The sequence below is a fragment of the Corynebacterium sp. ED61 genome (assembly GCF_015233855.1).
GTDB lineage: Bacteria > Actinomycetota > Actinomycetes > Mycobacteriales > Mycobacteriaceae > Corynebacterium > Corynebacterium dentalis.
In genome coordinates, this window is the sequence record NZ_JADGIT010000008.1 from 1 (window position 1) to 95,175 (window position 95,175).

At 59.8% G+C, this 95,175-nt stretch carries 89 protein-coding genes and 1 pseudogene; 26 read left to right on the forward strand and 64 right to left on the reverse strand.

Annotated elements, in window-relative coordinates; genetic code table 11:
• Positions 1-53 precede the first annotated feature (53 nt).
• Together IM764_RS08700 and hflX are read right to left on the reverse strand one after the other, a co-directional pair.
• Positions 54-914: pseudogene (locus IM764_RS08700) on the reverse strand (uracil-xanthine permease family protein); the annotation flags it as partial.
• A gap of 105 nt (positions 915-1,019) precedes the next feature.
• Complete coding sequence (gene hflX, locus IM764_RS08705; protein ID WP_194187564.1) at positions 1,020-2,486, reverse strand: GTPase HflX; 1,467 nt, start codon at positions 2,484-2,486, stop codon at positions 1,020-1,022.
• Between the two features lie 68 nt (positions 2,487-2,554).
• Here hflX and IM764_RS08710 point away from each other — a divergent pair, with 68 nt between their 5' ends.
• Entirely contained in the window at positions 2,555-3,355 is an 801-nt protein-coding gene (locus tag IM764_RS08710; RefSeq protein ID WP_194187565.1) for a hypothetical protein, read from the forward strand.
• A 13-nt stretch (positions 3,356-3,368) separates the two neighbouring features.
• Here IM764_RS08710 and dapF read toward each other — a convergent pair whose 3' ends face one another.
• Positions 3,369-4,262: a diaminopimelate epimerase gene (gene dapF / locus IM764_RS08715; protein WP_194187566.1), complete on the reverse strand. Its 894-nt coding sequence runs from the start codon at positions 4,260-4,262 to the stop codon at positions 3,369-3,371.
• A 5-nt stretch (positions 4,263-4,267) separates the two neighbouring features.
• Complete coding sequence (gene miaA / locus IM764_RS08720) at positions 4,268-5,200, reverse strand: tRNA (adenosine(37)-N6)-dimethylallyltransferase MiaA (RefSeq protein ID WP_194187567.1); 933 nt, start codon at positions 5,198-5,200, stop codon at positions 4,268-4,270.
• 180 nt (positions 5,201-5,380) lie between these two features.
• Between miaA and IM764_RS08725 the strand changes: the two genes are divergently transcribed.
• Positions 5,381-6,739, forward strand: coding sequence for a DUF349 domain-containing protein (locus tag IM764_RS08725; RefSeq protein WP_194187568.1), 1,359 nt, complete (start codon positions 5,381-5,383; stop codon positions 6,737-6,739).
• A 19-nt stretch (positions 6,740-6,758) separates the two neighbouring features.
• On the opposite strand, the gene IM764_RS08730 is transcribed toward IM764_RS08725, so the two are convergent.
• Positions 6,759-7,487 carry a hypothetical protein gene (locus IM764_RS08730; RefSeq protein ID WP_228073683.1) on the reverse strand — a complete coding sequence of 243 codons (729 nt, stop codon included), beginning with the start codon at positions 7,485-7,487 and terminating at the stop codon, positions 6,759-6,761.
• Positions 7,480-9,093, reverse strand: coding sequence for a tRNA (N6-isopentenyl adenosine(37)-C2)-methylthiotransferase MiaB (miaB, locus tag IM764_RS08735; protein ID WP_099298823.1), 1,614 nt, complete (start codon positions 9,091-9,093; stop codon positions 7,480-7,482). The genes IM764_RS08730 and miaB overlap by 8 nt, the downstream gene beginning before the upstream one ends.
• Positions 9,094-9,223: 130 nt before the next feature.
• Between miaB and IM764_RS08740 the strand changes: the two genes are divergently transcribed.
• From IM764_RS08740 to IM764_RS08760, 5 genes are read left to right on the forward strand one after another with little or no spacing between them, the layout of a single operon-like run.
• Positions 9,224-9,952 (forward strand): amino acid ABC transporter ATP-binding protein, encoded by a 729-nt coding sequence (locus tag IM764_RS08740; RefSeq protein ID WP_194187608.1) that lies wholly within the window; start codon positions 9,224-9,226, stop codon positions 9,950-9,952.
• Between the two features lie 32 nt (positions 9,953-9,984).
• Positions 9,985-10,854: a glutamate ABC transporter substrate-binding protein gene (locus tag IM764_RS08745; protein ID WP_194187569.1), complete on the forward strand. Its 870-nt coding sequence runs from the start codon at positions 9,985-9,987 to the stop codon at positions 10,852-10,854.
• Between the two features lie 18 nt (positions 10,855-10,872).
• On the forward strand, positions 10,873-11,559 hold the full coding sequence (locus IM764_RS08750; RefSeq protein ID WP_099298618.1) for an amino acid ABC transporter permease: 687 nt from the start codon (positions 10,873-10,875) through the stop codon (positions 11,557-11,559).
• Positions 11,559-12,497 carry an amino acid ABC transporter permease gene (locus IM764_RS08755; protein ID WP_194187570.1) on the forward strand — a complete coding sequence of 313 codons (939 nt, stop codon included), beginning with the start codon at positions 11,559-11,561 and terminating at the stop codon, positions 12,495-12,497. The genes IM764_RS08750 and IM764_RS08755 overlap by 1 nt, the downstream gene beginning before the upstream one ends.
• Positions 12,498-12,511: 14 nt before the next feature.
• Positions 12,512-12,958 carry a hypothetical protein gene (locus IM764_RS08760; protein WP_099298616.1) on the forward strand — a complete coding sequence of 149 codons (447 nt, stop codon included), beginning with the start codon at positions 12,512-12,514 and terminating at the stop codon, positions 12,956-12,958.
• A gap of 25 nt (positions 12,959-12,983) precedes the next feature.
• Here the strand turns inward: IM764_RS08760 and recX are convergent, their stop codons facing one another.
• From recX to IM764_RS08775, 3 genes are all read right to left on the reverse strand, one after another.
• On the reverse strand, positions 12,984-13,586 hold the full coding sequence (recX, locus tag IM764_RS08765) for a recombination regulator RecX (protein ID WP_194187571.1): 603 nt from the start codon (positions 13,584-13,586) through the stop codon (positions 12,984-12,986).
• Positions 13,570-14,700, reverse strand: coding sequence for a recombinase RecA (recA, locus tag IM764_RS08770; protein ID WP_194187572.1), 1,131 nt, complete (start codon positions 14,698-14,700; stop codon positions 13,570-13,572). Before recA ends, recX begins: the two co-directional genes overlap by 17 nt.
• A 206-nt stretch (positions 14,701-14,906) precedes the next feature.
• Complete coding sequence (locus tag IM764_RS08775) at positions 14,907-15,113, reverse strand: DUF3046 domain-containing protein (protein WP_194187573.1); 207 nt, start codon at positions 15,111-15,113, stop codon at positions 14,907-14,909.
• Between the two features lie 99 nt (positions 15,114-15,212).
• Between IM764_RS08775 and IM764_RS08780 the strand changes: the two genes are divergently transcribed.
• From IM764_RS08780 to IM764_RS08790, 3 genes are read left to right on the forward strand one after another with little or no spacing between them, the layout of a single operon-like run.
• A complete protein-coding gene (locus IM764_RS08780; RefSeq protein WP_194187574.1) occupies positions 15,213-15,848 on the forward strand; it encodes a biotin transporter BioY in 636 nt (211 codons plus the stop codon).
• A complete protein-coding gene (locus tag IM764_RS08785) occupies positions 15,835-16,521 on the forward strand; it encodes an energy-coupling factor ABC transporter ATP-binding protein (RefSeq protein ID WP_099298612.1) in 687 nt (228 codons plus the stop codon). Before IM764_RS08780 ends, IM764_RS08785 begins: the two co-directional genes overlap by 14 nt.
• Complete coding sequence (locus IM764_RS08790; RefSeq protein ID WP_194187575.1) at positions 16,505-17,137, forward strand: energy-coupling factor transporter transmembrane protein EcfT; 633 nt, start codon at positions 16,505-16,507, stop codon at positions 17,135-17,137. Before IM764_RS08785 ends, IM764_RS08790 begins: the two co-directional genes overlap by 17 nt.
• A gap of 56 nt (positions 17,138-17,193) precedes the next feature.
• Here IM764_RS08790 and IM764_RS08795 read toward each other — a convergent pair whose 3' ends face one another.
• The 14 genes from IM764_RS08795 to IM764_RS08860 all read right to left on the reverse strand — a co-directional run bounded on the left by IM764_RS08795 (position 17,194) and on the right by IM764_RS08860 (position 33,972).
• Complete coding sequence (locus tag IM764_RS08795) at positions 17,194-18,045, reverse strand: PspA/IM30 family protein (RefSeq protein ID WP_099298610.1); 852 nt, start codon at positions 18,043-18,045, stop codon at positions 17,194-17,196.
• A 104-nt stretch (positions 18,046-18,149) separates the two neighbouring features.
• Positions 18,150-18,554, reverse strand: coding sequence for a helix-turn-helix domain-containing protein (locus IM764_RS08800; RefSeq protein ID WP_194187576.1), 405 nt, complete (start codon positions 18,552-18,554; stop codon positions 18,150-18,152).
• A 43-nt stretch (positions 18,555-18,597) separates the two neighbouring features.
• Positions 18,598-19,161, reverse strand: coding sequence for a CinA family protein (locus tag IM764_RS08805; protein ID WP_194187577.1), 564 nt, complete (start codon positions 19,159-19,161; stop codon positions 18,598-18,600).
• A 14-nt stretch (positions 19,162-19,175) separates the two neighbouring features.
• Positions 19,176-19,784, reverse strand: a complete 609-nt coding sequence (gene pgsA / locus IM764_RS08810) for a CDP-diacylglycerol--glycerol-3-phosphate 3-phosphatidyltransferase (protein WP_228073684.1) — start codon at positions 19,782-19,784, stop codon at positions 19,176-19,178.
• 115 nt (positions 19,785-19,899) lie between these two features.
• Positions 19,900-20,934 carry a TerC family protein gene (locus IM764_RS08815; protein ID WP_099298607.1) on the reverse strand — a complete coding sequence of 345 codons (1,035 nt, stop codon included), beginning with the start codon at positions 20,932-20,934 and terminating at the stop codon, positions 19,900-19,902.
• Positions 20,935-21,209: 275 nt separating this feature from the next.
• On the reverse strand, positions 21,210-24,299 hold the full coding sequence (locus IM764_RS08820) for a DNA translocase FtsK (protein WP_194187578.1): 3,090 nt from the start codon (positions 24,297-24,299) through the stop codon (positions 21,210-21,212).
• Positions 24,300-24,396: 97 nt separating this feature from the next.
• Positions 24,397-25,086, reverse strand: a complete 690-nt coding sequence (locus IM764_RS08825; protein ID WP_194187579.1) for a TIGR03085 family metal-binding protein — start codon at positions 25,084-25,086, stop codon at positions 24,397-24,399.
• An 18-nt stretch (positions 25,087-25,104) separates the two neighbouring features.
• A complete protein-coding gene (locus IM764_RS08830) occupies positions 25,105-27,351 on the reverse strand; it encodes a ribonuclease J (RefSeq protein ID WP_228073685.1) in 2,247 nt (748 codons plus the stop codon).
• A 7-nt stretch (positions 27,352-27,358) separates the two neighbouring features.
• Positions 27,359-28,261 (reverse strand): 4-hydroxy-tetrahydrodipicolinate synthase, encoded by a 903-nt coding sequence (gene dapA, locus IM764_RS08835; protein WP_099298603.1) that lies wholly within the window; start codon positions 28,259-28,261, stop codon positions 27,359-27,361.
• Positions 28,262-28,366: 105 nt separating this feature from the next.
• Positions 28,367-29,119: an FAD-dependent thymidylate synthase gene (gene thyX, locus IM764_RS08840; protein ID WP_099298602.1), complete on the reverse strand. Its 753-nt coding sequence runs from the start codon at positions 29,117-29,119 to the stop codon at positions 28,367-28,369.
• Positions 29,120-29,125: 6 nt separating this feature from the next.
• Positions 29,126-29,869: a 4-hydroxy-tetrahydrodipicolinate reductase gene (gene dapB, locus IM764_RS08845; protein ID WP_194187580.1), complete on the reverse strand. Its 744-nt coding sequence runs from the start codon at positions 29,867-29,869 to the stop codon at positions 29,126-29,128.
• 107 nt (positions 29,870-29,976) lie between these two features.
• On the reverse strand, positions 29,977-32,244 hold the full coding sequence (locus tag IM764_RS08850) for a polyribonucleotide nucleotidyltransferase (RefSeq protein WP_194187581.1): 2,268 nt from the start codon (positions 32,242-32,244) through the stop codon (positions 29,977-29,979).
• Between the two features lie 244 nt (positions 32,245-32,488).
• Positions 32,489-32,758: a 30S ribosomal protein S15 gene (rpsO, locus tag IM764_RS08855; protein WP_099298599.1), complete on the reverse strand. Its 270-nt coding sequence runs from the start codon at positions 32,756-32,758 to the stop codon at positions 32,489-32,491.
• Between the two features lie 221 nt (positions 32,759-32,979).
• A complete protein-coding gene (locus tag IM764_RS08860; protein ID WP_099298598.1) occupies positions 32,980-33,972 on the reverse strand; it encodes a bifunctional riboflavin kinase/FAD synthetase in 993 nt (330 codons plus the stop codon).
• A 142-nt stretch (positions 33,973-34,114) separates the two neighbouring features.
• On the opposite strand from IM764_RS08860, the gene truB reads away from it, so the two are divergent.
• Positions 34,115-34,984 carry a tRNA pseudouridine(55) synthase TruB gene (gene truB, locus IM764_RS08865; RefSeq protein WP_255510495.1) on the forward strand — a complete coding sequence of 290 codons (870 nt, stop codon included), beginning with the start codon at positions 34,115-34,117 and terminating at the stop codon, positions 34,982-34,984.
• A 12-nt stretch (positions 34,985-34,996) separates the two neighbouring features.
• Here the strand turns inward: truB and IM764_RS08870 are convergent, their stop codons facing one another.
• The 8 genes from IM764_RS08870 to rimP form a co-directional block, all read right to left on the reverse strand.
• Positions 34,997-35,632 (reverse strand): 4'-phosphopantetheinyl transferase, encoded by a 636-nt coding sequence (locus IM764_RS08870; RefSeq protein WP_099298819.1) that lies wholly within the window; start codon positions 35,630-35,632, stop codon positions 34,997-34,999.
• An 86-nt stretch (positions 35,633-35,718) separates the two neighbouring features.
• Complete coding sequence (locus tag IM764_RS08875; protein WP_234990849.1) at positions 35,719-36,591, reverse strand: metallophosphoesterase; 873 nt, start codon at positions 36,589-36,591, stop codon at positions 35,719-35,721.
• A gap of 112 nt (positions 36,592-36,703) precedes the next feature.
• Positions 36,704-38,038, reverse strand: coding sequence for an MATE family efflux transporter (locus tag IM764_RS08880; RefSeq protein WP_099298596.1), 1,335 nt, complete (start codon positions 38,036-38,038; stop codon positions 36,704-36,706).
• Complete coding sequence (rbfA, locus tag IM764_RS08885; RefSeq protein WP_099298595.1) at positions 38,038-38,484, reverse strand: 30S ribosome-binding factor RbfA; 447 nt, start codon at positions 38,482-38,484, stop codon at positions 38,038-38,040. The genes IM764_RS08880 and rbfA overlap by 1 nt, the downstream gene beginning before the upstream one ends.
• Positions 38,485-38,644: 160 nt before the next feature.
• Positions 38,645-41,683 (reverse strand): translation initiation factor IF-2, encoded by a 3,039-nt coding sequence (infB, locus tag IM764_RS08890; RefSeq protein WP_194187583.1) that lies wholly within the window; start codon positions 41,681-41,683, stop codon positions 38,645-38,647.
• Between the two features lie 106 nt (positions 41,684-41,789).
• Positions 41,790-42,110, reverse strand: coding sequence for a YlxR family protein (locus IM764_RS08895; RefSeq protein ID WP_194187584.1), 321 nt, complete (start codon positions 42,108-42,110; stop codon positions 41,790-41,792).
• Between the two features lie 168 nt (positions 42,111-42,278).
• Entirely contained in the window at positions 42,279-43,343 is a 1,065-nt protein-coding gene (nusA, locus tag IM764_RS08900; RefSeq protein WP_099297051.1) for a transcription termination factor NusA, read from the reverse strand.
• Positions 43,340-43,903, reverse strand: coding sequence for a ribosome maturation factor RimP (gene rimP, locus IM764_RS08905; protein ID WP_194187585.1), 564 nt, complete (start codon positions 43,901-43,903; stop codon positions 43,340-43,342). The genes nusA and rimP overlap by 4 nt, the downstream gene beginning before the upstream one ends.
• Before the next feature lie 43 nt (positions 43,904-43,946).
• Here rimP and IM764_RS08910 point away from each other — a divergent pair, with 43 nt between their 5' ends.
• The gene (locus tag IM764_RS08910; RefSeq protein ID WP_194187586.1) at positions 43,947-44,978 is read left to right on the forward strand and encodes a hypothetical protein; all 1,032 of its coding nucleotides are present in this window, start codon (positions 43,947-43,949) and stop codon (positions 44,976-44,978) included.
• A gap of 12 nt (positions 44,979-44,990) precedes the next feature.
• Here the strand turns inward: IM764_RS08910 and IM764_RS08915 are convergent, their stop codons facing one another.
• Positions 44,991-46,766, reverse strand: a complete 1,776-nt coding sequence (locus tag IM764_RS08915) for a proline--tRNA ligase (protein WP_099297055.1) — start codon at positions 46,764-46,766, stop codon at positions 44,991-44,993.
• Between the two features lie 78 nt (positions 46,767-46,844).
• Here IM764_RS08915 and IM764_RS08920 point away from each other — a divergent pair, with 78 nt between their 5' ends.
• Together IM764_RS08920 and IM764_RS08925 are read left to right on the forward strand one after the other, a co-directional pair.
• Positions 46,845-47,669 (forward strand): YaaA family protein, encoded by an 825-nt coding sequence (locus IM764_RS08920; protein WP_099297057.1) that lies wholly within the window; start codon positions 46,845-46,847, stop codon positions 47,667-47,669.
• Positions 47,670-47,788: 119 nt separating this feature from the next.
• A complete protein-coding gene (locus IM764_RS08925; protein WP_099297565.1) occupies positions 47,789-48,502 on the forward strand; it encodes a VIT1/CCC1 transporter family protein in 714 nt (237 codons plus the stop codon).
• Between the two features lie 36 nt (positions 48,503-48,538).
• Here IM764_RS08925 and cobA read toward each other — a convergent pair whose 3' ends face one another.
• Positions 48,539-49,570, reverse strand: coding sequence for a uroporphyrinogen-III C-methyltransferase (gene cobA / locus IM764_RS08930; RefSeq protein WP_194187587.1), 1,032 nt, complete (start codon positions 49,568-49,570; stop codon positions 48,539-48,541).
• Positions 49,571-49,580: 10 nt separating this feature from the next.
• The gene (gene mqo, locus IM764_RS08935; RefSeq protein ID WP_099297061.1) at positions 49,581-51,068 is read right to left on the reverse strand and encodes a malate dehydrogenase (quinone); all 1,488 of its coding nucleotides are present in this window, start codon (positions 51,066-51,068) and stop codon (positions 49,581-49,583) included.
• A 139-nt stretch (positions 51,069-51,207) separates the two neighbouring features.
• Between mqo and IM764_RS08940 the strand changes: the two genes are divergently transcribed.
• Together IM764_RS08940 and mtr are read left to right on the forward strand one after the other, a co-directional pair.
• Positions 51,208-52,314, forward strand: coding sequence for an alpha/beta fold hydrolase (locus tag IM764_RS08940; RefSeq protein ID WP_370551580.1), 1,107 nt, complete (start codon positions 51,208-51,210; stop codon positions 52,312-52,314).
• Positions 52,315-52,372: 58 nt separating this feature from the next.
• Positions 52,373-53,815: a mycothione reductase gene (mtr, locus tag IM764_RS08945; RefSeq protein WP_099297063.1), complete on the forward strand. Its 1,443-nt coding sequence runs from the start codon at positions 52,373-52,375 to the stop codon at positions 53,813-53,815.
• 9 nt (positions 53,816-53,824) lie between these two features.
• On the opposite strand, the gene map is transcribed toward mtr, so the two are convergent.
• The 4 genes from map to IM764_RS08965 form a co-directional block, all read right to left on the reverse strand.
• Positions 53,825-54,688 (reverse strand): type I methionyl aminopeptidase, encoded by an 864-nt coding sequence (gene map / locus IM764_RS08950; RefSeq protein ID WP_099297065.1) that lies wholly within the window; start codon positions 54,686-54,688, stop codon positions 53,825-53,827.
• Positions 54,689-54,766: 78 nt separating this feature from the next.
• Positions 54,767-56,572, reverse strand: coding sequence for a penicillin-binding transpeptidase domain-containing protein (locus IM764_RS08955; protein ID WP_099297569.1), 1,806 nt, complete (start codon positions 56,570-56,572; stop codon positions 54,767-54,769).
• A 99-nt stretch (positions 56,573-56,671) separates the two neighbouring features.
• The gene (locus IM764_RS08960) at positions 56,672-57,349 is read right to left on the reverse strand and encodes a response regulator transcription factor (RefSeq protein WP_099297067.1); all 678 of its coding nucleotides are present in this window, start codon (positions 57,347-57,349) and stop codon (positions 56,672-56,674) included.
• Complete coding sequence (locus tag IM764_RS08965) at positions 57,342-58,508, reverse strand: sensor histidine kinase (protein WP_099297069.1); 1,167 nt, start codon at positions 58,506-58,508, stop codon at positions 57,342-57,344. The genes IM764_RS08960 and IM764_RS08965 overlap by 8 nt, the downstream gene beginning before the upstream one ends.
• A 78-nt stretch (positions 58,509-58,586) precedes the next feature.
• Here IM764_RS08965 and IM764_RS08970 point away from each other — a divergent pair, with 78 nt between their 5' ends.
• Both IM764_RS08970 and IM764_RS08975 read left to right on the forward strand, forming a co-directional pair.
• Positions 58,587-59,468 carry an FtsX-like permease family protein gene (locus IM764_RS08970; protein ID WP_194187588.1) on the forward strand — a complete coding sequence of 294 codons (882 nt, stop codon included), beginning with the start codon at positions 58,587-58,589 and terminating at the stop codon, positions 59,466-59,468.
• A 46-nt stretch (positions 59,469-59,514) separates the two neighbouring features.
• The gene (locus tag IM764_RS08975) at positions 59,515-60,273 is read left to right on the forward strand and encodes an ABC transporter ATP-binding protein (protein WP_099297073.1); all 759 of its coding nucleotides are present in this window, start codon (positions 59,515-59,517) and stop codon (positions 60,271-60,273) included.
• Positions 60,274-60,279: 6 nt separating this feature from the next.
• Here the strand turns inward: IM764_RS08975 and ispG are convergent, their stop codons facing one another.
• The 3 genes from ispG to dxr all read right to left on the reverse strand — a co-directional run bounded on the left by ispG (position 60,280) and on the right by dxr (position 64,025).
• On the reverse strand, positions 60,280-61,440 hold the full coding sequence (gene ispG / locus IM764_RS08980) for a flavodoxin-dependent (E)-4-hydroxy-3-methylbut-2-enyl-diphosphate synthase (protein WP_194187589.1): 1,161 nt from the start codon (positions 61,438-61,440) through the stop codon (positions 60,280-60,282).
• Positions 61,441-61,614: 174 nt separating this feature from the next.
• Positions 61,615-62,850 carry an RIP metalloprotease gene (locus IM764_RS08985; RefSeq protein WP_194187590.1) on the reverse strand — a complete coding sequence of 412 codons (1,236 nt, stop codon included), beginning with the start codon at positions 62,848-62,850 and terminating at the stop codon, positions 61,615-61,617.
• On the reverse strand, positions 62,838-64,025 hold the full coding sequence (dxr, locus tag IM764_RS08990; RefSeq protein WP_099297079.1) for a 1-deoxy-D-xylulose-5-phosphate reductoisomerase: 1,188 nt from the start codon (positions 64,023-64,025) through the stop codon (positions 62,838-62,840). Before dxr ends, IM764_RS08985 begins: the two co-directional genes overlap by 13 nt.
• A 241-nt stretch (positions 64,026-64,266) precedes the next feature.
• Between dxr and IM764_RS08995 the strand changes: the two genes are divergently transcribed.
• On the forward strand, positions 64,267-64,665 hold the full coding sequence (locus tag IM764_RS08995) for a DUF2631 domain-containing protein (RefSeq protein ID WP_099297081.1): 399 nt from the start codon (positions 64,267-64,269) through the stop codon (positions 64,663-64,665).
• A 328-nt stretch (positions 64,666-64,993) separates the two neighbouring features.
• Here IM764_RS08995 and IM764_RS09000 read toward each other — a convergent pair whose 3' ends face one another.
• Complete coding sequence (locus IM764_RS09000; protein ID WP_194187591.1) at positions 64,994-65,206, reverse strand: hypothetical protein; 213 nt, start codon at positions 65,204-65,206, stop codon at positions 64,994-64,996.
• A 20-nt stretch (positions 65,207-65,226) separates the two neighbouring features.
• Positions 65,227-66,339 carry a 23S rRNA (adenine(2503)-C(2))-methyltransferase RlmN gene (gene rlmN, locus IM764_RS09005; RefSeq protein WP_194187592.1) on the reverse strand — a complete coding sequence of 371 codons (1,113 nt, stop codon included), beginning with the start codon at positions 66,337-66,339 and terminating at the stop codon, positions 65,227-65,229.
• Between the two features lie 85 nt (positions 66,340-66,424).
• Between rlmN and IM764_RS09010 the strand changes: the two genes are divergently transcribed.
• On the forward strand, positions 66,425-66,826 hold the full coding sequence (locus IM764_RS09010) for a lipopolysaccharide assembly LapA domain-containing protein (protein WP_194187593.1): 402 nt from the start codon (positions 66,425-66,427) through the stop codon (positions 66,824-66,826).
• Between the two features lie 22 nt (positions 66,827-66,848).
• Here the strand turns inward: IM764_RS09010 and IM764_RS09015 are convergent, their stop codons facing one another.
• The 5 genes from IM764_RS09015 to rpsB all read right to left on the reverse strand — a co-directional run bounded on the left by IM764_RS09015 (position 66,849) and on the right by rpsB (position 71,059).
• Positions 66,849-67,700 carry a phosphatidate cytidylyltransferase gene (locus IM764_RS09015; RefSeq protein WP_099297087.1) on the reverse strand — a complete coding sequence of 284 codons (852 nt, stop codon included), beginning with the start codon at positions 67,698-67,700 and terminating at the stop codon, positions 66,849-66,851.
• A 5-nt stretch (positions 67,701-67,705) separates the two neighbouring features.
• Positions 67,706-68,263 carry a ribosome recycling factor gene (gene frr, locus IM764_RS09020; protein WP_194187594.1) on the reverse strand — a complete coding sequence of 186 codons (558 nt, stop codon included), beginning with the start codon at positions 68,261-68,263 and terminating at the stop codon, positions 67,706-67,708.
• Between the two features lie 57 nt (positions 68,264-68,320).
• On the reverse strand, positions 68,321-69,007 hold the full coding sequence (pyrH, locus tag IM764_RS09025) for a UMP kinase (protein ID WP_228073698.1): 687 nt from the start codon (positions 69,005-69,007) through the stop codon (positions 68,321-68,323).
• A 271-nt stretch (positions 69,008-69,278) separates the two neighbouring features.
• Positions 69,279-70,097, reverse strand: a complete 819-nt coding sequence (gene tsf / locus IM764_RS09030) for a translation elongation factor Ts (protein ID WP_194187596.1) — start codon at positions 70,095-70,097, stop codon at positions 69,279-69,281.
• 128 nt (positions 70,098-70,225) lie between these two features.
• The gene (gene rpsB / locus IM764_RS09035) at positions 70,226-71,059 is read right to left on the reverse strand and encodes a 30S ribosomal protein S2 (protein WP_099297095.1); all 834 of its coding nucleotides are present in this window, start codon (positions 71,057-71,059) and stop codon (positions 70,226-70,228) included.
• A gap of 453 nt (positions 71,060-71,512) precedes the next feature.
• Between rpsB and IM764_RS09040 the strand changes: the two genes are divergently transcribed.
• Entirely contained in the window at positions 71,513-72,130 is a 618-nt protein-coding gene (locus IM764_RS09040; protein ID WP_228073686.1) for a M23 family metallopeptidase, read from the forward strand.
• Positions 72,131-72,141: 11 nt separating this feature from the next.
• On the opposite strand, the gene IM764_RS09045 is transcribed toward IM764_RS09040, so the two are convergent.
• From IM764_RS09045 to betT, 12 genes are all read right to left on the reverse strand, one after another.
• Positions 72,142-73,134 carry a tyrosine recombinase XerC gene (locus tag IM764_RS09045; RefSeq protein WP_228073687.1) on the reverse strand — a complete coding sequence of 331 codons (993 nt, stop codon included), beginning with the start codon at positions 73,132-73,134 and terminating at the stop codon, positions 72,142-72,144.
• Positions 73,135-73,161: 27 nt separating this feature from the next.
• A complete protein-coding gene (gene dprA, locus IM764_RS09050) occupies positions 73,162-74,430 on the reverse strand; it encodes a DNA-processing protein DprA (protein ID WP_194187597.1) in 1,269 nt (422 codons plus the stop codon).
• The gene (locus IM764_RS09055) at positions 74,417-76,072 is read right to left on the reverse strand and encodes a YifB family Mg chelatase-like AAA ATPase (RefSeq protein ID WP_099297101.1); all 1,656 of its coding nucleotides are present in this window, start codon (positions 76,070-76,072) and stop codon (positions 74,417-74,419) included. The genes dprA and IM764_RS09055 overlap by 14 nt, the downstream gene beginning before the upstream one ends.
• A 3-nt stretch (positions 76,073-76,075) precedes the next feature.
• On the reverse strand, positions 76,076-76,450 hold the full coding sequence (locus IM764_RS09060) for a YraN family protein (RefSeq protein ID WP_099297103.1): 375 nt from the start codon (positions 76,448-76,450) through the stop codon (positions 76,076-76,078).
• Between the two features lie 117 nt (positions 76,451-76,567).
• Positions 76,568-76,876: a DUF2469 domain-containing protein gene (locus IM764_RS09065; protein WP_099297575.1), complete on the reverse strand. Its 309-nt coding sequence runs from the start codon at positions 76,874-76,876 to the stop codon at positions 76,568-76,570.
• A 75-nt stretch (positions 76,877-76,951) separates the two neighbouring features.
• Positions 76,952-77,587, reverse strand: a complete 636-nt coding sequence (locus IM764_RS09070; protein ID WP_194187612.1) for a ribonuclease HII — start codon at positions 77,585-77,587, stop codon at positions 76,952-76,954.
• Between the two features lie 75 nt (positions 77,588-77,662).
• Positions 77,663-78,397, reverse strand: a complete 735-nt coding sequence (gene lepB, locus IM764_RS09075) for a signal peptidase I (RefSeq protein WP_099297577.1) — start codon at positions 78,395-78,397, stop codon at positions 77,663-77,665.
• A gap of 261 nt (positions 78,398-78,658) precedes the next feature.
• Complete coding sequence (rplS, locus tag IM764_RS09080) at positions 78,659-79,000, reverse strand: 50S ribosomal protein L19 (protein ID WP_099297107.1); 342 nt, start codon at positions 78,998-79,000, stop codon at positions 78,659-78,661.
• 139 nt (positions 79,001-79,139) lie between these two features.
• Entirely contained in the window at positions 79,140-81,533 is a 2,394-nt protein-coding gene (locus tag IM764_RS09085) for a Tex family protein (RefSeq protein ID WP_194187598.1), read from the reverse strand.
• A 30-nt stretch (positions 81,534-81,563) separates the two neighbouring features.
• Positions 81,564-81,971 (reverse strand): hypothetical protein, encoded by a 408-nt coding sequence (locus tag IM764_RS09090; protein ID WP_194187599.1) that lies wholly within the window; start codon positions 81,969-81,971, stop codon positions 81,564-81,566.
• Positions 81,972-81,983: 12 nt separating this feature from the next.
• Positions 81,984-83,516 (reverse strand): aldehyde dehydrogenase family protein, encoded by a 1,533-nt coding sequence (locus tag IM764_RS09095; protein WP_099297579.1) that lies wholly within the window; start codon positions 83,514-83,516, stop codon positions 81,984-81,986.
• Between the two features lie 181 nt (positions 83,517-83,697).
• The gene (betT, locus tag IM764_RS09100; protein WP_099297113.1) at positions 83,698-85,884 is read right to left on the reverse strand and encodes a choline BCCT transporter BetT; all 2,187 of its coding nucleotides are present in this window, start codon (positions 85,882-85,884) and stop codon (positions 83,698-83,700) included.
• A gap of 332 nt (positions 85,885-86,216) precedes the next feature.
• On the opposite strand from betT, the gene betA reads away from it, so the two are divergent.
• The gene (betA, locus tag IM764_RS09105) at positions 86,217-88,004 is read left to right on the forward strand and encodes a choline dehydrogenase (RefSeq protein ID WP_194187600.1); all 1,788 of its coding nucleotides are present in this window, start codon (positions 86,217-86,219) and stop codon (positions 88,002-88,004) included.
• A 3-nt stretch (positions 88,005-88,007) separates the two neighbouring features.
• Here the strand turns inward: betA and trmD are convergent, their stop codons facing one another.
• The 4 genes from trmD to rpsP all read right to left on the reverse strand — a co-directional run bounded on the left by trmD (position 88,008) and on the right by rpsP (position 91,621).
• Positions 88,008-88,874 (reverse strand): tRNA (guanosine(37)-N1)-methyltransferase TrmD, encoded by an 867-nt coding sequence (trmD, locus tag IM764_RS09110; protein WP_194187601.1) that lies wholly within the window; start codon positions 88,872-88,874, stop codon positions 88,008-88,010.
• A gap of 17 nt (positions 88,875-88,891) precedes the next feature.
• On the reverse strand, positions 88,892-89,458 hold the full coding sequence (rimM, locus tag IM764_RS09115; protein ID WP_099297119.1) for a ribosome maturation factor RimM: 567 nt from the start codon (positions 89,456-89,458) through the stop codon (positions 88,892-88,894).
• Between the two features lie 95 nt (positions 89,459-89,553).
• Positions 89,554-90,897, reverse strand: coding sequence for an NADP-specific glutamate dehydrogenase (gene gdhA / locus IM764_RS09120; RefSeq protein WP_194187602.1), 1,344 nt, complete (start codon positions 90,895-90,897; stop codon positions 89,554-89,556).
• 202 nt (positions 90,898-91,099) lie between these two features.
• Complete coding sequence (gene rpsP / locus IM764_RS09125; RefSeq protein ID WP_194187603.1) at positions 91,100-91,621, reverse strand: 30S ribosomal protein S16; 522 nt, start codon at positions 91,619-91,621, stop codon at positions 91,100-91,102.
• 211 nt (positions 91,622-91,832) lie between these two features.
• Here rpsP and IM764_RS09130 point away from each other — a divergent pair, with 211 nt between their 5' ends.
• The 4 genes from IM764_RS09130 to IM764_RS09145 all read left to right on the forward strand — a co-directional run.
• Positions 91,833-93,398, forward strand: coding sequence for a YdiU family protein (locus IM764_RS09130; RefSeq protein WP_194187604.1), 1,566 nt, complete (start codon positions 91,833-91,835; stop codon positions 93,396-93,398).
• Between the two features lie 101 nt (positions 93,399-93,499).
• The gene (locus IM764_RS09135; RefSeq protein ID WP_194187605.1) at positions 93,500-93,880 is read left to right on the forward strand and encodes a GntR family transcriptional regulator; all 381 of its coding nucleotides are present in this window, start codon (positions 93,500-93,502) and stop codon (positions 93,878-93,880) included.
• Entirely contained in the window at positions 93,864-94,625 is a 762-nt protein-coding gene (locus tag IM764_RS09140; RefSeq protein WP_194187606.1) for an ABC transporter ATP-binding protein, read from the forward strand. The genes IM764_RS09135 and IM764_RS09140 overlap by 17 nt, the downstream gene beginning before the upstream one ends.
• On the forward strand, positions 94,622-95,175 hold a 554-nt coding region (locus IM764_RS09145), incomplete at its 3' end, for a hypothetical protein (RefSeq protein ID WP_194187607.1). The genes IM764_RS09140 and IM764_RS09145, both read left to right, overlap by 4 nt.

Below are 95,175 nucleotides of genomic sequence, written 5' to 3' on the forward strand. Positions count from 1 at the left end.
AAGGAATAATGGAAATCAAGGCACATGCCTAGGAACAAAACCTAGGGCACTTCAGCCATGACACCGATATTCTCTGCGTAAGTAGTGGTACCGGAACCGCCGAACCCACCAGCAAACATCGTGGATGCGCCGTCTGCCATCAATGCTCGTCCAGCAAGGTCATCCAAGTTCCGCCCTGTCATGGTGGATACAGCCTTCACGTGACCGATGTTTTCTGCCAACAAAACCACCACTACCGGCAAGGTCACAGCCACCGCAGCTAGATGGAACTCGGGAGTAGCAAAGTGTGGCAGCCCCACCCAGCTCGCAGCGTTCACAGACTCCTTGGACTCCGCCGAAATTCCACCTGCCATGAATGCAAATGCCCAGCCCACAATCACTCCGAGCAGAATACTCAGCCGTCCAACCATCCCGCGGCCCATCACGGTGAACAGCACGATCGCCAACGTAGTCACAAAGGCAATCAGTGGCTGGGCTTCAAAGTTGTCGATCGCTGTCGGAGCCAAGTTCAGACCGATCAACGCGACGATCGCTCCGGTCACCACGGGCGGCATGATGGCGTCGATAACACGAGAACCCGCCCAGTGAGTCACCGCACCAATGAGGAACAACAGCAACCCGGCTGCAACAATGCCTCCGAGCTGCGCGGCGAAACCGTGCGCTTGTGACGCCGAAAGCGGGGCGATGAACGCGAAGGAACTGCCCAAATAGGACGGGAGTCGGTTCCGGGTGACCAACAGAAACAGGATTGTTCCCACGCCAGAGAACAGCAGCGTGGTGTTCACGGGAAACCCGGTCAACGTAGGAACCAGCAGCGTGGCGCCAAACATGGCCACCACGTGCTGCATTCCGATGCCAATGGTTCGGCCCCACGAAAGTCGCTGCTCGGGCGTCACCACACTGCCCGGACGGATCGTGCGGCCATCACCGTGGAGTTCCCATCCAAAGAATCTGCCACGGGTACTTGCTGGAGTTGTTCCTGTCTCGACAGGTTTTTGCGGAGTGCTCACGCGGAGCAATTATTCCGTATCAGGGTCCGTATCTACCAAAAACTCTTTCAGCTCTCCGGCCAGCGACGCAGGCAGGCGCACCTCAATGAGCGTGCCGGCATCGTCGTAATCCTCACTGAGCACCGTGCCCAGCTCGTGCACACGTGCCACAACATCCCCGCGGGTGAACGGAACGCGCAGGTGAACATGCGCATCCAAACTATTCAGGAACAGCTCTAGCCGAGTCTCCAGTTCCTCGATGCCCTCGCCAGTGTGGGCTGAGACAAACACCACGTCATCGAGACGGTGACGCAGCTCCGCAAGCACCAATGGATCCGTGGCATCGATCTTGTTGACCACCAGGATTTCCGGCGGCGCAGGGCGTCCCGTCTCCTCCACGATGTCCCCAATGACCTTGTTCACGGCAACAATCTGCTCCAAGGGGAAGGGATCAGAGCCATCCACCACGTGCAGCACCACGTCCGCAGCCAGCACTTCCTCCAACGTGGAGCGGAATGCCTCCACCAACTGTGTGGGTAGGTGACGAACAAACCCCACGGTGTCGGTGAAGACCACCGCCCGGCCGTCGCGCAGATTCGCCCGGCGAGTAGTGGGATCCAGCGTGGCGAACAGGGCGTCTTCCACCAACACGCCAGCGCCTGTCAAAGAGTTAATTAGCGAAGATTTTCCTGCATTGGTGTAGCCCGCGATGGCCACCTGTGGAATCGCCGCGGCATCGCGCCGTTCGCGCTTGATCTCGCGGGAGGTTTTCATCCCCGCAATCTCCTTGCGCAGCTTGGCCATGTCCATCCGCAGACGTCGACGGTCTGCCTCGATCTTCGTCTCACCGGGACCACGCAAACCCACGCCGCCGTTGGAGCCTGCTCGTCCACCAGCCTGGCGAGACAACGCGCCGCCCCAACCACGCACTCGAGTGATCAGGTACTCCATCTGGGCAAGCGCGACCTGCGCCTTACCTTCCTTGGACTTCGCATGCTGAGCGAAAATGTCCAGGATTAGCATGGTGCGGTCAATCACCTTGACGTCCAAGGCCTTTTCAAGCGCGATCATCTGGCCAGGTGACAGCTCACCATCGCAGATCACGGTGTCCGCACCGGATTCCATCACGATGGTCTTGAGTTCGTTGACCTTTCCGCTACCGATGTAGGTGCCGGAATCTGGCTTGTCTCGCTTTTGGTAGAGCATGTCCACGATGTCCGAGCCCGCGGTTTCCGCCAGCGCTCTCAGCTCTGCCAATCGGGCTTCGATCTGGGCTACCGTGCCCTCGGTCCACACGCCTACAAGGACCACTTTCTCCAGGCGGAGTTTGCGGTACTCGACGTCGTAACCGTCTGATTGTTCGTCGGTGTACGTGTTGACGCCTCGTGTGAGTCGACGCAAACTCGAGCGCTGCTCGAGATCAAGTTCACCGACGGTGGGCGTGGCGCTAGAGCCAGAGGTTTCGTTGAATTCGAGATCAGGAAAATTTTCTGTCATTGCCTTTCCATCTAACACGTTCACCTGCGGAAAAGTAAACTTCTTGGGCTAAGCGTTATGGTGGATGAATGATTCCAGAACTGCGCAGCGTTGGCCTTGATTTCCCCCGGTGGCAGGATGCTTTAGAAGCCGCTTATTCCACCGGTCAGCTCAGCGTAACGGGTGAGATTCGCGATGGACAGGTGTTGCAGTTTGACGACCCTTCCGGCTCTCGGCTCGTCATCCTGACTGCACCTCCGTATGGGTCTTTTGCCAGCTATGTGGGCGGCCCTCAGGCATCAGCCCACTTGAGCATGGTTAATGACATCATCGGCGTGATCGACGTGGTGGAGGACTCTCCATTCCTGCAGGTCTCCGGCCGGCAGGCTCCCACGATTGCCTCGGTCACGGCGACGGTAGCTCAAGGCCCGATGCTCGCGGAGGCCGAGCCACTGGAATACCAACCAATGAACATTGCGGCTCTAGCTACCGACGTGAAGATTTACGCCAATGCATCCGAGTTTGCTGCGGATGGCGGGGACAGGGTCGGCACCGTTGATTCTTCAGGATTAGCCGAGATCAACAGTGGTTCCACTGCTCCTCACGCTGCAGCTCGGATCGCGGTGGAAACCAGTGATATTGCCCTGCACGTCTCCGAGCTCACTGGGCAGAAATTCTGGGTGGCCTCCGTGCATACTCCGTTTGACTTCTCTGTGGTTCTGCCCGCTGATGCCTTGGAAGCGGAGGTGGATGCCGTGGGACACACCAAGGCTCTAGGAACCCTCATCCTGGCGGGCACCGTTCAATTCACGTGCAGCACAATCGAGGCGTCCTCGTGTTCCACGGGCGGCGGTTGTGGCTCCGGTAACTGCGGATGTGGCGGTCACTAAGCCCCAAGGGGCATTAGCCCACCAAGGTGCCGCGAGCCACAATCTCCGATGGCCCCTTGAGAACTGAGGTGCCCTCGCCCACCGTCACTTCTACCTGCCCACCAGGAACGTTTACGAGAACAGTGCCGGTCACGGCGCCAGAATCGGCCAATGCTGCCACTGCGGCAGCGACTGTTCCGGTTCCACAGGATCGCGTCTCTCCCACGCCGCGCTCATGCACGCGCATGTGCACAGCTCCATGGGAATCAAGCGGGGTAACTACCTCCAGGTTCACACCCTGTGGGAAGAAATCGGAATCCCACGTCACGGGCTGATCGATGGGCAGCTCCTGCAATGCCTCGGCGGTTAATTGCGGAACCACAGCGGCCAGGTGGGGGTTACCCATGTCCACGGCTAGTCCGGCAAAGCGCTCGCCAGAGACTTGAACGGTAGAAAGCCCCATCACCTCTGGCTCCCCCATCTGCACGGACACCACGGCGTGCCGCTCGGTGCTTTCGTGAACAGTCACCTCCTTACGCCCTGCCCGGGTGCCGATTCCAAATGTGCCGGCATCATCAAGTTCAACCGAGCCTTCAGCCACCAGGACGTGCGCAAATACGCGCACGCCGTTGCCACACATCTCCGCAATCGAACCATCGGCATTACGGTAGTCCATGAACCACTCATCTTCACGGCAGTCCGCGGGCAGCGCCCGCAACACACCCTGCTCCATCAACGTTGTCGCCGTGGCCACGCGGATCACGCCATCGCCGCCAATTCCTGCCCGACGGTCAGCCAGAGCACGCACTACATCGTCCGTAAGCTCAAAACGTGCCTGCGGATCTAAGAGCACCACGAAGTCATTTTCCGTGCCATGAGCCTTGATAAACGACTGTGAAACTGGGGCGAGCGTGTGGGAATCAGACATGTCCGCTAGCTTACATCCGCCAGTTCCAACACCCGTTGGACTGCGTCTGGCTCCCATGCGTCCACCCACTGGATGCGCGGATCGCGCTTGAACCAGCTACGTTGCCTACGCGCATAGCGGCGCGTCCCTAGGTAGGTTGCCTCGATAGCCTCTTCTAAACTCATCTCCCCCGCCAGATAATCCAGTACCTGCGAGTACCCAATCGCCTGCCCTGCGGTGGAATCTCGGCGCAATCCTTGAGCTTGCAGCTGGCGCACCTCGTCCACCAGACCCGCCTCGAACATCTGCTGCACACGCACTTTCAGTCGAGGATCCAACCACTCCGCCGGTGCGTGCAAGCCAATGATGCGGCAATTCCACCGTGCCGGCCGATCCTTCGGCGGCTGTGACGCAGCAAAGGGCCTACCGGTCAGCTCAATGACCTCGAGGGCGCGGACAGTACGCCGTGGATCCCGAGACTCAATAATGCCTGCGGCCTCCGGGTCCACGGTGGCCAGATGAGTATGCAGCGCTTCCACCCCCACTCGCTCCAGCTCGCGCTCCCACCGGGCGCGCACCTCCGGATCCGTGGGCGGGAAGTCCCACTCGTCCACCACGGACTGCACGTACATCATCGAACCACCCACCAGCACTGGGCGCTTCCCACGAGACATAATTTCTTCTACTTGCCGCACCGCGAGGTTGCCGTACTCCGCAACGCTGGCCGGTTGCGTGACATCCCAGATGTCCAACAAGTGGTGTGGAATACCTTCACGCTCTGCTTCGGTGAGCTTGGCCGTGCCAATGTCCATGCCCGCGTACAGCTGCATCGAGTCGATGTTCACGATCTCGCCATCACTGGACTTTGCCACCGCTACGGAGGCCGCGGACTTCCCCGACCCGGTGGGTCCCACGATGGCGATGGGCCGAATGGTGGACCTCCCGCGTTGTTCAGACATACTCCTCAGTGTAATTCACCTTCCTCTGGTCACTGCGCTTCACCAGCGATTTCGAAGCAATACAGTCCAGCGATCCGCCCGCTCTGTCATAATTGCGCAATGGCCCCTTTTGCTAGGGCACCAGCTTTCGCAACCGCGTCGCGCGGTAACCCACTTCCTCTCCTGAAGGAGCACCGACAGATGAACGCCCCCACTAATCCTTCGTCCGCACCCAAGCCAGGTCCAAAGCCAGGCGCCAAGCCCGGCCCTCGCCCCGGTGCGACGAACAGCGGCAAGGCAGCGGTGACGTCCCCCGTCAGTGCGACTCCTTCCGTGCCAACCAAGCGCCCAGCAGATTGCGGCAGGGTCGATGCAGATGGCACCGCTTGGGTCATGGGAGTAGATGGAGCCGAGCGCCAGATTGGCCAGTTCCACGCCGGCACTCCCGAGGAAGGCTTGCAGCACTTCATCAACCGCTACGAGGATCTTGCTACCGAGGTCTCCCTGCTGGAAGCTCGCCTGAAGTCCCACCCCGACGAGGCCCAGAAGCTGCGCAAGGATGCTGCGGCCCTGCGCGAATCCCTTCCCACGGCAACCGTGATTGGTGATCTTCCGGCCCTGGATAAGCGCCTCGCCGCGTTCGCTGAGCAGTCTGAAGAGGCCGAGCAGCAGGCTGATCGAGAGAAGCAGGAGCGCCGGAAGCGTGGCGTCGAACGAAAGAAAGCCCTGGCCACCGAGGCCGAAGAGATCGGCGAGAACTCCACCGAATGGAAGGCGGCCGGCGATCGCCTGCGGGAGATCCTAGCCGAGTGGAAAACGATTCGTGGCGTGGATCGGGCCACCGACGATGCGTTGTGGAAGCGGTATTCGGCTGGTCGGGATGCTTTTTCTCGACGCCGAGGCGCTCACTTTTCCGAGTTGGATCGCAACCGCGGACTGGCAAAGCAGAAGAAGGAAGACATCGTGGAGCGCGCTGAGGCGATGCAAGACTCCACCGATTGGGGCGAGACGACTCAGGCATACAAGTCACTGATGCAGGAGTGGAAGGCAGCGGGCCGCGCTACCAAGGAGGCAGACGACCAGCTATGGGATCGCTTCCGTGCTGCGCAGGACAAGTTCTTCGACGCGAAAAAGGCCGATGCGGCGAAGAAGGATGACGAGTTTGCGGGCAATGCGGACGCCAAGCAGAAGCTGCTGGATGAGTACGGCGCCCTGATCGACCCGAGCCAGGGCATCGACAAGGCCCGCCAGCTGCTGCGAGAGTTGCAGGACAAGTGGGAAGAGATCGGCTTTGTGCCGCGTGCCCGCATTCGCGAGTTCGAGCAGAAGATCGGCGAGTTGGAACAGCGCGTGTCCGACGCTGCCGACGAGCAGTGGCGACGCACCGACCCAGAGGCACTAGCCCGCGTGGCGCAGTTCCAAGCGAAGGTAGATCAGTTCGTCGCCGAGGCCGAAGCTGCTGAGGCTAAAGGCAATCCGAACAAAGCCGCCCAGCTCCGAGAGCAGGCGGCACAGTGGCAGGAATGGGCGGACGCTGCGGCGAACGCCACCCAGGGCTAATACAAGCCCTGACTAGCCTCTAGTTATTGCGGCGGGCGCGGGCCCGTGCGCGACGGTCGTCCACGATCTCATCCGTACTAACCCGCTCCATGAGTCCCGTGCGCAGTCGCTGTTGCGCCATCCGGGATTCCTCGTTTTCGTGCGCCATCTCGCGGCGCAGGTTAGCTAGCGCCTTCTGCAACGGATTGCGGCGGAAGAGCACGAAGGTCATGGTCAAAAAGACAATCGTCATGCCCACGGCACCAATGATGAGTCCATAGCTCGGCGGCTCGCCGGTTGAGGTCACCGGTCGAGTCTGCCCCATCCAGATGGCGAATACGCTGTACCACCAGCCCACGCCGGCGAAAGCCCAGTTGAACCAGGCGACCAACCAACTGCGGCTCACGATGGTGCCCACGGTGAGCAGCACTCCGCCGATCAGTGCCAGCCAGGAGTAGATCCTCTCCGGCATGGTCGTATCGAAGCCCTCCGCCTTAGGCGTGTACAGCAGAACGTCGAAGCCAAACACTTGCCCGGAATGGGGCAAGAAGTAGCTCATCAGTACCGCAAACATTCCCAACGCCATGGGAATGAGCGCGGGTCCGTAGTCCACTTCGCGTCCGGCCCTGCGCTCTGCCGTGGCTAGGTCCCCTCCGGACTTCTTCACGTGCTGATCCAGCGTCTCGCGTGCCTTATCGGCGCGAGGGTCGTTAGGGGAAGTCGTGTGTGGGGCTGGCTGCTTCTGTTCTGACTGCTCTGGTTTAGGCATCGCAACCACATCCTTCTGATCCGCATCCGCTGGCCGCCGCGGCGGTCTCGATGTTCAACAGGTTCTTGTTCGTCGTGCGCAGTGTGGGAAGTCCCAGTCCGACGCCAACCGGCGCCGTGGTGGGAACCTGGCCTGCTGCCCAGTTGTCACCGGCCTTCGTCGTCCTATGGCTCAACACTCCGGAATCCGCGATGAGGAAGTATGGGGCGGCATCGGTAACTTCCACCTCCACGATATCCCCGGGCCGGATGCTTTCCGAAAGCAGTTTCGCCTGATCGGGGTTAGCGTGAGCGCCGGTCTCCTGTGCCTGCGGCGCCCACGCGGGCATGAAGTGGACGAGTCTGCCATCGCGGGCGCGACCGGAGATGCGGTGTGTGCGGTCGTTCTTCCGTCCACCTTGATCCTGCACCAGCAATTCCTGGACACTGCCCACCAGCTGCAGGTTGTCTTCCTTCATGATGCGATCTTGCAGCTCCACCAAGCGCTCGTAGCGCTCCTGTACCACTGCCTTAGGGATCTGCTCGTCCATCTCCGCCGCCGGAGTGCCCGGGCGCGGCGAATACTGAAAGGTGAAAGCAGAGGCAAAGCGAGCCTTCTCCACCACATCCAACGTCGCTTGGAAATCTTCCTCGGTCTCTCCCGGGAAGCCCACTATAATGTCCGTGGTGATGGCCGCGTGAGGAATCTGCTCGCGCACCTTGTCCAAAATGCCCAAGAACTTCTTCGAGCGATACGAGCGCTTCATGTCCTTGAGGACCTTGTCCGAACCAGACTGCAACGGCATGTGCAGTTGCGGGCACACGGCCGGGGTCTCCGCCATCGCCTCAATCACGTCGTCCGTGAACTCAGCAGGGTGCGGGCTCGTGAAGCGCACGCGCTCCAAGCCCTCGACCTCACCGCAGGCACGCAAAAGCTTGGCGAAGGCACCGCGGTCCCGCTCCAGGTCGGCGTCGGAAAAATTAACGCCGTAGGCGTTCACGTTCTGGCCCAACAACGTCACCTCGGAGACACCCTGCTCCACCAATGCGGAGACCTCCGCCAAAATATCGCCGGGGCGACGGTCCTGCTCCTTGCCACGCAGCGAGGGAACGATGCAGAACGTGCAGGTGTTATTGCAACCCACGGACACGGAGACCCAGCCCGCATAGGCGGACTCGCGCTTGGCCGGCAAAACGGAGGGGAACTGCTCCAAGGAATCGGCGATCTCCACCTGAGCTTCCTCATTGTGCGCAGCCCGCTGCAGCAACGTGGGCAAACTACCCAAGTTATGCGTGCCAAAGACCACATCCACCCACGGGGCCTTCTCCACCACAACCTGCTTGTCCTTCTGCGCCATGCAGCCACCCACGGCAATCTGCATGCCGGGGTGCGAATCCTTAACCCCCTTCATCATGCCGAGCGTTCCGTATAGACGATTGTCCGCATTCTCACGAACTGCACAGGTGTTGAACACCACCACATCCGGGGTCTCGCCATTTGGAACCGGCTGATAACCAGAATCTTCGAGTAATCCAGACAGGCGCTCGGAATCGTGCACGTTCATCTGACAGCCGAAGGTACGGACCTCGTACGTGCGGGAGTCATCAGGGCGAGAGGGAGAAATCATGTGCGTCACGGGGTCTGATCCTACTCACCACCGTGCCCATAAGAAACTGGCCATTTTTGAAAAGTTAACGTGGATGTAACCTAGGTCACGGTAATCTTCCTTTATGTCAGACACGCAAACTAAAACCGCAATGATCAGCTTGCGGGATGTGAACAAGCACTTCGGCGAATATCACGCCCTCCGCGACATCAACCTCAGCGTTCCTGCAGGTCAAGTGGTTGTCCTGCTTGGCCCCTCTGGTTCCGGAAAATCCACCCTGTGCCGCACCATTAATCGTCTCGAGACAATCGATTCCGGCGAGATCCATATCAATGGAGAATTACTCCCAGAAGAAGGCAAGGATCTAGCCAAGCTACGCGCAGACGTAGGCATGGTTTTTCAGTCCTTCAATTTGTTCAGCCACATGACCATTCTGGACAACGTCACGCTGGCGCCCATGAAGGTACGCAACCAATCTAAGGCACAGGCCAAGAAGCGCGCGATGGAGCTGCTGGAACGCGTGGGTATTGCTGCTCAAGCGGAGAAGTACCCGGCGCAGCTCTCCGGTGGCCAGCAACAGCGCGTAGCCATCGCCCGCGCGCTGGCGATGGATCCCAAGGTGATGCTGTTCGATGAGCCCACCTCCGCGCTGGATCCGGAAATGATCAACGAAGTGCTGGAAGTGATGGCTGACCTGGCCCGCTCCGGCATGACCATGGTCTGCGTGACCCACGAGATGGGCTTTGCCCGCAAGGTCGCCAACCGCGTGCTGTTCATGGCGGACGGCGCGATCGAGGAAGACACCACTCCGGAAAACTTCTTCGCCAATCCGGAATCCGACCGCGCCAAGGACTTCCTGGCCAAGATCCTCGACCACTAATCGCCGCACCCAGCGAGATTGAGCAAAACACCATGACATATATTCGACGCCTCACCGCCGCGGTGGTTGTGGCCCTCAGTATGGTTGCCCTGGCAGCCTGCGGCGCTAATGAAGCACGCAGTCTGCTGAGCTCCATTGAATCCGGCCGAGTGATCCTCGGCACCAAGTTCGACCAACCCGGCCTCGGTGTACGCACTCCGGAAAAGACCTTCCAGGGCGTGGACACGGACGTCTCCCGCTATGTGATCAACTACATCGCGGACAAAAAGGGATGGGCCGTCCCCGAGATGAGCTGGCGGGAAACCCCATCTTCGCAGCGTGAAACGCTGATCAACAACGGCGAGGTCGACATGATCACCGCCACCTATTCCATCAGCAAGTCCCGCCTGAATTCCGTGGACTTTGGTGGTCCCTACTTGCTGACCCACCAGGCCCTGTTGGTTCGCTCCGGCGACAAGATCCAGGGACTCGAAGACATGGATGCAGAAACCAAGCTCTGTTCTGTGACCGGCTCTACCCCGGCGCAAAAGGTCAAGGCAGCGCTGCCTGAAGTTCAGCTTCAAGAGTTCGATACGTACTCCGCCTGCGTGGAAGCACTGTCCCGCGGGAAGGTCGATGCCATGACCACAGATGCCACGATCCTCGCGGGATTCGCTGAGCAGTACCCCGGCGAGATGCGCGTGGTGGAACTGAAGAAGCCGGACGGCTCCTATTGGACCAATGAAAACTACGGCATCGGCCTGGCAAAGGGCCAGCCAGAGGCCGTGGAACTGATCAACGAAGCACTCAATGAAATGCACGATTCCGGCGAGTACGAACGAATCATCAAAAACAACCTGGGAGATGCCATTCAGCCTGGCGCCAAGCCGGACATCGGTGACCTCTCCTTCGTGAATAGTTAGGAAGGAGGCACAAGAACGATGAATGCAGAACTATGGGCAGAAATGGGCCCCGAACTGCTGCCCGCTTTCTGGACCACCATCAAGCTGACTTTCTGGTCCGCACTGGGATCCATGATCTTGGGCACCATCTTGACGGCGATGCGCGTCTCCCCCGTCGCAATCTTGCGTACTATCGCGACCTTCTACATCAACACCACGCGTAACACGCCTCTGACGTTGATCGTGCTGTTCGCATCACTGGGTTTGTACGTGAACCTAGACATCACTCTGGCGCCAGAAGGGCCAAACTTCACCACGCAGAATAACTTCAACCTCGCGGTGTTGGCCTTTGTTATCTACACTTCGTCTTTCGTGGCCGAGTCCCTACGCTCCGGCATCAACACCGTGCCTTTTGGACAGGCCGAAGCGGCCCGCTCTTTGGGCTTGACGTTCATGCAGAACTTCCGGCACATCATTTTCCCGCAGGCTTTCCGCGGCGCGATCGTTCCTTTGGGCAACACGTTGATCGCGCTGACGAAGAACACCACAATCGCCTCGGTCATCGGTGTGGCGGAAGCCAGCCTGCTCATGAAGGCCACGGTGGAGGACTATGCCGACCAGGTCTTCGTGATCTTCGGCATCATCGCTTTGGGCTTCATCATTCTCACGCTGCCGACCGGGCTCATCTTCGGCGCAGCAGGCAAGCGATTGGCGGTGAAGCGCTAATGTCTACTCGCGCTACTGTTTTATATGACGCGCCCGGTCCCAAGGGCATTCGTTTCAACCGTATTCTCACCGCAGCCACAGTGGTGGTCATCGCTGCTGTGCTTCTGTGGGCAGGCCGGATTCTTTACGCCAACGGTCAGTTCGAGGCCGGTAGGTGGACGCCGTTCCTCGAAGGCAATATGTGGACCACCTACATCCTGCCTGGCCTGTGGGGAACGGTGAAGGCGGCTGTGGTCTCCATCCTGCTTGCGCTGCTTATCGGTGCGGTATTGGGCATCGGTCGCCTGTCCGAAAACGCTCTGATCCGTGGCGTGTGCGGCGTGATCGTGGAATTCTTCCGCTCTATCCCCGTGCTTTTGCTGATGATCTTCGCCTACCAGGTCTTTGCCATTTACGGCATGGTTCCCACGAAGCATCTGGCTTTTGCCGCAGTAGTGTTTGGCCTGACCATGTACAACGGGTCGGTGATCGCGGAGATTCTGCGTTCGGGAATCCTGTCCCTACCTTCTGGTCAGGAAGAAGCTGCTAAGGCATTGGGACTCTCCCGGACTCAGACGATGATGCGCATTTTGCTGCCGCAGGCTGTGGCTGCGATGCTGCCTGCTTTGATCTCGCAGATGGTCATCGCACTGAAGGATTCTGCGTTGGGTTACCTCATTGGCTACGTGGAGATCGTCCGTTCGGGCTTGCAGTCCGCGTCCTGGTTCCGCAACTACTTCACCGCGATGATTGTGGTGGCTGTGATCATGATCCTGCTGAACTACACCTTGAGTCGCTTGGCTGAGCGTATGGAGCGTCAGCTGCGTGCTGGTCGTGCGCGCAAGAACATTGTGGCTAAGGTTCCGGCACAAAAGGGTCAGGGCATCGAGACCAAGGATCAGGCTAATGTGGATTGGCATGACCGGTCTCACCGAGACCTCCGAAGTACGTACGAATAGGAGCGCTGACCGCATTGGCTAGTTTCAAGGAACAACTCACGGGTGCACACAAGGACGCTGTGGTAGCTGACTTGGTGTCCCTGACCGAACGCACTGTAGATGCGCAGTCCGGAATTTCCGGAAAGCTTGTCCAAGGCGCGTACAAGGCTGGCAAGAAGGTGGACAGTGGGTTGCCGGAAAAGGCCATGCGCGGGCTTCTTCCCGAATTAGCTTCCGACCTGGAGCCTTTTTGGGACGAGTACGCCGGCGGCGATCGTTCTGGTTCTTTCGGAGAATTTCTCGACGCCCGCAAGGAGCAGGTCAGCTCCATTCTTCTGGAGACTGCTGACCGCCAGGCGGGGAAGGTGAACAATCCCACGATCAATAAGGTCTACTCGCCCATTCGCGGCAAGGTAGCCAAGATCGTGGAGAAGACCGTTCCCGAAATTGGCGACACGCTGGCCAAGCACGTAGAGGGCTAGCTAACTCGCGCAGTTGGCAAGATGGCTAGTCGCCTTGGATCTCTGCGATCCGCTGATCTAATGCCTGCCGTGCGGCGGCGATGCACGCTCCTTCGGGAAACCCCCGACGGGCGGGCACGCCGACTATGCGCCGCAGGCATTTTTCATACTCAGCTCGATCCGCCGGGGGATTTTTAATGCTCCCGGCTTTTTTCGTCACTAGCTGATCAATGATGTCCCGCTGGTCATCCCACGTGATGTCTTGGAGTGCATCCTCAATGAGCGAGGCTTGCACTCCTTTGCGCTGCAGTTCGCGGCGCAGCACTGCGGGAGACTTCTTTTGGTTGAGATGCCGCTGGCGCACCCACTCTGCGGCAAACCGGGAATCGTCAATCATCCCGTTTTCTATACAGCGCTGCACCACTTGATCGACTAGCTCTGAGTCAAACTCCGCATCGAGCAGCCGTCCGCGCAGCTCTTCAGCGGAGCGGTCTCGGTGGTTGAGTAAGCGGACCGCCTTGGCTTTCACAGGAGCCAGTGCCTTTTCCGTCTCTGAATCAATCAGCGGCGGTGCCTCGCCTGCCTCCCACTGCTGCAAGGCCTCTTTTAAGGCCTCGATCTTTTGCTGCTGGCTATTCCTCGTCATCATCGTCGAAGTTTGGAGACAGGTTGATTGGCTGATCGTCTGGATCCAGCGCATCCGCGCCCTCGAGAGGACTTACATCATCCTTTTGGTTCGCGTACGGACCTACCTTGAGAACCTGCATGATGCGATCCTCCAGAGTCTCCGCGAGATCCGGGTTCTGCTTGAGGAACTCACGGGCCTTCTCCTTGCCCTGTCCCAGCTGGTCGCCTTCATAGGTAAACCACGCGCCGGACTTCTTGATGATTCCCGCATCCACGCCGAGGTCGATGATGGAGCCCTCACGGGAGATGCCCTCACCGTAGAGGATGTCGAACTCAGCGATCTTAAACGGTGGAGACACCTTATTCTTGACCACCTTGATACGCGTGCGGTTACCCACCACATCCGTGCCGTCCTTCAGAGCCTGAATACGGCGAATATCGCAACGCACAGAAGCATAGAACTTCAATGCCTTACCACCGGTAGTGGTCTCCGGAGAACCGAACATCACGCCGATCTTTTCACGCAACTGGTTAATGAAGATGGCTGTAGTACCTGTTTGGTGCAGCGCGCCGGTCATCTTGCGCAGCGCCTGGCTCATCAGACGTGCTTGTAGACCAACGTGGGAATCACCCATGTCGCCGTCGATTTCTGCCTTAGGAGTCAGTGCTGCCACGGAGTCGATGACCACCACGTCGATGGCACCAGAGCGCACCAGCATGTCTGCAATCTCCAATGCCTGCTCACCCGTGTCCGGCTGAGAGACCAACAGTGCGTCCGTATCTACGCCCAAAGCCTTGGCATATTCCGGATCCAGGGCGTGCTCGGCGTCGATAAACGCAGCAATGCCACCGCCACGCTGGGCCTGTGCGATCGCATGGAGTGCCACGGTCGTCTTACCCGAAGACTCCGGACCATAAATCTCCACTACGCGCCCACGGGGAAATCCGCCGATGCCCAGTGCCACGTTAATGGCGATATTGCCCGAAGGAATCGCGCTAATGGGCGGGCGCTTGTCATCGCCCAAACGCATGATGGCGCCCTTGCCGAAGTCCTTTTCGATCTGAGCCATTGCCAGATCAAGTGCCTTGGATCGGTCTCCGGTAGGTGCGCCGGTGCTCTTCTTCTTCGGTGGCATGCTTGTCAGCTCCTTGTTGGTTTCTTTAGCGTTACCCTGTTCACTCATGCTCACGTTAGACCACGGGAGCACCGCGAAGGTTCTTAGAAAGTTCTACGCTATATCCGAGACATCAGCCTACACTATAGGAACGAGTGTTCGATATATATTTCTTCGGCGCGTCTGGTCATAGCGGAAGCCACTGATTGCTTGCGTCGAAAAAGAAGTCAAAGATCCTCCCCCAACCGCCTTTCCGCAGGCACATCGAAATCGCGACACAAGGCCAGCCAAATGTCGCGTAGCTCGACTCCCTGTTCGATAAGGGTCGAGGAACTCTCCCCAAAGCCCTCCAAGACGTGCATATCGGCGATCCAAGAACCAAAGGATCCGCCAAACTCACCTTCTACCAGCCGATCAAATTCTGCACGTCGCATAGTCCCCGACCTTACAAACCTTCGGACGTACCGCGCCATTCCGCACCCAATGTGCCCACAATTGAACGGTGTTTAAGGCCAGGGTTTAAGATGATCCGCATGCACGAAACCTCAGCTGCCACACAGCCAACTAACCAGACCGCATCCCCACGCACGCACACGGCCACCGACATTGCCTACATCGCCACCTTCGCCGCGCTCATCATCGTTCTCGGCGCGATAGCAATCCCCGTGGGCTCTGCGGGCGTGCCCATCGTTTTGCAGAACATGGGAATCTTGCTGGCATCGATGCTTCTGGGCATGTGGCGTGGCGGGCTGACCACCGCACTGTTTCTCGGCGTGGGACTCTTGGGCGTGCCAAATCTTTCCGGTTGGACACCCACCATCAGTGCACTAGCCGGACCCACCGTGGGCTACATCGTAGGCTACCTAATCTCTGCCTTTGTGGTGGGTGCCATCGCTCAGCTGGCTCCCATGCAAGCTCGCACCGGCGCCGGCGCAACGCGCTTTGCCCTCTTCGTTCTAGCCGGCCTGGCCGGTGTGTTGGTGCAGTACGCCTGCGGCACCATCGGCCTCATGTTTCGTCTCAATCTCGATCTTCCTGCCGCCATGGCCACCAACCTGCCGTTCGTTCCAGGCGATCTCCTGAAGATCGTCGCGGCCGCTGGCATCGTCACAGCTGTGGTCAAGGCTGTGCCCCACTTGCTTCCAGTGAGCCGCAGTGTCCGTCGTTGAGTTCACCGGAGCTTCCGTCGCCGCTCCGGATTCCACGATTCTACATCCCACCGACCTACGCATTACTGAACACCGCGTGGGGATCATCGGTGCCAACGGCTCGGGAAAGTCCACGCTGGCGCGCCTCATCAACGGCCTGACGCTGGCGTCTGCAGGCCGAGTCACGGTCGATGGTGTAGATCTCGCTCACCGTGCCCGTGAGGTGCGTAAGCGGGTCGGGTTCATTTTTTCCGACGCCGACAGTCAGATAGTCATGCCTACCGTCGCCGAAGACATCGCGTTTTCCCTACGGAAGCAGAAACTCTCCCGCCAACAAAAGGCGCAGAGAGTCCAGGAGGCCCTGGCCTCAGTGGGATTGGACGGGCACGAGGATCAGTCCCCTCACCTGCTCTCCGGAGGTGAAAAGCAACTGCTGGCGCTCGCCGCCATCACCGTCTTAAACCCTGCGCTCATTGTGGCCGATGAGCCCACCACGTTGCTGGATCTGGGGAATCGAATGCGTGTGCAGCGCATGTTCACAGAACTGCCCCAGCAGATGATCATCTTGACGCACGATCTAGATTTGGTACGTGATGCTGACCGCGTGATCTGCCTTGCTTCTGGCCGCGTGGTGGACGATAGCCTGCAGAGCAGTCCTGGTGAGGTGATCGATCGGTATGTTTCTCAGTTCTAAGCGCGGCCCACGTCTGACCCGGAGCACGTATATCCCGGCGGACAGTCCGATTCATCATCTACCCGCTGGCGCTAAGGCTCTGGCGGTGATCTTGGTTCTCCTGCTCACGGCTCTATTTGTGACCTCGATCCCGGTTGCCGGGTTGGTCTTGGTTCTAACGCTTGTCTTGTACGCCGTCGCACGGATCCCCTGGCGCGCTGCCTTGTTGAACCTCAGAACTCCCCTTCCGGTGCTGCTTATTCTTTGCGGATTGCTGTGGTGGAGGGTGGGTTTTGCGGTGGCGGCCCATCGTTTTCTGGTGCTTTACGCAGCGGTAGCACTGGCGATACTTCTGACGCTGACCACGCGGGTTTCGGACATGTTGGACTCCTTAGAACGCGCACTGCGTCCATTAGAGAGATTTGGCTTTCCGGTAGACAGCGTGACACTGGCGCTGTCTCTGACCATGCGGTTGATCCCACTCCAGTGGGATCTGGTGAATGAAGTCCTCGACGCGCGTAAGGCCCGCGGGGTGTCTGGATCTCCACTGGCTTTCGGTGTGCCAGTGATTGTCCGTTCGCTCCTGCGGGCCAAAGCAGTCGGTGATGCATTGATCAGCCGAGGTGTGGGCGACTAAGTCTGCACTTTCCGCGAAATTCTCAACCGCAGCCCGGCCGGAACGCGTGAAAAGTTCTAGGACTCTCCTCGCAGCTGGCGCATGCGCTCTGCCACGGCATCGTTAGCCAGGTTGCCTGCGGCAGGTTGTCCACCGGAGATGGCCTGCTGATTCTGTCCGCCCTGCACCTGGTTCTGGCCAGCGTTTGCTCCGCCGCCCATCTCTGCCCGAATCTGCTCCAAGCGGGAGTGTCCGGCCAGCTTGACGCTTGCCTGCTCCACTTCCATCATCCGGCCCTGTACGGAGTTCTGCGCCAGTTCCGCCTGACCCAACGCGTTAGCGTACCGAGACTCGATCTTCTCCCGAACCTGGTCCAGGGAAGGACCGCCGTTATTGGTCAGAGAGTCCATGGACTGCAGGGTGTCCGCCACGCGCTCCTGCATCTTTGCCTGCTCCAACTGGCTCAGCAGCTTGGTGCGCTCGGTGGTCTTCTGCTGCAGCTGCATCGCGTTGCGCTCTACGGCCTGGCGAGCCTGTGCGGCGGTCTGCAGAGCTTGGTCATGCATAACCTTCAAGTCTTCAACGGACTGCTCGGCGGTGACCAGTTGTGCGGCGAAAGCCTCGGCGGCATTTTCATACTCCGAAGCCTTCTGGTTATCGCCGTTGGCGCGAGCATCGTCAGCCAGCTGCAGTGCGTTCTTGGTACGAGCCTGCAGGCTTTCGATATCCTGCAGTTGGCGGTCGAGCTTCATCTCCAGCTGGCGCTGGTTACCGATCACGGCTGCTGCTTGCTGTGACAGTGCACGGTGCTGGCGCTGTGCTTCCTGAATGGCCTGCTCAATCTGGATCTTGGGATCCGCGTTCTCTTCGATCTTGCTATCGAACAAAGCCATAAGGTACTTCCATCCCTTAGTGAATGGATTAGCCATTGCGAGAACTCCTTAAACAGGGTGCATCCGGACAAGCCGCCGCACACTCTAGTGATTGTTGTAGATCGGGCTTGATTCTACCAGTGACAAGCCACGCACACGGGCTAGTTCCGTGCAGCTTCAGGCACGGCAGGCTGGCTGTTCATCGAGGCGGCCAGCTGTGCGGCAGCGGCATCCAGCGCCATCATGTCCGCGGCTTCCAGGATCACGGAGGCCACGGATACTCCCATCGCGTGGCAGACGCTCGCGAGCAGCTCCGAGGACACTTCCTTGCGCCCGCGCTCTAGCTCGGACAGGTAGCCGGGGCTGATGTTTGCCATCTTGGCCAGCTCCCGCAGAGTAAATCCACTCTGCGAACGGAACTCCTTCATCGTGGCACCCAATGCCTCGCGCAGCAGTGGTTCGTTGTCCGGAACGTGCAGCGCTGACGGCACGTTGGCGTGCTCGTTCCGCGATTCGGCGCCTACGGCTACCGAATTGTCTTCCCTCACCATCGTTTGTTGTGTCATCACACATCCCAACGGATAATCGCGCGGTTTTGTTCCCGCAATCCTAACCTTTCAGACCCTCGAGCAACCCCGAGAGCGCAAAATTGACCGCTAGCTGCCGAATCATCGCCCGCTGGTGCGAAATCTCCGCCTCCGTTGGATCCCCTGTGGTTGAGCTAGCGTGCTCAAGGAACGGTGGTCGGGGCATTCTTTGTGCCGACGCCAAGCCCCTGACCGACCACCCAACGTAAACCTCCCCCACGGGATGACCATCCTGGGGATCCGGGCCTGCCACTCCCGTTAGTCCAATGCCTACATCCGCTGTGCAGCGCTGCGCTGCGCCACTCGCCAATAGTTCAGCTACGTCGGGATCAATGGGTCCCTGTTGACTAAGAAGTTCCGCATTCACGTCCGCCAAAGAATGCTTGAGGTCCGTGGCATAAACCACGAGCCCGCCGCGCAAGACGTTCGAGGCTCCAGGCACGCTGGCCAACGATGCAGCACACAGGCCTGCCGTTAGCGATTCAGCAGTGGCAAGAGTCAAACCTTCTTGCCTGCATCGTTCGATCACCGCACGGGACAGCCGAGATGTCTCGTCAACCAGCTCATTCAAAGACGTAGAGACCATCAGGCAACCAGCACTTAAGCCTGTTGTTTGCGACTGTCTAAGAGATACTGCACACCGGAGACAACGGTAACGATCACCGCGGCCGCCATTACGCCATGAGCAACCCATTCCATGGGGCCTTCCACGGGAAGGATATAGAGAGTCACTGCCAGCGTCTGCAGTACAGTTTTCAGCTTTCCTCCCTTGGAGGCTGGAACCACTTGTCCCTGGCGAGCCAAAACCATTCGCCAGGCAGTAATTCCCAGTTCGCGGACCACGATGACCACCGTGACCCACCACCACAGATCGGCCAAGATATTCAGGCTGACCAGAGCGGAGATCATCAGCGCCTTATCCGCGATGGGATCTGCCAGTTTGCCGAAGTCCGTAACGACCTCGTACTTACGGGCTAAAAAGCCGTCTAGCTGATCGGTGAACATCAGCAGGATGAACGTGAGAAGCGCCCACCACCGAGAGCTCAGTGCGGAGCCTCCGTCTTCCCAACCGCCACTGGACAGGATCAGCCACAGGAACACCGGGATCAAAAGGATGCGCACGGTGGTCAACACGTTGGGCAAACTCATGCTGTACACCAGACGTCCGAACGCCGAGCGCTCAACCTGGTGTGCTGTCTGCCTAGTCATGAGTGTGAAGTGTGTCCTATTCCCTCGTGCGCGAGACGGTGCGGTGAATGTCTATTTACGACTCTAGTGCGAACTCGTAGTCTACCGAACAACTCGCCGCGTACAGGTGTGAGTTTTACTCGGAAGCCGCGCCAGCTTTCGACTCTTCTGCGGAAGCCTTTTCCGCCCGCTTCTTACCAATGGTCAGCGAAGCCACCGTGGTGATAACCAAAATGCCCACGATCACCAGCAAGGACATCTCCACCGGCACCTCTGGCACCGCAATACTCTCGCCACCATTGATGAACGGAAGATTGTTTTCATGCAGGGCGTGCAGCAACAGCTTGATACCGATAAAGCCCAGGATCAGAGACAGGCCATAGGACAGGTACACCAGCTTGTCCAACAGTCCGTCCAGCAAGAAGTAGAGCTGGCGCAGACCCAGCAATGCGAAGGCATTGGTGGTAAACACGATGTATGGCTCTTGGGTAATGCCGTAAATAGCTGGAATGGAATCCAGCGCAAACAGCAGATCCACAAAACCGATGGCCACCAGGGCAACAAACAGCGGAGTCAGGACGCGCTTGCCATTTTCCTTAAACCACAGTGCGTCGCCGTGAGTTTCTCCCTTCACAGGAATGACCTTGCGGATCAGTTTGATGATCGGCATGTCATTGGGGTCAGTCTCTTCCTTGTCTGCCACCTCATCCCACAGCAACTTCGCTGCAGTCCACAGCAGGAAGATCGCGAATAAGTAGAACACGTCGGACCAGGCCGAAATAACTGCAGCGCCCAGCAGGATGAACAGCAATCGCATAGCCAATGCGATGGCGATACCGATCAACAGCACCTTTTGCTGGTACTGACGCGGAATCTTAAAGGCACCCAAAATGAGCGCGAAAATGAACAAATTGTCCACGCTCAGTGCCTTCTCCGTCACATAGCCGGTGAAGAACTCGATGCCATGCTGATGTGGATTGCCGGGCTCACCCCAGGTCAGCCACAGGAAACCGCCGAACACGCACGCCAAGGCGATATAGAAGATGGACCAGCCTGCGGACTCCTTCATCGAAGGGTCATGCGGGGTTTTTACGTGCGAGTAGAAATCGAAAATGAAAAAGCCAGCGACCACCACAATGGTGATAGTCCACGTCAAAGCATTTACTTCCATGAAAAAAGACCTCCGGTCTCAAAGCGTTCAAAAAGGACCGGAGGTCTCCCCCACTGTGTGCGCCAGCATATTTTCAGCTTTTGTCGCTGCTGGGCATGACAGCCGACATGACCGAGTACCGCCAGCCGAAGCTGAGGTGACCGTGTTGACGGCCGATGTCGTGGAATCGGGGTACTCCCCTCCATTGCCTACAACTGTACACGGCAATGTACTTATTCCCGTATTCCCAAATCAATACTCGGCGCCGAGGGGAAAGATCCTGAGATCTAGTTCTCCTAGAAGGAACCGGTGGTCGGGCGGGCAGAGACCACCCGTGGAGAATCATGACCGGAGCCGGAGGCCTGGTCTGAGTTGGCGTCGGAAATAACACCATCCTCATCCCCTTCCGAACCGGGTTCATCGCCATCCAGATCCACGTCCTTAGGAGCATCCTCCGGATTGGCACCCTTGATCATCCAAATGATGGTCTCCAACTCATCCGGCTTAACCAGCACCTCGCGGGCCTTGGAACCCTCGGACGGGCCCACTACTCCGCGGGTTTCCATCAAGTCCATCAAGCGACCTGCCTTGGCGAAACCGATGCGGAGCTTGCGCTGCAGCATGGAGGTAGAACCGAACTGGCTGGCGACAACCAACTCCACGGCCTGGATGAGGTCTTCGAGGTCGTTGCCGATATCGGCGTCGATGTCCTTCTTCGCCTCGGCAGCCTTGTTCTCGGTGACACCTTCGGTGTAGTTCGGGTCCGCCTGATCCTTGGCAGCGTCCACCACGGCCTGAACTTCTTCATCGGTGACGAAGGCGCCCTGAATACGCCGCGGCTTGCCCGCACCCTGTGGAATGAACAGGCCATCGCCCATGCCGATCAACTTCTCCGCACCAGCCTGATCCAAGATCACGCGGGAATCCGTCAGCGAGGACGTGGCAAAGGCCAAGCGGGACGGAACGTTGGTCTTAATCAAACCAGTGACCACGTCCACAGACGGACGCTGCGTGGCCAGGACCAGGTGAATACCCGCCGCACGAGCCTTCTGCGTGATGCGCACAATCGCATCCTCAATCTCACGCGGAGCAGTCATCATCAGATCGGCCAGCTCGTCGACCACACACACGATGTAGGGGTACGGACGGTACTCGCGCTCGCTGCCCAACGGAGTGGTGATCTCGCCAGACTTGACCTTGCGGTTGAAGTCCTTGATGTGGCGCACACGGCAGCTCTTCATGTCCATGTAGCGCTGTTCCATCTCTTCCACCAGCCACGTCAGCGCGGCCGCTGCCTTCTTCGGCTGGGTGATGATCGGCGTGATCAGGTGTGGAATGCCCTCGTAGGGCGTCAGCTCCACCATCTTCGGGTCCACCAGGATCATGCGGACTTCCTCCGGAGTGGCGCGCGTCAGGATGCTGACCAGCAGCGAGTTGACGAACGCGGACTTACCGGAGCCCGTGGAACCAGCCACCAACAGGTGCGGCATCTTCTGGATCGAGTGCGCCACAAAGTCGCCTTCGATGTCCTTGCCCAGGCCCACCAGCATTGGGTCGTGATCGCCGACCACCTTGGGAGCGCTCAGCACATCGCCCAGGCGCACCATTTCACGGTCCGAGTTCGGCACCTCGATGCCCACTGCGGACTTGCCAGGTATTGGGGTCAGCAGACGCACGTTGTCCGTAGCCGCAGCGTAGGCCAGGTTGGACTGCAAGTTGGTGATCTTGGAGACCTTCACGCCCGGTCCCAGCGCGATCTCGTAGCGAGTCACTGTAGGGCCACGAGAAAAGCCGGTGACGGTGGCATCGATATTGAATTCTTCGAAGACGTCCGTGATCGCCTCGATCATCAGATCGTTTGCCTCGGAGCGCGTCTTCGGTGCTTCACCGGGAACCAACAGGTCCGTGGACGGCAGGTTGTAATCCGTCTCCGGGTCTCGTGCCGTGGTGTCTTCATTTCCGACGCCAGCTCCTGCCTGTTCCACCTCTGACTTCGGAGTAGAGGCGGGAACGGCCGAAGCATCGATGCCGGAACGGGCGATGATCGCTTGCCGCATGGCCTCGCGGGAATCGTCCACGGGATCCTTCGCTGCGGCCTTGGCTGCGGGCTTGTTGTCCACTGCCTTCTTCTTCGCTGGCGCAGGAGCAGAAGAGGCGGCCGCTACAGGAGTTGCTGCCGGTTCGTCATCTTCGAGCAGCTCCGCCGCGTCATCCAGCGGCGCGGACTTTCCCACCTTGGCGCGCGTGCTCCTGCGACTGCGAGGTGCAGCGGTCTCCGCATCAGCTGAGGCTGCCACACCAGCACGGCCTGCACGTCCTGCAGAGGTGTCCAGCACTTGGGTCTGGTCTGCTGGTTCCACCGGATAGTTGTCCATTGGGGTGGGCGCGGTTCGCGCACGGGACGGCCGCGCGGATGCAGGCGCACCGCGGGTTCGTCGAGGCGCGCGATCGTCCTCGATGGACTGCTCCAGTTCGGCATCCACATCGCCATAACGATCATCTACGTCAGCATCGTCATCCTCGGAATAGTCTCGGCGCAGTCCGAGCCATCCGGTGACCTCTCCCCACACCTGCGCAATGGTCAGTCCCGTCAGCTGCAGGGCTCCGTACACTACCGCTAGCAGCAACAGCGGTACCGCCAGGTACGGCGTGAAGCCCACGGCCATGGGGCTGCCAACCAGCTGGCCCACGAGGCCACCGGCGGCGGCCTTGCCTTCCGAGCCAGTTGGTGTGCCGGCGAAGATATGGATGATTCCCAACGTGGGTACCACGATCAGGATCGATCCCAACCACAAGCGCAGCGGGGATCGTTGAGTGGTCCATACGCCGACCATGAGGATCCAGGCGCCGAACAACAGCAGGACGGGAACCAGCAGAGAGCCAGCACCAATGAAGAACTGCAGAACGCTCGCGATGCCGTTACCCACGGCTCCGCCCACGTTGAACCACAGCGTGCTTCCCAAGATGATAGCCAGTGCGAACAGTCCCAGTGCTGCACCATCATGGCCTCCGCCTACCTCACGGTAGGAGTAGCCTTCGGCATCCTCAGTATCCATATCTGTGTCAAAGACTTCAGTAGGAGCGTCTGGGTTATCCACGAAGTCATTATCTTCGCGGAATCCGCTGGAAGCCGCCTTGCGCGTCAATCCGCCGATGCCGCGAGCCGCTCCGGAAAACACAGATCCTAAAGAACTGCCCACAGCACCGAAGGCGCTTCCGGTCCTCTCGTAGTCCGATCCAGCGTGGAAGCTGCCCGGAGATTGTCGACGTGGGGCCGGACGCGCAGACGAGTTATGACCGCCTTGGGACTTCCGACGGTTCTGGGAACCATGGGAACCACTGGGGCGGCTGGTCGTGCGGGATCGCGAACGGCTAGACACAGTCATGCCTCCACTCTAGTCGCACTAATCACATCAGTAACAGTCGCAACACGCGCCCCGACGGAGAAACTACTTACATCCGTGGGATTTTGCTCTCCCAGACCTAGATGCTGCGCCGAGAGATGCGCTTCTGCGCGCCTGGCTTATCCTCGGAGATCTCCACTTCGGCAGCGTCTTCCCTGCCGAATACCCACAGCAGCAGCTCGCCAACAGGCCCAGCGATTCGCACCTCATCGCCCTGTTTGGCACCACAAATGTGACGCTCTGGGGATGCAGCGGAACTGTCAGGGGTGGCGTCGACTGCCTCAAAAACTACCTGGACACCGTCGGCGCGCACCATGACCCGCGAGGCCTGCTGCACCACACGCCACAACTCGGCACGCATCTCGGCAGGCAGCTCTCGAGGAGCAACCCGCTCCCCTCCCCCACGGCGCACATCCTCGTGGTGAATGAAGTTTTCGGAAAGATTCACAAAGGAATCCGCCAAGCGAATGGGGTTCCACTTCGGAGGACCCTGACGGAAACCCTCCACTAGCTCCTCATAGGGGCGCTTCTCCAAGGTGCTGGTCACGCATACCAAGTGACTCTTGACGGGAGGAAGGAACATGCCGGCGGCCGCGTCCGGACGATGCTCGCGAAGGTAGAGGTGAACGGCCATATCACGGGTCTGCCAACCCTCACACAGCGTGGGGGCAGAAGGGCCCTGGGACAGCAAAAGACCCGCCAGAGCCTCGCGCTCTTGACGAGCGAAAGACTCTGAACGGGCCGAATTGGACTGGGATGCGGAAGTCATGCAACCCAGCCTAACCGCTTACTGAGCTGGCTGAGTGTCTTCCTCGTCCAGCTCTTCCACGATCTCGCTGGTCATCGGAACCACAGTTGGAACGATGAACGGCTTGCGCTTCCACTTATCGGAAATCAGCTTCCCCACGCGACGACGCAGCGCCTGAGCCATGCGGTAAGGATCATTCTCACCCTCACCAGCAAGGTCCATCATGATGTTGTCCACCAGCTCGGTGATCTCGCGCATCATGTCGCGCGCATCATCCGAGAAGCCCTTGGTCTGCACGGATGGTGCTTCCAGCGGGCGACCAGTGCGGTTGTCGATGACCACGGTGATGGACACCAGGCCACCCTCGGCCATCGCGGTGCGGTCCTCGAGGACCTCGGTATCGATATCGCCCATACGAGAGCCATCGACGTAGAGGTTACCCACGGTCATCTGACCAACGACCTTCGCATGACCGTTGACCAGGTCCACGAACACACCGTTTTGCGCGATGGGGATGTTATCGCCATTAACGCCGGTGCTGATGGCCAGATCGCGGTTAGCGCGCAGGTGACGCCACTCGCCGTGGACTGGCATCGCATTGCGCGGACGGGCAGCGTTGTACAAGAACAACAGCTCGCCGGAGTAACCGTGGCCAGAGGTGTGCACCTTGGCATCGCGGCCGGTGATCACGGTCGCGCCGATCTGGGACAGGTTGTTGATGACGCCAAACACGGCCTCTTCGTTACCTGGAACCAGGGAGGACGAGAGGATAATCAAGTCTCCAGCCCTGACAGTGATCTGTCGGTGCTCGCGACGTGCCATGCGGGACAGCGCTGCCATTGGCTCGCCCTGCGTACCCGTAGTGATGAGCATGACCTTGTGCGGAGCCATGCGGGAGGCATCATCCATAGAGACGATGGTTCCGCGCGGTGCATTCAGGTAGCCCATGCGCTCCGCGATCTCCATGTTGCGGATCATCGAGCGACCGTTGAAGGCCACCTTACGACCAGCGGCCACGGCGGCGTCCACTGCGGACTGCACGCGGGAGACGTTAGAGGCGAAGGATGCCAAGATCACGCGCTGCTTGGCCTCGCCCACGATGCGCTTCAGCGTCGGAGCAATGTCTGCCTCCGATCCGGACACGCCAGGGGTGGTGGCGTTAGTGGAATCACACAGGAACAGATCGATGCCCTCATCGCCGAAGCGAGACAGTGCAGGCAGATCCGTCGGACGGTTGTCCAGTGGAGTCTGATCCAGCTTGATATCGCCGGTGTGAACAACCAGGCCAGCGCCAGTCTTCAACGCGATGCCCAAGCACTCCGGGATGGAGTGGTTCACAGCGAAGAAACGGATATCGAACGGCCCGCGGTTCTCGTGGGAGTTCTCGTCCACCTCGATCAGCTTCGGACGCTGACGGTGCTCCTGGGTCTTGGCAGCAATCAGCGCGCAGGTGAAGCGAGAGGCAATGATCGGAATGTCCGAACGCTGCTTGAGCAGCCAAGGGATAGCGCCGATGTGATCCTCGTGGCCGTGGGTGACAACCAAGGCCTCCACGCGATCCCACTTGTCCTCCAGGTAGGAGAAATCAGGCAGGATCAGGTCCACGCCAGGCTCGTCGGAGCTGGGGAACAACACACCACAGTCGATGATGAGCAAGCGGTTGTTGTACTCGAAGACGGTCATGTTGCGACCGATCTCGGAGATACCGCCCAGGGCCACGATGCGCAGACCGTTCTGCGGTGCCTTTGGAGGCGATGGCAGGCGCTGGGTCAGGTCCATGCCCTGCATGGCCTTGAGTCCGCCCTTACGACGATCGCCGCCGTTGTTGTTGCCTCCACGTCCGCGACCACCCCGGTTGTTTCCGCCGTTGTTGTTGCCACCGTTTCCACGGCCGCCATCACGGTTGTTGTTTCCGCCACGGTTGTTGTTGCGGTTGGAGCCGTTGTTGTCTCCACCGTTGCCGCCGTTGTTACCGCCACCGTTGTTGCCACCATTGCGGCCCCGGCCACGGGAGCGGCGAGAACGACCACGGTTACCACCCTGGTTGTTATCGTCACCACCCTCGTTGGAGTCGTTTCCGCCGTTGCCGGACCGGTCGTTAGCAGGCTGCTCAGCGGCAGCGCGTGCTGATCCACCGTCGTTAAAGGTGGTTGCTACAGCCTCGTTGGCTGCGGAGGCCTGAGATACGGCATCGATATTCGTCGCTTCCGAGTTAGCGGCAGTTTCCGCGCTTGGCGGAGCTGCCTTCCGGGTCACCTTGCGGCCCCGGGAACGCTGTTCAGTCATATTTTCCTTACACGCCTGCTTCTTGCAGGTCTTGTTCAAGCTGAGTCAGTTCAGCATCAGTTGGTTCAATGATGGGCAGACGTGGGGATCCCACGTCGATGCCTCGGAGCTTCAAAGCAGCCTTCGCGAACGTCACTCCACCCAATCGAGCCTGTGCCCGCTGCAGCGGTGCCAGGCTTACGGCGATGCGCCGTGCTTCGGCCAGATCGTTGGCGTCAAAAGCATCGCGCAATGCGCGCAAACGATCCGCCGCAACGTGACCGATCACCGAGATGAAGCCGGTGGCACCGGAGGCCAGCCAGGCCAAGTTCAGTGGGTCATCGCCGGAGTACCACGCCAGGTCGGTGCTCTCCATCAGCTGCATTGCTGGGTAGAGGTCACCCTTGGCGTCCTTGACCGCGGCGATGTTGGGGTGTTCAGCCAAACGGGCAATGGTCTGTGGCTCGATCGGCACGACAGACCGAGAAGGAATGTCGTACAAGCACACGGGGATGTCTACAGCATCCGCAACTGCGGAAAAGTGCTGCACGAGTCCCTCTTGGCTGGGTCGGGAGTAGTACGGAGTGACCACCAACAGAGAGTCCGCTCCGGCCTCCTGGGAGGCGCGGGAGATCTCGATGGATTCCGCGGTGTCGTAGGTTCCACTGCCGGCGATGATCTTCAATCGGTCGCCCAGCTCGGAACGTACAGCTTTGAGCAGGTCCAGTTTCTCCTCCAACTTCACAGTTGGGGACTCGCCGGTGGTACCAGCAAGAACCAGAGAGTCACAGCCCTTGTCCACCAGATGTCCTGCTAGGGACACGCCGGCTTCCAAGTCAATGGATCCGTCCTTGTTAAAGGGCGTTGCCATCGCTACCGAGATTGTGCCGAACGCGTCGGTTCCTCGAGTCGCTGCATTACCTGTGCTCATGAGTCACCAGATTACCTTCCTGCCCGTTGTTTGGGCGTATTAGGGTGACATCGGCCATGTTGTGTGCGGGCCGTTTTATTTTTTCGACGCCAACTCTGCGCCGTGTTAGATATCGCTCACGTACGGGCTGGTGGCCATCTCGCCGCCGTCACGCAACGTGGTGATGGAGAAGTCTTCGAAGACCTCTGGTACGGACTGTTGAAGCAAGCGCAAGCTGCGGACGGCGATACGTCGGATTTCCGGATCGGCGTGTTCAGCGGCGCGCATCCCGATGAAGTGCCTCCAGCTGCGCAGGTTTCCGCTCATGACGAAACGGGTTTCTGCACAGTTGGGCAGCACTGCCCTGGCTGCTTGCCTTGCTTGTTTCATCCGTAGCACCGCGTTGGGCTCCTGGGCGAAGCTCTCGCTAATGCCGTCCAGGAGTTCACCGTAAGCATCGTAGGCCACGTCTGCAGACTGAAGGAATAACTTAGTCAGCCTCTCGTCCTTGAGCACCACTTCCGGCACCACCACGCGGGCTTCGTCCGAAGGAACGTAGCGCTGTGAGAGTTGGCTGAAAGAAAAGTGCCGGTGGCGCATGATCTCATGACTGCAGGATCGGGACACTCCCCGCAGGTACATGGTGGCGCTGGAGTGTTCCAGCACCGTCATGTGGCCGACGTCCAAGATGTGGCGCACGTATGCCTCGTTGGTGGCGGTGTGTGGGTTGGGCTTGTCCCACGTTTCGTAGCAAGCTCGCCCTGCAAACTCCACCAGTGATCCGCCGGCGGATGCTTCGGTTTCCCAGTCGATATTGGTGGGCTTATCGAAATCCGAGTGGCTCACCAGCTGGATATCGAGTTCAGCAACAGTAGCCATCGCAGATTAGAGCCCCAGGAAGCTTTCCAGACCAATGGTCAGGCCGGGATTCTTTCCGATCTTTTCCACGCCGATCAGCACGCCGGGAACGAAGGATTCGCGATCGTAGGAATCCTGCTTAATCGTCAACGACTGTCCGCGGGTACCGAAGATGACCTGCTCGTGGGCAACCATGCCGGTCATGCGCACGGCGTGAACAGGAATTCCGTCCACGTCGGCACCGCGAGCGCCTTCGAGACTCTGCTCGGTGGCGTCTGGCTGCTCCCCCATGCCCGCGTCCTTGCGGGCTCGCGCGATGCCCTCCGCCGTGTGCACGGCGGTTCCGGACGGTGCGTCCTTCTTGTTCGGGTGGTGCAGCTCGATGACCTCTGCCGATTCGAAGAAAGGCGCTGCCATCTCCGCGAACTTCATGGTCAACACAGCAGAAATGGCGAAGTTGGGAGCCACCAGCACGCCGGTGGCCTCGGAATCCTGCAACCATTCGCGAACCTGGCTATAGCGCTCTTCGGTCCATCCCGTGGTGCCGATAACGCAGTGGATGACGTGCTTGACGCAGAACTCGACGTTGTTCATCACAGCGTTAGGAGCGGTGAAGTCCACCACAACTTCAGCGCCAGAATCCACCAGCTGCTGCAAGTCATCGCCGTGATCCAGTGCTGCGGCCAGCGTGAGGTTGTCATCAGCCTCTACCGCCGCAACGATTGCGGTGCCCACACGACCGTGTGCACCCAGCACTCCAACCTTGGTCATCTTCTATCCTTTCCTCACACCGCTGATTCTCCCCATGGAGAATTCAACGCTTCTCATGAATGAAGGGTTGTTCCTTGGTGAAAAGGAGCAACCCCACATGGTGAATTTTAGTCTTCGACGAGAACCAGGGAAATCTTGCCGCGGTTATCGATATCCGCGATTTCTACCTGGAGCTTCTCGCCCACGGACACTTCGTCCTCTACCTTCTCCACTCGACGATCGCCGCCGATGTTAGAGATGTGCAGCAGACCGTCGCGGCCTGGCATCAAGGAGATGAAGGCACCGAACGCGGTGGTCTTGACCACGGTGCCCAGGAAGCGATCCCCTACCTTGGGCAGCTGCGGATTAGCAATCGCGTTGATGCGCTCCAGCGCATCCTCAGCAGCCTTGCCACCCACGGCGGAGACGAACACGGTGCCATCGTCTTCGATGGTGATGTCCGCACCGGTTTCCTCGGTGATCTGGTTAATGTTCTTGCCCTTCGGTCCGATCAGCTCACCGATCTTGTTGACCGGGATGCTCACGGAGGTGATGCGAGGGGCGAACTCGCTCATGTCATCAGGGGAATCGATGGCATCGTTCATCAAGCTCAGAATCTGGAGACGAGCGGTACGAGCTTGAGTCAGGGCGTCGGTAAGAACACCGGAAGGAATGCCGTCCAACTTGGTATCCAGCTGCAATGCCGTGACGAACTCTTCGGTACCGGCAACCTTGAAGTCCATGTCACCGAAGGCATCTTCGGCGCCGAGGATATCGGTCAAGGTCACAAACTTTTCCTTCTTGCCCACCATGCCGGAGACCAAGCCCATGGCGATGCCGGCAACAGGAGCCTTCAGTGGCACGCCCGCGTTGTACAGCGACAGGGTGGATGCACACACAGAGCCCATCGAGGTGGAGCCGTTAGAGCTCAGCGCCTCGGAGACCTGACGGATGGTGTACGGGAAGTCCTCGCGGGAAGGAATGACGGGAGTCAAGGCGCGCTCAGCCAGCGCACCGTGTCCGATCTCGCGACGCTTCGGGGAACCCACGCGCCCGGTCTCGCCGGTGGAGTATGGCGGGAAGTTGTAGTGGTGGATGTAGCGCTTAGATTCCGCTGGGCTCAGCGAATCGATGGTCTGCTCCATCTTCAGCATGTCCAAGGTGGTCACGCCCAGGATCTGGGTCTCTCCACGCTCGAACAGCGCCGAACCGTGAGCGCGTGGCACCAGCTGCACCACGATGCCGAGATCGCGGATGGTGGTGTGATCGCGTCCGTCGATGCGGAAGCCATCTTCCAGAATGCGACGACGCACCTGTTGCTTGGTCACATCGTTGTGTGCTGCACGGATCTCTGCTTCGCGCTCTGGGAACTCCTCGAGGAGGTTATCCACGGCTTCCTGCATGTTTTCTGCCAGTGCCTCATCGCGTTCCTGCTTGTCCGCGATCTGCATGATGGACTCGAGCTCCTTGGAGGACTCGGACTCCACGGCAGCGAAGACATCTTCAGCAAACGGTGGGAACAGCTCGAACTCGCGAGTTTGTGCGTCCACGGCTTCTGCCAGCGCACGCTGCGCCTCGCACAAGGTGGCAATGAAAGGCTTCGCCGCTTCAATACCTTCGGCTACAACAGCCTCGGTGGGGGCAGGCGCACCTTCAGCGATGCGCTCCACCACGTTGTTGGTCGCGCCGGCTTCCACCATCATCACGGCGACGTTAGGCTCCTGGGAGCCCTTAGCGCGGCGGCCACGGCCGCCGGTCGGCTGCGAATCAGTCACACGTCCAGCAACCACCAGCTCAAAGACCGCCTGGCTTTGCTGCTCGTGGGTTGGGAAGGCAATCCACTGGCCTTCGGGGTGCTTGGCGTCGGCAACAAGGGCCATACGAACGCCACCAACCGGGCCGGAGACAGGGAGGCCGGACAACTGCGTGGAGGCGGAAGCCGCGTTGATGGCGACCACGTCATACATGTCCTTGGTATCCAGGGACATCACGGTGACGATGACCTGGACCTCGTTGCGCAGGCCCTTGACGAAGGTTGGGCGCAGAGGACGGTCGATCTGACGAGCAGCCAGGATCGCATCAGTGCCGGGGCGACCTTCGCGGCGGAAGAAGCTACCGGGAATGCGACCGGCGGCGTACATGCGCTCTTCCACATCCACGGTCAGTGGGAAGAAGTCGATGCCCTGGCGAGGGTTGCGGGAGGCGGTGGTGGTGGACAAGAGCATCGTGTCTTCGTCCAAGTATGCGGCGACGGCTCCATCAGCCTGACGAGCCAGCAGGCCAGTCTCAAAACGGATGGTGCGGGTGCCAAAATCGCCATTGTCGATGGTGGCGACGGTTTCCCAAACTCCTGCGTCTGGGTCAACAAGTTCTGCTTCGATTTTTTGTGCGCTCATAGCGATAGTTGCAATCGCCTTTCTTTTGCGTTTGCTTCTCCCCACCAAAACAGCTGATCATCGGTGCCAGTAGTTCGACGAGGAATTGTTCTTCTTACAAGCTTTTGTTCACTTGTCCAGCCACGAGAGTACCAAAGAAATACCAGAACTCTGCATACACAAAATCCCGGCCACCATGTCCATAGTCTTGGACGGCGGTGACCGGGAGGGTGTGCGCTGTGTTTTTCAGCGCAGTGTGCTTCGACTAGCGACGCAGGCCGAGGCGCTCGATCAAAGTACGGTAACGCTCGACGTTGTTTTCTGCCAGGTACTTCAGCAGACGCTTACGACGACCAACCAGCAGCAGCAAGCCGCGGCGGGAGTGGTGATCGTGCTTGTGGAACTTCAGGTGCTCGGTCAACTGACGGATACGCACGGTCATCAGAGCAATCTGTGCCTCTGGGGAGCCGGTATCGGTCTCGTGTACGCCGAACTCCTTGAGAGTGTCAGCCTTCTGATCCTTGGTCAAAGCCATGGGATTCTCCTAGTAGATAGTTGTTTCAGTCCGCGCATTCAATGCCTGTGCCTTCACGCAAGTGAAGGGCTGTACTTCGAAAAGCAATTAAGGCGTGTTCACACGACTACCGCGAACCACAGTCGTAGACCGAACTACCCTAGCACCGGCAACCGGCGGCAACCAAAACCTGGAGCGCTGGCCAATTCTTGCGCTAGTCCCCCGGCACCAGTCCTCCATCATCAGTCCAAGACGCTACGCGTATCCGCGACGTCCTTGTTGATGGCCGTGATCAGCTCATCCAGCGAGTTGTAGGTCTCCATCCCGCGCAGGCGGTGCAGGAACTCCACGGACACTTCCAAGCCGTAGAGGTCTGCCTCGTGATCCAGCACGAAGGACTCCACGCTGCGTGGCTCGTGACCAAACGTGGGATTGGTTCCCACAGAAATTGCCGCTGGCAGCTTGGCTCCCACCGGCATGGTGCCCACCTGCTGAGCATCCTTGAGTTCCGGATTTCCCTGATCCGTGGACTTCACCGTGAGATAACCGGCATAGACACCGTCAGCAGGCAAGGCGAACTTTTCCGGGAAGTACAAGTTTGCCGTCGGGAAACCGAGGGCGCGTCCACCACGACCGGCACCGTGAGTAACCTCGCCGTACACAGAGAACGGCCGACCCAGCGCTTCGTTAGCCGCCTCGATGTTGCCCTCTTCCAGCTGCTGGCGGATGTAGGTGGAGCTGACGGTGTGGTCGCTGTCCTGCAGCAAGTCCAGGACGTGGACATCGATCCCCCGCTCTTGGCCGAGCCGCTGCAAATCCTCCGGCTTGCCTGCTGCCTTGTGCCCGAAGGTGAAGTTATCGCCCACGAACACTGCCTTGGCATTCAGCAGCTCCACCAGCACCTTGTCCACGTACTCGGCGGGGCTCCAGCTGGCGATCTCCTTGGTGAACCCGATGACCACCACGTGATCAATGCCGATCTCGGTAGCTAAGCGGGCGCGCTCCTCCACGGTCGCCAGCAGGGCTGGCACCGCTTGGGGGCGGAACACCACGGTGGGGTGCGGGTCGAAGGTGAACATGACAGACGGCACTGACCTGCGTCGTGCTTCGTCTACTGCCGCGCGCACCAGAGTCTGATGTCCGCGGTGTACACCGTCGAACACGCCGATGGTGACCACGGTTCCCTGTTCGCCCAAGTCCTGCGGCACTCTGTCCAGTCCGTACCAGATATTCACGGTGTTTTAGCCTACGTCATACACTGTCTGCATGACTCACTCCCACCCCTCCCCAAAGCAGCAGTCCACTGACCGCCCGCGTCCCGTCGAGGGCACGATTCTGCAGCGTTCCGGGGTGGTCATCGTGGATAAACCCGCGGGAATGACCAGTCACGATGTGGTGGGCAAGATGCGCCGGATCATGGGCACGCGTCGCGTGGGGCATTCCGGCACGCTGGATCCGATGGCCACGGGCGTTCTCGTCGTGGGCGTAGAGCGGGGCACAAAGTTCTTAGCGCACGTGGTCACGCACGATAAGCGCTATGAGGCCACGGTGCGCCTGGGTGCTTCGACGCTCACGGATGACTTCGAGGGTGAGGTGCTCGCGGAGGCGTCGCCGGAGGCGCTGCACGCGCTGACTGAGCAAGACATTCGCGATGCGTTCGCGGCTCAGATCGGCGAGATCATGCAGCGCCCCTCGTCCGTGTCTTCCATCAAGATCAATGGCCGCAGGGCGCACGAACTGGTTCGAGAGGGTCACGACGTGGTGCTCCCCGAGCGCCCCGTGACCGTACATTCGTTGGAGGTGGGTGAGGTTTGTCTTGTTTCCGACGCCAACTCCGACTCCCCGCACTGGTCAGCCACGATCTCAGTACATTGCTCCTCGGGCACCTACATTCGCTCTATCGCCCGTGATGTCGGCGATGCCCTGGGGGTTGGTGGCCATCTCACGGCACTGCGCCGGACGTCCGCCGGACCTTTCGACATTGCGGAGAGCGTGACTCTAGAGCAGTTAGCGGAGGCACCACAGCTGTCGTTGAGCCTGGATGAGGTCATGGCGCGCTGCTTCCCGGTGCGGGACATCACTCAGGAGCAGGCGCAGGACTTGTCCCTGGGCAAGTGGCTGGCGCCGGTGGGGCTCACTGACGTTCACGCAGCGGTGGCTCCGGATGGCAAGGCGATTGCCTTGCTCAAAGAGAAGGGCAAGCGTGCGGCGAGCGTGTTCGTGGCCCGTCCGGACGGGATGGAGTAGCGCGGGTTCGCGCTAGCGGCGCACGCCAGCGACGGTGACTACGAAGCCGTTGCGGATGGTCCAGTAGCCCTCGATGAAGGGCACGGGCACGGGGCGCACCAGCAGATACGAAGTGAACGTGCCATCCGGCCGGATGTCGATGTCCGCTTCGTCGAAGTCCAAGAAGCGACGAGCTAACGGGAACCACGTCTTGTAGGTGGTTTCCTTCGCGGAGAACAGCACCTTGTCTAGGTGTTCGATGCCTTCGTGGCGTGCGAGTCGACGCAAGCGTCGCTGCTCCTCCGGGCGGGCAATCGCATTGAATACGCCTTCCGGCAAGGCGGACGCGGGCTCGGCGTCGATTCCCAGAGAACGCCAACGAGAAGTCCTACCCACCAACGCGGCGCGGTAGCCTTCGGTGTGCGTGAGCGATCCGGTCACACCTTCTGGAAATGCTGGCATTCCGCGCTCGCCGCGGAGGATGGGTTCATCTTCTGCAAGATCCGCCATGGCTTGGTGCGCGCACCAGCGGGAATCGCCGAAGTCTGCCTTGCGCCGGTCCACGGCGTGCGAGACCAAGTCTTGCTCAGCAGGATGAAGATCATAGAAATGGTCGAGGTTCACGGATGAGGTGTGCAGCTCTACACAGCGGGTGCCTTTGGGCAGCATCGGCTCGGGAATGACGGCGGGAACGGACTGACCAGCGTAATCTGTCGCGGTCGCGCCGAACAGTGTCCTGGTGCGGATGTCACTTCTCATCGTGTCACCTCCTCTGTGAGTACTGGGCATGGCCATCGCCCTGCGTTAAGCCGCGGGGGCAAGGTTCGTTCTCTGTCCCTCGGATAACCGAGGGAGACCTCCGCGTGCGTTACATCTTCGACGCAAATATCTATCGGAATATGTAAATGACCATAGATCACGCAGGTCGCTTTGTATCTTCGAGGCCAGCTTTGGGTGTGCCGAGTCCCCGACCACAGCCCAATTTCCTGATGCACAACCTTTTCCATCGCCTCGCGCACCAGAGGCCAGTGGTTGATCAAGATCGTGGGCCCTTCCACGTGGGACAGGCGGCGGACGGTGTAGCTGAGACGCTCCCTGCACCACACAGGGATGTCCACGAAGGGTGCGATGGCGTAGTGATCCGTGAGCACCACGGAGCTCTCTTCTGCGGCGGCGATGGCTTCCTCGGGTGTAGTTCCGGGGGTACGCCAGGAGTGATCGTAGAGCGTGAACAGTGGCACGATCGTGTGTCCCGCGAAAGTAACGTACGGGTCTTCCGGGGTGAGCACGCCGATCTTTCGACATCCCTCTACCAAGTACTTGTACTTGTTGCGCCCCTTGAGGGGATCGTCCCCGCGGGAATACAGCTCGTGGTTTCCGGGAACCCAGATCACCGTCTCAAATCGCTCCGCTAGCCCGCGTAGAGCTCCCAGGACAGTGTCCGCATCCTCAGCCACGTCACCTGCGACGATGAGCCAATCTGCGGGATGGTTGGGACGCACGAATTCCGCGACCGCTTCCCTATTGCCGGGCGAGTTGATGTGCAGATCGCTGACCGCCCACAGGGTACGGACTTCAGGCTGGCCGGAAGAAGTGGCGCGCGTGTGAGCGCGGGGCAGCAATCGCACGACGTATCTCCTTGACCTTCCTGGACGTAACTGTGACTGGTGTTACTCAAGTGATTGTAGTTGTTTGTGGGGCAAAAGATAGAGCTGTTGCATTATGACGTTTGGCGTCGAACTACAAGGCAGGGCGCAACCACGCATCACCGCGATAACGCCACCAGACCGCGAGCAATCGCAACGCGATGAACGCCAACAGGCCGCACCAGACGCCAGTCAGGCCCCAACTGAAGATCCAGGCCAACCAGACTACGGGAATGAAACCCAACACCACCGAGGCGATGGTCGCGTTGCGCAAGAAGGAGACGTCGGCAGCGCCGAGGAGCACACCGTCCAGGGCGAACACCACTCCACCCAACAACACCAGCACGATAAGCAGCCACCACGGGACCTGCATCGTGTCCAGCACAGATGTGTCTTGGGTAAATATCCGTGGGAAAACGTGGTAGCCCGCGGCCAACACCACGGCGAGTAGCCCGGCCACCAGCACCGAAAACCGCAGCACGCGGTTCGCTACTTCCCTGGCCACAGGCGCCGAACGGGCTCCCAGCGCCGCCCCCACCAGAGCTTGGGCAGCGATCGCCATGGAATCTAACACAAGCGTGAGGAAGTTCCACAGCTGCAGCAGAATCTGGTGCGCTGCCAAGCTCGCCGGCCCCATGCGCCCCGCCACCGCAGCAGCGGACAGAAACGCCACTTGGAAAGATAGAGAACGCGCGATCAGATCCTTGCCCATCACCAACTGCGGCTTGATCACCGACCAACGCGGAGCAATCGAACGATCATCGCCCTCACGTGCCCATGCACGCCCTAGAACGACCAGAAAGCACGCTGCGATGATCCACTCACCCAGCACATTCGCATATGCGGAACCCACCAGGCCAAAGCGATTGACCGCCCATGGCACCGCCACGGCCATGGGAATCACGCCCGCCAACGTGAAGTACAACGGCAGCCGAGTGTTGGACATTCCGCGCAACCAGCCATTGCCCGCCATGGTCACTAGAGCGGGAATGATGGACGCGCAGGTCACGTGCATCCATTCCCTCGCTTTGTCCGCGACCTGCTGATCATGAGCCAGCCACAGCATGATCTGCGGTGAAGCGACAAACACCACAGACGCGAGAACAGCGCCCACGAATACCGCTACCCACGTGGCTTGCAACCCCTCGTAGAGCGCATCCGCGCGCCGGTTCGCGCCAAACAATCGCGCCGCGCGAGCCGTAGTGCCATAGGACAAGAACGTCAGCTGCGTAGTTACGGTGCCCAGCACCGTTGCGCCAGCAGCCAACGCCGCCAAGTCCTGTGCACCCAGCCGGCCCACCACTGCCGTGTCCAGCAGCAAATACAGCGGCGTTGCCGCCAGCACCACTAGCGCGGGCCACGCCAGGCCAAGAATGCGACGGGTCGAAGCGTCTACAGACGCACCCGCAGTGGCGTTCTCAGCCTGCACTACTGCTCCTCGGAATCCTCACCCTTGCGGTAAGGATCCGCCTCGCCTGCCGGCTGCGCACCAGCGGAACGCTCGCGGATGGCCGCATCTTGAGCGCGTGCCTTCTCCAACAGCTCCTCCATGTGCGCAGAAGCTTCCGGAACAGTATCGACAGCGAAGGACAGCGTCGGCGTGAAACGCACGGACAGCTGATCTCCGACGATCTTGCGCAACTGACCCTTTGCCTTAGCCAGCGCGTCCTCGGCCAGCTTCACGTCCGGCTCCTCATCCACCGTGCGCCCACGCACCGTGTAAAACACCGTCGCGTCATGCAGGTCACCCGTGACACGAGCATCCGTAATAGTCACCAGCTCCAGCCGGGGATCCTTGATTTCGCGTTCAATAGACGTCGCAACAATCTGCTGGATACGCTTCGCCATCCGCGCAGCACGTGCGTGATCGACCATCGTCAACACTCCTTGAGTAGTACTCGCCCGACCAGAGTTTGGCGTCGGGAAAAAAGAAAAAGAAACCTAAATGAGAGCGAGCCCCGCGCCGGCCTCCCACCGAAGCGGGGGCACGGAGACGGGGCTCCACTCGCGGTGCGTGCTGCACCAGATTACGCGACTAGTCGCGAGGTACTTCCACCAGCTCGTAGGCCTCGACAAAGTCGCCGACCTGGATGTCTGGGTAGGACAGAACCATACCGCACTCGTAGCCCGCAGAAACCTCGGTGACATCGTCCTTCTCGCGACGGAGGGAATCGATGTTCGCCTTTTCTGCCACCACGTTGCCATCGCGCACCAGGCGAACCTGGGCGTTGCGGCGGACCTTGCCGGATTCCACCATGCAACCTGCAATCAGGCCCACAGCAGAAGCCTTGAAGATCGCACGGATCTCGGCCTTGCCGATCTCGCGCTCCTCGTAGATTGGCTTGAGCATGCCCTTCAGAGCAGACTCAATCTCTTCGATCGCGCGGTAAATCACGGAGTAGTAGCGGATGTCTACGCCCTCAGAGTTAGCAACCTCAGTTGCCTTACCCTCGGCGCGAACGTTGAAGCCGATGATCACTGCATCAGAAGCAGCAGCCAGGTTCACGTTCGTCTCCGTCACAGCGCCCACGCCGCGATCGATGATGTTCAGTGCAACCTCATCATCTACCTCGATCTTGAGGAGAGCGTCCTCGAGCGCTTCGACCGTACCGGCGTTATCGCCCTTGAGGATCAGGTTCAAGGTGCTGGTTTCCTTCAGCACCGCATCCAGATCTTCCAAGGAGACGCGCTTGCGAGAACGAGCCTGCATAGCGTTACGACGACGAGCATTACGCTGATCCGCAATCTGACGAGCGGTGCGGTCATCGTCAACAACCAACAGGCTATCGCCAGCGCCAGAGACGCTAGTCAGACCAAGCACCTGCACGGGGCGTGATGGGCCAGCTTCCTGGACATCCTCACCGTGCTCGTCAATCATGCGGCGCACACGACCGTGCGCATCGCCGACCACGATGGAATCGCCGACTTGCAGCGTACCGCGCTGGATGATGACCGTAGCCACTGGTCCGCGACCGCGGTCCAAGTGAGCTTCGATGGCCACACCCTGGGCGTCCATCTCTGGGTTCGCACGCAGATCCAGCGATGCATCAGCAGTCAACAGCACAGCCTCGAGCAACTGATCGATGTTGGTGCCCTGCTTCGCGGAGATGTCCACGAACATCGTGTCACCGCCGTACTCTTCAGGAACGAGTTCGTACTCGGTGAGCTGTCCACGGATCTTGTCCGGAGCAGCACCTTCCTTATCGATCTTGTTCACTGCGACCACGATCGGAATATCCGCGGCCTTAGCGTGGTTGATCGCCTCCACGGTCTGTGGCATCACGCCGTCATCCGCTGCGACCACGAGGATGGCGATGTCCGTGGACTTCGCACCGCGGGCACGCATGGCCGTGAAGGCCTCGTGACCTGGGGTATCCAGGAAGGTCACCAGACGCTCTTCGCCTTCCAGCTCCACTGGAACCTGGTAGGCGCCGATGTGCTGGGTGATGCCACCGGCCTCGCCGCCACCGACGTTCGCCTGGCGGACAGAGTCCAAAAGGCGGGTCTTACCGTGGTCGACGTGACCCATGACGGTCACCACTGGAGGACGCTGTGCCAGCTGCTCTTCGCCGCCGACGTCCTCACCGAACTGGAGGTCGAAGGTCTCGAGGAGCTCGCGATCCTCGTCCTCAGGAGAGACAACCTCAACCTTGTAGTCCATCTCGTCACCCAACAGCTGCAGGGTTTCGTCAGACACGGACTGGGTAGCGGTCACCATCTCGCCGAGGTTAAACAATGCCTGCACCAATGCAGCTGCATCGGCATCGATCTTGTCCGCGAAATCGGACAGGGACGCACCGCGTGCGAGGCGAATCTTGGAACCCTTGCCGTTAGGCAGCTTCACGCCACCGACGACAGAAGGTGCCTGCATTGCCTCGTACTCGTTGCGCTTCTGCCGCTTTGACTTGCGTCCCTTACGTGGGGCGCCGCCTGGACGGCCGAATGCACCTGCGGTGCCACCGCGACGTCCGCCGCGACCGCCGCGTGGGCCACCTGGACCACCTGGGCCGCCACCGGGACCGCCGGAGCCGCCGCGGCCGCGACCGCCGCCTGGGCCACCAGCCGCAGACTTGCTGGGCATCTGACCCGGGCTTGGATGGCTCGGCATTATTGCTGGCGATGGACGGCTTCCGCCGCCCTGACGCTCTGCGCCACCGCGCGGTGCGCCGCCTGGCTTACCGCCACGGCCCTGAGTGCCACCTGGACGAGGACCGCCCTGACCGCCTGGGCGACCGCCCGGACGTGGACCACTCTGGCCGGACCGGGAAGCTCCCGGACGTGGCATATCGCCTGGGCCAGCTTGTCCTCCGCGTGGGCGAGGCGCTGGGCGCTCCGCGTTCGAGGAGAATGGGTTGTTGGCCACGCGTGGCGCGCGTCCGCCCGGCTTCGGGCCTGGCTTTGCTCCGGTTCCGGCATCAGATCCTGGCTTCGGGCCGGATCCTGGCTTCGCACCAGTTTTAGCTGCCGCAGCCGCTGGGTTTGGCCTGAATGCGCCAGGCTTAGCTCCTGCAGCGCCAGCACCTGGCTTAGCACCTGGCTTTGCTGCAGCGCTGCCACCGGCAGGCTGCTGTCCGCGCTGGCCGGAAGCGGACTGCTTCGCAGCCGGCTTCGTGCCCTGCGCGCCCGGCTTGGCGCCTGCACCAGGCTTGCCAGCTCCCGGCTTGCCCGCATTTGCGGTGTTCGGGGTGGCTCCTGGCTTGACGGAGGTGGTTGGTGCAGTTGCTGCCTTTGCCACTACTGGATTGGTGGGCTTTGTGGCTCCCGGCTTGGGGCCAGGGGTTGCGGAGCTCTTGGCTGCCGCAGCTGCAGGATTAGCTCCTGCGGACTTGACCGCACCTGGGGTGGGTTTGGCACCGGGCTTTGCAGCCCCCGGCTTAGCGCCGGCGGGAGCGGAGGAGTCCTGAGACTCCCCTGCTTCTCCATAGTGCTTTTTCATCTTCTTTACGACTGGCGGCTCCACGGTGGAAGACGCCGTCTTGACGAATTCGCCCTGCTCCTTGAGCTGAGCGAGAAGTTCTTTGCTGGTTACGCCGAGCTCTTTCGCAAGCTCGTGTACGCGTAGCTTTCCGGGCACTACTCTCCTTTGGTTTGTTGGAGCCGTAGGCCGGACAATTCACCGGCTACGTACGGCTCCCGTACTTGATGCTGCTCATCGCAGATGCTGCTTCATCGTGCGCTCATCAGTGATCGGGTACTTTCTCTTGCTTGTGTACGAGGTACGCACGGACCTCGTCGAGGTCCGCGTTGGCAGACACTTTCAACGCTCGGGGGAAAGCTCGTCGTTTCTCCGCGATCTCAAATGCCTGCAGTTCGGGCATGATCCACGCGCCGCGACCGGGTAGTCGCCGTAGTGGATCGGGGACGATCTTCACGTCTCCGTTGTCCTTGAATTGAGCCACGACACGCAGAAGTTGGCTCTGCGGTGCTGTTTTCCGGGTGGCGATGCATGTCCGTTGCGGAATGTGGGTGATGGTGCGAGGGAATACTTCTGGAGTATTCATCCAGCGCATCACGTCCTTTCGTCCGCTGACATGCGGTTCGTCAACCGGCCAATGTGGCTCAAGACCATCAACCATCATAACGCGGTTGTTTAACAAACGGTTAACTGGCCAGTGTCTCGGCGTGGGAAACCAAGCCCGGCAGATCGACGCTGGCGTGGGATCTCCGCGCTACTCGCTAACCGCTTCCGGCCGACCTTCGTTAGCCCCAGCGTCGTCCGCCCCAGCGTCCGCAGCCTCAGCCTGCGCATCCGTCTCCGAGCGGATATCGATCTTCCATCCGGTCAGACGCGCGGCCAGGCGGGCGTTCTGCCCTTCCCTGCCGATAGCCAGGGATAGCTGGTAGTCAGGCACAACCACTCGCGCAATCTGCATTTCCGGGTCGATAACCCGCACGCTGACCACCTTGGACGGAGCCAATGCGTTGCCCACCAGTACGGCTGGGTCTTCGGACCAGTCAACGATGTCGATCTTCTCGCCACCGAGCTCTTCCATGATCGCGGCTACGCGCTGTCCGCGCGGCCCGATGCAGGCGCCCTTGGCGTTAAGGCCCTTGATGGTGGATTGCACAGCGATCTTGGTGCGGTGTCCGGCCTCGCGAGCGGTGGAGACGATCTCCACGGACCCGTCGGCCACTTCTGGAACCTCGAGCGCGAACAGACCTTTGACCAGCTCTGGGTGGGTACGGGAGAGGTTGATCTGCACGTTGCGGTTGCCGTTGTTGATGACGTCAGTGACAAACGCCTTCACGCGCTGGCCGTGCTCCAGCTTCTCGCCGGGGATCTGCTCGGCGGCCAGGATCTGTCCGTCGAGGCCATCTGCTTCCGTGCCCAAGCGAACCACGGTGATTCCACGCTCGTTGGCGCGGGCATCGCGGGAGACCACGCCGGAGACCACGGTGTAGCGCAGATGTGCGTACTGATCGTACTTGCGGTTCACGCGCGCTGCGGTGATGGTTTGGCGGATCACGTCACGGACTGCCAGTGCACCGGCGCGTCCAAAGTCTGCGGGAGTATCGTCAAGGCGCCCCGTGACTTCGCGATTTTCGTCGCGTTCCACCTGGTATATCGCCACTTCGCCACTGCGAGGATCGATCGAGACGTCCACTTCGCCTTCGTAGCGGGTGATCCCGCGGTAGGCGTCTCGCAGTCCGTACTTGACTGAGCGGAGCAGGTCGTCGAAACCTACGCCTTCCTGCTTTTCCAGCGCTCGCAGCGCGGCGATGTCTATGTTCACTTGTTCTCCTTGTCCGCCTGTTCGATCAGCGGCTCATACTCGTGCCGTTGCAGTCCGATGAGTTTGGCTTCATCGCCGGGCACGTTGTTGAACTCAACTTCTACCACTGCACCTGCCACATCACCGAATTCGTGTGTGGTCACCGTGTGTTGTTTCTTTTTCTTCGTGAGTATGACGACGCCACTCTCGTCTGCTTGCAGGATTCGCACCGTTCCTCCTTGGGGCAGTTTCACGAGCCTGCCAACATTTTTCTGCCAGTGCCGCGGCAACGTCAGGGGAAAGTCCACTCCGGGCGTGGTGAGTTCCAGGGTGTACCCGGGTCCAAAATTGAGCGCTCCGGATTCCTCTGAATCGTCAAGCAGTTGTGAGACTGCCTTGCTGATTTCCTCGAGTGTGTCCAGGGAAGGTCGCTCGGCAGTGGGGTCTGCCGCATCCACGGCGATCCTCACTGCCGACTTTGCGCCCGCCCTGGTGACTTTGATGTCTTCGACCACCATGCCGAACTGCGCGAGCAGGGGTTCAATGGTGTTGGTGAGCTGCTCAGGAGTTGGAAATGCCATGTCCAGAACAATATCAGGATGCCGGGATGGCACTATGGAACGCGTGAGCACTCAGCCCCAAGATTCAGATCTCGCCGTCGCGGTGACGGCTCCGCGAGCCAATTCGCGGACTCAGCGCGCACCCCGTGCTGCTCGGAAGTTCACTGCTGCACTAGGTTGTTCGGCTCTGCTTATGGGGGCGAGCGCGTGCGGTGCTGAGGACCCGTTGGGCTCGGTCTTTGGTGAGCCAGAGGCCAACCAGACGCTGGTGCAGCTATATGGGGAATACCAACAGGTCATCGATTCTCCGAATATCGATAAACCAACCCGGCAGTTGCTGAAGGACCAAGCAAACAGCGTGCGTGAAGAATGGTTGCGCCTGTGTGGAGAAGACAGCGAGGGCAATGCTCCCGCGGAATGTACTGATGAGGCGCAAGCGGACGCGGCTGCCGTAGACCCTGGCATCACCATCGGCTCACTCAACGATTCCCTGATCGATGCTGTGGTTTCTGCGGAACCGATCGCCGCTTCCAGCTCGGACGGCAGCGAAACCAGCTCAAACAACACCGCCGACCAGCCAGACAAGAATCAGCCCAGCGCGGAGCTATTACTAGATTTGGCTACGGACATGGCACCCGTCTTGGGTGACCTCGATCCAGACGAGCTGTCTGAACTTCCCCTGACCGAGTACTCCCCCGAGTTTGAAAAAGTTCGCGAAGCGGCACACGCCGGATGGTTCGCCACGGGGTTGGGTCTTGCCAAAGATGATGGCACGCATGCCTGGGAGATTCGCCCGCTGCGCTGCGCACTGCGCACGCTGGAGGAAGATCTCACCGCACACGCGGAATCACTGGACGGAACCTCGCCCGCCCCATTTCCCGCCGGCTATACCCTCCGCGAGGGGCTAGAGCAGCCCGAGAATTCAGCAGAGGTCATGTCGTTTATCGAGCAGATCACGCCCACCGTCACCGATGATCTACGGGAGGCCACATTAGGGCCCCGCGCGGTCGATGACCGACGCTACGCCGCCCACTGGCTTGTTTACCTAGCACAGGAGCAATCCCGCATCGCCGCGGAGGCCACGCAGGATCAGTAACACGCAGCGGTTTTAGTCCAGCGCGGACTCGATGGTCGCTACTGCGTCGTCGTAGTTGATTTCCTCGGTCTCACCGGTCAGACGGTTACGCAGTTCAACCTTGCCGTCGGCAAATCCACGGCCCACAACGACCACCAGCGGCATGCCCAACAACTCGGCGTCCTTGAACTTCACGCCGGGGGAAACCTTCGGACGGTCGTCCAGCAGAACCTCGATGCGCTTGTCATCCAACTGCTCGGCCAGCTTTTCCGCTGCTTCTGCTGCGGCGGCATCCTTATTGGCGATGACCACGTGCGCCCCGAATGGAGCCACTGAAGTTGGCCAACGCAAGCCCTTTTCGTCGTGCATCTGCTCGGCGATGACGGCCACCAAGCGGGATACGCCGATGCCGTAGGAGCCCATGGTGGGCACGGCACGCTTGCCGAACTCATCGAGGATCTGCACATCGAAGGCCTCGGTGTACTTGCGTCCCAGCTGGAAAATATGGCCAATCTCGATGCCGCGAGCCAGCGTCAGGGTGCCCTCGCCGTCCGGAGATGGGTCGCCTTCCATGACCTCAGCGGCCTCGATGTAGCCATCTGGGGTGAAGTCCCGACCTGCGACAAGACCCACAACGTGGCGATGCTTGGCGTCGGCACCGGTGATCCACGAGGTGCCTTCCACCACGCGAGGATCGGCCAACACACGCACGCCGTTGGCGGCCAAGCCGCGTGGGCCCACGTAACCCTTGACCAAGAACGGGTTGCGCTTGAAGTCATCCTCAACCGCCAGCTCCACAGCGGCGGGCTCCATGGCTGCCTCGAGGCGCTTCATGTCTACCTCGCGGTTGCCAGGGACCAGAACGCCGGTGAGCTTGGGCTCGTGCGGCTGTCCGGCCTCGTCCACTCCCGGCTCGGTGACCTTGACCACGATGCACTTCAGGGTGTCGGCGGCTTCCACAGTGCGGCCATCAATCGTGACGTCTTCCCCGTTGGCCCAGTCCACCAATGCGGCGATGGTCTCGGAATCCGGAGTGGTGTACTCGGTTGCTTCGGGCTGTCCATCAATCGGCTTGGCCTCGGGCGCAACGGTGACCACGGCCTCTACGTTGGCCGCATAGTTAGAGGAAGTGGAGCGTACATAGGTGTCCTCGCCGTGTTCTGCCACTGCGAGGAACTCCTCGGAAGCAGATCCGCCCATGGCGCCGGAGGTGGCGAAGCAGATGGCGTACTCGATGCCCAAGGTGTCAAAGATGCGCTGGTAGGCACCGCGGTGAGCTTGGTAGGACTCTTCCAGGCCAGAATCGTCGAGGTTGAAGGAGTAAGAATCCTTCATCACGAACTCGCGACCGCGAAGGATGCCGGCGCGTGGGCGCTCCTCATCGCGGTACTTGGTCTGGATCTGATAGAGGGTAACCGGGAAGTCCTTGTAGGAGCTGAACTCGGACTTCACGATGGATGCGAACATTTCCTCGTGGGTAGGGCCCAGGAGGTAATCGCCATTCTTGCGGTCCTTCAGGCGGAACAGCGCATCGCCGTACTCGGCCCAGCGGCCCGTGGTCTGGTATGGCTCGCGAGGAAGCAGGGCGGGGAACATCAGTTCCTGTCCACCAATGGCGTTCATTTCCTTGCGCACCACGTCCTCCACGCGGCGCAGTACCTTCAGGCCCAACGGGAGCCACGAATACACACCGGGTGCCACTCGTCGAACGTAGCCTGCGCGGACCAAAAGCTTGTGGCTAGGGACCTCCGCATCGGCGGGATCATCGCGCAATGTGCGCAAAAATAGGTGAGACATCCGGGTGATCATGAGGGCTAGCCTACAACCTGCGGCACTGCTCACATACCCAAAGGGGGCTTTTATCCAGCACCCCTTAAAATGTGATGCATGCTGATCATCCTACCTCCGTCAGAAACCAAGGCCGTGGGTGGCGATTCCGCCCCGTTGGAACTTTCGGAGCTGTTCCTTTCAAACGTTGATTCCTCGGTGACGACGGTGCGCAAGCAGATCGCCACGAGCCTGACTTCCATGTCCCCGAAGGTGGCCCAACCGCTACTCGGTCTCCGCGATTCTCAGGTCGGCGAGCTCAGCCACAATAAGGAGTTGCTCACCTCCCCGACCATGCCCGCCATCGAGCGCTATACGGGAGTGGCCTACGACGCGCTGGATGTCATCGGCGAGCGCACCGGCACCGCGTTGAATTCCGCCGCGCGGGAAAAGTTGGCCATCGGTTCCGCTTTGTTTGGTGTGATCGGCGCCGAGGACCTCATCCCCTACTACCGCCTGTCTGCCGGCTCCAAGCTCAAGCTGCGCGGCAAGGCTGATCACGTTACCGTTCGTTCCCGCTGGTCTGGCGTGCTGACTCCCGCTCTCGAGCAGTGGCAGGCGCAGTTGCCTGCGGACGATAACGCCATCATTGATCTGCGCTCCGGCGGCTATCTGAATCTCGGCCCCGTGCCCGGTTCTCTGAAGCTACGGGTGGAGTCCTTGTATCCGGACGGCACGCGCAAGGTGGTCAGCCACTTCAACAAGCACTACAAGGGTTTGGTGGCCCGCGAGCTGGCTTTAGCCGACGTCTCCATTCCTGCCGACCGTGCCGCGCAGGCCTTCTGCGATGTGGTGGCAGGCGTGGTTTCTTTTTCCGACGCCAACTTCTCCACGGAAATAGTCGATGAAGAAAACGTCACCTTGATCGTGCCTGCGGAGAAGTAGCCCTTCTAATCCAGCTGCACGTGCTGGCTTCTGGACTGCAGGCTAATGCAAGCATTTCCTCACTGTGCACAGGCTATGCATCGTTGACGCAGGTCACACCACTTTCTAAGCTCGCGTTCATGTCTTATGAAACTCACAATGCCCAGCAAGATAGCGGGCTCGCTGCAAAACTTAATTGGCTCCGCGCGGGGGTCCTCGGTGCTAATGACGGCATCGTCTCTACCGCCGGAATTATCGTGGGCGTGGTTGCTGCGGGTTCCAGCGCTTCCGCGATCCTGACGGCCGGGGTGGCCGCTGTTACTGCAGGTGCCGTTTCGATGGCTCTCGGAGAATACGTTTCTGTCTCCGCGCAGCGGGATACCGAGCGTGAGTTGGTCACAATCCACCGCGAGGCGCACGAAAAAGATCCCGCCTCAGAAACTAAAGACATAGTGACTTCTCTACAGGAACTGGGCATGTCTCGTGCCACCGCGCTCACTGCCGCCGAAGAAATGTCCCCGCAGCAGCGTTTGGCTGGTCACTTACGTGTGGAGCTGGGATTGGACGAGGAGGACCTCACTAGTCCTTGGGCGGCTGCGGCAGCTTCGGCTTTCTCGTTTGTCCTCGGATCGATTCTGCCTCTGATCGTAGCCATTGTTGCACCGCAGGGAGCCAAAGCCTGGATGACCATTGTGGCCACGTTGATGGCGCTGGCCATCACTGGTTCCATTTCTGCACGCATCAGTGAAGGTAGTCGAACCAAGGCCGTTACACGGCTGGTGGCGGGAGGAGGGCTGGCGTTGCTGGTCACCTTCGGCATAGGCTGGGTATTCGGAACCACAGTGGGCGCCTAAACCCCTCAGGTGCAGGGTAGGCACAACACGGAAAAATCAGCCCAGCTGCATGTGCTTATCGGCTACTTCGCCGATAACGAACAGTGCGGGAGGCTTCACCGCTTCCGTGCGTAGTACTTCGGCCAGCTGCCCCAAACTGGTGGTTAGCAAACGCTGCGAAGGCATCGAGGCGTTTTCGATGATGCTGACCGGAGTTTCCGTAGATTTGCCGCCCTCTACCTTCATCAATGTCGTGGCGATAGCTGGGGCGTTTTTGACCGCCATGATTAAAACTAAGGTTCCCGTCAGGCGTGCCACGGCCTCCCAGTTGGTTTCAGACCGTGGATCCCCTGGCGGTACGTGGCCGGAAACCACGGTGAAATCGTGGTTCACACCACGGTGAGTCAGGCTCAGTCCGGCCACGGCAGGTGCGGACGTTGCGGAGGTCACGCCCGGAATCACCCGCACAGGAATACCCGCTGCGTGCAATGCCTCCCACTCCTCAAAGCCACGGCCAAAGACAAACGGGTCGCCGCCCTTGAGGCGAACCACATTTTTTCCCGCCTGTGCGCACTCAATCAGCAATTGATTGGTCTGTTCCTGGGCAACCTGTTTGCCATACGGCAACTTGGACACGTCGATAACTTCCGCACCGGATTCCTCCGCAGCCGTCTCTGCCAGCTCAAACGGACCTAAGTGATCAGCCAGAATCACGTCGGCTTCGGCGATCGCCCGCGCACCCGCGACCGTGATCAGCTCCGGATCCCCCGGGCCGCCACCCACCAAGGTCACGGTGCCCAGCTCATTATCTGAGCTCGTGGGGGTCTGTCGAGTTCCCACACTGCGGCGATCATCCACCGGAATCCGCAGCGCGCGAGCGCGTTGCACAACGCGCTCGGCATCCGCGGCATCGAGATCCGCGGGGATCATGGCTAAAGAATAAGGGGACTCGAGTTTGGCGTCGGATAAAAACGAAGAAATCTCCCCGACCACCGGCAATGCCCCACTTTCCGCAATCCGCCGCGCACAAATTTCCGCGGAGGCAGTAGAAGGGACAAAGACCGTGAGGCCGGAGAGATGCAAACTCATGAAGGGGATTTTAGCCCAGCTTCAGAGTCTTCTGCGAACGGTCCCACTGCTCGTTGAACAGTGCGGAATCCTTGGCCAGGCGAGTGCCGTAGGAAGGAACCATTTCCTTGAGCTTCGGGCTCCACTCGCCCATCTTGGAACCGAAGCAGCGCTCCAGAACCTCAATCATGGCGGACGGTGCGATGGACGCTCCAGGGGATGCACCCATCAGGCCGGCGATGGTGCCGTCAGCGGAGTTGACCATGGCGGTACCGAACTCCAGGGAACCGAACTTCGGAGCACCGATCGGCTTGATGACCTGCACGCGCTGACCAGCGATAACAACTTCCCAGTCCTCGTCACGAGCGGTAGGCATGTAGTCACGCAGAGCCTCGACCTTAGCGGTCTTATCCTTGAGAACTTCCTCAATCAGGTACTTGGTCAGACCCATCTCCTGCACGCCCACGCCCAGGTAGGAAGGCAGGTTGTCTGGACGGATGGACTTGAACAGGTCCAGGTAGGAGCCCTTCTTCAGGAACTTCGGGGTCCAACCGGCGTAAGGGCCAAACAGCAAGCCCTTCTTGCCGTCGATGACGCGGGTATCCAAGTGAGGAACGGACATTGGAGGCGCGCCCACGGAGGCCTGGCCGTAGACCTTGGCCTGGTGCTGCTCCACCAATTCCTCATTGGTGCAACGCAGCCACTCGCCGGCCACGGGGAAGCCACCGTAGCCCTTGATCTCGCGGATGCCGGACTTCTGCAGCAATGGCAACGCCATGCCGCCAGCGCCAACGAACACGAAGTTGGCGGTGACCGTGGAGGTATCGCCGGTGTGCAGGTTCTTGGTGGTGACCTTCCACTTCGCGCCGTCGCGAGTGATGTCCTTAACCTCGGTGCCGTAGCGAACGGTCACGCCGCGCTCCACCACTGCATCCAGGTACTGACGGGTCAAAGCGCCGTAGTTAATGTCCGTGCCGTTATCGAACCAGCTGATGGCTACCGGGTTGTTGAAGTCACGGCCCTTCGCCATCAGAGGCACGGATTCCTTGAACTTCTCCTCGGAATCACTGAACTGCATGTTCGGGAACAGTGGGTGGTCCTTCAGAGCCTCGTAGCGAGCCTTGAGGTAGTCCACCTGCTTCATGCCATTAGCGAAAGACATGTGCGGAACTGCGTTGATGAACTCGGAAGGATCTCCCAGCACACCCTGCTCCACCAAGTAGGACCAGAACTGGCGGGAGACCTGGAACTTCTCGTTGACGCCCACGGCCTTGGAGATATCAATCTTGCCGCCCACTTCAGGCGTGTAGTTGAGCTCACAGAGTGCAGAGTGGCCGGTACCCGCGTTGTTCCATGGGTCCGAGGACTCTGCGCCGGGAACGTCCAGACGCTCGACGATCATCTGGCTCCAGTCCGGCTGGAGCTGCTGCAACATCACAGACAGGGTGGAGGAAATGACGCCCGCGCCGATGAGCAGGACATCAACCGAGTCTTTATTACCAGAAGCGTTACTTGACACTTTTCTTAGTTCCTTTATCGCTGGCGTGATAGACACTCACGCCTTAGAGGTGAATGCCTTACGACGGTTGTGCCCATTAACCATACGCCCTCGCTCCGACTTCACAATGAGCGCCCCGCGGAGTTTCCCGTTGATTAGTATGAGTGAGGTGAGTGATTTCAGCAGCAAAGTGACGGTGCAACGCGCGTTGCATGACCCATCCGCCCCCGCCGCGAGTGAGTTAGAGTTCGGCCCAGACGAGCTCGGCGAAGGCTTCGGCTACCACTACGTGGAGATGGGCAAAGACCCAGATAAAGAAGCTCCCGTTCGGTTCACGTTGGTTCGCTACCGGCCAGAAGCAGACGACCAGCCTGACGGCTCGGCGTGGAACGCCCGCCCCGCGATCCTCATGGTCCACGGCATGACGGACTACTTCTTCCATAAAAACGCGGCGAAGATCTTCACCGCTCAAGGCTACGCGGTCTACGGCCTCGACCTGCGCAAATGCGGCCGATCGTGGCGTGAGGGTCAAACCTGGCACCACGTCAGTTCTCAATCCCTCTACGGCGAGGATCTCACCGTCGCCGCCTCCCTGATCACCAAGACCCATCCGAACCTCGTTGTCCTTGGACATTCCAACGGTGGCCTCGGCGTGACCATGTGGGCGGCCCGCCTGCACCGCGATGCGGTGGACATGCCAGAGAGCCCGCAAGCTCAGCTTTTCTCCCGTCTGTCCGGCGTTATCCTCAACTCGCCGTGGTTCGGTTTGCAATTCGATGCCTTCACGCGCCTCGCCATCAGCAAGGTGATGCCAGTGCTAAGCCGCTTCCATCCGAACATGGTGATCAAGGGCGGGATCAATCCCCTCTACGGCTTGACCCTACACACCTCCGAAGCCGGCGAGTGGGACTACAACGTGGAGCTCAAACCGCTATATGCCCGCCCGAAGACCATTTCCTGGATCACGGGTGTGGGCGAAGAGATCCGCGAGCTGCAAACGGGCAACTACTCCACCGGTGTACCCACTTTGCTTCTGTGCAGCGACAAGCACTACTTCGGGCGGAAGATGGACGAGCGCGCATTCACCTCGGATGTGATCCTCAAGCCGGAGCAGATGCGCCGGTTCGCCCCGCACGCCAACAAGGATGCGGAAGTTGCCGTAATCCCGGATGCGTTGCATGACGTGTTCTTGTCTCGTAAGCCGGTGCGCGATCACGCTTTCGAAGTCACCCTCGAGTGGTTGCAGGAAGTCGCTCCCACCGGCTAGTCCACGGTCAAGTAACCCACTGCCACGCCCACGCGTGTTTGATGGCACTCTGGGGTGCATGACTAGCGAGCACTTTGACATCATCATCGTCGGAACCGGTTCGGGCAACTCCATCCCCGGAGTCGAACTCCACGATAAGAAGATCGCCATCGTCGAGCGCGGCGTGTTCGGCGGCACCTGCATCAACGTGGGATGCATTCCCACCAAGATGTTCGTCCACACCGCCGATGTCGCCCGCGAGGTCGCCGACGCACAGCGTCTTTCCTTGACCGGAGAGATCACCAACGTCGATTGGACAGACATTCAGCGCCGGGTATTCGCCGAGCGCATCGACCCAATCTCCGTCGGCGGCGAGGAATACCGTCGCGGTCCAAAGACCCCGAACATCACGTTGTACTCCGGCACCGCGTCCTTTAGCGGGCCACGCGAGCTCACTGTTTCTTTTTTCGACGCCAACTCCGATGCCGATCCGGTCACCATCACCGCGGATAATATTGTCTTGGCCACGGGTACGCGCCCGTTCATACCGGACGCGATCAAGAATTCTGGGGTTAATTTCCGTACCAACGAAGACATCATGCGCCTCGAAAAGCTCCCGAACTCCTTGACGATTTTGGGTGGCGGCATCATCGCCGTGGAGTTCGCGCACGTCTTTTCAGCACTCGGCACCGAGGTCACGGTGATCAATCGCTCCCCTCACCTGCTCAAGAAGCTGGACTCCACGGTGGTGGAGCGATTCAACGAAAAAGCTGAGCAGCAGTGGACGAACATTTTGGGCAAGAGCTTCCAGGACTTCCGCACCAACGACGATGGCTCGATCGCCGTCGTCCTGGACGACGGCACGGAAGTAGTCTCCGACGAATTGCTCGTGGCACTGGGACGTATCCCCAACTCTGACCTGCTGAATCTTTCTGCAGGCGGTGTGGAGGTAGATTCGCACGACAGGATCTCTGTCGATGAATACGGACGGGCCTCAGCCAAGGGTGTGTGGGCGCTGGGTGATGCCAGCAATAAGTACGAGCTCAAGCACGTGGCAAACGCCGAGGCTCGCGTGGTGCAGCACAATCTGTTGCACCCGGAGGACTTGAAGAAGCTGAATCACACCAACGTGCCGTCGGGAATCTTTACCCACCCACAGATCGCCACGGTGGGCCTGACGGAAGACCAAGCACGCGTGTACGAAAAGGAAACGGGCCGCGCGATCACCGTCAAGGTGCAGGAATACTCCGATGTGGCCTATGGATGGGCGATGGAGGAAAGTGGCACGTTCTGCAAGATCATCGCGGACGCGGAGACGGGCAAGATCCTGGGCAGCCACATCATGGGCCCACAGGCCACCACTCTGATTCAGCAGCTGATCACCGTGATGGTCTTTGATTTGGACGCGCGCCTAGTGGCCAAGAACCAATACTGGCCACACCCATCACTGTCCGAAGTCGTGGAAAACGCGCTGTTGGGGCTAGAATTTACTGGTCCCGACCCCGCAGGCATCCAGCCCTAGCTGGGCAGTTTAGCTATCCAGGGCTGTGAGGACGTCGCAGCCGTCTTCGGTCACCACGAGGGTGTGCTCAAACTGGGCAGTCCACTTCCGGTCGTTGGTCTGGACGGTCCAGTCATCGTCCCACACCTCGTAACCCAAGCCGCCGAGGTTGATCATCGGCTCGATGGTCAAGGTCATGCCTGGCTCCAGAACAGTGTGGTCGTGGGGGGAATCGTAGTGCAGAACCACTAGGCCGTTGTGGAACGTTGGGCCCACACCGTGTCCGGTGAAATCGCGCACTACGTTGTAGCCGAAGCGCTTGGCGTAGCTCTCGATCACTCGGCCAATGACGTTGATCTCGCGTCCTGGCTTGACCGCTTTGATGCCGCGCCAAAGTGCCTTTTCCGTGCGCTCGACCAGCAGCGCGTGCTCCTCGGAGGCCTCACCTGCGATGAACGTGGCGTTGGTATCGCCATGCACGCCGTCCTTGAAGGCGGTGACATCGATGTTGACGATGTCTCCCTCCTCCACCACCGTGGTGTCCGGGATGCCGTGACAGATGATCTCGTTCAGAGACACACAGCAGGACTTCGGGAAATCGCGGTAGCCCAGTGTGGACGGGTACGCACCATTGTCCACCATGTACTCGTGGGCAATGCGGTCCAGCTCATCGGTGGTCACACCAGGAACGACAGCCGCGCCCGCCTCCCGCAGCGCTTCTGCAGCAATCCGGCTGGCCTCGCGCATTTTCTCGATGACCTCGGGAGCCTGCACCCACGGCTCTCCCACATTTTCCGCAACCGAATCCTTCCACGCGTATTCAGGACGCGGGATATGGGCCGGAACAGTACGAATCGGCGTGGGTTGGCCTGGGGTTAGTGCAGCTCTACTCATGAGTCTTTACTGTACGCCCTGTACCTGCGCCTCCCGCAAGGCGCTGGCGCGCAGGGCGCCCATCCCCACTAGGGCTGCCTATTTGCCGTCCAGATTTTGGAAGAAGGTGTTGGTTACGGAGGTAGCGTGCTCCGAGCCGCCGCCCAAGACAATCAGCGTGGCAAAGGCTAAATCTCCACGGTATCCGGTGAGCCAGGAGTGAGATCCTCCGTTGATCTCGGCCTCACCGGTCTTGGCGTAGACCTCACCGGCGCTTGCAACTCCGCTACCGGAACCGCTGGTCACCACCGAGCGCATGATCCGACGCAGGTTGTCCAGCTGTTCCTTAGGCAACTGATTGCCGTCTTCGCCTTGCGCCTCCGTGCGGTGCTCCGGACCCCCGATCAGGTACGGAGTGGGCATGCGACCCGAGGCTGCCGTGGAGGCCACCATCGCCATGCCGAAGGGGCTGGCCAAGTCCAGACCCTGGCCGTAACCGGCCTCAGTACGCTCCAGCATGACATCACCACGAGGCACCGATCCCGTGATGGTATCGAGACCTTCAATGTTGAAGTTCACGCCTAAGCCGAACTGCTTGGCGGTCTGTTGCAGCTGGCCGGGCTGCAGATCGGTGGAGACTTGTGCGAACGTCGTATTACAAGACTTCGCAAAGGCATTCTCCAAGGCCGTGTTGCCCAGCGAGAAGTTGTTGTAGTTGGTCACGATACGGCCGCCGATGTCCTGGGTACCAGGGCATCCCACGATGGAATCCGGCGTAAGCCCCTGATTCTGCATGCCCGCAAACGCGGTGAGGATCTTGAATGTAGATCCCGGTGGGTACTGACCCATCAGCGCAGCATCGCCATCTTCGTCAGCCTTTTGGGTCTGCGCAACAGCCAGAATGCCGCCGGTGGATGGTTGCATCACCACCATCATCACCTTGGCATCGCTGCGTGTATCGACGGCAGCTTGGGCCGCATCCTGAACCTTCTTCGACAAGGAAACGTCAACGCTGGGAGCGGTTTGCGCATCCTGCCCGCCCAGTTCCCGGATCTCCGCACCTTCGGAGGTGGCAGCCACCACCTTCCATCCGTTGGATCCTTCCAGATCCTTTTCCACGACAGATGACACGCGACTCATGATGTCCGGCGCGAAGTTCGGGTCTGGGCGAACCATGGCCTGCTCCTCGTTGAAACGCAGGCCTTCCACCCGGGACATGCGGTTTTTCAAATCCAGCCCTTGTTGCTGGTTCAGCGTCAACAGCGAGAATTCACCTTCGACATTTTCTGCCTCTTTGGCCTTTTCCTCAGCATCGATGCTGGGCACGGACTCATCGTTGGCACGCATCGCATCCAACTCGATGGCCACTTGTCGCATCGTGGACTGTAGATCTCCCGTAGAGGTATCCACGAACACCCGATAGCGCGTTCCCGGTTGCAGCAACGCAGCGCCGTCAGAGCCCACTACCGTGGCCATTTCCGCGGGGACAGTGCGCAGTTCCAAGTGCTGGTTGGCACCCAGATCCGGGTGCATGACGGTCGGTTGCCAGCGTACCGTCCAATCGTCCTGAGTCTTGGTCAGCGTCATCTGCGATTGATATTGGAAATTCCGCTCCCCAGGCAGATCCCAATCCATCGTGAAGTCCGCCGTGGCCACGTTGCCGTTCGTGCGGACGTTATTGAGACTGGTATTCAAGCCTTCGGCCTGCAGGCTGTCCCAGGAACTATTGATCTCCTCCTGCGCCTTGCCCGGGCTATCCGTGAATTCTCCAGGCTCTGCGTGGCTGCTCAGCGATTCCAAGAAGGACTCTACTGCGTCATCTGCTTGGTCCGGCTTGGGGGTACACGCCCCCAAGGCGAACATGAGTGAAGAAATGGTGACTGCAGACAGGATGCTTCGGCGCATGCCGGTCACGTTAGCACCGCGTATGCACGCGAAATGGCTGTGACACTCTGCGCCACCCGCCCTTTCAGCAAACCCCTATCTGTGAGATTGCGTTGCAGCTCAGACCAACCCGCGCTCTCGCGCGCTATTGACTGCGGAGGTGCGGTTGGACACGCCCAACTTGGAAAAGATGTTGCCCATGTGAGACTTCACCGTGGCTTCCGTCAGCACCAATGCCCTAGCAATCTGCCGGTTCGATTCTCCCAAAGCCACCCTCTCAAGGACCTCGACCTCGCGGGCGGTCAGTGTCACCGTCGGGGTGCGCATACTGCCCATGAGTGCGTCCATGGCACGCGGGTTCATGATGGATTCCCCGCGCGCGGCTGCTCTAATGCCCTCGCGCAAGTCCGCAGGCTGACAGTCCTTGAGCAGATAGCCTTGCGCGCCAGCACTGATAGCAGCCACCACATCGGCATCAGTCGAATAGTTGGTCACCACCACAACGTGTGGCGCGCGCTGTCCCTTTGCTCTGATTTGAGATGTCGCCCACACACCATCCTGAGTGTGCTCAGATCGAGCGTGGGGTGCATCCCCGAAGCGCAGATCCATTAACACCACATCCACCGCATGTGGGTTTCCTGCAACGTAATCCACTGCTGCCTTCGCCGTATCAGCCGTAGCGACCACATCGATCCCCACAAAAGCGGAAATCATCGCTTCCAGTCCTGCGCGAACCACCGGGTGATCATCAGCGATCAGCACCCGAATACCTGGGGTCCCGTCCGTTGTCTCACTCATGCTTCGCGCCCCTGTCTGTGTCTCGTTCCTGCGATGTCGGAATCATCACTGATACGCCGCATCCCTGCCCGGGTGCGGTCTCCACGTGCACGTCTCCGCCGAGTTTGGCCACTCGTGTACGCACGCCGAGAATTCCCTCGGCTCCGGACTTTCGTCTCACCGCCCGTTGCACTTGCGCGTCGTAATCAAACCCCACGCCATTATCCACCACGTCCACGCTCACCTGATCCGGCAGATATGTCAGCGTCACCTGCGCCCGTGTGGCGTGAGCGTGCCGAACTACATTAGAGACCAGCGATTGCGTGACGCGCATCAACGCCGCCTCCACGTCCTCGGGAAGTTGCCGCGGCTGACCATCTGTCGCAAAAGCGATCGCCTGTCCCTGCGGGCTGCTGGCCACCACGCGAGCCAGCGCCACCGGCAACTGTGTGCCCACCAACGGCTGCGGTTGCAGCGCCGCGATGATTTGTCGCGCCTCCAGCACGTTGTCCGCAGCTGTGTTTCGGGCCAACCGCAGCTCACGAAGCAAATCCGGGTCATCGATTTGATGCTCCGTAACGCGCCGCTCCGCGGAGTGCAGCAGCATTTGGATGGAGCTCAACCCTTGGGCAATCGTGTCGTGAATCTCGCCTGCCAGACGCGCCCGCTCATCCGCCTCACCGGCTTGTCTGCTGGCAGCTACCCGTGCATAGGATTCGCGCCGGAGCTGCAGAAAACCATAGCCCAGTACGCATGCCACCAGTGCGCCCACGATGGGTCCCACCACCCCGCCGATACTCCATCCGTTATGCCGGCCCAGGCCGTACACGGCGATGCCCGCGATCACCCCCACCGATGGCACGGCCAACGCCGGGCGCAAGGTATTGATCACCATGAAATACAGGGCAAAGGCAAGGAAGCCGGCGCTCGTGGCGTCCATTAAAAGAACCACCCATAACACCAACACCGCAAGCACCCACAGCTGCTTGACGGGGACCCAACGGCCGGCCGCGTACGTGACGATGAATGCCGCCAGTGGCCAGCTAAAACCGTCACGAACAAACACCACCGCGGACAACAGCGTTACCAGCACGTGGATGCTGATCCGCCACAGAAGCCATATACGCTCCATCGCATCAGCGCTGGCGAGCGGCCGCGATTTTTGGGGAGTGTGAACCATGCCATGCAACTTTAGTAGGAGGCCATGTTTAGCCTATTGCCCGATGTGCAGTCGCGCAGATCAGCAGAGCATAGAAGTATGTTCCAAGGAATCAGGGAATTGCGCGCGGCTCGCGGCCGTGCGGCACTCATCATCGCGACCATCACACTCATCACCGTCCTCGTGACGTTTCTATCGTCGCTGGCGGCGGGCCTGAGCTATCAGTCCGTCAGCGCGCTGCAGGAGCGCCTCGGCTCGAACACATCCCTGGCGGTGGAAGACACGGGAACCTCCACCCTCGCCTCCTCTCGCCTCACCGACGAGCAAACCCAACAGATTACGAACGCCGGTGGCGAGATTCTTTATATGGCCCGCACGCGCATCGACGAGCAACCCACCGTGGTGCTCTCCAGTTCCACGCCTCTGCCAGATGACCTGTACTTCGACCACCAACCCGCGCGCTTCGAATCCGCCGCGGACGTCTCTGCGCTCCCCGGTGCCACGTCGGCCGGAGTGCTCCCCGCAGGCACGGATGTAAACACCGACGGCCTCACCGTCCTCGAGGGCAAGGATCGGTGGAATGCCAGCTCCTCCTACGCCGGCGAGCAGATGAGCCTGAACCTGATGATCAACCTCCTCTACGTCATCTCCGCCCTCGTCCTCGGCGCGTTCTTCACCGTATGGACGTTGCAGCGGTTGCGCGGGGTGGTCATCAGCGCCGCGCTGGGTGCCTCCCGTCGGGTCCTTATTTCCGACGCCATGGGCCAGGCCTTCCTGGTACTTCTCACCGGGATCGGAGCGGGTGTGTTGCTGACGTGGGGCGCGTCCATGCTGATCGGCGGAAGCATTCCCATCGAGATTTCCGCCGCCACCCTCGCGCTGCCCGCGGTGATCTTGGGCGCAGCGGGGCTGGCCGGTTCCGCGGTCTCTCTCAAACCCGTACTGGGCGTGGAGCCCCGTTCCGCGCTGGCCAACGTTTAAGAACTCACCCACTAACCACCCACCCACGATTGAGGAGATCTCCACGTTGAACACGCATCTGTCCATCAATAACATCACCCTGGACGTCACCGATGGCTCCACTCATCGGCGCATTCTGGACAACGTATCTCTGCAGGTAGACAGCGGTGAGCTGCTGGGCATCACCGGGCCTTCGGGTTCCGGCAAATCCACGTTGCTGGCTATCGCCGGGGCCTTGCAGAAGCCCACCTCAGGGAGTGTGACTCTGCTGCCGAGCAGCGGAAAATCCATTGACTTAACCGAATACTCCCCCAGCTCACGACAAGCGGCGGCACTGCGTAGGCGTTACCTAGGGATCGTCTTTCAGCAGGCCAACCTCTTTCCCTCCCTGAGCATTCTGGATCAGCTGTTGGTGATGAAGCGATTGGATCGGGTTGTGCCTCTGGGAGGTAAGGCAAGGCGCGGAGAAAAGGACAAGGCCCACCGGCTGCTAGAGCACGTGGGTCTGGGAGAGCTCGGGCATCGGATGCCGGGCCAGCTCTCAGGAGGCCAGCAGGCGCGTGTGAACGTGGCGCGAGCGCTGATGAATGATCCGCAGTTGCTGCTCATCGACGAGCCCACCGCAGCACTGGATTCGGAAGCCGCAACGACCGTCACCCAGCTCATTCGCCGGCTGGTCTCAGAGGCTCAGATCCCTGCGATCTATGTCTCTCACGATACCGAACAGCTAGCGGAGTTGGATCGCGTGGTCACGCTGCGGGACGGCATCCTAGCGCAAAAAGCCCCTGCTGAGCCGACATTGGCACAGTCAGGAGCTTGTCTCTAGGCGGAACTACTTGGTGACGCGAACTTCAGCCTTGGCGCCCTCGATGGCCTCCAAGCCCTGCTCGTCAGCAATGCGCATGGCCTCTTCGATGAGGGTTTCCACGATCTGATCCTCGGGAACGGTCTTGACGACCTCACCCTTGACAAAGATCTGGCCCTTGCCGTTACCTGAGGCCACGCCCAAGTCAGCGTCGCGAGCCTCGCCAGGTCCGTTGACCACGCAGCCCATGACGGCTACACGCAGCGGGAACTCCATGCCTTCCAGGCCAGCGGTGACCTCCTCGGCCAAGGTGTAGACATCCACCTGGGCACGGCCACAGGAAGGACAGGACACGATCTCCAGCTTGCGCGGGCGCAAGTTCAGCGACTGCAGAATCTGATCGCCCACCTTGATCTCTTCCACAGGATCAGCGGACAGAGATACGCGGATGGTATCGCCGATGCCTTCGGCAAGCAGTGCTCCGAAAGCCACGGAGGACTTGATGGTGCCCTGGAATGCAGGGCCGGCCTCGGTCACGCCGAGGTGAAGCGGGTAATCGGACTTCGCAGCCAACTGGCGGTAAGCCTCCACCATGATCACCGGGTCATTGTGCTTCACCGAGATGGCGATATCGCCGTAGCCATGCTCCTCGAACAGCGAAGCCTCCCACAGCGCGGATTCCACCAGCGCCTCTGGAGTGGCCTTGCCGTACTTCTCCATGATGCGCTTATCCAAGGAACCAGCGTTGACGCCAATGCGGATGGGAATGCCCGCATCTCCTGCGGCCTTCGCCACTTCCTTCACGCGACCATCGAATTCCTTGATGTTGCCGGGATTGACGCGCACGGCGGCACAGCCAGCATCGATTGCGGAGAAAATGTACTTCGGCTGGAAGTGAATATCCGCAATCACTGGGATCGGGGACTTCTTCGCGATCATCGGCAGTGCTTCAGCGTCGACTGTCTTGGGGCAAGCCACGCGGACGATGTCACAACCTGATGCCGTGAGCTGCGCGATCTGCTGCAGCGTGGCATTGACATCGTGGGTCTTGGTGGTGGTCATAGACTGCACGCTGATCGGGTGATCGCTGCCCACTCCCACACCGCCGACCATCAGCTGGCGAGTCTTGCGGCGCGGCGCGAGGGTGGGCGGCGGGCCGTCGGGGATTCCGAGAGAAATTCCGGACATGTGGACTACTGACCTCTTTCTGCGGCGGTGCCTGACCGGGTGAATAAGCCTGGTATTAAGCCTTCACTCACAAGGTCAAGCTGCAGCTGACGAATACTTCTCGCACACTACGTGCATTCCGCGTCCACCTTACCCGTCCCCGGGACAGGTGCCACAGGGCATCCCTACCTCGCGTTAGAACATCTTGATCGGGTTGACGATGTCCGCCACGATCACCGTGAAACCAAACACCATCAGCACCAGCGTCGCCGCGTAAGTCAGTGGCAGCAGCTTGGTGTAGTCGGCCGGACCGCCGGGTTCGAGGCCTCGCAACCTGCGGAAGAAGTCTCGAATCTTTTCAAACATGATCACGGCGATGTGCCCGCCATCCAGCGGTGGCAGTGGCACAAAGTTGAATGCAGCGAGGAACAAGTTGAGGCTGGCCAGCGCCATCAGGAAGCTCTGCCACATGCTCAGCTCCACCAGCTCTCCGCCGAGCCGAGAAGCACCCACCACGCTCATGGGCGAATCGGCCTCGCGGTTGCCACCGAAGATGGACTCCACCACACCAGGGAAACGCTGTGGCAATTGGATCAGACCGTGGAAAGTTTGCTCTACCATCACGCCGGTGAACTTCAGCGTGCCGCCCACAGCGGTCAGCGGGTTGTAGTTCAGCAGCTGGGTTTGTGGCACTTCTGATTGCACACCAACAGCGCCCACCACCATGGTGTTTCCTGAAGTGGCGAGCCGTTCCACCAGCTCCACCTGCAGGTCTAAGTTGACGTCCTTGCCGTCCCGAGAGACCACGGCTGGCACAGTCACCACCTCACCGGGTTGACCGTCCGCGTTGTCCCCCACCTTGGTGATGGCCTTCTGGAAATCGGGGAAGGTTTCGGTGCGATCGCCGTTGACAGAAACAAAGGTGTCCCCCGGGCGCACGCCGGAGCGCTCCGCTGGCCCTGGCCCCTCGCACGTAGCCAACGTGCCGTCAGTGTTTTGTGCAGGTGCGGCACACTGCGTGGCCTTGACAGTCGGGGTGAACACCTGGCTGGTATCTGGTAAGCCCCATGCCAGCGCCACGCCGTAGATAATCCCTAGCGCCAGAGCGATGTTGACGATGATGCCACCCAGCATCACGATGATGCGCTGGTAGGCAGGCCGATCGTACATCGCGTGCGGCCGCTCGTCCTCGGTCATCTCGTCCAGCTTGGTTATGCCCGCGATATCGCAGAAGCCACCGAGTGGAATGGCTTTGAAACCGTACTCCGTGTGGCCCTTTCTGGTGGACCACAGCGTGGGGCCAAAACCAATGAAGTACCGACGCACGCGCATTCCAAACATGCGCGCCGTGGTCATATGTCCTGCTTCGTGCAGCGCAATGGACACCACGATGCCCAGCGCAAACAACACCACACCAACTAAGAAAGCCATGCGCGCATCCTCTCATGTGCCTGGGCGCGCGCCCGCTTCTCTGCCGCCAGCACGTCCTCGACGGTCTCTGGCACGGCCTGCAAATCCGCGCAGTCCTCCATGACCGCCGCGATGGTGTCCACGATGCGGGGGAAGCTCAGCCGTCCGTTGAGGAACTCCACCGCAGCCTCCTCGTTGGCCGCGTTGTAGACCGCGGGCATGGTGCCGCCCATCGTCACCGCACGTCGTGCAAGTTCGACGGCAGGGAAAACCTCATCATCTAGTGGCTCAAACTCCCACGTCGATGCCTGCGAGAAATTTAAGCTGCGCTGAGCTTCCGGCACGCGCTCTGGCCAACCCAAAGCCAGGGCAATAGGCAGCTTCATCGACGGCGGCGAGGCCTGAGCAATAGTCGAGCCGTCCACAAACGTCACCATGGAATGCACGATGGACTGCGGGTGAACCGTCACGTCGATGCGCTCGGCAGGAATTCCAAACAACAGCGCAGCCTCAATGAGCTCCAGCCCCTTGTTCACCATCGTCGCCGAATTCAGGGTGTTCATCTGCCCCATGGACCACGTGGGGTGCTCCGCCGCTTGGCTGGGGGTCACGGGCTCCAGCTGCTCGCGTGTCCATCCGCGGAATGGGCCTCCGGAGGCGGTCAACAGCAGTCGGGCGACTTCTTGTTCCGTGCCAGAACGCAGGCACTGCGCCATTGCGGAGTGCTCGGAATCGACAGGGATGAGTTGGCCTGGGTCAGCAGCGCGCAGCACCAATTCCCCACCCGCTACCAAGCTCTCCTTGTTCGCCAGTGCGAGCTTGGCCGGAGTGGACAGGGTGGCGAGTGTGGCGTCGAGACCTAAAGAACCCACAAGGGCGTTGAGCACCACGTCATCCTCGGAAAGATCGCCAGAAACGGCTTGGACCAATTGGCGAGCAGAATCGTTGCCGCGGATGGTGCGCCCACCTAACTCGGCATCCAAAATATCGGCGCTACGCTCCGAGGCCACAGCAACCTGACCTGCGGAAAGAGCAAACTTCCGCGCCTGAGAGACCATCAACTCCGGATCGCTGCCTCTGGCAGCCAGACCAATGAGCTCAAACCGATCAGGATTTTCCGCAATGACTTCCAGAGCCTGCGTACCGATAGAACCTGTGCTTCCAAGAAGGACGACGCGCTTTTTCACCTGAACCATCTTTCCACGCTTGCATTGACACAGAGATACGGGGCTGCTGTGAAACCCCTGCCAATGATGCTGACACACCCTAACCCCTATTGGGTGGCGATGGCGACTTTCGTCGGTAAATGTGCGAAACTACAACAGATAGAAATACCTGTGTAGTCAATCATGTGAACGTCAACTTGAGATTCATATGAGGCACTACACATCCCTGACGCTTTGTCGCTCGTTTTGAGAACAACACTTGGAGGACTCGATGGCTTCCCACGCTAAGAAGGTCGAAATCTACAACAACGTCTCTACTGAAGACGTGCCATCTGCAGCCTGGGGATGGAGTGCGCTGTCACGTCGCGCCGTTGCCATCTCCGGTGTCTGCGGCGGGCTGTTTCTGCTAATGATGCTCTTCGGCAACCACAAGGGCAACGTTGAAAACTACTGGCTGATCGCACTGGCTGTCATCGTGTTCCTCGGAACTGCCATCGTCACCTTCCAGCCGAAGCTGACTCAGCGCCAGACCGTTACCTCTCACAACAAGCCACTGGGTCACGTGGAGCCAGAGTGGACCGCTGAGCAGATCAAGATGACCGGTGTGTACGCCAACCTGTCCAAGGAGCAGCGCATCGCCCTGAACATGGACGGCACCTCCGAGGGTTAATCCGCTGCTCTTTCTCAGGTAAAAGCCCGCGACCATATTCATGGTCACGGGCTTTTTGTTGGATCTATCAGGGCACCATTTCATTCCACACCAACAAGGCACCTTAGTGGCCGGTGAGCACCGTACTCACAATGGCCACGATGCTCGAGAGAAGAATACACACGCCAAGGATCCCGCTCAGAGCACTAGAGCCCTGAGCCTTGCGTCGATTCAACACAACGGTGAATAGACCCAACAGCACTACCAGCGCGATGATCGCAGCCAAAGAGTAGTTGGCGAACTGAGCGTGCTCGGCGACGGGGTCTGGATCCTCCTCTGTGAAGCCCCTTTAGGCCAACAGCTCCCCGCCAGACATGCGGGCCGGGAAGATGGAAATGAGCGCAATAATGGCCACCCCGGTGGTGGCCACTCGGAAGCGCCCGAAGCGGGGCGATTGCAAAAATACTGCGATGCTCGCGAGCAACGCCGCGGCCGGAATTCCGACCACAGGCAAGTGGACAAGAAGTGGGTGCGCCGGAATTGCGGAAATAGCACTCAACATACGCTGAGCATATACGCAAATTAGCGCTCTTCAGCTGCCAACTGTCCGCAGGCTGCAGCGATCTCTTGACCCTTGGTATCGCGGACGGTACACGGCACGCCCTGCTCGATGACGCGACGCACGAACTCGTCCTGGCGCTCCTTAGGGGAAGCGTCCCACTTGCTGCCCGGAGTGGGGTTCAGCGGAATCACATTCACGTGCACCTTGGAGCCCAATGCTCCATGCAGCTTCTTGCCCAACAATTCCGCACGCCATGCCTGGTCGTTAATATCGCGGATCAGCGCGTATTCGATGGAGACACGACGGCCGGACTTCTCCGCGTAGTAACGGGCAGCATCCAGCACCTCCTCCACGGACCAGCGGTTGTTCACAGGCACCAGATCATCGCGCAGCTCGTCATCCGGGGTGTGCAGAGACACCGCGAGACGCACGGACATCTCCTCATCCGCCAACTTCCGAATCGCCGGAGCCAGCCCCACGGTGGAGACAGTCACGTTGCGCTGGGAAATCCCGAATCCTTCCGGTGCGGGGTTGGTGATCTTGCGGATGGTTTCCACCACGCGCTTGTAGTTGGCCAGTGGCTCGCCCATACCCATGAACACGATGTTGGACAACCGGCCCTCTTCGCCGGACACTTCCCCATCTCGCATCGTTGCCGCAGCCAAACGAACCTGCTCCACCATCTCGCCGGTAGAAAGGTTGCGGTCTAGCCCGCCCTGCCCAGTGGCGCAGAATGGGCATGCCATACCGCAGCCAGCCTGTGAAGAAATGCACAGCGTGGCGCGACCCGGGTAACGCATGAGCACGGACTCCAGCAGCGTGCCATCGTGCAAGCGCCACAACGTCTTGCGGGTCTCTCCGTCATCGGCCTCCGTGTCCTTCAGCGGAGCCATCAACTGCGGGAACAAGGCCTCGCTGACTGCCTCGCGCTTAGATTCCGGCAGGTCAGTCATCTCCCGCGGGTCACCCTGCAGGCGCCCGTAGTACTGGCGCGCAATCTGATCCGCCCGGAATTTTGGCAGGCCAAGATCCTGAATCGTGGTTTGCAGCTTCTCCCGAGTTAGATCCGCCATGTGCGTCGGCGGCATGCCTCGTCGGGGCGCGGTGAAGTTCAGTTGCACTGGTGTAGCCATAATGCCAGCCATTATTGCACGTTAATGGCATTTTACCCATTTTGCGTAGTAGCGCATGCAGCCCACTTCACGTTAAATTGAATCCATGACTAATCAAGACCCAACGTATGAGCCCAACGGAACCCAGCCCTACACCCCGGAGACGGACGCGGGATATGGAGAGGTGGCGTCGACAAATAACGAAGACTTCACCAACTCCACACTGGACCAGACCACCGACGCGCAACAAAAGCCGGAGGTCAAGAAGTCTTTCGCGGGCAGCACGTGGGTTGCGCTGATCGTGGGCGCCATTCTGCTGGTCCTGCTGCTGGTGTTCATCATGCAAAACCAGGAGAACGTCCAGCTGCAGCTGTTTGCTTGGGAGATGACCTTCCCCATTGGTGCGGGCATGTTGATCGCCGCGATCGCCGGCGCCCTCATCATGGCGCTGGTGGGTGGCGTGCGGATCATTCAACTCCGACGCCAAGTCACTCACACCAACCGGTAATCCCCCACAACTAAAGCGTCTGCTACACGGCGCTGAGCATGTTGAGAACCACCCAGGTGATCATCGCCGCCGGTAGCAGGCCGTCCATACGATCCATCAAGCCGCCGTGGCCAGGGAGCATCCCGGACATGTCCTTGATACCCAAATCTCGCTTGAACTGAGACTCCACCAAGTCTCCGAGGGTGGCACATGCCGCCAAGCCCACGCCCAAGAGGATGCCGACCCAGAACGGACCGCCCAGAAGGAAGACCACTGAGGCGATGCCCGCGGCAGTGGAGAATATCACCGAACCGGCAAAACCTTCCCAAGATTTCTTTGGACTCACAGCTGGCGCCATAGCGTGCGTGCCAAAGAACACGCCGAAGACATAGCCGCCGATATCAGAGGCGACCACGCTCAACATGAACGTGAAGATAAAGGATGATCCCGCGACCTCGTCATTCTGCATACGGGAGAGCATCGCGGCGAAGGCACCGAACAACGGGATCCAGGTTAGAATGAAAATTCCCACGGCAGTATCTCGCACGTAATTGTGCGGAGGAGACTTGCGACCGTGGTGGAAAAGTCGGGTGATCATCAGCAGTAGGACGCTGAGCGCAAAGCCTGCCACCAAGCCCGTGGTTCCGAAAGGCCAAGAGAGATAGACCATCAGCTGGCTACCCAGCACCAGCGTCACTAGCGGGAGCACATAGCCCGCTTCATACAGCCTGCGCCAGACCTCATAGGTGGCCAGGCCAATCGCTGTGGCTACCAGCGGGTACCACAACAACGGTGATTGCAGGCAGAGCAGCACCAGCGCACCGAGTAGCACGCCCACGCCGATCGCCTGCTTGAGGTCACGACCAGCACCGTTTTTCGGTTTCGGAGCTCCCATGGGGATTAGACCTCCATTAGCTCCTTTTCCTTGTGTTCAACCAAGGAATCAACGTGGGCGACGTACGTCTGGGTGACCTTGTCTAGCTCCTTTTCGGCAGCCTTGACTTCGTCTTCGCCAGCTTCGCCGTCCTTTTGGATCTTGGCCAGCTGCTCCATGCCCTTGCGGCGGATGTTACGGATGGCGATCTTGCCGTCCTCGCCCTTGGACTTAGCCAGCTTGGTCAGGTCACGACGACGCTCTTCCGTCAGCTGCGGGATGGTAACGCGCAAAACTTGGCCGTCGTTGGTGGGGTTGACGCCCAGATCCGAATTGCGGATGGCGTTTTCGATCAGGCCCATGGAGGAGGCCTCGTATGGCTTGATCAGCAGCATGCGGGGCTCGGGAACGCTGATGGTGGCCATCTGCGTAATTGGGGTCATGGACCCGTAGTACTCCGCGTGGACACCGTTGAACATCGCGGGGTTGGCACGACCGGTACGGATCGTGGTCATATCCTCGCGAGCGTGTTCCACGGAGTTGGACATGCGCTCTTCGGACTCGAGCAAAACGTCATCAATCATGTGTATGAATCTACCAGTTGAGCTCGAGGGTGGTGGTGAAGGCGTGCCGTGGGCGGTTTAGGACTCCACCAGCGTGCCGATGCGCTCGCCGGATACTGCGCGGGCGATGTTGCCTTCGGTCAGCAAGTTGAACACCAGGATTGGCATGTTGTTGTCCATGCACAGGGAGAATGCAGTGGCATCCGCTACCTTCAGACCCTTTTCGATGACCTCGCGCGGGGTGATCTCGCGGAACAGTTCTGCATCTGGGTTGGTGCGGGGATCATCGGAGTACACGCCGTCTACACCCTTGGCCATCAGCAACACGTCGCAGCCGATCTCCAGAGCGCGTTGTGCTGCGGTAGTGTCCGTGGAGAAGTACGGCATGCCCATGCCTGCACCGAAGATGACCACGCGACCCTTCTCCAAGTGGCGGTCCGCGCGCAGCGGTAGGTAGGGCTCTGCCACCTGAGTCATCTGGATAGCGGTCTGCACGCGGCAATCCACGCCCTCCTGCTCGAGGAAGTCCTGCAGCGCCAGGCAGTTCATTACGGTGCCGAGCATGCCCATGTAGTCCGAACGGGAACGATCTAGGCCACGCTGCTGCAACTGGGCACCGCGGAAGAAGTTTCCGCCGCCGATAACCACGGCCACTTCCACGCCAGTCTTCGAAACTTCAGCGATCTGTCGCGCGACATTCTGCACCACGTCAGGATCGATGCCTACGTTACCGCCGCCGAACATCTCACCACCCAGCTTGAGCATTACTCGCTTGTACGCAGTGCGGTCATTGTTGCTTGTCACGCGGATGTCTCCTAGGTGTGAGAGTGGTTGAGCAAGAGCAGTATGAATATCAGAATTGCTGCGCATATCTGAGGTCTTTATCCGGTTGCCTAGCCTACCGTGGGCACCTGCAGATGTGCGAAGAAGCCACCCAAACATGGGAAAAGCCGGCGAGGACAACGGTGCGTTGTCTTCGCCGGCATTTCTACTGCCTACCGCGTAAAGCGGGCAGTGGCCTGAGCTATGCGCTCAATTAGGCCTGTCCAACCTCAAAGCGCTGGAAGCCGGTCAGCTGGATGCCAGCCTCTTCAGCAACCTGCTTGACGGTCTTCTTGGACTCGGTCACAGAAGGCTGCTCCAGCAGAACAGCATCCTTGAAGAAGCCCTTGACGCGACCCTCAACGATGTTTGGCAGTGCCTTTTCTGGCTTGCCCTCTTCGCGAGCGGTAGCTTCAGCGATCTCGCGCTCCTTGGCAACGATCTCAGCTGGGACATCATCGATGCTCAGGTAACGCGCCTTCAGCGCAGCAACCTGCATTGCGGCAGCGCGTGCAGCCTCAGCGTTGTCACCGGTGTAAGCAACCAGAACGCCAACTGCTGGAGGCAGGTCAGCGGAACGGTGGTGCAGGTACACAGCAACGTTGTCGCCCTCGATGGTGACAGCGCGCTTGAGCTCCAGCTTCTCGCCAATCTTGGCGGACAGCTGCTGGAGTGCTTCGTTGGCGGTCTGACCGTCAACGTCAACGTTCTCCAGCTCCTCGCGGGAGTTTGCCTTTGCAGCAGCGGCAGCTTCAGCAACCTTGTTAGCAAAGTCGATGAACTCGGAGTTCTTTGCCACGAAGTCAGTCTCTGCGTTGACCTCGATCATGGTGTTTCCGGAAACAGCGATCAAGCCTTCGGAAGCGGAGCGCTCAGCGCGCTTGCCCACGTCCTTGGCACCCTTGATGCGCAGGATCTCGATGGCCTTGTCGAAGTCGCCGGTGGCTTCCTCGAGTGCCTTCTTGCAGTCCATCATGCCGGAGCCGGTGATTTCGCGGAGCTTCTTAACGTCTGCTGCGGTGTAGTTCGCCATGTGTGGCGTTCCTCCTTATTGGTGGAAAGGTCTAAGTGGCCGTATTAACAACAGCCTAAGTGAAGACGATCGCCCACGCCCGTTGGATACCGTCACGGCGTTCCATACGGGGTGGGCGAACGTTGGGCTTACTCTGCGGACTTGTCCTCAGAAGCTTCTGCTGCTGGAGCCTCGGAGGCAGGAGCCTCGGTGGACTCAGCTGCTGGAGCCTCGGTCTTGTCAGCGTTATCTGCATCGCCCGCTGCTTCCTTAGCTGCAGCTTCCTGGCGCTCAGCGCGAGCCGCGCGGCCAGCCTCTACTGCGGAGGAAATGACGGAGGTCAGCAGGTTTGCGGAGCGGATGGCATCGTCGTTACCCGGGATTGGGAAGTCAACCACGTCTGGGTCACAGTTGGTGTCCAGGATTGCCACCACGGGGATGTTGAGCTTGTGAGCCTCAGCAACCGCGATGTGCTCCTTGTTGGTGTCCACGATCCACAGTGCGGATGGCACCTTGGTCATGTCAGAGATGCCGCCCAGAACGCGCTCGAGCTTGTTACGCTCGCGGGTCAGCATCAGGATTTCCTTCTTGGTGCGACCCTGGTAGCCGTCCTCAGCAGCGTCCATTGCCTGGAGCTCCTTGAGGCGGTGCAGGCGCTTCGCCACGGTCTGGAAGTTGGTGAGCATGCCACCCAACCAGCGGTGGTTCACGTAAGGCATGCCCACGCGGTCAGCCTCAACCTGAACGGCTTCCTGTGCCTGCTTCTTGGTGCCCACGTAGAGCACGTTGCCGCCGTGGGCAACGGTCTCCTTGACGAATTCGTATGCTTCGTCGATGTAGGTCAGGGTTTGCTGCAAGTCAATGATGTAGATGCCGTTGCGGTCGGTGAAAATGAAACGCTTCATTTTCGGGTTCCAACGACGGGTCTGGTGACCGAAGTGGACACCGGCATCGAGCAGCTCGCGCATAGTAACAACAGCCATGGTGTTACAGGGGCAGTCTCGCTGGATCAGCGCTTCTGTATGAAGTGCTGCCCCTTCCTCGCTTTCAAAAGTCTAGGGTTCTTACGGTTTCTTCGCCTCACTCGCACTCATCCGGTTGTGGTTGAGGTTTGTGCGACGTCCTGGCAGACATCCTCAAGGCCGTGCCCAACCTGTGCCTCACGAGAAGTGAGGACCGTAGTGGTTGAACCATAATGTGAGGTCGTATTGCGTCTACGCGTAGTCAGCATGTTCGGCTTGGCAAGCGGTAATACGTCCCGCTTACTTTTCAGTTTGTTGTAGCCAAGTCTTGGCACACTGCTGCGCACAACTCTACCCCGACTTCCACTTCCTCAACAACTTCGTTGAGCAGCGTGTCTGTGGATAAAGTTCGTTATCCACAGGCTGGCGGAGTGGGTGGTTGTTCTTCATCTTTTCCGACGTCACATTTGTCTCATGAACTCTCACCCCTCCGGCACGCTCACCGTAACGCACCGCATGGCCGTTCGCTTCTGCGCTTTCCTCACCACACTCACACTGATCACCTTTCTGACCTGCTTCAACACCACTGTGGATGCCGCACAAGCTCCCCCACCACACCCGATTCCAGCCTCGGACGCGCCTACGATCTCTGCAACTCATCGTCTCCCCATCGCGCACGCCCCCTCGAGTGATCCAACCGACGCAGTTCTGCTTCCCGCGGAGATTCCAGACCAGAACTGGAATCGGGGCCACCGTGGCGTCGACTTAAAGGCCAACCCAGGCGACGCGGTGCTGGCCTCACGAGGAGGAACCGTCTACTACGCGGGGGTCGTGGTGGGAACGCCGACGATTTCGGTTCTGCATTCTGACGGACTTCGTACCACCTATCAGCCAGTTACCGCCACCGTTCGCAAAGGTCAGGCGGTGCGTCGAGGCGAACAGATCGGCACTGTGGCGGACGCTTCCCTACTTGGACAGCATGCGCGAAAGTCTCCTGGGCTTTCTTGGGGCGCGAAGATAGACGAGCGCTATATTGACCCGATGACGTTGCTGGGCACTCCCCATGTGCGGCTGTACCCGGACGAGCGGTGAGGGGGCGAGGGCTAGTCGTCTGCTCCACTGCGGGGGTGAGCTTGGCGGAAGACGGCCTGGAGTCTTTCGGTTCCCACGTGGGTGTAGATCTGGGTCGTGGCCATGCTGGAGTGTCCGAGAAGCTCTTGCACGGAACGCAGATCCGCCCCACCTTCCAGCACTGCAGTGGCCGTGGAGTGGCGGAAGCCGTGCGGGGAAAGCGTGGGACCACTGGCCTCAGAAGTGACGCGCTGGACCAGACTGCGTACTTGGCGTTGGTCGATACGGCCACCCCTCGAGCCGAGGAACAATGCTGGACCGCCCGTAGTGAGCAACTCCGGGCGCGCGTCCATCCACGCCGATAGCGCCTGAATCACTTGGGAGCCAAAGGGCACCACGCGAGTCTTGTTGCCCTTACCGGTCACGCGGAGGTAGCGGTTGTTCAGGTCAACGTCGGCCACGTCTGCGCTGACTAGTTCGCCGACGCGAATACCTGTGGCATAGAGCATTTCGAGGATCGCCCAGTCACGAATGGCGAGCGCTTTCTGGCGGGGATTCTTCGCATCTTCCGCCTCGTTGGCTTCGGATTTCGCACGTTCCCGAGCAGCATCCAGCAGTTCTTTAGCCTGGTCCACCCGCAGTACGCGTGGAAGATGGCGCTGCGGTTTCGGTGCCTTGAGCGAGGAAACAGGATTGGCCTCCACCAGTTCGCGGTGTGCCAAGAATCCGCCGAACCCCTTCAGTGAGGAGACCATGCGGGCGATGCTCGCGCGGCTGGCTTCGCTTTCCACTGCCCATCCCAGCACGTCACGGGCGTGCTCGAGGGTCAGCTCGGAGATCTGAGTCTTGCCCTCAAGAGCCGTCGATAGATCTTGGTGATAGGCGCGAATGGTGTTGTCCGAGCGCCCTAGCACCAGCTGCAGGTGTTCTTCGTAGTCCCGCATTGCTTGTCCCAGCGGCGAGTTCGGGTCGACTCGGCTTCGTTTCTCCTCCGCTGGGCTACCGGAGTTACCAGTGGGACTCATGTGGCCAATGATAGACCGGCCTCGCGCCTAGTCACGAACTTTGACCCACCGATCTCCCATTCTTCGCAAAAGTCCCCCTGCCTCTAGGTCTCTGACCAACTTCATCACCAGCACCCCGTCTAAACCCGTGTCTCGCTGAATCTCGGTCATACTGCCGCTGTCATCGTTCTCGATTCCCGCGGCGTCGAACACTGCGGTTTCTTGCCAACTCAACTTCGGTCCGGTTCCTCGCTGATCAAAACCACCTTCGGCCCCTCTCCCTTCGCCCCGATTATTCTCGCTTCCACCGGAAGTACAGACATCCAACTCCAGTTGCTTGCCAAGCGGTTCCACCGCGTCCAGGATGTCTTGGGATGTTATTGCCATCTGCGCTCTGCCCTCTTGGATACGCAACAACGTGCCTTGGCTCGCCGCTGTGTCCACTGGGCCTGGAACCGCAAGCGTGGGCTTGAGCATTGATTCGGCCCAGTTCATGGTGTTGATAGCCCCCGAGCGCACAGGTGCCTCCACCATGACTGTGCCCTTTCCCAGGGCTGCCGCTAGGCGGTTGCGCGTAAGAAACCGGTGACGAGCGGCACTCGTTCCCGGCGCGTACTCACTGACGATCAGCGATCCGGAATTCACCATGCGGGTAAATAACTCGTGGTTTTTCGCGGGGTAATTGACGTCCGCCCCACAGGCCATGACTGCCACCGTGTGGCTTCCCGCCTCCAGCGCGGCCATGTGCGCTTGCTTATCTATCCCATCTGCCCCTCCAGAGACCATGGTGTAGCCCTGCATACTCAGCTCCGTGGAGAACTGGTAGGCAACAGCGCGCCCATAGCGAGTGGCCGCGCGCGTGCCCACCACGGTGATGGAATGCTTCACCAGTTCCGCCAGGCTCGCCTCCCCGCGCACCCACACGGCAAACGGCGCCTCAGCTTGTCCCCTGACTCCCGCGTCTTTATCTGCCCCGGTTCCCATCATCCTCACGAAGGCATCCGTGAATTCCGTGGGCCATTCTTCCGAGTCCGAGGCCAGCAAGCGCATCCCCATCCGCTTGCTCCGCTCCTGGGTAGCACGTGGGTCAAAGTCATAGCGGTGCGCTGTCGCGTTAAGCAAAGACTCCGGCAGAGCTTCATCCCGGCGCAAAATCATCCCCGCCACCCGAATGGCATCTCCTGGGGTTTGATTCATCCGTCTCAGTTCCCACCCGTCCGGCCACAGAAGATCGAGCACATCCCGCCTACTGCCTTCCACCACGTGTCGCAGGTAGATCCACGCGAGTTCGGTGCGCTGATGTTCACTCAGAGTCATCGCTGTACATCTCCACTGCATCGAGAATCTCCGCTGCCCCCGGGCGCGTCTTGCCGTGCAAATCCGCCAGCGTCCAACTGACCCGCAGCGCTCTATCCACTCCGCGCTGCGAAAGCGTTCCTCGCCGCAGAAGATCCTGGAGCGCCCACATGCCCTCGTCCTCCGCCGGCGCATCCCTGCGCATGACCTTTCCCGGAATGTTCGCGTTGACGGCGTGCTTGTAGGTTCCTTCCTTATCGACGCCTGCCCATCGCGCTCGCGCCCGTCCATCTGCCTCCACCACGCGCTGCCTCACTGAGGCAGAACTCTCCTCCCCACCGGGGCGGAGAGACGCCAGCTTGTTACTTCGGGTTCGCGCGAAGATGTCGATTCGATCCCGCAGCGGACCGGAGAGTTTCGATTGATAGCGCGCACGAATCCCCGAGGCGCAGGTGCACTGTGTGTCGAACTCCGCTCCACACGGACACGGATTGGCCGCACACACTAATTGGAACTTCGCGGGAAACTTCCACGTTCTTTGCTGCCGGGTCAGCTCCACATACTGGGTCTCCATCGGTACGCGGAGGGTATCCACCACTGCTCGCGCCACTTCTGGGATTTCGTCGAGGAACAGCACTCCGTGATGAGCCAAGCTCACCGCGCCGGGTTTGGGGCGTGCACCACCCCCAATTAATCCTGCCTGAGTGACTGTGTGGTGAGGGGCGATAAAAGGGCGCCTGCCCAAGAAGATCTGGTGCATCTGGCTGTTGCCTCCGGCGATGGAGTGCAGCGCAGCGCTTTCCAACAACTCGTGGGTGGTCAACTCCGGCAAGATTCCCGGAAGGCGCTGAGCGAGCATCGACTTTCCCGTTCCCGGAGGGCCCAACAACATGAGGTTATGCCGCCCGGCTGCGGCCACTTCCAGTGCGCGACGAGCTTCCGGTTGAGAGGCGACGTCGGCCATGTCCGGTGCGTCATCAGTGTGTCCTCTCCAGCTGCTCGCGCTCCTATTTGGCTCTTGCGCGTGCATTCCCTCAGCGCCCTGTCTGTCAGTGCCCTGTCCGCCAACACCCTGACTGTTTGCATCCTGACCCATCAGTTGCGCGAACTCCCGCGCCTCCATCAGTCCCTCCCCTGAGCGCATCCAGCGCACCACGTCAACGAGTGCACCCGCCACCCAGATCCGCACATCCTGGACAAGCTCTGCCACGTGTGCCGCCTCGGCATAATTGGCTTCCGGCACAACCATGCAGCGGAATCCTCGCCTGCTGGCAGCCACCGCGCTGGGAAGCACACCAGAGACAGGACGCAGCCTTCCGTCCAGACCAAGCTCGCCCACCAGCACAGCGCTCTTGAGCCTCTCCTGCATCCCTGCCCTAGTGGTTCGCGCAGCCAACATCGCACAGACCATCGCCAAGTCATACCGAGCACCGTGCTTGGGCACTCCCGCGGGAGATAAGCTCATCACCACCTTTTGCCCCGGCCACTGCAAACCAGAGTTATTCAGCGCAGCCCGCACGCGATCCCGTGCCTGCACCACCGCCGCATCCCCCATGCCGATCACGCTGATGCCCGGCAAGCCCATTCCCAAGTCGCACTCGACTCGTACCGCCAGTCCCTCCAAACCTTCCAATGCCATAGCCCACGCGTATCCCACACCCATGGTTCACCACGCCCCCATCACGTGATCGCGCACGCCAGCAGGACCGATATCCATGACGTCGAAGCGCACGTGCGGCCTATGAGCACCCGCCGCATCAAGCTGCTTCCTGCGCTCAGACATCCAGTGCGTGGCTGCCAACGAGACCTTCCGCTGCTTCGTCACAGTCACCGCTTCCAGCCCAGTGCCGAAAAACGTTCGGGCCCGGTATTTCACCTCGATAAACGCAAGCACGTCGGCTCGCTGATTATCTGGTAGTGCCACTATGTCCAGTTCCCCATAGCGGCACGTGTAGTTTCTCTCCAGGATTGTCCAGCCCAAGGTTGTCAGATAGGCCACGGCCATATCCTCGCCTGCATTGCCCAGGTGTCTCGTTGTCATGCAGGCTACGGTGCACTACGGGCAGGAGCTTGGCGTCGGGAAAAAGGGGAACGAAAACAACAAAAGACCAGGAGGTTGTGGACAACCCCTGGCCTGTGGAAGAAAAGAAAAAGAACGCTAGTTCTCCGGAAGCTGCAGCTCCGGCTTGTCCAGCTCCTCAATGTTGACGTCCTTGTACGTGATCACGCGGACGTAGCGCACGAAGCGGGCAGGACGGTACATGTCCCAGACCCACGCATCGGACATGCGAACCTCGTAGTAGACCTCGCCGCCGGAATTACGCGGAATCAGCTCCACGGCATTAGCCAGGTAGAAACGGCGTTCGGTCTCCACCACATAGGAAAACTGGCTAACCACGTCGCGGTATTCGCGGTACATGGACAGCTCGACGTTTGCCTCGTAGTCGTCTAGCTCTTCAGCGCTCACTTGAGCCTCCACACCTTCTAAGAAAATCGCGCGCCACAGTACACGCCCAGGCGTGTCCCGCAGCTCAATCAGGCTTTACGTGCGCTGCTGCTCGTACTCAGCACGAGCCGCCGCCACATTTTTGTAAGTGTAACGGTGATGCGGGGTTCCGCCGTGGAGACTCACCGCGCGCATGTGATCCGCAGTGCCATATCCCTTGTGCCCTGCCAGTCCATAACCCGGGAATTCCGCGTCCATCTCCACCATCAGCCGGTTCCGCGAGACTTTGGCCAGCACACTCGCGGCACTGATGCACCGCGAGAGCTGATCGCCTTTGAGCATCGGCAAGTGCGGTTGCATCAGCCCCGGCACTTTCACCGCATCGGTCAGTACGTAGCCGGGAATGACATCGAGCACGGCCACCGCCCGGCGCATGCCGTCCACGTTGGCAGGCTGAATGCCTCGCCGATCAATCTCTGCGGCGGTCACGTGGATCACGGACCACGCCACAGCCTTGTCTTGAATAACCCCGAACAGCTGATCACGCTTTTTCGGCGAGAGCTTCTTCGAGTCCGTCAGAGAGTCCAACTCCGGAATCGAGCCCGACGGAAGAATGCAGGCCGCCATGGTGATCGGCCCACAGCACGCGCCACGCCCGGCTTCATCCACTCCCGCCACGGGCCCCAAGCCCGCCACGTCTAACGCGTGCTCCAGAGTGCGTGCATGCGACATCTCACGGACCTGCGGGCGCGCCGAGGTGGCTGGGTGTTCAGTAGATAACACGGGTTCGGCTTAAAAATTCAGCGCTTAAGCAGCCTGGTTGTCCACGGATTCCACGCGGCCAATGCGACTGACGGGCAGCACGATCGCCTCCACGCGTCCCACCACGTTGCTGACTGGCACCGTGCCCTGCAGCTCATCGCCCATGTGTCCGCGGGAATCCAGCGAGTTGGTGCGGTTATCGCCCATCATCCACAGGTGATCGTCCGGCACGGTCACGGGGCCGAAGTACTCTCCACCGCAAGCCTCTGAGCCCGTCGGAGAAGCAATGGGGAAGGCCGGAGGGTCATTGATGTACGGCTCATTGAGCAGCTTGCCGTCCACCATGATGCCCTTGTCCCCCTCCTGGCAATGCACCGTCTGCCCACCGGTGGCGATCACTCGCTTTACCAGCGTGTTCACGTCCGGCGCGACCAGGCCGATGAAGGTACCCGCGTTCTGGATGCCGCGGATGACCTTATTGGAGTTACGGGTGGAGACGTAGCTGCCGTTCCACGAATCGGGTCCTTCAAAGACAATCACGTCGCCCGGCTCGGGGCTTTCGTCGTCTCCGTAAGCAAGCTTGTTGACGAAGATGCGGTCTGGAGTACAGCCGTTGCAGCCATGCAGGGTTTGCTCCATGGACTCAGAGGGAATCAGGTACAAGCGCCCAACAAACGTGTTGAACGCACCGAGGAGCAGCAGCGTCACCACGATGATGATCGGCATTTCTACCCACCACGGGTAGGTCTTCTTTTCCTTCTTTTCCTTCTTGCGGGCCATGGCGGCACCGGTAGCGGCCTGTTGGCCGGTCGGATCGGAATCTTGAGCACGCTGTTCAGTCACAAGGTGACAGCGTACCAGCGGGAACTGTCACCTCTGGTGAGTCACGTGCTGTCCGTGTCTGTGTAGCGGTTGACGTGCGGTGTTCTTTTTCTCCGACGCCATACTCCGCCCCACGTCCCACGATGAGCCCAACACAAAACCCCCAACCGCAACCACGCGAGGTGGTGACGATGGGGGCTAGTGAGAAGAAGGGGAAGCTTAGCGCTTTTCCTTGATCTTGGCTGCCTTGCCGCGCAGGTTGCGCAGGTAGTACAGCTTCGCGCGACGAACCTTGCCGCGGGACAGAACATCGATGTGATCGATGTTTGGGGAGTGCACTGGGAAAGTACGCTCCACGCCGATGCCGAAGGACACCTTGCGGATGGTGAAGGTCTCGCGGATACCGGAGTTCTGACGACGGATAACAACGCCGCGGAACACCTGGATACGGGACTTGGTGCCCTCGATGACCTTGACGTGAACGTCGAGGGTATCGCCTGGGCGGAAATCTGGGATGTCGGAACGCAGCTGTGCTGCATCGACCTTGTCAAGAATATGCATGGATATAATCCTTCGTGCTCGTCTGGATAGAGGATCCTCGCGGCTTTTCACTCACTGGTGCGCCTACGGGTTCGTACCCACAACTGATTAACCCGAGTAGTATGCCAGTACCCAAGCTGATCAGGCAAATCTGACACGGCTACTTGCCAAACCCGGCCTTACGTAACGCGTCGGCCAAAGATCCGCCGCCAGCAGATGGTCGCGCACTCCCCTGCTGTTGTGGGCTCTTGCCGTTTCCGCGGCCGCCCGGATTGTTACCGCCTGGCTTCTTGCCGCTCTGTTTCCTGCCTCCCTGCTTCTTTCCTCCCTGGCCAGCACCCTGCTGTTCACCGGCACGCGAGTGGGATCGTTTGGAGTTGGCGTCAGCGGCAAGAACCAGCGACAAACCAATTCGGTTGCGCTGCACGTCAACGTCCACCACACGAACCTTGACGACCTGCCCCGAGGAGACAACCTCGTGGGGGTCTTTGACGAAGTTGGTGCTCATCTCGGAGACGTGGACTAGGCCATCCTGGTGCACGCCCACATCGACGAACGCTCCAAAGGCAGCCACATTGGTGACCGTTCCCTCGACGATCATGCCCGGAGTCAAGTCTGAAACCTTTTCCACGCCCTCGGTAAATGTCGCGGTCTTGAAGGTAGGGCGAGGGTCGCGACCGGGTTTGTCCAGCTCAGCCAGAACGTCCGTCACCGTCGGCACGCCGAATTGCTCATCGGCGAACTGCTGCGGCCGCAAGGTACTCAGCACGCGGGTGTTGCCGATGAGGGAATCCACGGACAGCCCGGACTCCTCGCTCATCCGACGCACCAGCGGGTATGCCTCTGGGTGCACAGCGGAGGCGTCCAAAGGATCCTTCGCGCCATGAATACGGAGGAATCCAGCGGACTGTTCGAAGGCTCGCGGTCCGAGACGAGGAACCTTGAGCAACTCCTTGCGAGAAGTGAACGCGCCGTTGTCATCGCGGTAGGCCACGATGTTGTCCGCCAGAGTCTGGGTGACTCCGGCCACGCGCTGCAGCAACTGGGCAGAAGCAGAATTAACGTCCACGCCCACGGAGTTCACGGCATCTTCCACCACCGAATCCAATCCCGCGCTGAGGAGATTCTGGTTCACGTCATGCTGGTACTGGCCCACGCCGATGGACTTCGGATCGATCTTGACCAGCTCGGCCAAGGGATCCTGCAGGCGGCGGGCAATCGAGACCGCGCCACGTAGAGAGACATCCATCTCCGGGAACTCGCGCGCCGCCACCTCCGATGCCGAGTACACCGATGCTCCCGACTCGGACACGATCACTGCTTGCGGCTTAGCGCCACCGGCCTGCGCAATCAGATCCGCGATCTCCCGCGCCAGCTTTTCTGTCTCGCGAGAAGCTGTGCCGTTGCCCACGGCCAACAGCTCCACACCATGCTTGGCAGTGAGCTCAGACAGCACGGTCCTAGCCTGATCCCACTTCGCCGCGCCTTGGTGCGGGTAGACGATGACGGTATCCAGCACCTTGCCCGTGGCATCCACCACGGCGCACTTCACGCCATTGCGGTAGCCGGGGTCCAGCCCCAGCGTCGCCCGTTGACCAGCCGGTGCTGCCAGCAGTAGATCTTTCAGGTTGCGGGAGAACACCTCCACGGCGCCTTCATCGGCACGCTCCTTGAGTCGCATGCGTACATCCACCGCGGAGCTGACGGCCAACTTGGTCCGCCATGCAAAGCGCACGCACTCCGCGCGGAATTTGTCTGCCACATCGCCTTGTGGCTCCAGCTCTGCGTCCCGCGCAATGAGCTGCTGGAAGTAGGCATTATCGGCATCCTCATCGGAGCCGTCACCAGCGGCAAAGTTCACGCGCAGCACGCCTTCGGTTTCACCTCGCAGCAGTGCCAAAATGCGGTGGCTGGGCAGCGCGGTGAACGGCTCCGAGAACTCAAAGTAGTCCCGGTACTTCGCACCTGCGTCCTCTTTCCCCTCGACTACTTCAGCGATGGCACTGCCCCGGGCGTAGAACTCGTCGCGGACACGGCCCACCACGTCCGCATCGGTGGCGATGTCCTCCACCACGATGTGCCGGGCGCCGGTGAGCACGGAGGTGGCGTCGGGAAAACCCTCCGTCACGAACTCGGCGGCCAATTCGGCCGGATCCACCGTGACTCCTGGGGCAACCAGCTGCTTGGCTAGAGGTTCCAGACCGGCCTCGCGGGCGATCGTCGCCTTGGTTCGGCGCTTGGTCTTGTACGGCAGGTAGAGATCTTCCAGGCGCGCCTTCGTGTCTACGCCGAGAATCTCCGCCCGTAGCTCGTCGGTGAGCTTGCCCTGCGCCTCGATGGCCTCGATGACCGTAGCCTTGCGGTCCTCGAGTTCTCGCAGGTAGTTCAGCCGGTGTTCCAACGTTCGCAGTTGGGTGTCATCCAACCCGCCGGTCTTTTCCTTGCGGTAGCGGGCGATGAAAGGCACCGTGTTTCCTTCATCCAACAGGGCGATCGCCGCCTTGACGTTGTTTTCTCCGACGCCAAGTTCGCGCGCAATAGTCTGGCTAATCATCTGGATCACTCTAATAAAGCGGGTGCGTGGCTAGTTCATTCGGCACGCAATGGGGATGCTCAGATCCGCTTTCTGCAGCTCAGCGCGGCGAGTGGAGCCGTACCACAGGCCCTGGGACCCGTCCGGTGCTTTCGGTAGCGCTTCTGCAATGGTCTGCGTGATATCCGCATCCGGCAAAGATTCCGGGGCGGTGGCTCCCACCACGATCCGATGCAAGCTCTCCGCGATGGGAGGGGCTTCGAATCGCTGCTGCCACTCGGTAACCAGCATGTTGTCCGGCTCGCACCCGGCGGCCACGTCTGCGATATGCACCTGGATGTCACACGCCCCGCGTTGACTCAGCGTTTCCGCGATCCTGCGTGCCACCGCATCAGTATCCGCGGCGCGCAGCAGCGCGTTGATATCGGCGAGCACGGGATGCGTGAGCTGCTGAGTCATTGCGGAATCGCCTTATCCCTTGAACTGCCCGGTCACTGCCGGGGACAGATTGGTGTAGACGTGCTTGTGCTCCTGGTATTCCGCCAAACCGGTGGGACCCAGCTCGCGTCCGTTGCCGGACTGCTTCATACCGCCCCACTCCGCCTGCGGCAGGTAAGGGTGGAAATCGTTGATCCACACGGTGCCGTGACGGAGCTTGCGCGCCACTCGCTCGGCCGTGCCCGCATCCGAAGTCCAGACGGCTCCAGCGAGCCCGTACTCCGTGTCGTTGGCAATGGCGACTGCCTCGTCCTCCGTGGAGAACGTCTCGATGGTCACCACTGGGCCGAAGGCCTCGTCATGCACACAATCCATGTCTTGGGTGCACTCGTCCAAGATCGTCGGCAAGTAGTACACCCCCGCAGTCAGATCGGTCTCGCCCGTTCCGTGGTCACCCTGATTGTCTTCCGCAGTAGGAATGCGGCCGCCCGTGGTGATCTTCGCGCCCTGTTCCTTTGCCTTTTCGACGTAAGCAACAATCTTTTCCCGATGTTCTTCGGAAATCAGAGGGCCTGTCTCCGCCACGGAATCGACGGGGCCACCCACCTTGATCTTGGCCGTGCGCTTGGTGAATTCCTCCACGAACTTGTCATGGATGGATTCCTCAACCACGATGCGGGAACCCGCGGAGCACACCTGACCGGAATGGAAAAACGCAGCAGACATGGCGTTATCTACGGCAGCGTCGAAGTTGGCGTCGGCAAAAATAACATTGGGGTTCTTGCCACCCAGCTCTAATGCTGTGCGCTTGACGGACTCTGCGGCGTTCTTCGCAATCAGACGGCCGGTGACCAGTCCGCCGGTAAAGGAAACCATGTCCACGTCTGGGTGCTGGCTCAGTGGATTACCGCAGCTAGCACCGGCGCCGGTGATCAGATTGCCCACGCCGTCCGGCAGTCCGGCTTCCTTGAGGATGCTCAGCAGCATCATGGCGGTGTGCGGGGTCAGCTCCGCCTGCTTGAGAACAAAGCTATTTCCGGCGGCCAAGGCGGGCGCGACCTTCCAGCTGACCTGCAGCAGCGGGTAGTTCCACGGGGTGATCAACGCGCAGACGCCCACGGGTTCGGCGTCGACACGAGAACGCACATCCGGGTTGCCAGGATCGACAACGCGGCCTGCCTCGTGCGAAGCCAACGTGCCGAAGTAGTCAAAAGCACCAGCGATATCGTCCATGTCCGCCTGCGACTCTTCGAGACGCTTGCCCGTATCTGCGGACTCGGCGGCGGCAAACGTGTCCTTGCGCTCGCGGATAATATCCGCGACCTTCAGCAACAACTTGCCGCGCTCCATCGCGGGAACCGACGACCAGACACCAGAATCGAAGGACTTGCGCGCAGCCTCGATCGCACGAATCGTGTCCTCCTCCCCCGCCTCAGAGACCGTTCCTACGGTGGAACCGTCTGCTGGATTGATGATGGTGCGGGATTCTGCCGACGCTGCGGGTTGCCACTTACCATCGATAAACAGAGTCGACGGAGTAGATCCGTCCGTGGCTCCGCGCAACATGTCGCACTGGGTGGGGTCAAACAAGGTAGTCAAGGTTGTCGAGCTCCTATAAATCTCTCAGAGGCGAAAAAATGCAACGGCAGAGTGTGGGCCAATGAGCCAATCGCCTCTGGTGCGGGTTTTGTCTGGATGCCAGCCTACGGAATCTGTTGGCGCTTCCGCGACGTGGCAGGACTGGCGGTTAGGCGTCCTCTGACCATTCGCGAGCGGGCTCCGAACCGTCCGTGATATCTGACGTTCCGGGCAGATCACGCTGAATGTGCAAGAACTCCAAGTGGCGTTCATAGAGGTCAAGCACATTATTGATCAGTTGATCTTGCGTGTAGCCAAACACGTCATATCCCAAAGAACCAGTGCGATCGAAGACCTCGAGGCGGTAATAAACCTCTCCATCGCTGGTGTTTCGCGTGAACGACGGCACAGGATGCTCCATCGGATAGACCTGGTAGCGGAAATCCTGCTCCTGATCCATATCTACCGTGAGATCCAGCTGCGATACTGGCAATCCAGAAACCGCGGAGCTGATAAGTACGGCCTTCAGTCCCTTGTTCTCCAGCTCTCTGGTGACCTGTTCCAACGCAGGTTGAGCCACAGCGTCTAGGTATTCCTGTGCTCGCTTACTGTGTGGCCACGTTGAGGCTCGGCTCAGGCGGTGGCGCCAACCCACATTCTGGGAACCCGAACCAGTTCGTCCGGAGATCGCGCCATGGAAGGAAATTGCCCGGGCGTTGGTGTGGTAATTCTCCAACCGGAACGAGCGGACCAGTCCCAACATCACGCCGTACATCACCACGGCAAATGGCAATCCCATCACCACGGTGGCGGATTGGACAGTGGTCACACCGTCCATTTGCAGAAGAACAATGGTCAGCACCCCCACCAGAACGGACCACAACATACGGGAGTACTTTCCGCCGTCCTGCCTACTATCCGTGATCTTCGACGTGAAGTTGGAAAGCACCAGCGCACCAGAATCGGCAGACGTGATGTACAGCAACAGGCCAACGAGTGTGGCCAAACCGATGAGGAAAGTCGCACCGGGGTAGGTGCTTAAAAGGTCATAGAAACCCTGTTCCGGGGCAGCCGCCGTGGTCTCTCCAAATGCGAAATCTCCGCCGTTGATGATGCGATCCAACGCGGAGTTTCCGAAGAAGCTCATCCACGCCAAGATGAAGAAAAACGGAATGGTCAGCACGCCCACCACGAACTGACGCAGTGAACGGCCACGGGAGATACGCGCCAAGAAAAGACCCACGAATGGTGCCCATGCCACCCACCAAGCCCAGAAGAATAGGGTCCAACCAGACATCCATTCCTTCACGGCGGCTTGATCCTCGACGAATGCAAAGGTTTCCATGGTCATGCCTGGGAAAGACGAGACATAGTCGCCGATATTCATCACGAAGGCGTCGAACAAAAACGCGGTCTTGCCTGTGGCAACGACCCACACCAGCAGACCCAGCGCCAGCACCACGTTGAGCTCACTGAGCAGCTTAATTCCCCTATCCACGCCCGAGACTGCAGAAATGGTGGCAACCACCACGGCGATGGCGACGAGGGCAATCTGCGCAGCTAGCGATTGCTCGATCCCGAACATGAGGCTGAGACCATAGTTCAACTGCACCACGCCGATACCCAGCGATGCCGTAATACCAAAGACCGTTCCCAACACCGCAGCAATATCGACGGTATCGCCGATAGGGCCATGAATGCGCTTGCCGAAAATAGGCGATAAAGCGCTGCGGATCGCCAACGGCATATTGAGGCGGTAGGCATAGTAGCCAAAAGCCATGCCCATCAGGGCATACATTGCCCAACCAGTGACACCGTAGTGGAACAGCGCCCACACCACGGCCTGCTCGGCGGCCGCCTGGGACTCCGGAGTGAGCTCAGGTGGGGCCAAGTACTGAGTGACGGGTTCCGCCACCGAGAAGAACATGAGATCCACGCCGATACCCGCGGCAAACAACATGGCCGCCCACGAGAACAAGCGGAACTGAGGGCGAGAATGATCCGGCCCCAGACGAATCGTGCCTGCCTTGGAGAACGCCACCCACAAGACAAAACCCACGACGATCGTGCTGGTCAAGATATAGAACCAACCCAGGTTGGTGGCGATCCAACCGGTCACCGTGGCCAACTGTTCGGCCGCAGAATCCTTGCCTATACCCGCGTAGAGCGTGACAGCCAACACGCCAGCTGCGGAAATGAGAAAGACCGGCCAATTAATGCGCGGGCTCTCCACGCTTCCCGGCAGGTATGGCTCCGAGCTTCCCACGTTGTACGACCCGATCACCACTTCTGGCTGGATCTGCTCTGACGCTCGTCTTTCGTCGGTGGGGTCGTGCGAGTTCTCTGAATTTTTCATCCAGTTATCTCCTCAAATGTCGTTCGCTGCAGACATGGTGCTTCCGCAGCTTTTACGTTCATGAAACGTCAATCTGGTCGAGTTGCGACCCACGTGCCTGGCGCCTGATTCACAAGGATTGACTGCCAACAACACGCAACGTTTTCACCCTACACAGGAGTGAAGTTGTCTTTTGATGCTTTAGATCAGTCCTCCAAACTTGCAGCCGAAGGCAGCATAGATCCACGTCAAAACGGCATTCTGGTAGCGTCGAGCCAAGAATGGCTCGGGCAAGACATGCCACACGAGCCGTCGCAGATCCGAATGAGAACCGACACAGAGAGGTCCTATATATGGCGTTCACAAGCGTTGTGCGTTCCCTATTTAATTCCAACGACACCGCGGGTGAGGTGGTGGAAGACCGCCGACGTGATGCGGTGATCGTGGGTGGCGGATCCGCCGGATCTGTGATGGCCAATCGATTGAGTGAGGATCCAGATCAGTCCGTGATGGTTCTGGAAGCTGGCCGCATGGATTCCATCTGGGATCTCTACATTCACATGCCGTCTGGGTTCTCTTTCCCCATCGGCAATAAGCACTACGACTGGATGTACGAGACCGAACCAGAGCCAGAGATGAACGGACGGCGCGTACCTCATGCGCGTGGCAAGGTTTTGGGTGGCTCCGGTTCCATCAACGGCATGATTTTCCAGCGTGGCAACCCCATGGATTACGAAAAGTGGGGCCAGCTTCCCGGCATGAGCAACTGGGATTATGCACACTGCCTGCCGTACTTCAACAAGATGGAAACCGCTAAGGGTGCAGATCCACAGGATCCTCGCCGCGGTCATGACGGCCCTCTGTACTTGAGCCGCGGACCGGCCACCACTCCCCTGTTCCAAGCGCTATTTAAGTCTGTGCAGCAAGCCGGCTACCACCTGACCAACGATGTCAATGGCTACCGCCAGGAGGGGTTCGCTCCATTCGACCGCAACATTAAGCACGGCTCTCGAGCCTCCTCTGCGCGTTCCTACCTGCACCCCGTTAAGGATCGGAAGAACCTCGATATCCGTACCAGGGCATTCACCACCCGCGTTCTGTTCGAGGGAACCAAGGCGGTTGGCGTCGAATACGAATGGAAGGGCAAGACCCACCGCGTGTTTGCGGACAAGGTCATCCTCTGCGGCGGTGCCATCAACACTCCACAGCTACTGCAGCTGTCCGGCGTGGGCCCACGTGAACTGCTGGAAGACCACGACATCGACGTGGTCAAGGACCTTCCAGGCGTGGGCGAGAACCTGCAAGATCACCTCGAGGTCTACATCCAGTACGAAGTGGATACCGAGTACTCTTCCCAGCCCTACCTGCACAAGTGGCGCTGGCCGCTGATGGGGCTGCAATGGTTGCTCACCAAGAAGGGACCGGTGGCCACCTCGCACTTCGAGGCGGGCGGCTTCGTTCGTTCCAATGACGACGAGGACTACCCGAACCTCATGTTCCACTTCCTGCCCATGGCCGTGCGCTACGACGGCACCCCAGCCAAGGTCAAGCACGGCTTCCAGTGGCACGTGGGACCAATGTTCTCGGACACCAAGGGCTGGGTACGCATCCAGTCCAAGGATCCGCACGTCAAGCCAAAGATGCTGTTCAACTACCTTCGCACGGAGCAGGACCGCCGCGAGTGGGTTGAGGCCGTACACAAGGCGCGCGAATTGATGGCCACCGATGCGATGGCTGAACACGGCACCAAGGAGTTCTCCCCAGGACCCGCCGTCCAGTCCGACGAAGAGATCTTGGAGTGGGTGCGCAACGACGGCGAAACCGCTCTGCACCCTTCCTGCACGGCGAAGATGGGTCCGGCAGAAGACGAGATGGCCGTGGTGGATCCTGAATCCATGCAAGTCCACGGCACTGAGGGCCTATACGTGGTGGACGCGTCCGTCATGCCGATCATCACCAACGGCAACATCTACGCGCCCACGATGATGCTGGCGGAGAAGGCAGCGGACCTGATCCGTGGCAAGCAGCCACTGGAGCCAAATAACGCCCCCTTCTACCAGGCCAAGAAGGATATGCCGCTATACGCCGAAGGCGAAGCAGCGCGCGATCACAAGCACGCCATCCCTGGCGCGGATCACTAGCGCCTAGTCCTCCGGCGAGCAGCCTGCTTCTAGGGCTTGCTCGTCGCGGGGGCTGAGTTCCCCGGCGGCTCGCAGCTGTTCCAGCAGCTCGGGCCGCCTTTGTGCTGTGCGTAGCAGCGCCTGATCCCGGCGCCACCGGTCCACCTTCTTGTGGTTGCCGCTCAGCAGCACCGGCGGCACCTCGTGCTCGCGCCACAGACGTGGCTTGGTGTAGCTGGGGCCTTCCAGCAGCCCATCTTGGAAGCTATCTTCCTGGTGGCTGGCTTGATTTCCCAGCACACCGGGGATGAGCCGGACCACGGCCTCGGCCATGACCAGCACCGCAACCTCCCCGCCGATGAGCACGTAATCGCCGATGGATACTTCCTCCACCCGGTACGTCCGCGCCGCTTCGTCCACCACACGCTGATCGATGCCCTCGTATCGGCCGCACGCGAACACCAGGTGGTCCTCCTGCGACCATCGTTCGGCCATGTCTTGGGTGAACGGAGTGCCCGCCGGGGTGGGCACGATCAACAGTGGGGTCTTGTTATTTTCGACGCCAGGTCGCTCATCCTTGGCGTCGGAAACGATAGACGAGGAAGCCGACGGACGGTGCGGGACCGAAGAGGTCAGATCTGCGGACTCAGCCGCTACCCCAGTACCGGCGGCCACGTCGTCCAACGCTGGCCCCCACACCTCTGGCTTCATGACCATTCCGGGGCCACCACCGTAGGGAGAATCGTCCACGGCTTGGTGAACGTCCTTGGTCCAGGAACGGAGATTATGCACCCCGACCTGCAAGATTTCGGACTCGATGGCTTTACCCAGCAGCGCGTGCCGGAGAGGCTCGAGGTACTCGGGGAAGATGGTGATGACGTCTAGGCGCACGGCTCTCAGCGTTCCTCTCAGAGATCCAGCAGGCCCTCGGGCGGGGTGATGACCAGGGCTTCGTTGTCTAGATCCACGATGGGAACGATGGCGGTGCGGAAAGGAATCAGCACGATCTTGCCAGGCTTGGCATCGAGCGCGACCTCCAGCAGCGTGCCCGCCGGGCCGTGGGTGACACCGGTGACTTCGCCGATGTCCTCGGGTTCCGGCTCGGCACCTTCGTAGGCGCGAGCGTGAGCAGTTTCTTCGTCCACGGCGCCCACGTTGAGCACGCGGAGGCCTTCCAGCTCGTGGTCGTAGTATCCCTCTTCATCTTCGTCAAAGATGGGGTCGGCGAAAAAGCGCAGGCCACGCAGGCTCTCAGCGGCCGTGCGGTCGGTGATCTCTTCAGTGGTCAGCAGCAGGCGGCCTTGGTGCGGACGCGTGGAGCGGATAGTCAGCTCCATATCGCGTCCTGCTTGCCTACCCTGCAAAACGGTGCCCTGTGCGAACCGCAGCTCGGGCTGATCAGTGGTGACATCCACCACGAGTTCCCCACGCACGCCGTGAGGTTTGATAACGCGTCCGATCTGCAGTTCAACCATGCTGGTCAGTGTAATTCACACGGGGTGGCAGATCATACTGACGGGGCAGATAAACCGGAGGTCTCGTGGGACTGTGCCCACGAATGCAGATCCGGCTAGATCACACCTTGTGCGAGCATCGCGTCTGCCACCTTGCGGAAGCCAGCGATGTTGGCGCCGGTGACGTAGTCCCGCTCCACGTCGTACTCCTCGGCGGTCTCTGCACATGACTTGAAGATATTGCGCATGATGCCCTTGAGGCGCTTATCCGTGTACTCGAAGCTCCAGGAATCGCGGGAAGCATTCTGCTGCATCTCCAGAGCGGAGGTGGCCACGCCGCCAGCATTGGCAGCCTTACCGGGTGCAAAGCGAACCTTGCGCTTGCGGAAGACCTCGATTGCTTCCGGGGTACACGGCATGTTGGCACCCTCTGCCACGTACTTCACGCCGTTGTCTGCCAGCAGCTTTGCGGACTCACCGTCCAGCTCGTTCTGGGTGGCACATGGCAGTGCCACGTCGGCCTCGATCTCCCAGATATTGCCGTTCTCATGGAACTCGGCTTCGGAGGCTTCCTTGGCGTACTCGGAGACGCGCTCGCGTCGCTTTTCCTTCACGTCCTTGAGCAGTTCCACGTCCACGCCATCGGGAGTGGAGACAAAACCGGAAGAGTCAGAGAAGCCCACCACCGTGGCACCCAATTCCTGCGCCTTGGCGATCGCGTAGATTGCCACGTTGCCAGAACCAGAAACGATGACCTTGGCACCGTCCAGGCGTTCACCTTCGGCGCTCATCATTTCCTGCGTGAAGTACACCGCGCCGTAGCCCGTAGCTTCGGTACGCACCAGGGAGCCGCCCCACTGCAGGCCCTTGCCGGTCAGCACGCCGGATTCGTAGACGTTGTTGATGCGGCGGTACTGGCCAAAGAGGTAGCCGATCTCGCGTCCTCCCACGCCGATGTCACCCGCAGGCACATCGATCTTGTCGCCAATGTGGCGCTGCAGCTCAGTCATGAAGGACTGGCAGAAACGCATGATCTCTAGGTCTGACTTACCCTTCGGGTCAAAGTCAGAGCCACCCTTGCCACCACCGATGGGAAGGCCAGTCAAGGAGTTCTTAAAGATCTGCTCAAAACCGAGGAACTTGATGATGCCCAGGTTCACCGATGGGTGGAAGCGCAAGCCGCCCTTGTAAGGGCCCAGCACAGAGTTGAACTGCACGCGGAAGCCACGGTTGACCTGCACGTTGCCCTGATCATCGGTCCAGGGCACTCGAAAGATGATTTGGCGCTCCGGTTCACACATGCGCTCGATCAGACCGTATTCGGCGTAGTGATCATCTTTGCGCAGCACGTACTTGAGGCTTTCTAGTACCTCGGAGACTGCTTGGTGGAATTCCGGCTCTCCGGCGTTGCGCTGCAGGATCTGCTCGTAATAAGTCTTTACGGTCTGATCTACGTTCACGGTGGCGCTACCTCCAAGTTGTGTTGTCCATCATAAATTTCTCTTACCTTCCTAACTGTAGTGAGGCGCGAGACAACGAACTACCACCTAGGGGTGATTGCAGGGCTAATTGCACATACAAAAAGACCGACCCGCAGGTCGGTCTTTTTCACTCTACGTACCCGGTTATCCCAGGCCGAGCGAGAAGAATCGCAGCGAGAAATTACTCTGCGGATTCTTCAGAAGCAGCTTCCTCAGCTGGTGCTTCCTCAGATGCGGCCTCAGCAGCTGCCTCCTTCTCTGCAGCCTCTTCAGCAGCGGCAACCTCAGCAGCAGCCTTAGCCTCTGCCTCTTCCTTTGCCTTGCGCTTCTTCTCGGTGATGGCCTCTGCGGTTGGTCCGTCAGCAGCCTCGGAGAGAGCCTCGTTGAACAGGTCCAGCTTGGACTTCTTCTCTGGCTGTGGCTTCAGGGTGCCCTCGGCGCCCTCGAGGCCCTTGAACTTCTGCCAGTCGCCGGTCACCTTGAGCAGTGCGAGCACTGGCTCGGTTGGTTGTGCGCCCACGCCCAACCAGTACTGTGCACGCTCGGAATCGATGCGGATCACAGATGGGTTGTAGGTTGGCTGGTAGATACCGAGGTTCTCGATAACCTTGCCGGAACGACGGGTGCGGGCGTCTGCGACGACCACGCGGTATTCAGGGGTACGGATCTTACCCAAGCGCTGCAGCTTGATCTTTACGGCCATGATGGCTCCTTATTTGGTCACGGGGCAGTTCAGTCACCTTCTGCCGGATGCAAAAGGCCGGTTCAACCCTTGATGTTTTAGCTGCGGGTGACCACCGGCCGACCGGAGTCGGTATCGGTGTAACGCAGCAACCTTGCACATTTTAGTTGATGGGGTTCGTTTCACCAAAACCCTTCGCATCGTTGTCCGTTTCCTCGTTACAGTGGCGAGCATGTTGTCCTCCTCCCCTCGCCTCACCTCCCGTTTCGCCAGCAGTCTGCCTGCCATGTGTGCGCCGTGGTCCCCCGTTCCTTTTTCCGACGCCACCCTTCTCCTCCTCAACGAGCCCCTCTCTCGCGAGCTGGGTATTGATCCAGGGTGGCTGCGCACGGAAAATGGCTTGCGTTTCTTACTGGGAGAAGAGCTTCCGGAGGATGCCTTTCCGGTTTCCCAGGCGTATGCCGGCCATCAGTTTGGCCAGTTCAATCCACTATTGGGCGATGGTCGCGCTGCCTTACTAGGCGAGCTCGAGGTGATTTCTGCACATTCACCCGAGACTGCCGCACCGCGCGATATTCATCTGAAAGGCAGTGGGCGTACGCCTTACTCCCGGGGCGGTTCAGACGGCCGCGCGGCAGTGGGGCCGATGCTGCGGGAGTTCCTCATCAGCGAAGCGATGCACGCGATGAGCATCCCCACCACCCGCTCTTTGGCAGTCATCCTCACTGGTGAGTCCGTTCAACGAAGCATTCCTGAGCCAGGGGCGGTACTGGTACGAGTAGCTAGCTCTCATTTGAGGATCGGCAGTTTTCAATACGCCCGGATGATGCAGCAGCGCTCTCCGGAGCTCCTCCAGGAACTCGCAGATTTCGCACTGGAACGTCACCACGCCACTGGCAGCGACTCACCCTTGTCAGACGGCGACTACCTGGGACTGCTTCGAGAAGTATGCGCTAAGCAAGCGCGTCTTGTGGCGCAGTGGATGCACGTGGGATTCGTCCACGGGGTGATGAACACGGACAACGTCACCATCTCTGGTGAGACGATTGACTACGGTCCCTGTGCCTTCCTCGATTCTTTCAATCCCCACACTTGGTTTAGCTCTATTGACCAGCAGGGACGCTACGCATTCGGGCGCCAACCGGCCATCATGCTGTGGGATCTGGAACGTCTCGCGGAATCTCTGCTTCCTCTGATTGAGGAGCAGTTGGATACTGATACCGAGGGGGCAGTAGCCGCAGCCACGGAGGTCTTGCAGGAATTCCAATCGATGTATCGCGATGCGTTTACGCGGACGATGCTGCCCGCATTGGGATTCTCGACGGAAGACTCCGCGTCCCCTAGCTCGGAACAGTTTGCCCTGTGCGACGAGTTTGTGGAGTGGCTCAACGTGGCGCAACCCGATCAGCTCTCAGTCCTGCGGAGCCTCGCCACGCTGGCAGAGTCAAAAGACCTCACCGTGTCAGCTAGTGCGAGCGGTAAAGAAGAAACCTCCGCACTCCCTCCTGCGGAGTGGCTACAACGCTGGCACGAGCTCAATCCCGATGCCGCACTGATGAGGCGCAACAATCCCGTGCGCATTCCCCGTAATCACCTGGTGGAGGAAGCACTGCAAGCTGCATCCAACGGAAACTTCGAAGCCTTTGAAGAACTACTTGCGGCCGTGACTGATCCTTTTGACAGCACCGGAAGCGAGGAGCCTGGCGTCGAAAAGAAAAAGAACAGGGCGCACGACGAAAAGTTCGCACACCCTGCTCCGGAAGGCTTCGGACCCTACACCACATTCTGCGGTACATAGGGGAAGTTAGTCCTGCTCTTGACAGCAGCCCCACCACACCTTAGGTTTACCACTTAGGTGGGTAACCCATACAGTCAAACACCAACGAGGAGGTGACGGACATGCCCATAGATCCACACGACCCACGGCCGATCTACATCCAGATCGCAGAAGAGATCAAAAATCGCATTGGGGCAGAACAACTCTCTGTTGATGATCGAGTCCCATCCACGAATGAGATTTCAGCCTTCTACACGGTCAATCCCACCACAGCCGCAAAAGCTCTTACTCAACTTCACAAAGAGGGTCTCGTAACTAAGAAGAGAGGGCTCGGCATGTTTGTCTCCCCTTCCGCTCGAGAAATGATCATGGCTCAAAGGCAAGAGCTCTTTGCGCAAAGGTTCATCCGCCCACTAGTTAGAGAATCTCGAGCTCTAGGCATGAGTACGGAAACAGTCAAGGAACTCATCACCAAGGAAATGCGCAATGAACAAACCGATTAGAACATCACCCGCAGTCGGAATCACCGGCGTAGTTGGCTCTAACGGAGCGGGAAAAACCCACTACCTTCGAGAACTCGCCCAGAATCCTCAATCCGCACTCGGCCAAGCCGCAGGAGACATGCATTACTTCGGCAGGAGCCCCAAGCAGCACTTCTCTGCCTTGAGTACAGGCTGGACGGACATGGATGAATCCCACGCAGCAGAATTGCTGGATTTTCCTGTGACGACACCGTGGCGAAAGCTCAGTGTAGGACAACGCCAAATGGTCATTAATGCAGGAGTATTCGCCTCAAATAAAAGTGAACTATTGCTGGACGAGCCGTTTAATGGGCTCGATGCCAGCCACCGCAACCAGCTCAAAGACTTGCTGAGGACGCGGTGTGAGGAATTCCCCGATCACAAATTTGTTGTCACATCCCAACATGCCAGCGACCTTGAGGGATTAGTCGACTTCATCATCCCATTGCGAAATTTCACCGTGGATGAGCCGATAGACGTGGAAATGCTTAGGCTCAAACACCCTGTCATTACGGCTGAAAGTTCTCAAATTGAGGCCTTCACTTCGAATCTAACGATCCTGCGCAAGCAAAAGCTCGGCCAGACCACAAGGGTGGTCTTGGCACATGCCCTCACTAGTGAACAAACCACGAGCGCACACGAACAAGGACTCGAAGTGACCTACCTCAATGCCGGCGAGCTTATCGAAATTGCCGGAGAAAACCATCACCCTGAGGAACAACAATGAGCGGCAAAAAGATTCAGAGGCTATTCACAACATTCCATGCTGGACGTGGGTTGGAATTCTTCTATGCGACAGTAGGCATAGCAGCAGCTTTCACTTTTCTGAGCTTATGGGGCACAGATTGGTTCTTCCCGGATCTCATCCACTACGCAGCGCTTTTTGCTCTGATGTTGATACAGGCAACCAACTCAGTTCTTATCATCAAATACCACGTCTCCCCTTCCCGTTGGTGGGCCTCCGGAGTAATTAGTGCCGTATTGCTCAGCGCGTTGTTCAGCGCAATCGCATTTTTGATTCTGGTGCTTACGCAAAATAATCCCCTGGGGAATGCCCCCTTCGAAAGCTATGTCATGCGAATCTGGCGCTTCATGCCGTACGGCTTTGTCACCGAACAATCGACGTTTGAGGCATTTTTCAGCCGCATCGCCGGATTAGCCCCAACGTTCTTCGGCATGTTTTGTATCAACCTTTCGGTTGCGCTCAGCGGCATGGGTATAGGGGCTCTTCACGATTTAGAGTGCGTTGATCCTGGCCTGCAGCTGGCCGGAGTGGA

Coding starts and splice junctions, on each gene's coding strand:
- rbfA (WP_099298595.1), bottom strand. CDS start 38,484: ATGGTCGATCACGCACGTGCTGCGCGGATGGCGAAGCGTATCCAGCAG.
- IM764_RS08920 (WP_099297057.1), top strand. CDS start 46,845: ATGCTGATCATCCTACCTCCGTCAGAAACCAAGGCCGTGGGTGGCGAT.
- IM764_RS08815 (WP_099298607.1), bottom strand. CDS start 20,934: ATGGAAGTAAATGCTTTGACGTGGACTATCACCATTGTGGTGGTCGCT.
- truB (WP_255510495.1), top strand. CDS start 34,115: ATGACCAGTCACGATGTGGTGGGCAAGATGCGCCGGATCATGGGCACG.
- map (WP_099297065.1), bottom strand. CDS start 54,688: ATGAGTAGAGCTGCACTAACCCCAGGCCAACCCACGCCGATTCGTACT.
- thyX (WP_099298602.1), bottom strand. CDS start 29,119: ATGGCTACTGTTGCTGAACTCGATATCCAGCTGGTGAGCCACTCGGAT.
- IM764_RS08710 (WP_194187565.1), top strand. CDS start 2,555: ATGATTCCAGAACTGCGCAGCGTTGGCCTTGATTTCCCCCGGTGGCAG.
- IM764_RS08965 (WP_099297069.1), bottom strand. CDS start 58,508: ATGGTTCACACTCCCCAAAAATCGCGGCCGCTCGCCAGCGCTGATGCG.
- ispG (WP_194187589.1), bottom strand. CDS start 61,440: ATGTCCGGAATTTCTCTCGGAATCCCCGACGGCCCGCCGCCCACCCTC.
- IM764_RS08750 (WP_099298618.1), top strand. CDS start 10,873: ATGAATGCAGAACTATGGGCAGAAATGGGCCCCGAACTGCTGCCCGCT.
- recX (WP_194187571.1), bottom strand. CDS start 13,586: ATGATGACGAGGAATAGCCAGCAGCAAAAGATCGAGGCCTTAAAAGAG.
- IM764_RS08995 (WP_099297081.1), top strand. CDS start 64,267: ATGGCTTCCCACGCTAAGAAGGTCGAAATCTACAACAACGTCTCTACT.
- IM764_RS08800 (WP_194187576.1), bottom strand. CDS start 18,554: ATGACACAACAAACGATGGTGAGGGAAGACAATTCGGTAGCCGTAGGC.
- pgsA (WP_228073684.1), bottom strand. CDS start 19,784: ATGACTAGGCAGACAGCACACCAGGTTGAGCGCTCGGCGTTCGGACGT.
- IM764_RS08895 (WP_194187584.1), bottom strand. CDS start 42,110: ATGAATACTCCAGAAGTATTCCCTCGCACCATCACCCACATTCCGCAA.
- IM764_RS09055 (WP_099297101.1), bottom strand. CDS start 76,072: ATGGGTGTGGGATACGCGTGGGCTATGGCATTGGAAGGTTTGGAGGGA.
- IM764_RS08955 (WP_099297569.1), bottom strand. CDS start 56,572: ATGCGCCGAAGCATCCTGTCTGCAGTCACCATTTCTTCACTCATGTTC.
- IM764_RS08755 (WP_194187570.1), top strand. CDS start 11,559: ATGTCTACTCGCGCTACTGTTTTATATGACGCGCCCGGTCCCAAGGGC.
- betA (WP_194187600.1), top strand. CDS start 86,217: ATGGCGTTCACAAGCGTTGTGCGTTCCCTATTTAATTCCAACGACACC.
- dapF (WP_194187566.1), bottom strand. CDS start 4,262: ATGTCTGATTCCCACACGCTCGCCCCAGTTTCACAGTCGTTTATCAAG.
- betT (WP_099297113.1), bottom strand. CDS start 85,884: ATGAAAAATTCAGAGAACTCGCACGACCCCACCGACGAAAGACGAGCG.
- IM764_RS08725 (WP_194187568.1), top strand. CDS start 5,381: ATGAACGCCCCCACTAATCCTTCGTCCGCACCCAAGCCAGGTCCAAAG.
- IM764_RS08870 (WP_099298819.1), bottom strand. CDS start 35,632: ATGCTGCCCAAAGGCACCCGCTGTGTAGAGCTGCACACCTCATCCGTG.
- mtr (WP_099297063.1), top strand. CDS start 52,373: ATGACTAGCGAGCACTTTGACATCATCATCGTCGGAACCGGTTCGGGC.
- IM764_RS09085 (WP_194187598.1), bottom strand. CDS start 81,533: ATGATTAGCCAGACTATTGCGCGCGAACTTGGCGTCGGAGAAAACAAC.
- rimP (WP_194187585.1), bottom strand. CDS start 43,903: ATGGCATTTCCAACTCCTGAGCAGCTCACCAACACCATTGAACCCCTG.
- IM764_RS08830 (WP_228073685.1), bottom strand. CDS start 27,351: ATGACTGAACAGCGTTCCCGGGGCCGCAAGGTGACCCGGAAGGCAGCT.
- IM764_RS08730 (WP_228073683.1), bottom strand. CDS start 7,487: ATGCCTAAACCAGAGCAGTCAGAACAGAAGCAGCCAGCCCCACACACG.
- IM764_RS08970 (WP_194187588.1), top strand. CDS start 58,587: ATGTTCCAAGGAATCAGGGAATTGCGCGCGGCTCGCGGCCGTGCGGCA.
- IM764_RS08820 (WP_194187578.1), bottom strand. CDS start 24,299: ATGACTGTGTCTAGCCGTTCGCGATCCCGCACGACCAGCCGCCCCAGT.
- dapB (WP_194187580.1), bottom strand. CDS start 29,869: ATGACCAAGGTTGGAGTGCTGGGTGCACACGGTCGTGTGGGCACCGCA.
- tsf (WP_194187596.1), bottom strand. CDS start 70,097: ATGGCGAACTACACCGCAGCAGACGTTAAGAAGCTCCGCGAAATCACC.
- IM764_RS09040 (WP_228073686.1), top strand. CDS start 71,513: ATGAACTCTCACCCCTCCGGCACGCTCACCGTAACGCACCGCATGGCC.
- IM764_RS08775 (WP_194187573.1), bottom strand. CDS start 15,113: ATGCGACGTGCAGAATTTGATCGGCTGGTAGAAGGTGAGTTTGGCGGA.
- IM764_RS09010 (WP_194187593.1), top strand. CDS start 66,425: ATGACTAATCAAGACCCAACGTATGAGCCCAACGGAACCCAGCCCTAC.
- frr (WP_194187594.1), bottom strand. CDS start 68,263: ATGATTGATGACGTTTTGCTCGAGTCCGAAGAGCGCATGTCCAACTCC.
- IM764_RS09045 (WP_228073687.1), bottom strand. CDS start 73,134: ATGAGTCCCACTGGTAACTCCGGTAGCCCAGCGGAGGAGAAACGAAGC.
- IM764_RS09130 (WP_194187604.1), top strand. CDS start 91,833: ATGTTGTCCTCCTCCCCTCGCCTCACCTCCCGTTTCGCCAGCAGTCTG.
- miaA (WP_194187567.1), bottom strand. CDS start 5,200: ATGTCTGAACAACGCGGGAGGTCCACCATTCGGCCCATCGCCATCGTG.
- IM764_RS08790 (WP_194187575.1), top strand. CDS start 16,505: ATGTTTCTCAGTTCTAAGCGCGGCCCACGTCTGACCCGGAGCACGTAT.
- IM764_RS08940 (WP_370551580.1), top strand. CDS start 51,208: ATGAGTGAGGTGAGTGATTTCAGCAGCAAAGTGACGGTGCAACGCGCG.
- IM764_RS08985 (WP_194187590.1), bottom strand. CDS start 62,850: ATGGCTTTCTTAGTTGGTGTGGTGTTGTTTGCGCTGGGCATCGTGGTG.
- pyrH (WP_228073698.1), bottom strand. CDS start 69,007: ATGCTCAAGCTGGGTGGTGAGATGTTCGGCGGCGGTAACGTAGGCATC.
- IM764_RS08825 (WP_194187579.1), bottom strand. CDS start 25,086: ATGACTTCCGCATCCCAGTCCAATTCGGCCCGTTCAGAGTCTTTCGCT.
- dprA (WP_194187597.1), bottom strand. CDS start 74,430: ATGACTCTGAGTGAACATCAGCGCACCGAACTCGCGTGGATCTACCTG.
- IM764_RS08780 (WP_194187574.1), top strand. CDS start 15,213: ATGCACGAAACCTCAGCTGCCACACAGCCAACTAACCAGACCGCATCC.
- IM764_RS08745 (WP_194187569.1), top strand. CDS start 9,985: ATGACATATATTCGACGCCTCACCGCCGCGGTGGTTGTGGCCCTCAGT.
- dapA (WP_099298603.1), bottom strand. CDS start 28,261: ATGAGCACAGGTAATGCAGCGACTCGAGGAACCGACGCGTTCGGCACA.
- rpsP (WP_194187603.1), bottom strand. CDS start 91,621: ATGGCCGTAAAGATCAAGCTGCAGCGCTTGGGTAAGATCCGTACCCCT.
- miaB (WP_099298823.1), bottom strand. CDS start 9,093: ATGATTTCTCCCTCTCGCCCTGATGACTCCCGCACGTACGAGGTCCGT.
- hflX (WP_194187564.1), bottom strand. CDS start 2,486: ATGACAGAAAATTTTCCTGATCTCGAATTCAACGAAACCTCTGGCTCT.
- recA (WP_194187572.1), bottom strand. CDS start 14,700: ATGCCACCGAAGAAGAAGAGCACCGGCGCACCTACCGGAGACCGATCC.
- IM764_RS08925 (WP_099297565.1), top strand. CDS start 47,789: ATGTCTTATGAAACTCACAATGCCCAGCAAGATAGCGGGCTCGCTGCA.
- IM764_RS09000 (WP_194187591.1), bottom strand. CDS start 65,206: ATGTTGAGTGCTATTTCCGCAATTCCGGCGCACCCACTTCTTGTCCAC.
- IM764_RS08915 (WP_099297055.1), bottom strand. CDS start 46,766: ATGATCACCCGGATGTCTCACCTATTTTTGCGCACATTGCGCGATGAT.
- IM764_RS08805 (WP_194187577.1), bottom strand. CDS start 19,161: ATGGTCTCTACGTCTTTGAATGAGCTGGTTGACGAGACATCTCGGCTG.
- rlmN (WP_194187592.1), bottom strand. CDS start 66,339: ATGGCTACACCAGTGCAACTGAACTTCACCGCGCCCCGACGAGGCATG.
- IM764_RS09060 (WP_099297103.1), bottom strand. CDS start 76,450: ATGACAACGAGACACCTGGGCAATGCAGGCGAGGATATGGCCGTGGCC.
- IM764_RS08795 (WP_099298610.1), bottom strand. CDS start 18,045: ATGGCTAATCCATTCACTAAGGGATGGAAGTACCTTATGGCTTTGTTC.
- cobA (WP_194187587.1), bottom strand. CDS start 49,570: ATGAGTTTGCATCTCTCCGGCCTCACGGTCTTTGTCCCTTCTACTGCC.
- IM764_RS09090 (WP_194187599.1), bottom strand. CDS start 81,971: ATGACTCAGCAGCTCACGCATCCCGTGCTCGCCGATATCAACGCGCTG.
- IM764_RS08850 (WP_194187581.1), bottom strand. CDS start 32,244: ATGAGCGCACAAAAAATCGAAGCAGAACTTGTTGACCCAGACGCAGGA.
- dxr (WP_099297079.1), bottom strand. CDS start 64,025: ATGGTTCAGGTGAAAAAGCGCGTCGTCCTTCTTGGAAGCACAGGTTCT.
- IM764_RS08740 (WP_194187608.1), top strand. CDS start 9,224: ATGATCAGCTTGCGGGATGTGAACAAGCACTTCGGCGAATATCACGCC.
- IM764_RS09140 (WP_194187606.1), top strand. CDS start 93,864: ATGAACAAACCGATTAGAACATCACCCGCAGTCGGAATCACCGGCGTA.
- rpsO (WP_099298599.1), bottom strand. CDS start 32,758: ATGGCTTTGACCAAGGATCAGAAGGCTGACACTCTCAAGGAGTTCGGC.
- lepB (WP_099297577.1), bottom strand. CDS start 78,397: ATGGCCCGCAAGAAGGAAAAGAAGGAAAAGAAGACCTACCCGTGGTGG.
- IM764_RS09070 (WP_194187612.1), bottom strand. CDS start 77,587: ATGTCGCATGCACGCACTCTGGAGCACGCGTTAGACGTGGCGGGCTTG.
- IM764_RS09015 (WP_099297087.1), bottom strand. CDS start 67,700: ATGGGAGCTCCGAAACCGAAAAACGGTGCTGGTCGTGACCTCAAGCAG.
- IM764_RS09135 (WP_194187605.1), top strand. CDS start 93,500: ATGCCCATAGATCCACACGACCCACGGCCGATCTACATCCAGATCGCA.
- rpsB (WP_099297095.1), bottom strand. CDS start 71,059: ATGGCTGTTGTTACTATGCGCGAGCTGCTCGATGCCGGTGTCCACTTC.
- IM764_RS08960 (WP_099297067.1), bottom strand. CDS start 57,349: ATGAGTGAGACAACGGACGGGACCCCAGGTATTCGGGTGCTGATCGCT.
- rimM (WP_099297119.1), bottom strand. CDS start 89,458: ATGGTTGAACTGCAGATCGGACGCGTTATCAAACCTCACGGCGTGCGT.
- rplS (WP_099297107.1), bottom strand. CDS start 79,000: ATGCATATTCTTGACAAGGTCGATGCAGCACAGCTGCGTTCCGACATC.
- IM764_RS09095 (WP_099297579.1), bottom strand. CDS start 83,516: ATGTTGCGCGGAGCCACGGACGGATCTACTCCGTCGACTCTGTTTATC.